At 61.0% G+C, this 114,290-nt stretch carries 102 protein-coding genes and 1 other RNA gene (1 of these 103 cut by a window edge); 36 read left to right on the top strand and 67 right to left on the bottom strand.

Going from position 1 to position 114,290, the window contains the following annotated elements:
- On the top strand, window positions 1-294 hold a 294-nt coding region (locus DXT88_RS08440; protein ID WP_265212641.1), incomplete at its 5' end, for a hypothetical protein.
- A gap of 14 nt (window positions 295-308) precedes the next feature.
- Here the strand turns inward: DXT88_RS08440 and glxR are convergent.
- The 3 genes from glxR to gcl are packed head-to-tail and all read right to left on the bottom strand — an operon-like array spanning window position 309 to window position 3,816.
- Window positions 309-1,196: a 2-hydroxy-3-oxopropionate reductase gene (gene glxR / locus DXT88_RS08435; RefSeq protein WP_265212639.1), complete on the bottom strand. Its 888-nt coding sequence runs from the start codon at window positions 1,194-1,196 to the stop codon at window positions 309-311.
- A 47-nt stretch (window positions 1,197-1,243) separates the two neighbouring features.
- The gene (gene hyi, locus DXT88_RS08430; protein ID WP_265212637.1) at window positions 1,244-2,023 is read right to left on the bottom strand and encodes a hydroxypyruvate isomerase; all 780 of its coding nucleotides are present in this window, start codon (window positions 2,021-2,023) and stop codon (window positions 1,244-1,246) included.
- Window positions 2,024-2,040: 17 nt separating this feature from the next.
- The gene (gene gcl / locus DXT88_RS08425) at window positions 2,041-3,816 is read right to left on the bottom strand and encodes a glyoxylate carboligase (protein ID WP_265212635.1); all 1,776 of its coding nucleotides are present in this window, start codon (window positions 3,814-3,816) and stop codon (window positions 2,041-2,043) included.
- Between the two features lie 172 nt (window positions 3,817-3,988).
- On the opposite strand from gcl, the gene DXT88_RS08420 reads away from it, so the two are divergent.
- The 5 genes from DXT88_RS08420 (at window position 3,989) to xdhC (ending at window position 11,774) form a co-directional block, all read left to right on the top strand.
- The gene (locus DXT88_RS08420; RefSeq protein WP_016833475.1) at window positions 3,989-4,897 is read left to right on the top strand and encodes a LysR family transcriptional regulator; all 909 of its coding nucleotides are present in this window, start codon (window positions 3,989-3,991) and stop codon (window positions 4,895-4,897) included.
- 335 nt (window positions 4,898-5,232) lie between these two features.
- Window positions 5,233-6,531, top strand: a complete 1,299-nt coding sequence (locus DXT88_RS08415) for an NCS2 family permease (protein ID WP_265212631.1) — start codon at window positions 5,233-5,235, stop codon at window positions 6,529-6,531.
- Window positions 6,532-6,737: 206 nt separating this feature from the next.
- Window positions 6,738-8,228 carry a xanthine dehydrogenase small subunit gene (gene xdhA / locus DXT88_RS08410; protein WP_265212629.1) on the top strand — a complete coding sequence of 497 codons (1,491 nt, stop codon included), beginning with the start codon at window positions 6,738-6,740 and terminating at the stop codon, window positions 8,226-8,228.
- A 12-nt stretch (window positions 8,229-8,240) separates the two neighbouring features.
- Window positions 8,241-10,616, top strand: a complete 2,376-nt coding sequence (xdhB, locus tag DXT88_RS08405; RefSeq protein WP_265212627.1) for a xanthine dehydrogenase molybdopterin binding subunit — start codon at window positions 8,241-8,243, stop codon at window positions 10,614-10,616.
- Between the two features lie 33 nt (window positions 10,617-10,649).
- The gene (gene xdhC, locus DXT88_RS08400) at window positions 10,650-11,774 is read left to right on the top strand and encodes a xanthine dehydrogenase accessory protein XdhC (protein ID WP_265212625.1); all 1,125 of its coding nucleotides are present in this window, start codon (window positions 10,650-10,652) and stop codon (window positions 11,772-11,774) included.
- Between the two features lie 56 nt (window positions 11,775-11,830).
- On the opposite strand, the gene DXT88_RS08395 is transcribed toward xdhC, so the two are convergent.
- Window positions 11,831-11,920: non-coding RNA, sX9 sRNA (locus DXT88_RS08395), on the bottom strand.
- 84 nt (window positions 11,921-12,004) lie between these two features.
- On the opposite strand from DXT88_RS08395, the gene guaD reads away from it, so the two are divergent.
- The 3 genes from guaD to DXT88_RS08380 all read left to right on the top strand — a co-directional run bounded on the left by guaD (window position 12,005) and on the right by DXT88_RS08380 (window position 17,193).
- Window positions 12,005-13,312 carry a guanine deaminase gene (guaD, locus tag DXT88_RS08390; protein WP_265212623.1) on the top strand — a complete coding sequence of 436 codons (1,308 nt, stop codon included), beginning with the start codon at window positions 12,005-12,007 and terminating at the stop codon, window positions 13,310-13,312.
- A 243-nt stretch (window positions 13,313-13,555) separates the two neighbouring features.
- The gene (mutS, locus tag DXT88_RS08385) at window positions 13,556-16,252 is read left to right on the top strand and encodes a DNA mismatch repair protein MutS (RefSeq protein WP_265212621.1); all 2,697 of its coding nucleotides are present in this window, start codon (window positions 13,556-13,558) and stop codon (window positions 16,250-16,252) included.
- Window positions 16,249-17,193: a hypothetical protein gene (locus tag DXT88_RS08380; protein WP_265212619.1), complete on the top strand. Its 945-nt coding sequence runs from the start codon at window positions 16,249-16,251 to the stop codon at window positions 17,191-17,193. The genes mutS and DXT88_RS08380 overlap by 4 nt, the downstream gene beginning before the upstream one ends.
- 106 nt (window positions 17,194-17,299) lie before the next feature.
- Here DXT88_RS08380 and DXT88_RS08375 read toward each other — a convergent pair whose 3' ends face one another.
- On the bottom strand, window positions 17,300-17,857 hold the full coding sequence (locus DXT88_RS08375; protein ID WP_016833469.1) for an FKBP-type peptidyl-prolyl cis-trans isomerase: 558 nt from the start codon (window positions 17,855-17,857) through the stop codon (window positions 17,300-17,302).
- A 232-nt stretch (window positions 17,858-18,089) separates the two neighbouring features.
- On the opposite strand from DXT88_RS08375, the gene DXT88_RS08370 reads away from it, so the two are divergent.
- Window positions 18,090-19,214 carry a ribosomal protein uL16 3-hydroxylase gene (locus tag DXT88_RS08370; protein ID WP_265212617.1) on the top strand — a complete coding sequence of 375 codons (1,125 nt, stop codon included), beginning with the start codon at window positions 18,090-18,092 and terminating at the stop codon, window positions 19,212-19,214.
- Window positions 19,215-19,497: 283 nt separating this feature from the next.
- The gene (locus tag DXT88_RS08365) at window positions 19,498-19,677 is read left to right on the top strand and encodes a hypothetical protein (RefSeq protein WP_265212615.1); all 180 of its coding nucleotides are present in this window, start codon (window positions 19,498-19,500) and stop codon (window positions 19,675-19,677) included.
- A gap of 127 nt (window positions 19,678-19,804) precedes the next feature.
- On the opposite strand, the gene DXT88_RS08360 is transcribed toward DXT88_RS08365, so the two are convergent.
- The 10 genes from DXT88_RS08360 to DXT88_RS08315 form a co-directional block, all read right to left on the bottom strand.
- On the bottom strand, window positions 19,805-20,584 hold the full coding sequence (locus DXT88_RS08360) for an MBL fold metallo-hydrolase (RefSeq protein WP_265212613.1): 780 nt from the start codon (window positions 20,582-20,584) through the stop codon (window positions 19,805-19,807).
- A 57-nt stretch (window positions 20,585-20,641) separates the two neighbouring features.
- Window positions 20,642-21,808, bottom strand: a complete 1,167-nt coding sequence (bamC, locus tag DXT88_RS08355; protein WP_407649284.1) for an outer membrane protein assembly factor BamC — start codon at window positions 21,806-21,808, stop codon at window positions 20,642-20,644.
- Between the two features lie 63 nt (window positions 21,809-21,871).
- The gene (gene dapA, locus DXT88_RS08350; RefSeq protein WP_265212609.1) at window positions 21,872-22,750 is read right to left on the bottom strand and encodes a 4-hydroxy-tetrahydrodipicolinate synthase; all 879 of its coding nucleotides are present in this window, start codon (window positions 22,748-22,750) and stop codon (window positions 21,872-21,874) included.
- Window positions 22,751-22,890: 140 nt separating this feature from the next.
- Window positions 22,891-24,090 carry a tryptophan--tRNA ligase gene (locus DXT88_RS08345; RefSeq protein WP_016833463.1) on the bottom strand — a complete coding sequence of 400 codons (1,200 nt, stop codon included), beginning with the start codon at window positions 24,088-24,090 and terminating at the stop codon, window positions 22,891-22,893.
- 12 nt (window positions 24,091-24,102) lie between these two features.
- Entirely contained in the window at window positions 24,103-24,762 is a 660-nt protein-coding gene (locus DXT88_RS08340) for a site-2 protease family protein (RefSeq protein WP_029363271.1), read from the bottom strand.
- Window positions 24,763-24,952: 190 nt separating this feature from the next.
- Complete coding sequence (locus DXT88_RS08335; protein WP_016833461.1) at window positions 24,953-25,579, bottom strand: L-threonylcarbamoyladenylate synthase; 627 nt, start codon at window positions 25,577-25,579, stop codon at window positions 24,953-24,955.
- Between the two features lie 85 nt (window positions 25,580-25,664).
- Window positions 25,665-26,540: a protease HtpX gene (gene htpX, locus DXT88_RS08330; protein WP_265212606.1), complete on the bottom strand. Its 876-nt coding sequence runs from the start codon at window positions 26,538-26,540 to the stop codon at window positions 25,665-25,667.
- An 89-nt stretch (window positions 26,541-26,629) separates the two neighbouring features.
- Entirely contained in the window at window positions 26,630-27,466 is an 837-nt protein-coding gene (locus DXT88_RS08325; RefSeq protein ID WP_265212655.1) for a 3',5'-nucleoside bisphosphate phosphatase, read from the bottom strand.
- Window positions 27,467-27,568: 102 nt separating this feature from the next.
- Window positions 27,569-28,471 carry an alpha/beta fold hydrolase gene (locus DXT88_RS08320; RefSeq protein WP_265212605.1) on the bottom strand — a complete coding sequence of 301 codons (903 nt, stop codon included), beginning with the start codon at window positions 28,469-28,471 and terminating at the stop codon, window positions 27,569-27,571.
- A 71-nt stretch (window positions 28,472-28,542) separates the two neighbouring features.
- Window positions 28,543-29,568, bottom strand: coding sequence for a patatin-like phospholipase family protein (locus DXT88_RS08315; protein ID WP_265212604.1), 1,026 nt, complete (start codon window positions 29,566-29,568; stop codon window positions 28,543-28,545).
- A gap of 95 nt (window positions 29,569-29,663) precedes the next feature.
- Here DXT88_RS08315 and DXT88_RS08310 point away from each other — a divergent pair, with 95 nt between their 5' ends.
- Entirely contained in the window at window positions 29,664-30,260 is a 597-nt protein-coding gene (locus DXT88_RS08310; protein ID WP_265212602.1) for an LOG family protein, read from the top strand.
- A gap of 45 nt (window positions 30,261-30,305) precedes the next feature.
- On the opposite strand, the gene DXT88_RS08305 is transcribed toward DXT88_RS08310, so the two are convergent.
- The 20 genes from DXT88_RS08305 to DXT88_RS08210 form a co-directional block, all read right to left on the bottom strand.
- A complete protein-coding gene (locus DXT88_RS08305; RefSeq protein ID WP_265212600.1) occupies window positions 30,306-31,547 on the bottom strand; it encodes a cystathionine gamma-synthase family protein in 1,242 nt (413 codons plus the stop codon).
- Window positions 31,548-31,704: 157 nt separating this feature from the next.
- Window positions 31,705-33,225 (bottom strand): amidophosphoribosyltransferase, encoded by a 1,521-nt coding sequence (gene purF, locus DXT88_RS08300; RefSeq protein WP_053196646.1) that lies wholly within the window; start codon window positions 33,223-33,225, stop codon window positions 31,705-31,707.
- 50 nt (window positions 33,226-33,275) lie between these two features.
- Complete coding sequence (locus tag DXT88_RS08295) at window positions 33,276-33,764, bottom strand: CvpA family protein (protein WP_016833455.1); 489 nt, start codon at window positions 33,762-33,764, stop codon at window positions 33,276-33,278.
- Between the two features lie 79 nt (window positions 33,765-33,843).
- Window positions 33,844-34,836 carry an SPOR domain-containing protein gene (locus tag DXT88_RS08290; protein WP_265212596.1) on the bottom strand — a complete coding sequence of 331 codons (993 nt, stop codon included), beginning with the start codon at window positions 34,834-34,836 and terminating at the stop codon, window positions 33,844-33,846.
- Between the two features lie 99 nt (window positions 34,837-34,935).
- Complete coding sequence (folC, locus tag DXT88_RS08285; RefSeq protein WP_265212594.1) at window positions 34,936-36,243, bottom strand: bifunctional tetrahydrofolate synthase/dihydrofolate synthase; 1,308 nt, start codon at window positions 36,241-36,243, stop codon at window positions 34,936-34,938.
- Between the two features lie 135 nt (window positions 36,244-36,378).
- A complete protein-coding gene (gene accD, locus DXT88_RS08280; RefSeq protein ID WP_029363269.1) occupies window positions 36,379-37,251 on the bottom strand; it encodes an acetyl-CoA carboxylase, carboxyltransferase subunit beta in 873 nt (290 codons plus the stop codon).
- 158 nt (window positions 37,252-37,409) lie between these two features.
- Entirely contained in the window at window positions 37,410-38,207 is a 798-nt protein-coding gene (gene trpA / locus DXT88_RS08275; protein WP_265212589.1) for a tryptophan synthase subunit alpha, read from the bottom strand.
- 119 nt (window positions 38,208-38,326) lie between these two features.
- A complete protein-coding gene (trpB, locus tag DXT88_RS08270; RefSeq protein WP_265212587.1) occupies window positions 38,327-39,586 on the bottom strand; it encodes a tryptophan synthase subunit beta in 1,260 nt (419 codons plus the stop codon).
- Window positions 39,587-39,628: 42 nt separating this feature from the next.
- Window positions 39,629-40,291 carry a phosphoribosylanthranilate isomerase gene (locus DXT88_RS08265; RefSeq protein WP_085944008.1) on the bottom strand — a complete coding sequence of 221 codons (663 nt, stop codon included), beginning with the start codon at window positions 40,289-40,291 and terminating at the stop codon, window positions 39,629-39,631.
- 63 nt (window positions 40,292-40,354) lie between these two features.
- Window positions 40,355-41,176 carry a tRNA pseudouridine(38-40) synthase TruA gene (truA, locus tag DXT88_RS08260; RefSeq protein ID WP_193365576.1) on the bottom strand — a complete coding sequence of 274 codons (822 nt, stop codon included), beginning with the start codon at window positions 41,174-41,176 and terminating at the stop codon, window positions 40,355-40,357.
- A 211-nt stretch (window positions 41,177-41,387) separates the two neighbouring features.
- Window positions 41,388-44,042 carry a FimV/HubP family polar landmark protein gene (locus tag DXT88_RS08255; protein ID WP_265212586.1) on the bottom strand — a complete coding sequence of 885 codons (2,655 nt, stop codon included), beginning with the start codon at window positions 44,040-44,042 and terminating at the stop codon, window positions 41,388-41,390.
- A 329-nt stretch (window positions 44,043-44,371) separates the two neighbouring features.
- Entirely contained in the window at window positions 44,372-45,478 is a 1,107-nt protein-coding gene (gene asd / locus DXT88_RS08250; protein ID WP_265212585.1) for an aspartate-semialdehyde dehydrogenase, read from the bottom strand.
- Window positions 45,479-45,556: 78 nt separating this feature from the next.
- Window positions 45,557-46,627 carry a 3-isopropylmalate dehydrogenase gene (leuB, locus tag DXT88_RS08245; protein ID WP_016833447.1) on the bottom strand — a complete coding sequence of 357 codons (1,071 nt, stop codon included), beginning with the start codon at window positions 46,625-46,627 and terminating at the stop codon, window positions 45,557-45,559.
- A gap of 117 nt (window positions 46,628-46,744) precedes the next feature.
- The gene (gene leuD / locus DXT88_RS08240; RefSeq protein WP_016833446.1) at window positions 46,745-47,392 is read right to left on the bottom strand and encodes a 3-isopropylmalate dehydratase small subunit; all 648 of its coding nucleotides are present in this window, start codon (window positions 47,390-47,392) and stop codon (window positions 46,745-46,747) included.
- Between the two features lie 127 nt (window positions 47,393-47,519).
- Window positions 47,520-47,651 (bottom strand): entericidin A/B family lipoprotein, encoded by a 132-nt coding sequence (locus DXT88_RS08235; protein WP_029363265.1) that lies wholly within the window; start codon window positions 47,649-47,651, stop codon window positions 47,520-47,522.
- Window positions 47,652-47,669: 18 nt separating this feature from the next.
- Window positions 47,670-49,070 carry a 3-isopropylmalate dehydratase large subunit gene (leuC, locus tag DXT88_RS08230; protein WP_029363264.1) on the bottom strand — a complete coding sequence of 467 codons (1,401 nt, stop codon included), beginning with the start codon at window positions 49,068-49,070 and terminating at the stop codon, window positions 47,670-47,672.
- Between the two features lie 119 nt (window positions 49,071-49,189).
- On the bottom strand, window positions 49,190-50,038 hold the full coding sequence (locus tag DXT88_RS08225) for a M48 family metallopeptidase (protein ID WP_016833443.1): 849 nt from the start codon (window positions 50,036-50,038) through the stop codon (window positions 49,190-49,192).
- A gap of 186 nt (window positions 50,039-50,224) precedes the next feature.
- On the bottom strand, window positions 50,225-51,322 hold the full coding sequence (gene aroC, locus DXT88_RS08220; RefSeq protein WP_265212579.1) for a chorismate synthase: 1,098 nt from the start codon (window positions 51,320-51,322) through the stop codon (window positions 50,225-50,227).
- Window positions 51,323-51,374: 52 nt separating this feature from the next.
- Window positions 51,375-53,261, bottom strand: a complete 1,887-nt coding sequence (locus DXT88_RS08215; protein WP_265212578.1) for an MFS transporter — start codon at window positions 53,259-53,261, stop codon at window positions 51,375-51,377.
- A gap of 153 nt (window positions 53,262-53,414) precedes the next feature.
- Complete coding sequence (locus DXT88_RS08210; RefSeq protein ID WP_016833438.1) at window positions 53,415-53,864, bottom strand: CBS domain-containing protein; 450 nt, start codon at window positions 53,862-53,864, stop codon at window positions 53,415-53,417.
- A 226-nt stretch (window positions 53,865-54,090) separates the two neighbouring features.
- On the opposite strand from DXT88_RS08210, the gene DXT88_RS08205 reads away from it, so the two are divergent.
- A complete protein-coding gene (locus DXT88_RS08205; protein ID WP_265212576.1) occupies window positions 54,091-54,411 on the top strand; it encodes a DUF962 domain-containing protein in 321 nt (106 codons plus the stop codon).
- Here DXT88_RS08205 and DXT88_RS08200 read toward each other — a convergent pair.
- Complete coding sequence (locus tag DXT88_RS08200) at window positions 54,385-55,731, bottom strand: YihY family inner membrane protein (protein WP_265212574.1); 1,347 nt, start codon at window positions 55,729-55,731, stop codon at window positions 54,385-54,387. The two genes, DXT88_RS08205 and DXT88_RS08200, sit on opposite strands and share 27 nt — an antisense overlap.
- 143 nt (window positions 55,732-55,874) lie before the next feature.
- Here DXT88_RS08200 and wrbA point away from each other — a divergent pair, with 143 nt between their 5' ends.
- From wrbA to DXT88_RS08180, 4 genes are all read left to right on the top strand, one after another.
- The gene (gene wrbA, locus DXT88_RS08195) at window positions 55,875-56,486 is read left to right on the top strand and encodes an NAD(P)H:quinone oxidoreductase (protein WP_265212572.1); all 612 of its coding nucleotides are present in this window, start codon (window positions 55,875-55,877) and stop codon (window positions 56,484-56,486) included.
- Window positions 56,487-56,891, top strand: a complete 405-nt coding sequence (locus DXT88_RS08190; RefSeq protein WP_016833434.1) for a DUF2069 domain-containing protein — start codon at window positions 56,487-56,489, stop codon at window positions 56,889-56,891.
- A gap of 16 nt (window positions 56,892-56,907) precedes the next feature.
- Window positions 56,908-58,350: an FAD-binding oxidoreductase gene (locus tag DXT88_RS08185; RefSeq protein ID WP_265212570.1), complete on the top strand. Its 1,443-nt coding sequence runs from the start codon at window positions 56,908-56,910 to the stop codon at window positions 58,348-58,350.
- A 65-nt stretch (window positions 58,351-58,415) separates the two neighbouring features.
- A complete protein-coding gene (locus DXT88_RS08180) occupies window positions 58,416-58,877 on the top strand; it encodes a hypothetical protein (protein WP_265212568.1) in 462 nt (153 codons plus the stop codon).
- A gap of 78 nt (window positions 58,878-58,955) precedes the next feature.
- Here the strand turns inward: DXT88_RS08180 and DXT88_RS08175 are convergent, their stop codons facing one another.
- Both DXT88_RS08175 and DXT88_RS08170 read right to left on the bottom strand, forming a co-directional pair.
- Complete coding sequence (locus DXT88_RS08175; protein ID WP_265212566.1) at window positions 58,956-60,587, bottom strand: methyl-accepting chemotaxis protein; 1,632 nt, start codon at window positions 60,585-60,587, stop codon at window positions 58,956-58,958.
- A 252-nt stretch (window positions 60,588-60,839) separates the two neighbouring features.
- Window positions 60,840-62,927, bottom strand: a complete 2,088-nt coding sequence (locus DXT88_RS08170) for a putative bifunctional diguanylate cyclase/phosphodiesterase (protein ID WP_040503268.1) — start codon at window positions 62,925-62,927, stop codon at window positions 60,840-60,842.
- A gap of 250 nt (window positions 62,928-63,177) precedes the next feature.
- Here DXT88_RS08170 and DXT88_RS08165 point away from each other — a divergent pair, with 250 nt between their 5' ends.
- Window positions 63,178-64,482, top strand: coding sequence for a phospholipase A (locus tag DXT88_RS08165; RefSeq protein WP_265212561.1), 1,305 nt, complete (start codon window positions 63,178-63,180; stop codon window positions 64,480-64,482).
- Window positions 64,483-64,539: 57 nt separating this feature from the next.
- Here the strand turns inward: DXT88_RS08165 and gorA are convergent, their stop codons facing one another.
- Complete coding sequence (gene gorA, locus DXT88_RS08160; RefSeq protein WP_265212559.1) at window positions 64,540-65,892, bottom strand: glutathione-disulfide reductase; 1,353 nt, start codon at window positions 65,890-65,892, stop codon at window positions 64,540-64,542.
- Window positions 65,893-65,911: 19 nt separating this feature from the next.
- Window positions 65,912-67,534, bottom strand: coding sequence for an ABC transporter permease (locus DXT88_RS08155; protein WP_265212557.1), 1,623 nt, complete (start codon window positions 67,532-67,534; stop codon window positions 65,912-65,914).
- Window positions 67,535-67,705: 171 nt separating this feature from the next.
- On the opposite strand from DXT88_RS08155, the gene DXT88_RS08150 reads away from it, so the two are divergent.
- A complete protein-coding gene (locus DXT88_RS08150) occupies window positions 67,706-68,803 on the top strand; it encodes an ABC transporter ATP-binding protein (protein WP_265212555.1) in 1,098 nt (365 codons plus the stop codon).
- Window positions 68,804-68,922: 119 nt separating this feature from the next.
- Here the strand turns inward: DXT88_RS08150 and DXT88_RS08145 are convergent, their stop codons facing one another.
- The 10 genes from DXT88_RS08145 to DXT88_RS08100 all read right to left on the bottom strand — a co-directional run bounded on the left by DXT88_RS08145 (window position 68,923) and on the right by DXT88_RS08100 (window position 77,795).
- On the bottom strand, window positions 68,923-69,957 hold the full coding sequence (locus DXT88_RS08145) for an extracellular solute-binding protein (RefSeq protein WP_265212553.1): 1,035 nt from the start codon (window positions 69,955-69,957) through the stop codon (window positions 68,923-68,925).
- A gap of 139 nt (window positions 69,958-70,096) precedes the next feature.
- Window positions 70,097-70,267: a hypothetical protein gene (locus DXT88_RS08140; protein WP_265212551.1), complete on the bottom strand. Its 171-nt coding sequence runs from the start codon at window positions 70,265-70,267 to the stop codon at window positions 70,097-70,099.
- 2 nt (window positions 70,268-70,269) lie between these two features.
- Entirely contained in the window at window positions 70,270-70,500 is a 231-nt protein-coding gene (locus tag DXT88_RS08135; protein WP_016833422.1) for a hypothetical protein, read from the bottom strand.
- A gap of 186 nt (window positions 70,501-70,686) precedes the next feature.
- Window positions 70,687-72,033: a TAXI family TRAP transporter solute-binding subunit gene (locus DXT88_RS08130; protein ID WP_265212548.1), complete on the bottom strand. Its 1,347-nt coding sequence runs from the start codon at window positions 72,031-72,033 to the stop codon at window positions 70,687-70,689.
- A 43-nt stretch (window positions 72,034-72,076) separates the two neighbouring features.
- Window positions 72,077-72,520, bottom strand: coding sequence for a cyanase (cynS, locus tag DXT88_RS08125; RefSeq protein WP_016833420.1), 444 nt, complete (start codon window positions 72,518-72,520; stop codon window positions 72,077-72,079).
- A gap of 42 nt (window positions 72,521-72,562) precedes the next feature.
- On the bottom strand, window positions 72,563-73,441 hold the full coding sequence (locus DXT88_RS08120) for an ABC transporter ATP-binding protein (protein WP_016833419.1): 879 nt from the start codon (window positions 73,439-73,441) through the stop codon (window positions 72,563-72,565).
- Window positions 73,442-73,457: 16 nt separating this feature from the next.
- Window positions 73,458-74,333, bottom strand: a complete 876-nt coding sequence (gene ntrB / locus DXT88_RS08115) for a nitrate ABC transporter permease (protein WP_265212544.1) — start codon at window positions 74,331-74,333, stop codon at window positions 73,458-73,460.
- Window positions 74,333-75,730, bottom strand: a complete 1,398-nt coding sequence (locus DXT88_RS08110; protein ID WP_265212543.1) for a CmpA/NrtA family ABC transporter substrate-binding protein — start codon at window positions 75,728-75,730, stop codon at window positions 74,333-74,335. The genes ntrB and DXT88_RS08110 overlap by 1 nt, the downstream gene beginning before the upstream one ends.
- A gap of 144 nt (window positions 75,731-75,874) precedes the next feature.
- Complete coding sequence (locus DXT88_RS08105; protein ID WP_265212541.1) at window positions 75,875-76,519, bottom strand: response regulator; 645 nt, start codon at window positions 76,517-76,519, stop codon at window positions 75,875-75,877.
- 49 nt (window positions 76,520-76,568) lie between these two features.
- Window positions 76,569-77,795, bottom strand: a complete 1,227-nt coding sequence (locus DXT88_RS08100) for a sensor histidine kinase (RefSeq protein ID WP_265212539.1) — start codon at window positions 77,793-77,795, stop codon at window positions 76,569-76,571.
- A gap of 147 nt (window positions 77,796-77,942) precedes the next feature.
- Between DXT88_RS08100 and DXT88_RS08095 the strand changes: the two genes are divergently transcribed.
- The gene (locus DXT88_RS08095; RefSeq protein WP_265212537.1) at window positions 77,943-78,605 is read left to right on the top strand and encodes a hypothetical protein; all 663 of its coding nucleotides are present in this window, start codon (window positions 77,943-77,945) and stop codon (window positions 78,603-78,605) included.
- A 62-nt stretch (window positions 78,606-78,667) separates the two neighbouring features.
- Here DXT88_RS08095 and DXT88_RS08090 read toward each other — a convergent pair whose 3' ends face one another.
- Both DXT88_RS08090 and DXT88_RS08085 read right to left on the bottom strand, forming a co-directional pair.
- Entirely contained in the window at window positions 78,668-79,438 is a 771-nt protein-coding gene (locus tag DXT88_RS08090) for an SDR family NAD(P)-dependent oxidoreductase (protein WP_265212535.1), read from the bottom strand.
- A gap of 150 nt (window positions 79,439-79,588) precedes the next feature.
- Window positions 79,589-80,308 carry a FadR/GntR family transcriptional regulator gene (locus DXT88_RS08085; protein WP_265212533.1) on the bottom strand — a complete coding sequence of 240 codons (720 nt, stop codon included), beginning with the start codon at window positions 80,306-80,308 and terminating at the stop codon, window positions 79,589-79,591.
- Window positions 80,309-80,602: 294 nt separating this feature from the next.
- Between DXT88_RS08085 and DXT88_RS08080 the strand changes: the two genes are divergently transcribed.
- Window positions 80,603-82,072 carry an MATE family efflux transporter gene (locus DXT88_RS08080; protein ID WP_265212531.1) on the top strand — a complete coding sequence of 490 codons (1,470 nt, stop codon included), beginning with the start codon at window positions 80,603-80,605 and terminating at the stop codon, window positions 82,070-82,072.
- Window positions 82,073-82,086: 14 nt separating this feature from the next.
- Here DXT88_RS08080 and DXT88_RS08075 read toward each other — a convergent pair whose 3' ends face one another.
- Window positions 82,087-83,076 (bottom strand): aldo/keto reductase, encoded by a 990-nt coding sequence (locus DXT88_RS08075; protein ID WP_265212529.1) that lies wholly within the window; start codon window positions 83,074-83,076, stop codon window positions 82,087-82,089.
- Window positions 83,077-83,234: 158 nt separating this feature from the next.
- On the opposite strand from DXT88_RS08075, the gene DXT88_RS08070 reads away from it, so the two are divergent.
- Complete coding sequence (locus tag DXT88_RS08070; protein ID WP_265212528.1) at window positions 83,235-84,908, top strand: Na+/H+ antiporter; 1,674 nt, start codon at window positions 83,235-83,237, stop codon at window positions 84,906-84,908.
- A 74-nt stretch (window positions 84,909-84,982) separates the two neighbouring features.
- Here the strand turns inward: DXT88_RS08070 and acpA are convergent, their stop codons facing one another.
- Window positions 84,983-86,620, bottom strand: coding sequence for an acid phosphatase (gene acpA / locus DXT88_RS08065; protein ID WP_265212526.1), 1,638 nt, complete (start codon window positions 86,618-86,620; stop codon window positions 84,983-84,985).
- Window positions 86,621-86,771: 151 nt separating this feature from the next.
- Between acpA and DXT88_RS08060 the strand changes: the two genes are divergently transcribed.
- The gene (locus tag DXT88_RS08060) at window positions 86,772-88,031 is read left to right on the top strand and encodes a cytochrome-c peroxidase (RefSeq protein WP_265212524.1); all 1,260 of its coding nucleotides are present in this window, start codon (window positions 86,772-86,774) and stop codon (window positions 88,029-88,031) included.
- Window positions 88,032-88,120: 89 nt separating this feature from the next.
- Here DXT88_RS08060 and DXT88_RS08055 read toward each other — a convergent pair whose 3' ends face one another.
- From DXT88_RS08055 to DXT88_RS08030, 6 genes are all read right to left on the bottom strand, one after another.
- Window positions 88,121-88,357, bottom strand: a complete 237-nt coding sequence (locus DXT88_RS08055) for a hypothetical protein (protein ID WP_265212522.1) — start codon at window positions 88,355-88,357, stop codon at window positions 88,121-88,123.
- 393 nt (window positions 88,358-88,750) lie between these two features.
- Complete coding sequence (locus DXT88_RS08050; RefSeq protein WP_265212519.1) at window positions 88,751-89,602, bottom strand: type 2 periplasmic-binding domain-containing protein; 852 nt, start codon at window positions 89,600-89,602, stop codon at window positions 88,751-88,753.
- Between the two features lie 5 nt (window positions 89,603-89,607).
- Entirely contained in the window at window positions 89,608-90,381 is a 774-nt protein-coding gene (locus DXT88_RS08045; protein WP_265212517.1) for an ABC transporter permease, read from the bottom strand.
- Between the two features lie 221 nt (window positions 90,382-90,602).
- Entirely contained in the window at window positions 90,603-91,613 is a 1,011-nt protein-coding gene (locus tag DXT88_RS08040; protein WP_407649283.1) for an ABC transporter substrate-binding protein, read from the bottom strand.
- A complete protein-coding gene (locus DXT88_RS08035; protein ID WP_265212515.1) occupies window positions 91,610-92,395 on the bottom strand; it encodes an ABC transporter ATP-binding protein in 786 nt (261 codons plus the stop codon). Before DXT88_RS08035 ends, DXT88_RS08040 begins: the two co-directional genes overlap by 4 nt.
- Before the next feature lie 200 nt (window positions 92,396-92,595).
- Entirely contained in the window at window positions 92,596-93,474 is an 879-nt protein-coding gene (locus DXT88_RS08030; protein WP_265212513.1) for an NAD-dependent epimerase/dehydratase family protein, read from the bottom strand.
- Between the two features lie 12 nt (window positions 93,475-93,486).
- Here DXT88_RS08030 and DXT88_RS08025 point away from each other — a divergent pair, with 12 nt between their 5' ends.
- From DXT88_RS08025 to DXT88_RS08015, 3 genes are all read left to right on the top strand, one after another.
- The gene (locus DXT88_RS08025) at window positions 93,487-94,518 is read left to right on the top strand and encodes a CDP-6-deoxy-delta-3,4-glucoseen reductase (protein WP_265212511.1); all 1,032 of its coding nucleotides are present in this window, start codon (window positions 93,487-93,489) and stop codon (window positions 94,516-94,518) included.
- 346 nt (window positions 94,519-94,864) lie between these two features.
- Window positions 94,865-96,067 carry an acetylornithine transaminase gene (locus tag DXT88_RS08020; RefSeq protein ID WP_016835542.1) on the top strand — a complete coding sequence of 401 codons (1,203 nt, stop codon included), beginning with the start codon at window positions 94,865-94,867 and terminating at the stop codon, window positions 96,065-96,067.
- 16 nt (window positions 96,068-96,083) lie between these two features.
- Window positions 96,084-96,620, top strand: coding sequence for a C40 family peptidase (locus DXT88_RS08015; protein ID WP_265212510.1), 537 nt, complete (start codon window positions 96,084-96,086; stop codon window positions 96,618-96,620).
- A gap of 113 nt (window positions 96,621-96,733) precedes the next feature.
- Here the strand turns inward: DXT88_RS08015 and DXT88_RS08010 are convergent, their stop codons facing one another.
- From DXT88_RS08010 to DXT88_RS07990, 5 genes are all read right to left on the bottom strand, one after another.
- Window positions 96,734-97,630 carry a FadR/GntR family transcriptional regulator gene (locus DXT88_RS08010; RefSeq protein ID WP_265212509.1) on the bottom strand — a complete coding sequence of 299 codons (897 nt, stop codon included), beginning with the start codon at window positions 97,628-97,630 and terminating at the stop codon, window positions 96,734-96,736.
- A 123-nt stretch (window positions 97,631-97,753) separates the two neighbouring features.
- Window positions 97,754-98,815, bottom strand: a complete 1,062-nt coding sequence (locus DXT88_RS08005; RefSeq protein ID WP_265212508.1) for an Ldh family oxidoreductase — start codon at window positions 98,813-98,815, stop codon at window positions 97,754-97,756.
- Window positions 98,816-98,845: 30 nt separating this feature from the next.
- Window positions 98,846-100,339 (bottom strand): tripartite tricarboxylate transporter permease, encoded by a 1,494-nt coding sequence (locus DXT88_RS08000; RefSeq protein WP_265212506.1) that lies wholly within the window; start codon window positions 100,337-100,339, stop codon window positions 98,846-98,848.
- A gap of 10 nt (window positions 100,340-100,349) precedes the next feature.
- Complete coding sequence (locus DXT88_RS07995; RefSeq protein ID WP_016835547.1) at window positions 100,350-100,826, bottom strand: tripartite tricarboxylate transporter TctB family protein; 477 nt, start codon at window positions 100,824-100,826, stop codon at window positions 100,350-100,352.
- Between the two features lie 131 nt (window positions 100,827-100,957).
- Window positions 100,958-101,932 carry a Bug family tripartite tricarboxylate transporter substrate binding protein gene (locus tag DXT88_RS07990; RefSeq protein WP_265212505.1) on the bottom strand — a complete coding sequence of 325 codons (975 nt, stop codon included), beginning with the start codon at window positions 101,930-101,932 and terminating at the stop codon, window positions 100,958-100,960.
- A 556-nt stretch (window positions 101,933-102,488) separates the two neighbouring features.
- Here DXT88_RS07990 and DXT88_RS07985 point away from each other — a divergent pair.
- The 7 genes from DXT88_RS07985 to DXT88_RS07955 all read left to right on the top strand — a co-directional run bounded on the left by DXT88_RS07985 (window position 102,489) and on the right by DXT88_RS07955 (window position 110,467).
- On the top strand, window positions 102,489-102,671 hold the full coding sequence (locus tag DXT88_RS07985) for a hypothetical protein (RefSeq protein ID WP_265212504.1): 183 nt from the start codon (window positions 102,489-102,491) through the stop codon (window positions 102,669-102,671).
- A gap of 80 nt (window positions 102,672-102,751) precedes the next feature.
- The gene (locus DXT88_RS07980; protein ID WP_265212502.1) at window positions 102,752-104,479 is read left to right on the top strand and encodes an IlvD/Edd family dehydratase; all 1,728 of its coding nucleotides are present in this window, start codon (window positions 102,752-102,754) and stop codon (window positions 104,477-104,479) included.
- 138 nt (window positions 104,480-104,617) lie between these two features.
- Entirely contained in the window at window positions 104,618-105,574 is a 957-nt protein-coding gene (locus DXT88_RS07975) for a C-terminal binding protein (RefSeq protein WP_265212500.1), read from the top strand.
- Window positions 105,575-106,005: 431 nt separating this feature from the next.
- A complete protein-coding gene (locus tag DXT88_RS07970) occupies window positions 106,006-107,094 on the top strand; it encodes an ABC transporter ATP-binding protein (protein WP_016835551.1) in 1,089 nt (362 codons plus the stop codon).
- Window positions 107,095-107,218: 124 nt separating this feature from the next.
- Window positions 107,219-108,556 (top strand): ABC transporter substrate-binding protein, encoded by a 1,338-nt coding sequence (locus DXT88_RS07965; protein WP_016835552.1) that lies wholly within the window; start codon window positions 107,219-107,221, stop codon window positions 108,554-108,556.
- Window positions 108,557-108,686: 130 nt separating this feature from the next.
- Window positions 108,687-109,586 (top strand): carbohydrate ABC transporter permease, encoded by a 900-nt coding sequence (locus tag DXT88_RS07960; RefSeq protein ID WP_016835553.1) that lies wholly within the window; start codon window positions 108,687-108,689, stop codon window positions 109,584-109,586.
- Window positions 109,583-110,467: a carbohydrate ABC transporter permease gene (locus DXT88_RS07955; RefSeq protein WP_016835554.1), complete on the top strand. Its 885-nt coding sequence runs from the start codon at window positions 109,583-109,585 to the stop codon at window positions 110,465-110,467. The genes DXT88_RS07960 and DXT88_RS07955 overlap by 4 nt, the downstream gene beginning before the upstream one ends.
- Window positions 110,468-110,539: 72 nt before the next feature.
- Here the strand turns inward: DXT88_RS07955 and DXT88_RS07950 are convergent, their stop codons facing one another.
- Window positions 110,540-111,316, bottom strand: coding sequence for a dienelactone hydrolase family protein (locus tag DXT88_RS07950; protein ID WP_265212494.1), 777 nt, complete (start codon window positions 111,314-111,316; stop codon window positions 110,540-110,542).
- A 294-nt stretch (window positions 111,317-111,610) separates the two neighbouring features.
- Here DXT88_RS07950 and DXT88_RS07945 point away from each other — a divergent pair, with 294 nt between their 5' ends.
- The 3 genes from DXT88_RS07945 to DXT88_RS07935 all read left to right on the top strand — a co-directional run bounded on the left by DXT88_RS07945 (window position 111,611) and on the right by DXT88_RS07935 (window position 114,159).
- Window positions 111,611-112,546: an exopolyphosphatase gene (locus DXT88_RS07945; RefSeq protein WP_265212492.1), complete on the top strand. Its 936-nt coding sequence runs from the start codon at window positions 111,611-111,613 to the stop codon at window positions 112,544-112,546.
- Window positions 112,547-112,688: 142 nt separating this feature from the next.
- Window positions 112,689-113,195 (top strand): MerR family transcriptional regulator, encoded by a 507-nt coding sequence (locus tag DXT88_RS07940; RefSeq protein WP_016835557.1) that lies wholly within the window; start codon window positions 112,689-112,691, stop codon window positions 113,193-113,195.
- Entirely contained in the window at window positions 113,110-114,159 is a 1,050-nt protein-coding gene (locus tag DXT88_RS07935) for an aldo/keto reductase (protein ID WP_265212489.1), read from the top strand. Before DXT88_RS07940 ends, DXT88_RS07935 begins: the two co-directional genes overlap by 86 nt.
- Before the next feature lie 118 nt (window positions 114,160-114,277).
- Here DXT88_RS07935 and lpdA read toward each other — a convergent pair whose 3' ends face one another.
- On the bottom strand, window positions 114,278-114,290 hold the end of the coding sequence (gene lpdA, locus DXT88_RS07930) for a dihydrolipoyl dehydrogenase (RefSeq protein WP_265212487.1). Its footprint extends 1,769 nt past the window's final position; the window shows 13 of its 1,782 coding nt (coding positions 1,770-1,782); the start codon falls outside the window, past its right edge; its stop codon occupies window positions 114,278-114,280.

The raw sequence follows: 114,290 nt of genomic DNA, 5'->3' as shown, positions 1-114,290 counted from the left end.
CCAAGGCAATGCGAAGCGAGCCGAAAAAAGAATTCCGCTTATGAGTCGCCGTTGGCGACGTGCTCAAATCGGATAAAGAAGGGAAACTTGTCTGAGCGCAGCGAGTTTGTTTCCCTTCCCGATTTGAGTGCGGCGCCAACGGGTACCTCGCGCAGCGAGGCGGCGAATCGCGGTCGCCTTTCTTTGCTTACTTTCTTTGGCGAAGCAAAGAAAGTGAGCGGCTGCCGGGCCGCCCCCGGCAACCACGGTCGTCCGAAGAAAGAAAAGATTCAGCAACGACCAGCCGCAAGTTGAAACAGCGAACCAGATCAGCCCTTGGCAATCTCATGATTCGACATCAACTCAATCGCCCGGCACAACGCCGAATGATCCAAGCCACTCATCCCGTTCGCCGCACAAGCATTCATCAACTCCTGGGTAGCCGCCGTATTAGGCAAGCTGACGCCCAAAGCCTTCGCCCCCTGCAAAGCAAGATTCAAATCCTTCTGATGCAACTCAATCCGGAAACCAGGATTGAAGGTCCGTTTGACCATGCGCTCGCCATGCACTTCCAGGATACGAGAAGAAGCAAACCCGCCCATCAGCGCCTGCCGCACACGCGCAGGATCAGCGCCGGCCTTCGAGGCAAACAACAACGCTTCCGCTACGGCCTGAATGTTCAACGCCACGATGATCTGATTCGCCACCTTGGTGGTCTGGCCGTCGCCGTTACCGCCGACCAGAGTGATGTTCTTGCCCATCAGTTCGAACAAGGACTTGACGTCATTGAACGCAGACTCGTTGCCGCCGACCATGATGGTCAGCGACGCCGCCTTGGCGCCGACTTCGCCGCCGGAAACCGGTGCGTCCAGGTATTCGCAACCGAGTGCGTTGATCTTCTGCGCGAAACCCTTGGTGGCGATCGGCGAGATCGAGCTCATGTCGACCACGATCTTGCCGGCGCTCAGGCCTTCGGCGACGCCGCCTTTGCTGAACAGCACCGCTTCGACGTGCGGCGTGTCCGGCACCATCACGATGATGATGTCCGCGCGCTTGGCGACTTCCGCGCCGGAAGTGCAAACGGTGGCGCCGCCTTCGATCAGCGCTACCGGGGGATTTTTCTGGTCATGCAGGTAGAGCTTGTGGCCGCCCTTTTGCAGGTTCTCCGCCATGGGCGAACCCATGATGCCCAATCCGATGAATCCGACTTTTGCCATGATGTGTCTCCTCTGAGATGAAAAAATGAATGCGTTTCAAACGACGATCAAAGACCATGCGCCGTACGCCAGCCGAGTCCCTCAACCGTGCCGGCCTTGGGCTTGTACTCGCAGCCGATCCAGCCCTGATAGCCGATCTCGTCCAGGTGCTTGAACAGGAAGCGGTAGTTGATCTCACCCGTGCCCGGCTCGAAGCGGCCGGGATTATCGGCCAGCTGCACATGGCGGATCAGCGAGAGATTGGCCTTGATGATGTTGGCCAGTTCGCCTTCCATGCGTTGCATGTGATAGATGTCGTACTGGATGAACAGGTTGCTGGAACCGGTCGAGGCGATCAGTTCGGCCGCCTGCTTGGTGGTGTTGAGGAAGAAGCCGGGGATGTCGAAATAATTGATCGGCTCGATCAGCAAGGCGATGCCTTCGGCCTGCAATTTGTCGGCGGCGAACCTCAAATTGGCAACCAGCGTTTCGCGTGCGGCGGCGGCGCTGACGCCTTGCGGCTGGATGCCGACCAGGCAGTTCAGTTGCCTGACGCCAAAGATTTTCGCGTAGCGGATCGCCTCGTCGATGCCCTGGCGGAATTCACTGACGCGATCGGGATGACAGGCGATGCCGCGCTCGCCGGCTTCCCAGTTGCCTGCGGGCAGATTGTGCAAGACCAGCTCCAGTTCGTTCTTGCGCAGTTGTTCGGCGATCTGCGCCGGTTCGAAGGCGTACGGGAACAGGAATTCCACGGCCTTGAAGTTGGCTTGCGCGGCGGCGCGGAAACGTTCCAGAAACGGCAGCTCGGTGAAGAGCATGGTCAGGTTGGCGGCGAGTTTGGTCATCTGTGTTTCCTTAAGGATTAATCGAGCAGGCTGATCGCCGTCGGCGCATGTCCGCGCTTGGTGGCCAGCTCTTCGAACTCGTTGATGGCGTTGATCTCGGTACCCATCGCGATGTTGGTGACGCGCTCCAGGATGATTTCCACCACCACCGGCACGCGGTATTCGGCCATCCAGCGCTGCGCCACGGCGAAGGCGTCCTGGATTTCGTTCGGGTTGGTGACGCGAATCGCCTTGCAACCCAGGCCTTCCACCACGGCGACGTGGTCGACGCCGTAGCCGTTGAGTTCCGGCGCGTTGATGTTCTCGAACGCCAGCTGCACGCAGTAGTCCATCTCGAAGCCGCGTTGCGCCTGGCGGATCAGGCCGAGGTAGGAGTTGTTCACCACCACGTGCAGATACGGCAGGTTGAACTGGGCGCCGACGGCGAGTTCTTCGATCATGAACTGGAAGTCGTAGTCGCCCGAGATCGCCACCACCTTGCGTTGCGGATCGGCGGCGCACACGCCCAGCGCGGCGGAAATCGTCCAGCCCAGCGGACCGGCCTGGCCGCAGTTGATCCAGTGACGATCTTTGTAAACGTGCAGGAATTGCGCGGCGGCGATCTGCGACAAGCCGATGGTGCTGACGTAGCAGGTGTCGCGGCCGAAGGCGCGGTTCATCTCTTCATAGACGCGTTGCGGCTTGATCGGCACTTCTTCGAAATGCGTGCGGCGATGCAGTGTGCGCTTGCGCTCCTGGCAGTCGGCCAGCCATGCCGAACGGTCGGGCAACTTGCCGGCGGCTTTCAGTTCTTTCGCCACCTCGATGAACAGTTTCAGCGCGGCCTTGGCGTCGGAGACGATGCCGTAGTCCGGACCGAACACGCGCCCGATCTGGGTCGGTTCGATATCGACGTGGACGAAGGTGCGGTCCTTGGTGAACACCTCGATGGAGCCGGTGTGGCGGTTGGCCCAGCGGTTGCCGATGCCGAGCACGAAGTCGGACGCCAGCATGGTGGCGTTGCCGTAGCGGTGGCTGGTTTGCAGACCGACCATGCCGGCCATTTGCGGGTGATCGTCGGGGATCGCGCCCCAGGCCATCAGGGTCGGGATGACCGGCACGCCGGTGAGTTCGGCGAACTCGACCGCCAGTTCAGCCGCGTCGGCATTGACCACGCCGCCGCCGATGGTCAGCAACGGACGCTCGGACTGGTTCAGCATGGCCAGCGCTTTTTCGATCTGGGCGCGGGTCGCCGATGGGCGATAGACCGGCAGCGGCTCGTAGGTGTCGGGATCGAATTCGATCTCGGCCATTTGCACGTCGAACGGCAAGTCGATCAGCACCGGACCGGGACGGCCCGAGCGCATCAGGTGGAAGGCCTGCTGGAACACGCGCGGCACCAGCGCCGGTTCGCGCACGGTGACGGCCCACTTGGTGACCGGCTTGGCGATCGACTCGATATCGACGGCCTGGAAGTCTTCTTTATAAAGACGAGCACGCGGCGCCTGGCCGGTGATGCACAGGATGGGGATCGAGTCGGCTTGGGCGGAATACAAGCCGGTGATCATGTCGGTGCCGGCCGGGCCGGAGGTGCCGATGCAGATACCGATGTTGCCGGCCTTGGCGCGGGTATAGCCTTCGGCCATGTGCGAGGCGCCTTCGACGTGACGGGCCAGGATGTGCTGGATGCCTCCATGGCGTTTCAGCGCCGAGTAGAATGGATTGATCGCCGCGCCGGGCACACCGAAGGCTTGCAGGCAGCCCTCTTTTTCCAGCACATATACCGCTGCATCTACTGCCTTCATCTTTGCCATGTTGCCTCCTGGGTTGTTAGGTCCTGATGCGCCGGAAGCAAAACAACGATGCCCCTCAGCTAGTGAGATGCATCCTATAACCAACAATATTGTTTGATAAGTCCAGTAAATATCTGTTTATTCCGTACTAAAAATATGGAAACATAGTAAAAGTATTGAATAAGGAGGATTTATGGACAAACTCAAACAGATCGAAGCGTTCGTGTCCGTGGTCGAAAAAGGCAGCCTCGCCGCCGCCGCGCTGGAAGAAAACATCACCCCCGTGATGCTCGGCCGGCGCATCGACGCGCTGGAAAAACGCCTCGGCACCAAGCTCATGCATCGCACCACGCGGCATCTGACATTGACGGAGCAAGGCAGCGTCTTCCTCGACCATTGCCGCAAGCTGCTGGGCGATATCGAGGTGGCGGAAAAGAGCATCGCCGAAGGCCGCCACAAGGCCACCGGCCATCTGGTGGTCTCCACGCCGGCGGCGTATGGACGGCTGCACGTGGCGCCGCATGCGCCGACTTTCCTGGCCAATCATCCGGAGGTGCAGATTTCGTTCAACCTGACCGACCGCGTGGTGGACCTGGTGCGTGAAGGCTACGACCTGGGCATCCGCATCGGCGGCGCGATCGAACCGAGTTTCGTGGCGGTCAAGCTGGCCGGCAACCGCCGCGTGGTCTGCGCCGCGCCGGAATACCTGCACCGCAACGGCATCCCCAAGACGCTGGACGATCTGGCCCGGCACAATTGCCTGGCTTTCAACCTGCAGGGCGGCCAGCAGCGCGGCTGGTATTTCCAGCAGAACGGCAAGCCGGTGATCATCCGCGCGCAGGGCAACCTGGATTGCAACGACGGCGAACTGCTGCACCGCTGGGCCAGCGAAGGGCTCGGGCTGGCGTGGCGCTCGACCTGGGAAATCCAGTCGCAGCTGGCCTCGGGCGAGCTGATCACGGTGCTCGACGAATATGCCCTGCCTCATTACGACATCATGGCCGTCTACCCGCAACAACGGCATCTGCCGGCGAAGACGCGCTTTTTCATCGATTACCTGAAGGAGGTGTATTCGCAACCCGATTACTGGACCCGATCCTGAATACAGTCAATTCCATACTTTCGGAGATGGAATGGTCGCCGTCGGCATGATGCCAGACAGACAATATTCGATTCCCGCATAGTCATATACCCATAGGCTTATAGTTGATATTCCCGATGACTTACGTTTTGCCCAACTATTTCAACGACATTACATACGCTGCAATCAATCTGCTCGAGGCCGGTTTACGTGCTTTTGCCAGGACTGGGAAGCGGCGCAAAACAAGATACAAATCAGAACGCCCCATTTTTTGCGGACCTGAGATTTCTGCAAGTTTTCTGGCGTATAAAAAAGAATCGCGCACTGTACACACTGCGTAAACGGAGACAATTCTCATGACTTTTCTGGACAAGTTTTTCAAACTCAGCGACAACGGCACGACCGTCCGTACCGAGCTGCTGGCCGGTCTCACGACCTTCCTGACGATGGCCTATATCATCTTCGTCAACCCATCCATACTCGGGGATGCGGGCATGCCGAAGGATTCCGTATTCGTCGCCACCTGCGTGGCGGCGGCAATCGGCACCCTGATCATGGGCCTGTACGCCAACTACCCGATCGGCCTGGCGCCGGGCATGGGCCTCAACGCCTATTTCGCCTACGCCGTGGTCAAGGGCATGGGCTTCCCGTGGCAGGCTGCGCTGGGCGCGGTGTTCATCTCGGGCTGCCTGTTCCTGCTGGTGAGCCTGTTCCGCATCCGCGAGCTGATCATCAACGCGATTCCCCACTCATTGCGCACGGCGATACCGGCGGGGATAGGTCTGTTCCTCGCGCTGATCTCGCTCAAGAACGCCGGCATCGTCGCCGCCAGCCCGGCCACCTTCGTCACCATGGGTGACCTGCACCAGGCCGCACCGGTGCTGGCCATCATCGGTTTCCTGGTGATCGTCGCGCTGGACCAGCTGAAGATCCGCGGCGCGCTGCTGATCGGCATCCTGGCCGTCACGGTGCTGAGTTTCATCTTCGGCGGCAATCATTTCAACGGCGTGTTCTCCATGCCGCCATCGATCTCGCCAACGCTGTTCCAGCTGGATCTCAAGGGCGCGATCTCGATGGGCTTGCTGAACGTGGTGCTGGTGTTCTTCCTGGTGGAATTGTTCGACGCCACCGGCACGCTGATGGGCGTGGCGCAACGCGCCGGACTGGTCAAGAACGGCAAGATCGAGCGCATCAACAAGGCCTTGCTGGCCGATAGCGGCGCGATCGTCGCCGGTTCGCTGCTTGGCACATCCAGCACCACTGCCTATATTGAAAGTGCAGCCGGCGTGCAAGCGGGCGGACGCACCGGCCTGACGGCGGTGGCGGTTGCCGCGCTGTTCCTGCTGGCCCTGTTCATCGCGCCGCTGGCGGGGGTGGTGCCGGCCTATGCAACGGCGCCGGCGCTGTTCTTCGTGGCGTGCCTGATGCTGCGCGAACTGGCCGACATCGACTGGAACGACACCACTGAAAGCGTGCCGGCAGTGATCACCGCACTGGTCATGCCGTTCACGTATTCGATCGCCAACGGCCTGGCGCTGGGCTTCATCAGCTACGCCGCGCTGAAGCTGCTGACCGGGCGCGTCAAGGACGTGTCGGCGGTGATCTGGGTGATCGCGGCGATCTTCCTGTTCAAGATGATTTACCTGGGCGGTTGATCGCCCGCAGCATGACCTGACGGAATGCCGGCGTCGCTCTTCGGGGGACGCCGGCAGCAAAGGAAAAAAGGATTTTTCAGAAAGATGACCGCAACAATTTTCCGCAACAATTTACTGCGGCAAATCGGTCTTCTCTCTAAAAGGTCCCGGCACAGATCTTGATTCACTGTTTTTTCGATAGCCATTTTCATATAGCAAAGCACACCATGTCCGAACCGATTCGCTTCTATTTCCGCGGCGAGACCCATCAAGTCGATGGACTGCCCAATACACGCACCGTTTTGCAGCATTTGCGCGAAGACCTGCATTGCACCGGCACCAAAGAGGGCTGCGCGGAAGGCGATTGCGGCGCCTGTACGGTGGTCGTGGGCGAGTTGCGCGGCAACGATCTGGAACTGAAAACGGTCAACTCCTGCATCCAGTTCGTACCGACGCTGGACGGCAAGGCGCTGTTCACGGTGGAAGACCTGAAGCAGCGCGACGGTTGCCTGCACCCGGCCCAGCAAGCGATGGTGGAGTGCCACGGTTCCCAATGCGGCTTCTGCACGCCCGGTTTCGTGATGTCGCTGTGGGGCCTGTACCTCAAGCATGAACAAGACAATGTCGCGCCAACCACGCGTGAAATCGACGACGCCCTGTCCGGCAACCTGTGCCGCTGCACCGGCTATCGCCCCATCATCGACGCCGCGCGCCGCATGGGTGAATTGCCCAAGGTGAGCTTTGACCGCGCACCGGTGATGGATGCTTTGCGCGCTATCCGGCGCGAAGAACCCTTGAGCGTCACGCACGCCGGCCAGACCTTCCACGCGCCGCGTACGCTGGCGCAAATGGCGACATTGCGCAACGACTTGCCGAAGGCGCGCATCCTGGCCGGCTCGACCGACGTCGGCCTGTGGGTGACCAAGCACATGCGCGATCTGGGCGACATCATCTACATCGGCCAGGTGGAAGAAATCCGCCACATCGTCCGGCAGGACGGCTGGCTGGAAATCGGCGCCGGCGTCACGCTGGAAAAAGCCTATGCCGCGTTGACCGGACAATATCCGGATGAGTTGTCCGAAATGTGGCAACGCTTCGCCTCGCTGCCGGTGCGCAACGCCGGCACGCTGGGCGGCAATGTCGCCAACGGCTCGCCGATCGGCGATTCGATGCCGTGGCTGATTGCGCTCGGCACCGAGATCGTGCTGTACGGCGTCGACGGCCAACGCATCATGCCGCTGGAAGATTTTTATATCGCGTACCAGAAGTCGGCGATCCTGCCCAATGAGTTCGTCCAGGCCGTGCGCGTGCCGTTGCCGCGCAAGGACGTCGCCTTCCGCGTGTACAAGCTGTCCAAGCGTTTCGACCAGGACATCTCGGCGGTGTGCGCCGCCTTTGCGTTCCGTCTTGAGGGCGGCAAGGTGATCGATGCCCGCATGGCTTACGGCGGCATGGCGGCCACGCCCAAGCGTGCTGCGCAGGCCGAGGCCGCGCTCAACGGCAAGGAGTGGAACGAGGCCAATGTCAAAGCGGCAATGCTTGCGCTGGCGCAAGATTACGCCCCCCTTTCTGACATGCGCGCGTCTTCGGCGTATCGTATGAGAACCGCACAAAACCTGTTGTACCGCTACTGGCTGGAGACGCGCGCCGATGCGCCGTTACCGGCTGCCTCCGTGAGCGCTTTCGTGCACGGTAAATCTGCTGCCCGGATTGCTTAGGAAGGAAACGCAATGAACAAGCAAACTGAAGAATTCATGTCCGTGAAATCCGCCCAAGCATCCTGGACCGAGGTCGGCAAACCGCATCCGCACGAGTCCGCCATCCTGCACGTGACCGGCGAAGCCACGTACACCGACGACATCGTCGAACTGCAGGGCACGCTGCATGCCGCGCTCGGTTTATCGGGCAAGGCGCATGCAAAATTGCGCTCGATTGACCTGAGCAAGGTGAAGGCATCGGTGGGCGTGGTCGCGGTCTACACCGCCGCCGACATCCCCGGCGAAAACCAATGCGGCGCCATCATCAAGGATGATCCGGTGCTGGCGGAAGACCTGGTGCAGTACGTCGGCCAGCCGATCTTCGTGGTCATCGCCGACAGCCACGACAATGCCCGCCGCGCCGCGCGCCTGGCCGTGATCGACTACGAAGAACTGCCGGCCGTGCTGACGCCGCGCGCCGCGCATGCGGCCGAATCCTACGTGCTGCCGCCGATGCACCTGACGCGCGGCAATCCCTCTGAAGCATTCAACACGGCGCCGCACAAGCTCAAGGGCAAGTTCGATGTCGGCGGCCAGGAACAGTTTTACCTGGAAGGCCAGATCTCGTACGCGATCCCGAAGGAAGGCCGCGGCATGCACGTGTATTGCTCGACCCAGCACCCGAGCGAAATGCAGCATCACATCGCCGAAGTGCTGCACGTCTCCTCGCATGACGTGCTGGTCGAATGTCGCCGCATGGGCGGCGGCTTCGGCGGCAAGGAGTCGCAATCGGCGCTGTGGGCTTGCGCCGCTGCGGTGGCTGCCGTGCGCCTGCGCCGTCCGATCAAGCTGCGCGCCGACCGCGACGACGACATGATCGTCACCGGCAAGCGCCATTGCTTCGCCTACGATTACGAAATCGGTTACGACGACAATGGCCGCATCGTCGCCGCCAAGATCGACATGGTCTCGCGCGCCGGTTTCTCGGCCGACTTGTCGGGCCCGGTGGCCACGCGCGCGGTATGCCACTTCGACAATGCCTACTATCTGTCGGACGTGGAAATCCACGCCATGTGCGGCAAGACCAACACGCAATCGAACACCGCTTTCCGCGGCTTCGGCGGTCCGCAAGGCGCCATCGCCATCGAATACATCATCGATGAAATCGCCCGCAATCTCGGCAAGGATGCACTGGACGTGCGCCGCGCCAATTTCTACGGCAGCAGCGACGCCGACGGTCCGGATGCGCGCAACACCACGCACTACGGCCAGAAGGTCGAAGACAACGTGATCCAGGCGCTGGTCAGCGAACTTGAACGCACCAGCCAGTACCAGGAACGCCGCCAGACCATCAAGGCCTTCAACGCCGGGAACACCATCCTCAAACGCGGCCTGGCGCTGACGCCGGTCAAGTTCGGCATCTCGTTCAACGTGCCGCACCTGAACCAGGCCGGCTCGCTGGTGCACGTCTATACCGACGGCTCGGTGCTGGTCAACCACGGCGGCACGGAAATGGGCCAGGGGCTCAACACCAAGGTCGCCCAAGTGGTCGCCAACGCGCTTGGCCTGCCGCTGGAGCGGGTGCGCTGCACCGCCACCGATACCAGCAAGATCGCCAACACCTCGGCCACCGCCGCCTCGACCGGCAGCGACCTGAACGGCAAGGCGGCGCAGGATGCAGCCTTGCAGATCCGCGCACGGCTGGCGCAGGTCGCGGCGGAACGCTTCAACACCGATGTCAGCGAAGTGCGCTTCGCCGACGGCATGGTGTCTGCAGGCACTTCATCCACGGCATCGGTGACGTTTGAAGAACTGGTGATGCAGGCTTACCTGAAGCGCGTGCAGTTGTGGTCGGACGGGTTCTACTCGACGCCGAAGGTGCACTGGAATTCCAAGACCATGAACGGCCATCCGTTCTTCTACTTCGCCTATGGCGCGGCGGTGGCGGAAGTCGTGATCGACACGCTGACCGGCGAGTGGCGCCTGATCCGTGCGGACTCGCTGTACGACGCCGGCGAGAGCCTCAACCCGGCCATCGACATCGGCCAGGTCGAAGGCGGCTTCATCCAGGGCATGGGCTGGCTGACCACCGAAGAGCTGTGGTGGAACAAGGACGGCAAGCTGATGACGCATGCGCCGTCGACGTACAAGATCCCGGCGGTGTCGGATTGCCCGACGGATTTCCGCACGCAGTTGTTCAAGAACAGCAACGTCTCGGACACCATCCACCGCTCCAAGGCCACCGGAGAACCGCCGCTGCTGCTGCCGTTCTCGGTGTTCCTGGCGATCCGCGATGCGGTGTCGGCGGTGGGCGAACATCGCGTCAATCCGCCGTTGCGCGCACCGGCGACCAGCGAGGCGATTCTGGATGCGATTGATGCCGTGAAAGCCGCACAACTTGCGCAGTAACCTGATGGACCTTTTCAACTTCAAGGGGAATTCATGACCGTATGGCTCGCCGCACTCACAGACTTGCACAGCACCGCCATCCCGGCAGTGCTGGTCACGGTGGCGACCAGTCAAGGGTCGACGCCGCGCGAGGCGGGTGCGCGCATGGTGTTTACGGCCGACGGCCAGTACGACACCATCGGCGGCGGTCATCTGGAATGGCGCGCGGCGCAGATCGCGCGCGGCATGCTGGAAGCGGATGCGACGGTGTTTGGCGGCATCCGCAAATTCGAACGCATCGCGCTGGGACCGAGCCTCGGCCAGTGCTGCGGCGGCGTGGTGTTCCTTGCATTTGAACGCATCGACCAGCGCGTCGATACCCGTGCGGGATCCCTGCTGACGGAACTGGAACAGCACTGGCGCAATGGCGTCGACGTCTGGCGCGCGGTCGCGCTGGAATCGGACGACCCGACGCTGCTCTATGAACTGGAAGGCGAAGCCTGCGACCTCAGCGCACCTGATAACGGATTGGACGCCGGACAATTCCGCCATGCCGGCAACACCCATGTGACGCAAGACCGCTACGGCCGCCGCTGGCTGCTCGATCGCTGCCGCGCGCATCAGCCGCAGGTGGTGCTGTTCGGCGCCGGCCATGTCGGCGCGGCCATCGTGCGCGTGCTGGCGACGCTGCCCTGCCGCGTGCTGTGGGTGGATGAGCGCGAAGACATGTTCCCCGCCGACCTGCCGATGCAGGTGACGGTGGAAGCCACCGACGTGCCCAATGCCGTGGTGGACATGGCCGAACCGGGCGCTTATTTTCTCGTGATGACGCACAGCCATGCGCTGGACCAGCAACTGAGCGAACGCATCCTCAAGCGCGCCGACATCGGCTGGTACGGCCTGATCGGTTCGCAGACCAAGCGCAAGCAATTCGAACATCGCCTGCTCGACCGCGGCATCACGCAGGAACAACTGAACAAGATGACCTGTCCGATCGGCATTCCGGGCATCTACGGCAAGGAACCCGCCAGCATCGCGCTGGCGGTGGTGGCACAGTTGCTGCAACTATGGGAACTGCAGGCACTGAGGGTGGTGAAAGCGCAGCAGCCGTCGCAGCCTGACCGGACCGACACATTCAAGGCGAGACCGCCCACACACATGCTGGACGGCCGGAGTTAAGGACAACCGGACCGTCGCCTCAGCAGCATCTGTTCAATCCCATACTAGTATCATTCAGTTATCAAGAAACCTGTTCAAGGTCTGTAGCGAGAGGTCGTCAGCTGGTAGCGCCCGGAGCGCAGGAACCGGAATGTACTTAAGTACATGAGGATTCCGAGCACCGTACGCTGCCAGATCACGGCCTCGCAGTAAGACATTGAGCAGGTTTAAGCCAAGATTAAGGATTACCCATGACTTCCCACGTGCAAGCCTATCGCGCCAGCCTGCTCCATTTCCGCAACGATCCCGCCTTCGACGAACACGCCACGCAATGGCACAGCGACGGCCTGCTGATCGTCGCCGATGGAAAAATCGTCGCCGCCGGCGACTACAGCAAGCTCGCCGCCACCCTGCCGGCCGCCTCGTCCGATTATGTACTGTTCGACTATCGCGGCAAGATCATCACGCCCGGCTTCATCGACACCCACGTCCACTATCCGCAAACCGACATCATCGGCTCGCCCGCGCCGGGCCTGCTGCCGTGGCTGAACACGTACACCTTCCCGGCCGAACGCCGGTTCGAAAGCGGCGAACATGCGAGTGAAGTGGCCGACTTCTTCCTGGCCGAACTGCTGCGCAACGGCACCACCACGGCCGCCGTGTATTGCACCGTGCATCCGCAATCGGTCGATGCCTTCTTCACCCGCAGCAGCGAACTGAACCTGCGCATGGTGGCCGGCAAGTGCCTGATGGATCGCAACGCGCCGGACTTCCTGCGCGACACGGCCGAGAGCGGTGTGCGCGAGAGCGAAGAACTGATCCAGCGCTGGCATAACAAGGGCCGCCAGCACTACGCCATCACGGTGCGCTTTGCGCCGACCTCAACGCCGCAGCAGCTGAAGCTGGCCGGTGAACTGGCGACGCAATATCCTGACACTTACATCCAGACCCACGTCGCCGAAAACACCGACGAAGTGAAATGGGTCAAGGAATTGTTCCCCGACAGCCGCAGCTATCTCGACGTCTACGATCAATACGGCCTGATGCGCGCGCGCGCCCTGTATGCGCACTGCATCTGGCTGGACGACGCCGACCGCGCGCGCATGGCGGCGACGCAATCGGTGGCTACCGTCTGTCCGACCTCCAACCTGTTCCTCGGCAGCGGCCTGTTCGATTTCGCCAATGCCGACAAGCTGCGCATGCCGGTATCGTTGGCGACCGACGTCGGCGGCGGCACCAGCTTCTCGATGCTGCAAACGATGAATGAGCTGTACAAGGTTGGCCGCATGGCCGGCACGCATCTTTCGGCGCAACGCATGTTCTACCTGGCCACGCTGGGCGGTGCGCGCGCCTTGCAACTGGAAGGCAGGATCGGCAACTTCGCCGCCGGCTGCGACGCCGATTTCATCGTGCTCGATCCGAAATGCACGCCGCTGCTGGCGCGCCGCAGCGCCACCACGGAGAGCCTGGAAGAACAACTGTTTGCTCTGGCAATCCTGGCCGATGACCGCGCGATTGCGGCGACGTATTCGGCGGGGGCTTGCGTGCATACGCGCTGACGCTGAAACGTACCTGGTTTTTTGAGGAGTTTGGGGCGGGCCGTGCGAACGGCTCGCCCTTTTTTCATGGCGGCGCATTGATTGTTTGTCAACTACCGTTCGCGCTGGAACCACCTTGGCTTCGCCTTGAAGTTCAGCCTCGTGTGCGGCCTCCGCACGCGGTAAAATGGCAGATCGCCAGAACCCCGAAAACCTTCGCAAGACGACGCCATTTCCATGGAAGCGGCATCGGCAATTGACTGAATGACCAAACACTTGAAATCCACCGTTGAATCCGATCCCGGCAGCGCCGGCGGCGAGAAGCACACTCCCATGATGGTCCAGTACCTGCGCATCAAGGCGGAGTACCCGACCACGCTGGTGTTCTACCGCATGGGCGACTTCTACGAGTTGTTCTTCGACGATGCCGAAAAAGCCTCGCGCCTGATGGGCATCACGCTGACCCAGCGCGGCTCGTCCAACGGCTCGCCGATCAAGATGGCGGGGATTCCCTTCCACTCCGTCGACCAGTACCTGGTCAAGCTGATCAAGCTGGGCGAGTCGGTGGCGATCTGCGAACAGATCGGCGACCCGGCCACCAGCAAGGGGCCGGTCGAACGCAAGGTGGTGCGCGTGATCACGCCGGGCACGCTGACCGACTCCGACTTGCTGCCGGAAAAATCCGAACGCCCGCTGCTGGCCGTCAACCTCGCCGCCAGCAAACAACGCAAGACCGTCACCGTCGGCCTGGCCTGGCTGTCGATGGCCAGCGGCGCATTGAAGCTCATGGAATTCAGCGCCGAACCGGCCTTGCTGGAAGCGCGCCTGAAGCAGGAACTGGAACGCATCTCGCCGGCCGAAACGCTGCTCGGCGACAGCGAGGAAGCCGCTTATGCGCACCTCCTCAGCGGCAAGCCGACCACGGTGCCGGACTGGCATTTCGACCAGCCGAGCGGCCAGAAGGCCTTGCTCGATCAGTTGTCTGTCGCCACGCTCAACGGTTTCGGCGCGGAAGGCATGAGCGCCGCCATCGGCGCCGGCGGCGCGCTGCTGCGCTATGCACAGTCAACGCAAGGCAAGGGCCTGCAACACGTGCGCGCGTTGACGGTGGAGTCCGAAAACGAATTCATCGGCCTCGACGCTTCCACCCGCCGCAACCTGGAACTGACCGAAACCATCCGCGCGCAGGATGCCAGCGCGCTGGCGCCGACGCTGTTCTCACTGCTCGACCATTGCCGCACGGCGATGGGTTCGCGCCTGCTGCGTCATTGGCTGCATCATGCGCGCCGCGACCAGAAGGTCGCGCGTGCACGCCACGCCGCCATCAACGCACTGATGCGCACCGACGCTTGCTCCGGCCTGTCGGCGACCCTGGCGGCGGTGCCGGACATCGAACGCATCACCACGCGCATCGCGCTGCTGTCGGCGCGCCCACGCGACCTCGCCGGCCTGCGGGGTGGCTTGCAGCAACTCGGTTCGCTGCGCAATTACGTGGCGATGTGCAGCCGCGACGCCGATGCGCCCTTGCTGCTGGCTCTGCACGACGCCCTGGCCACGCCGGCCGAATGCCTGGACCTGCTGGAACGTTCGATCATGCTGGAGCCGGCCGCGATGGTGCGCGACGGCGGCGTGATTGCACGCGGCTTCGATGCCGACCTCGACGAATTGCGCGGCCTGTCGGAAAACGCCGGCCAGTTCCTGATCGATCTCGAAACGCGCGAACGCGCCCGTACCGGCATCGCCAACCTGCGCGTCGAATACAACAAGGTGCACGGCTTCTACATCGAAGTCACGCACGGCCAGACCGACAAGGTGCCGGATGACTATCGCCGCCGCCAGACGCTCAAGAACGCCGAGCGCTACATCACGCCGGAACTGAAGGCCTTCGAAGACAAGGCCTTGTCGGCGCAGGAACGCGCGCTGTCGCGCGAGAAATTCCTCTACGAACAATTGCTGCAAGACCTGGCGCCGCACATCGTGACGCTGCAGGCCATTGCCCATGCGCTGGCCCAGCTCGATACGCTGGTGGCGCTGGCCGACCATGCCGCGCGCAACAATTGGTGCGCGCCGCAGCTGGTGACGGAACCGACCATCGTGATCGAGCAAGGCCGCCATCCGGTGGTGGAAAATCAGATCGAACGCTTCATCGCCAACGACTGTGCCTTTACGGCCGAGCGCAAACTGCTGCTGATCACCGGCCCCAACATGGGCGGTAAATCGACCTTCATGCGCCAGGTGGCGCTGATCACGCTGCTGGCTTACGTCGGCAGCTTCGTGCCGGCCGCCAGTGCGACCATCGGTCCGATCGACCGCATCTTCACCCGTATCGGCGCCGCCGACGACCTGGCCGGCGGCCGTTCGACCTTCATGGTGGAAATGACGGAGTCGGCCTCCATCCTCAACAACGCCACCGAGAATTCGCTGGTGCTGATGGATGAAGTCGGCCGCGGCACCTCGACCTTCGACGGCCTCGCGCTGGCTTGGGCCATCGCCAAACACCTGATCGACGCAACGCGCAGCTTCACGCTGTTCGCCACCCACTATTTCGAACTGACGCAATTGCCGGAGGTGCATCCGACCGCTTCCAACGTGCATTTGTCTGCGGTTGAGCACAAGGACAGCATCGTGTTCCTGCACGCGGTCCAGGCTGGTCCGGCATCGCAAAGCTACGGTTTGCAAGTGGCGCAGCTGGCGGGCGTGCCAACACCGGTGATCCGCGCGGCGCGCAAGCATCTGGCGGCGCTGGAAACGCAATCGGTCCAGACCACGCCGCAGTTCGATCTGTTCAGCGCGCCGGCTCGCCTCGACGAAAACGATGCGCATGCAACGCCGCCTGCGCACGTGGATCCGGCGGTGCAAGCCGTGGCCGACGCGCTGGCCGATATCGATCCCGACACCATGACGCCGCGCCAGGCCCTGGACGCCTTGTATCGCCTGAAACAGTTGGGCGACGGCGCATGAAGAAACTGCTGTCTCTCATCCTGCTCGGCGCCGCCTTGTGTGCGACGCCGGCATCGTGGGCGCAGGACAGCTTCAATTTCGGCGTGGTCGGGCATTCGTTTTCCGGCAGTCCGGATGAAGGCGTGCTGCGCCGCGCGCTGGACGAAAGCGACGCCGACAATCTTGCCTTCGTCGTCGTCAACGGCATCAAATCGGCGGCGGAACCGTGCAGCGATGCGCTGTACAGCGCACGCCGCGACTTGCTCAAGGAAGCCGAAAACGGCATCATCGTGTCGCTCGCGGCCAGTGACTGGGTCGGCTGCCGCAACAAGAACGGCTCGGTGGCGATCGAGCGCCTGAACCGGATGCGCGATCTGTTCTTTCCCGATGAGTTTTCATTCGGCGCCAGCAAGGTGCCGCTGTTCCGCCAGTCGGTCACGCCGAAATTCCGCAGCTATACCGAAAACGCGCGCTGGGAATTCGGCAACGTGCTGTTCGCCACCATCAACCTGCCGGCGGCCAACAATCACTTCCTGCAGGACGGCGGGCGCAACAGCGAATTCGAAGATCGCCTGATCGCCAACAAGGACTGGCTGCAACGTCTGTTCATCTTCGCGACGCAAAAGAAATTGGCGGGCATCGTGCTGTTCGCCGACGGCAATCCGCTGGCGCAACCCAGCCAGCGCCCTTTCCTGCTGCGCGGACAGCGCGACGGCTTTGCCGAGACGCGCCAGCGCATTACCACGCTGGCGGCGACCTTCAAGGGCAAAATCTTGCTGGTGCATGGCGAAAACCTGAAGGACGAATCCAACGCCGGCATCATCTGGCGCCGCAATCTGGGCAGCATCGGCGTGGCGTCGGGCTGGTCGAAATTCGCGGTCGACAGCGGCAATGCGGCGCTGTTTACACTGAACAATTCTTCCAAGGCGCCGAAAACGACGGCTGCGCCTCCGTCGCAATAGGCTTGCGCAGATCGCAGGCATAAACATAACGCAGACATACATATAGCGCAGACATAAAAAAACGCAGCCGAGGCTGCGTTTTTCATTGATGCGGAGGCAAGTTGAATCAGTGCACCGGATGGCTGCGGAAGTGATCGCCTTCGTCGCCTTCATCATCGCCATGATCGTGACCGTGGTCGTGACCATGGTGATGGCCGTGCGGACCGTGCACGTGCTGGTGCTGCACTTCTTCTTCCGTGGCGGCGCGTACTTCGGCGACGCTCAGGTCGAAACGCAGTGCGATGCCGGCCAGAGGATGGTTGCCGTCGAGGACGACCTTGTCGTCGGCGATTTCGGTGACGGTAAACACCACCGATGCTTCGTTTTCGTCATCCGGCGAACCTTCGAACTGCATGCCGACTTCGATCGGCGACGGCAGGCGATTCTTCGGTTCGATCTTGACCAGTTCGGCGTCGTATTCGCCGAAAGCGTCAACCGGTTCGACCTGGATCGAGACGGTGTAGCCGGCTTCCTTGCCGTCCAGTGCTTCCTCAATCTTGGGCAGCGTGTTTTCGTAGCCGCCGTGGAGGTAGACCATCGGGTCGCGGCTTTCTTCGATCAGTACGCCCTGGGCGTCGGAGAGCTTGTAGTTGACGGAAACTACGGTATTTTTGGCAATCTTCATGTATGCCCCTTTCGTATGGCGGTATGGCTGGTAAGGCTGTTCATCGGTTACTGCAGGTGGGAAGAACTGCCTGCGCTTGCGGTTGGTGCGGGACCTTGTTGCGGCGGTCCCGAGAAGGCATGACATAAGCTGGAATGCGCTGCAATCTGCACCCTGAATTATACCCGTTTGGATGTTTTGTCAGGCAAAAGGGCGTGGCGGCGGGACCTCATCCAGCGTCTATAATGGCGCCATGAAAAATACCCTCGCTTTGCTCGGCGGCATCAGCCCCGCCACCTTTCTGCGCGATTACTGGCACAAGAAACCCTTGCTGGTCCGCCAGGCGATCCCCGCTTTCCAGGCGCCGCTGACGCGCCAGCAAGTGTTCGACCTGGCCGGCCGCGACGACGTCGAATCGCGCCTGATCACGCAGAACGGCAAAGACTGGAAAATGGAGCACGGCCCGCTGGCCAAGCTGCCGCCGCTCAAGCAGAAGGAATGGACCATGCTGGTTCAGGGCGTCAATCTGCACGTCGATGCCGCCGATGCGCTGCTGCGCGAATTCCGCTTCATTCCCGATGCGCGCCTGGACGACCTGATGATCAGCTACGCCAGCGACGGCGGCGGCGTCGGTCCGCATTTCGATTCCTATGACGTGTTCCTGCTGCAGGCGCATGGTCAACGCCGCTGGCGCATCAGTGCGCAAAAGGATTTGTCGCTGGTGGACGGCATGCCGCTGAAGATCCTGAAGAACTTCAAACCCGCGGAAGAATTCGTGCTCGAGCCGGGCGACATGCTGTACCTGCCGCCGCATTACGCCCATGACGGCGTGGCGATCGGCGAATGCATGACCTATTCGATCGGCTTCCGCGCGCCGGCTTTCCAGGAGCTGGGCGAAGCCTTCCTGCAATTCATGGCCGATTCGATCGACCTGCCCGGCCGCTATGCCGATCCCGGGCTGGAGCCGGCCAAACATTCGGCCGAACTGCCGGAGCAACTGCTCACGCGCGTGGCCGATGAAATCAACAAGATGCGTTTCACCGACGACGACATCACGATTTTCCTCGGCGAATATCTGTCGGAGCCGAAGGCCACCACCTACTTCGATCCGGTCGACAAACCGCTCACGCCGGCACGCTTCGTGCAGGCCGCAAACAAGCGCGGGATCAGGCTTTCACGCAAAACGCGGATGCTGTATCGCGGCAAGCACCTGTTCATCAATGGCGAGTCGTTTGCCGTCGGACGCGCCGACAAGGCGCTGCTGACCGTGCTTGCGGATGAACGGCAACTCGACAAAACGGCGCTGGCGAAGGCGTCGAAAAATGTGCTGGAGGCCTTTCACAACTGGTATCAGGATGGCTGGCTTGAGCTTGCTTAACAAGCTTAAAAATTCGGCAATTTTTGTTTTTCGCGCGTTGGTGATGGGCCGGAAACCTGCATGAATAAAGGGCTGACGACAAGCTGACTGAATTTGCGACAATCTTACAAATTCTTACAGAAAAGAATAATTCGCATGTGATTTTCCCAAAATGTAGATATAATATCGGGCTGGAAAGCTTTCGTTGTTGAGCTAACAAGCAAGGCGAGGGAAGCATCCTATAGAGCGATAATTACCGGTAATTATTCATCGCAAAATTTTGATTATTATTGAAGGAATATTCATGACAAAGACTCTGTTGATCGCATCGTTGTTGGCTGTTGCTCTGGCTGCTTGCGGTAAAAAAGAAGAAGCTCCTGCAGCAGCACCAGCTGCACCAGCAGCTGACGCTAAGCCAGCTGACGCTGCTCCTGCAGCTCCAGCAGCTGACGCTAAGCCAGCTGACGCAGCACCTGCAAAATAATCAACTGATTATTGGAAAAGCCGACCGATGGTCGGCTTTTTTTATGCCTGCGCGATTTGTGCCGTACACGGCTATCTCTCACCCTTCCCGCATTTCCCTTCCGAATACCGTCCAACCCCACGCCTTCTCAGGCGATGGCAATCCAGTCGAAACCCTCTTCCTGGCAAGCGATCATGATTTCCCCCGGATGTGCGCCCAATGCGCCGCACAGCGCCGCGCGCGCGAGCCCGGGCGTATTGTTCTTCAGGCTTAGATGCGCGCCGATCACGGTCTTCAGTTTTTGCTTGTCCAATGCCGCCAGGATTTCGGCGCTGGTGTCGTTGGCCAGATGGCCGTAGGCGCCGCCGATACGACGTTTGAGCGAAGGAGGATAGGCCGAATCAGCCAGCATCTGGCGATCGTGATTGCATTCCAGCACCAAGGCATCGCAACCGCCCAGCGCTTGCACCAGGTGGGTCGTCGATTGGCCGGCGTCGGTCAGCACGCCGAGCTTGCGCTTGCCGTCGCCGGCAACATACTGCACCGGTTCTCGCGCATCGTGCGGGACCGTGTAGGGCATCAATGACAAGTCGCCGATGACCACCGCTTCGCTATCGCGGCAAAAATGCAGCTGGACGTTCTTGCAGGCCTCTTCGCCCACGGCCTGGAAAGTGCCGTAGGTCAGCCACACCGGAATGCGGTGACGGCGTGCGAACTTGAACACGCCACCGACATGATCCTGGTGTTCATGCGTGACGACGATGCCGTTGATGTCTTGCGGGAGTTTGCCGATGCGGGTCAGGCGACGTTCGGTTTCCTTGATGCCGAAACCGCAATCCAGCATGACCGTGGTGGTGGTCGCGCCGGATGTGCCGGAGATGATGAGGGCGTTGCCTTCGCTGCCGCTGCCGAGACTTGCAAATTTCAACGGTGGGCTCGCGAAGGCATGTACTGCATTACTTCAAGTGAGGTCAGCTACAAGTACTTACTTCAACTGGTCGTTCAGCAAGCCGAGAATCTTGTCGGCGGTTTGCGAAACTTCCTGCTTGCCGTCGTTGTTCTGGACGGAGATGTCGCTGACGTCGCCGGTGCCCTTGACGACGATACGGTAACGCGCAGCCTTCTTGTCCTTGTCTTTGCTGGAGAACAGCTTGGAGAAGAAGCCTTCGCTTTCCTTGTCCTTGGCGTCCTGGTTCTGGTCGACGTAGCGCACGAAGTACAGGCCTTGCGTACGATCACGGTCTTCCACGGTGAAGCCGACGCGGTCAAGCGCCAGACCGACGCGGCGCCAAGCACGGTCGAAACTCTCGTCAACCTGGACGCTGGAACCGTTGGCGGTCTTGAGCAGCTTGGAACGGGCCTGCAGCGTCGGCGCATTGGCGACGGCGGCCTTGGCCTTGGTTTCTTCGGCGCCCAGACGCACCATCAGGCGCGCCAGGAATTCGGCTTCCAGGCCTGGGTCGGAAGGACGCGCAGTCCAGACCGAGGTTTCCTTGGCCGAACCGGTCAAGACTTCTTCGGCGCCACGATGGCTCACGAAGATTTCGGTGGTGCCGTTCGGACCGCGCTCCAGGCGGGTGCGGAATTTGTCGCGCTCACCGGTCGAGTACAGCGAATCGAACACTTTACCCAGCGTGTTGCGGATGAAGTCCTGCGGGATCTTGGCGCGGTTTTCCGCCCAGTCGGTTTCCATCACGCCGGTATCCTGGGATTCGACGTTGATCAGGAAGCCCGAATCCTGCCAGAAGTCCTTGATCGGCCCCCACAACTGTTCCGGCGTTTGCGACACGACCAGCCAGCGCTGGGTGCCGTCGCGCTCGATGCGCAGGTCGCCCTTGGCGGCCGGCGCTACCGCAGCAGCATCGGCTGCCGGACGGGTCTTTTGTTCCAGGCTGTAGCCGGACGCAGTGGCGACGCCCTTGTTCGATTCCGGAATCGCGTAGCGGTTGTCGCGCTGCAGCTGGGTCAGGTCAGGCGGCACTTCGAGTCGTGGGCCCTTGGCTTTTTCCGCGCTCTTGTAATCGATACGATCCCCTTCCAGCATGTTGCTGACGGCGCTGCATCCAGCCAGACTGGTGAAAGCCAGGGCGATGATAAGAGCGCGTTGCGGGAGGAGACGTGAAGCAGAGTTAACGTTCTTGCGAATTGTCATATCGTTGCAATGAAAAGCGGGTTCGGGTTCAAGGGAAAACGACACTGCCGTTTAGTTAATTAATTATTTTAATACACCGGACTCACGCATCGCGGCACGCACGGTATCGTGGTAGGCAGCGCCCAGCGGAGCCAGCGGCAAACGCATGCCGGATTCTATCAGGCCCGCTTCGGTCATCGCCCATTTCAGGGGGACCGGATTTGGTTCGACGAAGAGCTTGTTATGCAAAGGCAGCATCTTGTTGTTCAGCTCGATCGCACGGGCGAGGTTGCCGCTCATGGCCGCCGCACACAGTTCGTGCATGTCGCGCGGCGCGATGTTGGCCGTCACCGAAATATTGCCCTGGCCGCCGTAGAGCATCAGCGCGAACGCGGTCGGGTCGTCGCCGGAATACACCGCAAACGACTTCGGCGCGAGACGGATCAGGTCACTGCCGCGGCCGATGTTGCCGGTGGCGTCCTTGACGCCGACGATGCCCTTGACTTGCGCCAGGCGCAGGATGGTCTCGTTGCTCATGTCGGCGACGGTACGGCCGGGGACGTTGTACAGGATCACCGGAAGATCGACTGCTTCGGCGATCTTCTTGAAGTGCAGGTACATGCCCTCTTGCGTCGGACGGTTGTAGTAAGGAACGACCTGCAACGAGGCATCGGCGCCGACCTTCTTGGCGAATTCGGTCAGCTCGATGGCTTCCGAAGTCGAATTGCCGCCGGTGCCGGCGATGATGGGAATGCGTTTGGCGGTATGTTCAACCGCGACCTTGATCAGTTCGGAGTGTTCCTCGACCGAAACGGTCGGCGATTCGCCGGTCGTACCGACGATCACGATGCCGTCGGTGCCCTCTGCGATATGCCAATCAATCAATTTGCGCAGGCCCGGGAAATCGAGACTGCCATCCGGATGCATCGGCGTGACGATGGCGACTATGCTGCCCTTGATCATGATGTTAGTACGTAATGAGAATACGGTTGAAAATAAAAGACCGATTGTAGCGGATAGCCACTGCTATCGGTCAATTTGTTCGGATTTGCTTACATAGTTCCTGCAAGTTGCAGGTTTGCTTGCGGGTGTTGCCACAGCGATCAATAACCGAGTCCCATGGCTTCGCGCACATCGCGCATGGTGTCCTGCGCCAGCTTGCGCGCAGTGTCGCAACCATCTGCGATGATGGCGCGCACCAGCGACGGATCGTCGATGTATTGCTGCGCGCGCTCAAGCATCGGCTGCTGCTCGGCGAGGATGGCGTCGATCACCGGCTGCTTGCATTCCAGACAACCGATGCCGGCCGAACGGCAGCCTTTGTCGACCCATTGCCGCACGGCATCATCGGAATACACGCGATGGAATTGCCAGACCGGGCACTTGCCCGGATCCCCCGGATCGGTGCGGCGCACGCGCTGCGGATCGGTCGGCATGGTGCGGACCTTCTTGGTGACGGAATCCTTGTCTTCGCGCAGCGCGATGGCGTTGCCGTAGCTCTTCGACATCTTGGCGCCGTCCAGGCCGGGCAGGCGCGAGGCTTCGGTCAGCAAGGCCTGCGGCTCGGTCAGGATCAGCTTGCGGCTGCCTTCGAGGTAGCCGAACAGGCGCTCGCGGTCGATCATGGACAAATTCTGCGCATCGTCGAGCATGGCCTTGGCCTGCTCCAGCGCTTCTTCATTGCCTTGCTCCTGGAATTGCGTGCGCAGTTCCTGATACAACTTGGAACGTTTGCTGCCGAGTTTCTTGACGGCTTCGCGCGCTTTTTCCTCGAAGCCTTTTTCCTTGCCGTACAGATGATTAAAGCGGCGCGAAATCTCGCGCATCATCTCGATATGCGGAATCTGGTCTTCGCCCACCGGCACCTGGCTGGCGCGGTAGATCAGCACGTCGGCCGCCTGCAGCAAGGGATAGCCAAGGAAGCCATAGGTCGCGAGATCGCGGTCGGCGAGTTTTTCCTGCTGGTCCTTGTAGGTCGGCACGCGCTCCAGCCAGCCCAGCGGGGTGGCCATCGAGAGCAACAGGTGCAACTCGGCATGCTCGGGCACGCGCGACTGGATGAACAAGGTGGATTGCGAGGGATCGACGCCGGCGGCGAGCCAGTCGATCACCATTTCCCAGGTGCTGGTTTCGATCACGCTGGGATCGTCGTAGTGCGTCGTCAGCGCATGCCAGTCGGCGACGAAAAACAGGCAAGGCAATTCGGATTGCAGCTTGACCCAGTTCTTCAGGGCGCCGTGGTAATGGCCCAGATGCAGCGCGCCTGTGGGGCGCATACCGGAGACAACGCGATCAGGATACATGGTTGTAAGTCTTCAGAAAAAGAAGGATATCGGCGACACGATCAGTTGCAGCAGGCTGCCTGCCAGGTACATCACCGGCGCCATCCACCAGGTATAAATCACCTTGAGCAGCACCAGCGCCATCACGATGAAGAAGCCGTACGGCTCGATCTGTGCAAATTTATACGCATATCGGTTCGGCAGCAAACTGGTCAGGATGCGGCCGCCGTCGAGCGGTGGAATCGGGAACAGGTTGAACGCGAACATCACGAGGTTGGTCAGCACGCCGGCCTTGGCCATGAGCATGAAGAATTCTTCTTCGACGCCGCCGATGGCCAGCGCGTAGATCATCAGCGTCCATATCAGCGCCATCAGGAAGTTGGCGGCGGGACCGGCCAGCGCCACCCAGGCCATGTCGCGCTTGGGCTTGCGCAGCTTGCCGAAGTCCAGCGGCACCGGTTTGGCGTAGCCGAACAGGAAAGCCCCGCTGGTCGCGAAATACAGCAGCACCGGAATGACGATGGTGCCGAAAGGATCGATGTGCTTGAGGGGATTGAGGCTCATGCGCCCCATCATGTAGGCGGTATTGTCGCCGAAGTACTTGGCTGCGAAGGCGTGCGCTGCCTCGTGCAGTGTAATCGCGAACAGTACCGGGAGCGCATACACTGCGACAGTCTGGATAAGATCATTCATGGGTGCGAATTTTAGCAGAGGTAGCAGAGGGAAAAGGACGGGCCGCGGGAATATCGACCGTCTTCCGGCTGAAACCGCGTCGAACCGAAGATAAAATTATCAAAAAGACAATTTCATCAGGCATGAAAGATAAAACGAAAACGGACCGCAAATGGCGGTCCGCAATCAAAGATGAGTTTCCCGGGAGGAATTACAACCCGAACGGCGCGGCGTCGCCCCGCCCTTGCCTGACCAGCACCGGCTCGTTGTCGTCGCTGAGATCGATCACGGTGGTCGGCTCCAAACTGCAGGCGCCGCTGTCGATGACCAGTTCGATCTGCTTTTCGAGACGTTCGCGGATTTCCTCGGCGTCGGTCAGCGCATCTTCCTGATCCGGCAAGATCAGCGTGGTGCCGATCAGCGGCTCGCCCAGTTCGGCCAGCAAGGCATGGGCGATCTGGTTTTCCGGCACGCGCAGGCCGATGGTCTTGCGCGAGGGATGGCTCAGCCGGCGCGGCACTTCCTTGGTGGCTTCCAGGATGAAGGTATACGGCCCCGGCGTGGCGGCCTTCAGCAAACGGTACTGCCGATTGTCGACCTTGGCGTATTGCGCGATCTCGCTGAGGTCGCGGCACAGCAGGGTCAGGTGATGCTTCTCATCGACGCCGCGGATGCGGCGCAGGCGCTCCACCGCGTCCTTGTTGTCGAGCTGGCAGACCAGCGCGTAACAGGAATCGGTAGGCAAGGCCACGATGCCGCCGCCATGGATGATCTGCGCGGCCTGCTTGACCAGGCGCAGTTGCGGGTTGTCGGGATGGATCTGGAAAAACTGACTCATGGACTCTTCAGATTAGATTGCATGTATTTCAAAAAGGAATAACGGCGGTTGTGACGCCGCCGTTTTCCGGGATCGCTGTCCTTGCTTAACGCTGGCCGCGTAGCGCAGCGATGCGTTGCTCCATCGGCGGGTGCGTGGAAAACAACTCCATGAAGCCCGGCTTGTCGCTGATGCCCATGGCCGCCATCGACTCCGGCAAGCCGCTGGCGGGGATGCCGCCCAGCCGCGCCAGCGCGTTGATCATCGGCTGCGGACCGCCAAGCAGTTTTGCAGAACCAGCGTCGGCGCGGAATTCGCGATGGCGCGAGAACCAGGCGACGATCATCGAGGCGCCGATGCCGAACACGATCTGGCACACCATGACGGTGACCATGTAGCCGATGCCGGGACCGGAGTTGTCATTGCCACGGCGCAGCGCTGCGTCAACGAAGTAGCCGACCACGCGCGACAGGAATACGACGAAGGTATTCACCACGCCCTGGATCAACGTCATCGTCACCATGTCGCCGTTGGCGATGTGGGCGACTTCGTGGCCAAGCACGGCTTCGACTTCTTCCTTGGTCATGCCTTGCAGCAAACCGGTCGAGACCGCCACCAATGCAGAATCCTTGAACGCGCCGGTGGCGAAGGCGTTCGGTTCGCCTTCATAGACGGCCACTTCCGGCATGCCGATGCCGGCGCGCTGGGCCAGCTTGCTCACGGTGTTGACCAGCCAGACTTCCGTGGAATTGACCGGCGTGTCGATCACGCGCGCGCCGGTGCTCCACTTCGCCATGGTTTTGCTCATCAGCAGCGAAATGATCGAACCGGTAAAGCCGACGACGATGGAAAACACCAGCAGCATCGGCAGATTGAGGCCGGCGCGCGTCAGGAATTTGTCCACGCCGAGCAGCGACAAGATCACGCTCATCACCACCAGCACGGCGATATTGGTCGCGAGGAAGAGGAATATGCGTTTCATCCGGAAAGCTCCTATCAGGAAAGTGGTTATTAGATAGGAACAATCGGGGAGAAATCAAGAGATCCGTGCACGCAGCCCGGGAAAGCGGCTTACAGATCCCAATCGTGCCACACCGGCGTCAGGCCGGAAGGCAACGGCGGCAAGGCGCCCAGGTCGACACGCGACTCGCCCGGACCATGGAAATCCGAGCCGATCGAGGCCAGGAAGCCGAAACGCTTGGCCACGCGGGCATATTCCTCGTACTGGTCGGGCGTGTGGCTGCCGGTGGTGACTTCGATGGCGGCGCCGCCGTGTTGCTTGAATTCGTCGAACAAGGCGCCGAATTCGAGTTCGCTGTACTGGTAGCGGCCGGGATGGGCGATCACCGCCACGCCGCCGGCGCCGCGAATCCATTCGACCGATTCCTTCAGCGACGCCCAGCGATGCGGCACATAGCCCGGCTTGCCTTCGCACAGGTAGTTGCGAAACACTTCCTTGGTGTCGGCGCAACGGCCCGTTTCGACGATATAGCGGGCGAAATGGGTGCGCGACATCAGGTCGGGATTGCCGACATGTTTCAGCGCGCCGTCGAAGGCATCTGGAATGCCGGCGACCTCGAGTTCGGCGGCGATGTCGCGCGCGCGGCGTTCACGGCCGTTGCGCGTGGCCGCCAGCCCTTGCACCAGCGCAGCATTGGTCTCGTCAATCCGCAGCCCGACGATATGCACGGTCTGGCCGGCCCATGTCACCGAAATCTCGACGCCCGGGATGTAACGCAGGCCGAGCTCTTGCGCCGCCTTGCGGGCGACGGCGATGCCGCTGATTTCGTCATGGTCGGTCAGCGCCCAGACGTCGACGCCGTTGGCCTTGGCGCGCGCAGCCACATCGCCCGGCGGCAGCAAGCCGTCGGAGACGTTGGAGTGGCAGTGCAGATCGACGTTGAGCATGACGCGCAAGACCTCGGAAATGGAGAAATAGATAACTTCATTGTACGCCGCCTGCGCCGTCTCTGCTGCACGTGCACACACGGCGGACTTGCAGCGTCGAGCTTATTTGGAGACTTGTTTCGAGGCTGATTCCGCGAGGAAACGCTCGATCGCCGCAGCCAGCAGTTCGGGCTGGTCATGATGCAGCATGTGACCGGCGTCGGGGATGATTTCCGTGCGCACGTCGGGGATGAAGGCGATGCGGCGATCGATCTCGGCGCGCATCAGCGCGTTGTCGCCGAACCAGCGCCAGATGTCGGTTTCCGCCGCTTCCACCCACAACACCGGGGCGCTGATCTTGGCCCAGCAGGCGGTCACTTCGTCGATGCGATACAGCAGCGGATTGGTGTTCTTGTGCGCCGGATCGCCGAGGATTTCCCAATTGCCCTCCTCATTCTGCCCGGCCCAGTGCGCGGCCAGGAACACTGCACGCTCACGGCTCAGGCGCGGATTGGTCTTTTGCAGGCGGGCGATGACGCCGTCGAGCGAAGGATAGGAACGCATCTCGGGCTTTTCCAGCAGCTCGTCGAGCCATTTGGCGAAGCGTCCGGGCGCGTCCTCGGGCTTGGTGCCGGGCAGGCCGAAACCTTCCAGGTTGACCAGTTTGGCGATGCGCTGCGGACGCACGCCGGCATACAGCCCGACGACATTGCCGCCGAGGCTGTGACCGAGCAGGTTGACCGCTTCCTCAGGGGAGTAATGCAGCAGCAAGGCGTCGAGATCGGCAAGGTAGTCGGGATACCAGTAAGTGTCTGCCTGTGGTCGTCCAGTCAGTCCGAAACCGCGCCAGTCGGGCGCGATCACATGCCATTCTTGTTGCAGGCAGTCGACCATGAACTGGAACGAGGCCGAAATATCCATCCAGCCGTGCACCATGAACAGTTTGGGCGCTTGCGGATCGCCCCAATGGCGCACGTGGTACCGCAGGCCGCGGATGTCGAGGTATTCGGAACGGGATGGCTTCATGAGATGGAGATCGAGGACAATCGGAAAGCCTCACAGTATAAGCCTCCCCGCCTTCGCCTGCCCTGCCGCGCCTATTGCAGATAGCGCCCGAGGTCGAACGAGGATTTCAGGCCGATCATGTGGAAATTCTTTTCCAGCCAGCGTCCTGCCGCCTGCCGTCCTTCGTCGTGCAAGCCGTGGATGAACGAGGTCTTGGTGTTGAGCTTGCTCATGACGTCGAGCTGGCTCATGAGGTCGTTGGCTTCCACCAGATGCATGTTGAGCTTCCTGAGACGTCGCTCCAGCGTGCCGAAGGCGAACATGGCGTTTTCCGCTTCGCGCTTGGCCAGCGCCAGGCCGCCGAGCTCGGTGAAGAAGGCCGAGCTGAAACTGATTTCACTCAGGCGCTGGCCGATTTCCTGCGTCGAAGTCGGCGTGCCGGGTCGGCTGCAGGGATGCAGCAACACCACCAGCAGGTCGCGCGCCGTACACAGGTGCAGCAAGGGAAAGATCGGCGGATTTGCCGTGAGACCGCCGTCCCAATAAGTTTCGCCATCGATCTCGACCGGCCGGTGCATGGACGGCAGGCAGGCCGAGGCCAGCAAGGCGTCCACGGTCAGCTCGCGGTTGCGGAAAATTTTCAGCGTACCGGTGCTGACGCGGGTGGCGGCGATGAACAGCTTGATGTCGCCGCTACTGCGCAAGCGTTCGAAATCGACCTGTTCTTCGAGGATGTCGCGCAGCGGATTGATGTCGAGCGGATTGAGCTGGGTCGGCGAAAAGAAACGCGTCATGGCCAGCAAGGCGTGCATGGCCGCCGGCGTGCTCTGGTTCAGCAGGCTGGAGCCGCCGGGCAGCATTTCGGGAGGCAGGAAGCTGAACGGTTCCTTGGTCGCGATGCGCCCCCAGAACGCCGCCAGGGCTTCACGCGCACCTTCGCGTCCGCCGAGGTTGTAGCCGTGCGCCAGCACCGTGGCGTTCATGGCGCCGGCGCTGGCGCCGCTGATGCCTTCGAAGTCGATGCGTTGGTCTTCCAGCAAACGGTCCAGCACGCCCCAGGTAAATGCGCCGTGCGAACCGCCCCCTTGCAACGCCAGTGTCACGATCTTGTTTTGCATGTTGTTCCTTGATAAACCTTCATGCCGCCTGTCACGATCAGGTCTTGTCCTCATGTTATAACATGGCGGTATTGATTAATCCGAGCGAAAGAAAAATGAAATCCATCTGTGTATATTGCGGTTCCTCCGTCGGCGCCTCTGAAGTCTACGCACAAGGCGCGCGCGCCCTGGCGCAGCAAATGGTCAAGGACAACATCGCCCTGGTGTATGGCGGCGGCAACGTCGGCCTGATGGGCGTGATTGCAACGGAAGTCATGCGACTCGGCGGCGAAGCCACCGGCGTGATCCCGAAGGCGCTGCTGGACAAGGAACTGGGCCACAGCGGCCTGACCCGCCTGCACATCGTCAAGGACATGCACGAACGCAAGGCCATGATGGCGGAATTGTCGGACGGTTTTATCGCCATGCCGGGCGGCATGGGTACATTGGAAGAATTGTTTGAAGTGCTGACCTGGGCGCAGCTGGGTTTCCATTACAAGCCGATCGGCCTGCTCAACGTCGACGGTTTTTACGACAACCTGATTGCCTTCATCGAACATCTGGTGTCGCAACGTTTCCTGACGGCCGAGCAATCGCTGCTGATGATGCATGACGCGGATCCAGCCAGTCTGGTCCAGCGCTTCAAGACGTACAAGCCGAGCTATACCAACAAGTGGGCCGACCACAAGGCGCCGGACAAGCTGCTGCCTTAAGAAGCATCGCGCCATGCCGGTCGCAACCGGCATGGCCGCCCCACATCACGAGTCCAGCGCCTGCCTGAAATCGTCGACCAGGTCGACGGTGTCTTCCAGGCCGATGGAAACACGAATCAGCGATTCGGCGATGCCCATCGCCGCGCGGCGCTCCTGCCCCATTTCAAAGAAGATCGTGTGCGCCACCGGAATCACCAGCGTACGCGTGTCGCCCAGGTTGCTCGATGCCACCGCCAGTTGCAGGCGGTTCAGGTAGTCGAAGCAGTCGATGCCGTCTTTCAGCTCAAAGCTCAACAAGCTGCCGTAGGAACGGAACAGCTCCGTCGCCAGCGCATGCTGCGGATGCGAAGGCAGGCCCGGATAGTACACCGCCGCCACGCGCGGATCGGCGTCGAGCATCTGCGCCACGGCGAGCGCGTTGGCGCATTCGCGATCCTGGCGCAGCGCAATGGTTTCGGCGCCGACGGCGATGTGATGCGCCGCTTCCGGTCCCAGCGAAGCGCCGAAGTCGCGCAAGGCCTTGGCGCGAATCTGCGCCATGCCCCACTGCGGCTGCGGATTCTTTTTGTAGTTGTCGGCGATGTGCGGATAGCGCGACCAGTCGTACAAGCCCGTATCGGTCAGCGCGCCGCCCAGCGCGTTGCCGTGGCCGCCGATCGACTTGGTCAGCGAATTGACTACCAGCCCGGCGTTGACCGCCTTGGGCTGGAACAGGTAGGGAGAGGTCATCGTGTTGTCGACGATGTACAGAATGCCGCGCTCGCGGCACAGCTCGCCGATGCGCTTCAGGTCGGCGATCTGGGTGCGCGGATTGGCAATGGTTTCGACGAAGACGATGCGCGTCTGCGGCGTCAGCGCGGCTTCCACCAGCTTGACGTCGGTAGCGTCCACCATAGACACGCGCGCGCCTTGCGCATGCACCGTCATCCACATGCTGTTGGTGTTGCCGAACAGGAAAGCCGATGACACCACGTGGTCGCCTTCGCGCAGCAGCCCCTGGATCACGGCGCCAATGGCGGCCATGCCGGTGGCGAAACAGATCGTCGAGAGACCGTCCTCCATCCTGGTGACCTTGTCTTCCAGCGCCGACACGGTCGGATTGCCCTGGCGGCCGTAGCGGTAACCCGATTGCTTGCCCTGGAATACTTCGGCCAGCTGGCGCGCATCCTTGTAACCGAATGCCACGGAGGTGTGGATGGGCTTGTGCAGCGAACCGTGCTCAATGTCCTTCTGGCGATCGCTATGCAAAATGGTGGTGGTGAAGCCGTAGTTCTTCTTGTCGTTCATAGGTGTAGAGGTATGAGGCGGGAAATCATCGGAGAACAGTGATGATAAGCCAGTTCCGCGACGGCCGCAGCATTGTGATCGCGGTGGTCGCGCCAATGAAAAACGCCGGACGCCATAACGGCGGTCCGGCGTTCATCTTGTCCTGCTGCGGTGGAAATCAGTCCACGCGCGCCAGGTTCAGGTTCAGTTGCGAACGGACGGCGTCTTCCAGGGCCGGCTTCGGATTCTTGCGGGCGAACTCGATACGATCGAGGTAGTCGCGCGAGATATCGCCGGTGATGTAGTTGCCGTCGAAGCACGATGCTTCGAAATTGCGCAGCGCCGGATTGATGTCGGAGATCGAGCGCTTCAGGTCTTCCACGTCCTGATATACCAGCGCGTCAGCCGTGATTTCGCGGCAGACTTCTTCGTCGGTGCGGCCATAGGCGATCAGTTCGTCGCGCGTCGGCATGTCGATGCCGTAGACGTTCGGGAACTTCACCGGCGGCGCCGCCGAAGCGAAGATCACGCGCTTGGCGCCGGCTTCACGCGCCATCTGCACGATCTCGCGGCTGGTCGTACCGCGCACGATCGAATCGTCGACCAGCAGCACGCTCTTGCCCTTGAATTCGGAACCGATGGCGTTGAGCTTCTGGCGCACGGACTTCTTGCGCAGGCCCTGGCCCGGCATGATGAAGGTGCGGCCGATGTAGCGGTTCTTGATGAAGCCTTCGCGGTAATCCAGGTTCAGCTTGAGCGCCAGTTCCATCGCGGCAGGACGTGACGAATCGGGGATCGGCATGACCACGTCGATTTCACCGCTGGCGATTTCGCGACGGACTTTCTCGGCCAGGTATTCGCCCATCTTCAGGCGGCTGGCGTAGACCGAAGCGCCGTCAATGACCGAATCAGGACGCGCCAGGTAGACGAATTCGAACGCGCAAGGGTTCAGCGTCGGATTGTCCGCGCATTGCTGGTTGTACAGCTTGCCGTCGTTGTCGATGAAGATCGCTTCGCCGGGCATCACATCGCGCAGGAAGCGGAAACCGAGGCCTTCCAGCGCCACGGATTCGCTCGCCAGCATGTACTCCGAACCCTTGTCGGTTTCGTTGAAACCCAGGCACATCGGGCGGATGCCGTACGGATCGCGGAAGCCCAGCAGGCCGTAACCGGCGATCTGCGCCACCACGGCATACGAGCCGCGCACGCGCTTGTGGACCATCGCAACGGCCTTGAATACCGCAGCCGGATCGAGCGAATAACCGGTCGTCGCCTGCTGCAATTCATGCGCAAACACGTTGACCAGCACTTCGGTGTCGGAGTCGGTGTTGAGGTGGCGGCGGTCGTTCTTGAACATCTCGACCTTGAGCTGTTCCGCATTGGTCAGGTTGCCGTTGTGCGCCAGGATGATGCCGAACGGCGCATTGACGTAGAACGGTTGCGCTTCCTCTTCGCTGGACGAGCTGCCTGCGGTCGGATAACGCACCTGGCCGAGGCCGGTGTTGCCCGGCAGCGAACGCATATTGCGCGTACGGAACACGTCGCGCACGAGACCGTTGGCCTTGTGCATCGAGAAACCGTTTGCGTGATTGGTTGCGATACCCGCCGCATCCTGACCGCGGTGCTGCAGCAGCAGCAAGGCGTCGTAGAGCAACTGGTTGACTGGACTATGGGAAACGACGCCGACAATGCCACACATGGTGGACTCCTAAGCAAAAACAAACGAAGAAACGAAACCAACAAACAAAATCAAAAATGGACGTGCTGTGCAAACTGCCCCGGCAGATACGGTTTGGCGGTCTCGGCGGCGGTTTCCGCCAGCGCACTGAAACGCGCCTCTTTCCAGAATGGCTGCTGCGGAATCGAGGTCGTACCGCATAACAACACCACCGCCAGCACGATCACCGCGCCGCGCGCCAGGCCGAATACCGCGCCCAGGCTGCGATCGATCAGCGACAGGCCGCTCGCCTTGACCACTTCCGACATCGCTCTGGTCACCAGCCCCATCAACAGGCGTGTACCGATGAACAACACGATGAATCCCACAATCAATCTCGTCGACTCGCCCGGAATCACGTCGGGCAACATCTGCGCCAATGCTTCACCATAGGCGTTGGCGACGACTAATGCAATTATCCAGCTGGCCAGCGACAACACTTCGCGCACCAGTCCGCGCAACATGCTGATGACCACCGAACAGGCCAGCACCAGCAGGACCAGGTAGTCGAAGATCGTCACGACGACAAACCCGGCGAAGACGAAGAAGCAGGCAACAACACAGGCAACATGAGCAATATGCGACCGGATGCCATCAAATTCAAGCCGGCACGACCGTGGCGTTCAGGCCAAGCTTGTTGATCTTGGCGCGCATCTTGTCGGCTTCGTCGCGGCTGGCAAACGGGCCGACGCGGATGCGCGTGCGGTCGCCCGATTGCGTCGCCACTTTTTGCGTGTACGACTTGATGCCTGCGCCATTGAGCTTGCCGCGCAGTTCATCGATTTTTTCCTGCGTCGCCAATGCCGCCACCTGGATCACGAACTTGCCGCCTGCAGCCGGCGTCGGCGCGGGTTTCTTGTCGGCGGCGGCAGGCTTGCCCTCCAGGATCGCCAGTGCGCGCGCAGCATCATCGGACTTGTCGGCGGCCTTCGGCTTGGCGGCTTCCTTCACGTCCTTCTTGTGATCGTCCTTGTGTTCGGCCGGTTTGGCGGCGGTCTTGCTGTCTTTAACGTCGGCTTTGACTTCAGCTTTAATCTCGGGCTTGGCGGCCGGCTTTTCAGCAGGCTTCTCCGCCACGGCCGGGGTCGTGGATGCCGGTTTGGCTGTTTGCGCCTGCGGGGCGTTGGCCGGACCGGACGGCATTGCCGATGCACCGGGTGCAATGGCCGGCTTTTCGACGCCTGCGTTCATGGTGGCCGGATCGACGAATTCTTCCTTGGGCTCGGCAGCGGCGACCTTGGGCTTGTCGGCCGCAGGCGCTGCATCCTTGCCGTCTTTGGAAGGTATCTGGATGGCAATGTCATCCGCCAGCGGGCGCGGCTCGGAATCGAGGATCATCGGCAACACGATCACGACCGCCAGCACCAGCGCCACGGCGCCGATCAGGCGACGGCGTGCGCGCTTCTTTTCGGGCAGAACCGGATCGGCGGACTCGTCTTTGCCGGCTTTGCCGGATTTCCGTGCGTTTCCGGCACTGCGGCCGCCGCGACTATTTTGCGCCGCCGGGTCGCCTCCTGCCGAACGCGAGAGGAATTCGCCCTGACCGGAAGCAGATTCCTGCTTGTTTTTACGAAAAAACGAGAACAAGCCCATGCTGATCTAAGTTAGGTAGTCTGAAAAATACGTGTGTGCAACAAATACCGCAGATCGCTGAAAATGCAGCGCAAACGGGTGCGAATCCAGTGCTGTGGTTCAATGCAATTCCGGCTTGTTCGCTTCCATGACGCCGGCGACGGTCAGGAAGGATCCGAAAACCACAATTCTATCATTCTCGGTAGCCCGGCTTTGCGCATTTGCGAATGCGGCAGCCGGCGATTCGAAGGTTTCTATGGTGCAGGCCGCGTCCGGCTTGAATTCCGGCTCGACGCCCGCTTCCAGCAATTTGTCCTTCAACTGCTGCGCCGTAGCAGCGCGCGGCAGCGGCAGGTCCGTGACGCACCAATGGTCGATCTTGCCCTTGAGGTGGCTGATCACGCCTTCGATGTCCTTGTCGAGCATCGAACCGAACACCGCATAGGTGTACGGATGGAAGCCCATGTTGTCGAGGTTCTGCGCCAGCGTGGCGGCGGCGTGCGGATTGTGCGCGACGTCGAGGATCACCAGCGGTTGTCCCGGCAGGACCTGGAAACGTCCCGGCAGCTCGACCGTGGCCAGCCCGGTGCGCACTTCCTGGGCGCCGATCGGCAAGAGATCGCGCAAGGCTTCCAGCGCCGCCAGCGCAGCGGAAGCATTGAGCAACTGGTTGGCGCCGCGCAGGCTCGGATAGGCCAGCGAGTTGCGACGTTGCGCGCGGCCGCCATAGGCCCACTGCTGCTTGTCGCCCTGGCAGTTGAAATCGCGGCCCATCAGCCAGAGGTCGGCGCCAATCGATTCGGCGTGCTTGATCAGCGACTTCGGCGGCATCGGATCGCCGCAGATGGCGGTCTTGCCGGAACGGAAAATACCGGCCTTTTCGAAGCCGATTTCTTCACGCGTGGTGCCGAGGTATTCGGTGTGGTCGATGTCGATGCTGGTGACGATGCCGACATCGGCATCGATCACATTGACCGCGTCAAGACGGCCGCCCAGACCGACTTCCAGAATCACCACGTCCATCTTTGCATCAGCCAGCAGCTTCATGATCGCCAGCGTGGTGAACTCGAAATAGGTCAGCGAGATGTCGCCGCGCTTTTCTTCCACTGCCTCGAACGCCGCGATCAGCGCAGCGTCCGAGGCGGGTATGCCTTCGACGCGGGCGCGCTCGTTGAAATGCAGGAAATGCGGCTTGATGTACAAACCCACGCGGTAACCGGCGCGCATCAGGATGGATTCCAGCATGGCGCAGGTGGAACCCTTGCCGTTGGTGCCGGCCACCATGATCACGGGGCAATCGAAACGGATGCCGAGCTGTTCCTTGACCTTGCCGACGCGCTCGAGGCCCATGTCGATGGACTTGGTATGACGGGTTTCAAGAAGTGTCAGCCATTCGGCCAGTGTGGAAGGTTTTGCTTGCGCTTGCATGAATGAGCCTGCGGTGTATCTGATGTGAACCTGAACTGAATCTGCATCGCCGAAAGGCGCGATGATGGACTTAAAAGCAAAAACCCGAACTTGCGTTGAATGACGACAAGTTCGGGTCTGTCTGCAGCATCGCGATCAGGAAACGGTTTCGGCCGCCTGATTTTGCAGCAACGCCAGCAGGCGTGCGATTTCTTCGCGCATCTTGCGGCGGTCGACGATCATGTCGATGGCGCCCTTGGTCACGAGGAACTCGGAACGCTGGAAGCCTTCCGGCAATTTTTCGCGCACGGTGTTCTCGATCACGCGCGGACCGGCGAAGCCGATCAGGGCCTTCGGTTCAGCCATCACGACGTCGCCCATGAAGGCAAACGATGCCGACACGCCGCCCATGGTCGGATCGGTCAGCACGCTGATGAACGGCAACTTCTTTTCGGACAGCTTGGTCAGCATGGAAGTGGTCTTGGCCATTTGCATCAATGACAACAAGCCTTCCTGCATGCGTGCGCCGCCTGTAGCGGTGATGCAGATGAACGGTACTTTTTGCTCCAGCGCCATTTGCGCGCCGCGGGCGAAACGCTCACCGACCACGGAGCCCATGGAACCGCCCATGAATTCGAATTCGAAGCAGGCGACCACGACCGGCAGGGTCATGATGGCGCCGCCCATGACGATCATGGCATCGGTTTCACCGGTGGATTCCAGCGCGTCTTTCAGACGGTCGGGATATTTCTTGCTGTCTTTGAATTTCAGCGTGTCGACCGGCAAGGTTTCCTGGCCGATTTCATAACGGCCGCCTTCGTCGAGCAGGGAATCCAGGCGCGCACGGGCGCGGATGCGCATGTGATGGCTGCACTTGGGGCAAACGTGGAGATTGGATTCCAGATCGGTACGATAGAGTACCGCTTCGCAGGACGGGCACTTGACCCATAAACCTTCGGGTATCGACTTCCGGCTTGCGGAATCGCTACGTTGAATTTGAGGCGGGAGTAATTTCTCTAGCCAGCTCATAGAAACCTCATTTAATTTCCGGTGGCGCATTGTACCAGAGGCCAACGCGCATAGCCGCGGATCGTGTTTTGTTTGCTTTCCTGCAAGTTTTCAAGCCCAGGAAAGCCCTTCTGCCGGGAGTTCAAGTCGCGACGGCCTGCCCTGCCCGCCGCGCCTGGTCAGGCGTCCAGCGCCTTGCGGATATCCGCCACGAAGGCCTGCACCGCCTCGACCGCACGCTCGCGCGGCGTGTTTTCCAGTTCCTGGATGATGCGGCTGCCGATGACCACCGCGTCCGCCACTTCGCTCACCGCCTTGGCCGTGGCGCCGTCGCGAATGCCGAAACCGACGCCGATCGGCAGTTTGACGTGTTTGCGGATGGCTGCAATGCGCGCCGCCACTTCCACGATGTCGATGTTGGCGGCGCCGGTCACGCCCTTGAGCGAAACGTAATAGCAGAAACCGCTGCTGACCTTGGCGACCTGCATGATGCGCTCCTCAGTCGAGGTCGGCGCCAGCAGGAAGATCGGGTCGAGGCCCTGGGCCTGCATCTTTTGCGAAAACTCTTCACACTCTTCGGGCGGATAGTCCACCACGATGGTGCCGTCCACGCCCGCTTCTTTCGCTGCGGCAATGAAGGCATCCACGCCGAAGCGCTCGATCGGGTTGGCATAACCCATCAGCACCACCGGCGTGGTGGTGTTGGTCTGGCGAAACTCACGCACGTAATCCAGCACGTCGTGCGTGCTGACGTTGAATTTCAGGGCGCGCTCACAAGCGCGCTGAATGACCGGACCTTCCGCCATGGGATCGGAAAACGGCACCCCGAGTTCAAGAATATCGACGCCGCCGGCGACCAGCGCGTGCAACAACGGCACGGTCAGGTCCGGCGCCGGATCGCCGGCGGTGATGAAGGTGACCAGCGCCTTCTTGTTGGCGGCCGCCAGCGCGGAAAAAGTGGATTGGATACGGGACATGGTATTGGAATGTGTTGTTCGTCGATCGGCCAGCACGGTTTTGTTTTGGTTGCTGCGCGCGGCGGATTTCAAGTCCGCCGCTCGCATGTCGGCTGGCGCCGTTTATTTGCTAAGCCTGCTTACCCTTGTCGCTGCTGGACGGTATGCATGTCCTTGTCGCCGCGGCCGGAAAGATTCGCCAGCACGATCCTGTCTTTCGGCAAGGTCGCCGCCAGCTTGGCTGCGTAGGCCAGCGCATGGCTCGACTCCAGCGCCGGGATGATGCCCTCGATACGGCAGCAGGTATTGAATGCAGCCAGCGCCTCGTCGTCGGTGATGCATTCATAGCTGGCGCGGCCGCTGTCTTTCAACCACGAGTGTTCCGGGCCGACGCCGGGGTAATCGAGACCGGCGGAGACGGAGTGCGTCTCCATGATCTGGCCGTTTTCATCCTGCAGCAGGTAGGTGCGGTTGCCATGCAGCACGCCGGGCGAACCCAGCGTCAGCGACGCCGAATGACGGCCGCTGTCGAGGCCGTCGCCAGCGGCTTCGACGCCGACCAGTTGCACATCCTTGTAGTCGATGTAGGGATAGAAAATCCCCATCGCATTGGAGCCGCCGCCCACTGCAGCGACGACATAGTCCGGCTGGCGGCTGGCGATCTCGGGCATCTGCACGATGCATTCGTTGCCGATCACCGACTGGAAGTCGCGCACCATCATCGGATACGGATGTGGGCCGGCCACGGTGCCGATGATGTAGAAGGTGCTTTCGACATTGGTGACCCAGTCGCGCATTGCTTCGTTGAGGGCATCCTTGAGCGTCTTGGAACCGGATTCAACCGGCACGACTGTCGCGCCCAGCAGGTTCATGCGGTAGACGTTCTGCAACTGGCGCTTGACGTCTTCGCTGCCCATGTAGACGATGCATTCCATGCCGAAGCGCGCACAAATTGTTGCGGTCGCCACGCCGTGCTGGCCGGCGCCGGTTTCGGCAATGATGCGTTTCTTGCCCATGCGCTTGGCCAGCAAGGCCTGGCCGATGACGTTGTTGATCTTGTGCGCGCCGGTGTGGTTGAGGTCTTCGCGCTTGAAGTAGATCTGCGCGCCGCCGGCCAGTTCGGACCAGCGCTTGGCGTGGTAGACCGGGCTCGGGCGGCCGACGAAGTGTTTCAGTTCGGTATGGAATTCGGCCAGGAACTGTTCGTCGTGCTGGTAATGCGCATAGGCGTCGCGCAATTCGTTGAGCGCATGCGTCAGGGTTTCCGACACGAAGCTGCCGCCGTACTGGCCGAAATGGCCGCGCGCGTCAGGCAGGTTGTAGGGCGCAGTCTGGTGCAAGGCTGCTGCGGAGACAGGCTGGCGCTCGGAAAAATTTCCGAGCGGATTTAATTCTTTCATTGCAATTCCTCTGCTGTTCGATCCAGGTAAGACGGCATTCGTTCAGATGTTGTCCGCCTGGCGCACCGCGCTGATGAAGGCGGCGATCTTGGCGGCATCCTTGATGCCTTTGGCTTGTTCGACACCGCTGCTGATGTCGACGGCGTGCGGGCGCACGCGCTGCACCGCGTCAGTCGCGTTTTGTACGCTCAAGCCACCACTTAAAACGACCCGAGGCGCGAGTTCTTCTGGAATGAGAGACCAATCGAAAACCTTTCCGCTGCCGCCGTATTGCTCAACCAGGGTGTCGAGCAAGAGTCCCGTGAAATAAGGACTGGCGGAACGATAATCCTGTTCGTATTTTATCAAATCCGCAGGCGTGGTCGAACTTCCGATGCGTGCTGCGCGGATGAACGGTCGTTTTACTGCGGCGGCAATGGCGGCGCACTGTTCCGGCGTTTCGTCGCCATGGAATTGCAACAGCGACAACGGCGCCTGCTGCAGGATGGCCGCGACCTCCTCCGCGCCGGCATTGACGAACAGGCCCACGGTCGAGACGAATGGCGGCGCCGCAGAGATCAGTTGCGCAGCGACATCGGCCGTGACATAGCGCGGGCTCTTGGCGTAAAACACGAAGCCGATCGCATCGGCGCCGGCCGCAACGGCGGCGACGACATCTTCAGCGCGGGTCAAGCCGCAAATCTTGATTCTGGTCCTGGACATGATCACTAAATGAGAGCGGGAGCGAAGGATAACAAGACGCCTAGTCTAACCGATTGGGCCAGCCGGCTACAGCCAGGGCCAGGCGGCGGCTTCCTGCGGCAGTTGCCAGCGCGCAGGATAGTCGACTTTGGCGAGATAGAGGCCATCCGGCATGAAGGTCGGCGCAGCGCAACCGCGGTCCTTTTGCGCCAGCACTTCGGCAATCCATTGCGGCGGCTGCCTGCCGTTGCCGACATAGATCAGCGAACCGACGATGTTGCGCACCATGTGGTGCAGGAAGGCATTGGCCTTGAGCGTGAAGACGATCATGTCGCCGTGACGACGCACTTGCAGTGATTCCATCGTGCGCACCGGCGACCTGGCCTGGCATTCGACCGCGCGGAAACTCGAAAAATCATGCATGCCGATCAGGTGATCCGCGCCTTGCTGCATCAGGCCGACGTCGAGCGGACGGAAAGTCCAGCCGGCCTTGCCCGCCAGCAGCGGCGAACGCACCGGGTGGTTGTACAAGACATAGTGATAGGTGCGCGCGGTGGCGCTGAAGCGGGCGTGGAAGCCGTCTTCGCGCTCGCCCGGATTGAGTCCGGATGCTTCTTCCAGCGCTACTTCGCAGGCCCAGCGCACGGCGATCGAAGGCGGCAGGAAGGCGTTCACGCCGCGCACCCACGAGGCTGTTTCGCGGGCAATGACGGTGTCGAAATGCACCACCTGTTCCAGCGCATGCACGCCGGAATCGGTGCGACCCGCGCAGGTGGTATCGATGTCGGTCAACGTGAATTTCTTGAGCGCGGCTTCCAGCTTGTCCTGCACGGTCAGCCCGTGCGGCTGGGTCTGCCAGCCCTGCCACGAGTTGCCGTCGTACTGAATGCCGAGCACGACGCGATGCAAAGCGGGCAATGGACGCGACTGCGCGTCGGCGGCAATGTTTTCGGCAGGAAGGGATGGTTCGGTCACGGCAGTCAACAAGTTGCAGCAGTCGCTTTGCAGCACGCTGCCCGGTTCAATGAATTTAAATGCAGGTTCAACAACTCAACAAATGCAAACGGGCGCCGCTGCCGGCGCCCGTCTCGTCCGTTTCCGGACATACGGCCCGCTACGCTCAGGACAGCTTGGACAGCATGTCGCGGGCGCGCGATATCTGGGCGTCGTTGCCGCCGCGGATGACTTCCTCGAGCAATTCGCGAGCGCCTTCCTTGTCGCCGATTTCCTGGTAGGCAGCAGCCAGGTCGAGCTTGGTCGACATTTCGGCGGTGAAAGCGGATTCGTCGTCTTCCAGCACGTCGACCGGCTTCGGTGTTTCCGGTGGGGGCAAGTCCAGGTCGATGTCGTTGAGTGCAGGCGCGGCCGGCTTCTGTGCGTCCTCTTCTGCCGGCTTGGCGCCGCTGTCGAGTTCGAGGTCGAAATCGATCTTGCTACCGATGTCAGTCGGCGGCGTGGCGCCCGGCTGGATTTCCGCGCCCTTGAAATCGTCCAGGTCGAATTCCAGGCCCTGGTCGGGTTCCGGCTCGGCGGGAGCCGGTTCTTCCGCAGGTGCGATCTCTTCTTCCTCGATGACGGCACCATACAGCGGATTGGTCGGATCAAGCACGATGCCCAGGGCCGCCGCCTTCTCCCACTCTTCGCCGATGCCGCCGGTGCCGGCATGCAACTCCTTGGCGACGTCGTTGAAGGCATCGACGTCCTGGCGCTTCGCATAGATTTCCAGCAGCTTGTTGCGGATTGCCTGCCGGTTCGGATCGGATTTCAGCGCCAGTTGCAGAATGTCTTCAGCCTGTTCTTCGCGGCCGAAGGAAATGTACATGTCAGCCTCTTCGATCGGATCGACGGCCTCGACTTCGGGCGCTTCGGCGACCGGCGTTGCGGCTGGCTCTTCAACCACGGCAACCGGTTCGGGAGCGGGCTTTTCCGCTTCCGCAGCAACTGCCGCCGCCGCTACAGCTGCGGCTTCAACCGCCGGCGGCGTTTCCTTGGGCGACGCCGCCGGCTCATCCTCCTGTTCGGGATCGCCTGCTGCCGCCGCGGCAGCCTTCTTCTTGTTGTTGCGCACGCGCACGACGCCCCACGCCGCCAGCAAGGCGACCAGCGCACCGGCGCCCGGCAACACGAAAGGATTGTCCTGGATACGATCAAAGAAGCTGGCGGTCGCGACCGGGCCGGGGACCACGGCGACTTTGGGCTTTACTTCGGCCGGAGCGGCTGCGGGAGCAGGTGTCGCTTCAGGCTTGGCAGGCTCGGGCGCCGGTGCAGGTGTTGCTTCAGCCGGTTTGGCTTCGACCGGCTTTTCTTCCGGCTTCACTTCCGCAGCTGCAGGTGCGGCGGCCGGAGTTTCCGGCTTGGCGGCGGCCTTCTGCTGCTCGCTCATTTCGGCCAGCGTCTTGTTCTTGATTTCCAGCAGCTTCTGCAAATCGCTGACGTTCTTCTCCAGCGCCTTGACGCGATCATTGGCTTCGGCGATCGCCTTGTCTGCTGCAATCTTGTCTTCGGCCGCAGCTTTTTCAGCGGCGGCGCGGTCTTTCGCTCCCGCACCGGCCTTCGACAATTGCAAGCGGTCGCGAGCTTCGTTGGTGGAAGATTTTTCTTCCACGCGCGCAGTCACTTTACCGCCGCCGCTTTGCCTGGCGTCGTTGGCCTTGCGCGCCGGACCGCTGGCGACCTGGCCTGCCAGCTTGTTGCGGTAAGCGTTGAAATCCTGCGCCTGCGCCACCACGGTGCTGCGCGCTTCACCCTTGTCGACCGCGCCGGCAGCGGCGGCATCCGGCACCGACAACACGCGGCCTGCACGCAGGCGATTGATGTTGTCGCCGATGAAGGCGTCGGGATTGGCGCGGTACAACGCGATCAGCATCTGATCCAGCGACACGGTGTTGTCTTTGGTGCGATTGGCGATGTCCGCCAGCGTGTCGCCTTCCTTGACGCGATAAGTCTTGTCGCCTGCCTTGCCTTCAGGCTTGGCTGCGGCGCCCTTGCCTCGCTTGCCGGTAGCTGCAGGGGCGGCTTCTTCGGACTTGGCGGCAGCGGGCTGAGGTACGGTTCTGGCAGCCACGGCCGCAGGCACCGGCGCGTTGGTCAAGCCACCCTGCTCGCTGCTGCGGCCGTTGCGGATGATTTCTTCAGCCAGCGGCGAAGGTGCGGATTTGGTGACGATGCTCGACACCGGCTCGTCGTCGCTGTTGTTGGTTGATGCAGACGACGCTGTCGCCGGTGCTGCAGCCGGTGCAGGTTTTGCGACTGGCGTAGCGGTAGTGGCAGCAACCGCAGCAGGTTTCGCGACAGCAGGCGCTGCTGCAGGCGGCGTCGCCGGCGCGGATTGCGCAGCCTGCGGCTTGCGCATGTCAGGCGGATCGAGCAGGAAGGTGTACTCGCGCACAAGGCGCGTGCCGCCGCCGCTCAATTCCAGCAGCAGATCGACGAAGGGCTCGTTGAGCGCCTGCGCAGAACTGATGCGGACCAGTTGCCGGCCCTGACGCTGTTCGACGGAAAAACGCAGCGACGACAATACCGGATTGAAATCGATGTTGGCCTTGCGGAAAGCGTCGGCCGGCGCCAGGCGGGCCACCAGCGAGCCTTCCTCCTCTTTTGATACTGAAGTCAGCTCGATTTCCGCGCGCAGCGGCTGGCCCAGCGCCGACAAGACGGTCAGCTTGCCGAGCCCGGCGGCATGCGCTCCCATCGGCAGGATGACTGCCAGGGTAACGGCGGCGCTCAGTTTTTTCAGGCGGGACAGCGGAAACTTGTTATCAGTATGTAGAGGCATGTTTGTATGGTGAGGTAGACGTTCCATAAAGAAGGCCTGAAGACCAAAGTTTATTTCATCAATGACAAGTAAAAATTCGACAGGTCAACGAAAGTCCTCCAAATTGCCACTAAGCAATGGATTTGACCAGCCCTGTTGCGACGATCAGTTTATTGACGCGGATGAGATAAATTCTGATTTTTAACATATCATCAAGAACTTAGGCCTGCAAGTGTAACCAAGTTCTCAAGATGGTCAAAACCCGCCAACATTCCGGGTACGGAATGTTTGACGGGTTAGCGTTGCAAATTGACAACGAAACGGGAGAAAACCCCACGTCTCGTCATCAATTATTTTCCAAGAATGATGCGCAGCATGCGACGAAGCGGTTCGGCCGCGCCCCACAGCAACTGATCACCGATCACGAACGCGGAAATGTATTCCGGCCCCTGGTTCAGCTTGCGCACGCGGCCGACGCCGATTTCCAGGCTGCCGGTGATCGATGCCGGAGTCAATTCCTTGACCGTGATGGCGCGATCGTTCGGCACCCATTTCACCCACTGGTTGCCCGCACGGATGATGGATTCGATCTCGGACAGCGGCAGATCGCGCTTGAGCTTGATGGTCAATGCCAGGCTGTGGCAACGCATCGCGCCGATGCGCACGCACAGGCCGTCGACAGGAATCGGCTTGTCGTTGCCGAGGATCTTGTTGACTTCGGCCTGGCCCTTCCACTCTTCCTTGGACTGGCCGTTTTCCAGCTGCGCGTCGATCCACGGGATCAGGCCGCCGGCCAGCGGCGCACCGAAATACTCGGTCGGCACGTCTTCGCGAATGGTCTTGGCAACCACCCGGTCGATATCCAGAATCGCCGACGACGGCGTCGCCAGCTCATCGGCCACGGCAGCGCTGATCACGCCCATGCCCTTCAACAGCTCGCGCATGTGGTTGGCGCCGCCGCCGGAAGCCGCCTGATAAGTCATGGAACTGACCCACTCGACCAGACCTTCCTTGAACAGGCCGCCCACACCCATCAGCAAGATGGAGTTGGTGCAATTGCCGCCGATGTAGTTCTTGACGCCCTTGGCCAGCGCATCGCGGATGACGTTGTCATTGACCGGATCGAGCACGATCACGGCATCGTCCTTCATGCGCAGGGTCGACGCCGCATCGATCCAGAAACCGTTCCAGCCGGCTGCGCGCAGCTTGGGGAAGATCTCGGTGGTGTAGTCGCCGCCTTGCGCGGTAATAATGATGTCGCATTTTTTCAGCTCGTCAATGCTGTTGGCGTCTTTCAGCGTCGTTGCCGTTTTGGCGAACGACGGTGCTTTACCGCCTGCATTCGAGGTCGAAAAAAATACCGGTTCGATGTGATCGAAATCACCCTCGTCCTGCATGCGTTGCATCAGGACCGAACCCACCATTCCACGCCAGCCTACCAAACCAACCAGTTTCATCATCTTTCCCTATTTATGAACTTCCATAATCAATGAACTACAACGTTAAAAAAACCACTACCGCGATCAACCCAGAACTCAGCCCAATGCCTTGACGACTGCATCGCCCATTTCCTTGGTGCCGACCTTGGTGGTGCCCTCTTCATAAATATCGCCGGTGCGATAGCCTTGCGCAAGGACTTTCTTCACCGCAGCTTCAATACGGTCCGCCTGTTCCGCCTTGTTCAGCGAGAAACGCAGCATCATGGCTGCCGACAGGATAGTCGCCAGCGGATTGGCGATGCCCTTGCCGGCGATGTCCGGCGCCGAACCGTGCGATGGTTCGTACAGGCCCTTGTTGTTGGCGTCCAGCGAGGCCGACGGCAACATGCCGATCGAACCGGTCAGCATGGCTGCCGCATCGGACAAGATATCGCCGAACATGTTTCCGGTCACGATGACGTCGAAATTCTTCGGCGCCTTGACCAGTTGCATGGCGGCATTGTCCACGTACATGTGGGTCAGTTCGACTTGCGGATACTCCTTGTGCACGTCGGTGACGATGTCTTTCCAGAACTGGAAGGTCTCCAGCACGTTGGCCTTGTCGACGCTGCACAGGCGATTGCCGCGCTTGGCCGCAGCCTGGAAGGCAACGTGGGCGATGCGGCGGATTTCAGGCTCGCTGTAACGCATGGTATCGAAGCCTTCGCGGGCGCCCTTGAACGGACCGTCCGGCGCTTCGCGCATGCCGCGCGGTTGGCCGAAGTAAATGTCGCCGTTCAGTTCGCGCACGATCAGGATGTCCAGACCGGCCACCAGTTCAGGCTTCAGCGACGAAGCGCCGGTGAGTTCCGGATAACAGATCGCCGGACGGAAATTGGCGAACAGTTGCAGGTGCTTGCGCAGGCCCAGGATGGCTTGTTCAGGACGCAGCGGGCGATCCAGCGTGTCGTATTTCCAGTCGCCGACGGCGCCGAACAGGATGGCATCGGATTCCTTGGCCAGCTTCAGCGTGCCGTCCGGCAGAGGATGGCCGTGGGCTTCGTAGCCTGCGCCGCCGACCGGCGCGGTTTCCATCTCAAACTTTTCGCCCAGTGTATTGAGCACGCGCACCGCTTGTTCAATGATCTCGGGACCGATGCCATCGCCTGGCAAAATTGCAATCTTCATGTCGTCGTCTTCTAGTCTTGGAAAATGGTAACGCCGGCTGCCGCACCTGCACCGGTCCAGGAGACCGTGCGATGGGACATCCGGCTAATCGGAAACTTCAGAAACCTGCAGATACGCTCAGATGGTATTGGCCAGCCAAGGTTGATCGAACAGGTGACGCTCTTCAAAAGCGCGGATTTTGTCCGCTTGGCGCAATGTCAGACCGATGTCGTCCAGGCCGTTGAGCAAGCAATACTTGCGGAATTCGCCGACCTCAAACGGATAAGTCTGACTGCCATTGGCGGTAGTAATGACCTGTTTTTCCAAGTCAATGATCAGGCGGAAGCCCGGGAATGCCTTCACTTCATCGAACAGGCGGTCGATCTGCTGCTCCGGCAGCACGATCGGCAACAGGCCGTTCTTGAAACAATTATTAAAGAAAATATCGGCAAAGCTCGGTGCGATCACAGCACGGAAGCCGTACTGATCAAGCGCCCACGGCGCGTGTTCGCGCGAGGAGCCGCAACCGAAATTCTTGCGCGCCAGCAGCACCGATGCGCCTTGATAACGTGCCTGGTTCAGCACGAAGTCAGGATTCAGCGGACGCTTGGAATTGTCCATGCCCGGCTCGCCATGATCCAGATAACGCCATTCGTCGAACAGGTTCGGACCGAAGCCGCTGCGTTGGATCGATTTCAGGAATTGCTTGGGAATGATCGCGTCGGTATCGACGTTGGCGCGATCAAGCGGAGCAACCAGACCATCATGGACAATAAATTTATTCATGGCACTTTTATCGATGATGGATCGCCGCACCATGCGGCAATCCGATCAGCCGGTTTCTTTTATCTCTTCAACAAAACAAATCAGCAACAGCGGTGCAGACGCACCGGCCGCCGCCACCACTGCATCATTACTTCTTGCTGGCGTCCTGCATCTTGTCGCCGACCTTCGAGACGTCTTCACCGAATCCGCGCACGGTATTGCATGCAGTCAGGGTCAGGAACGACACGGCCAGTGCAGTCAAAACGATTATTTTTTTCATGATTTCACCAAGATAGTTTTATAAAGAACGCACGTCAACGAAATGTCCTGCGATACCAGCAGCGGCAGCCATCGCCGGGCTCACCAGGTGAGTACGGCCGCCGGCGCCCTGACGCCCTTCGAAGTTGCGGTTGGACGTCGACGCGCAACGCTCGCCCGGCTCCAGACGGTCGGCGTTCATCGCCAGACACATCGAACAGCCCGGCTCGCGCCATTCAAAACCGGCATCGCGGAAAATCTTGTCCAGGCCTTCGCGTTCAGCCTGTTCCTTGACCAGGCCGGAGCCCGGCACCACCATCGCCAGCTTGACGTTGGAAGCGCGGAACTTGCCGCGCACCACCGCCGCCGCTTCACGCAAATCTTCGATGCGCGAGTTGGTGCAGGAACCGATGAACACCTTGTCGATGCGGATGTCTTCGATCGGTGTATTGGGCTTCAACGCCATGTAGGCCAGGGCCTTTTCCATGCCGTCGCGCTTGGTGGCGTCTTTTTCCTTGTCCGGATCCGGCACGCGGCTGTCGATGGCGATCACCATTTCCGGCGAGGTGCCCCAAGTCACTTGCGGCTTGATCTCCGTGGCGTTCAATGTCACGACCATGTCGAACTTGGCGCCCGGGTCGGAATGCAGCGTACGCCAGTAACTCACGGCGCGTTCCCAGTGCGGACCCGCAGGCGAGAACGGCCGGCCCTTGAGATAGTTGATCGTGGTGTCGTCGACCGCGATCATGCCGGCGCGCGCACCCGCTTCGATGGCCATGTTGCAGACCGTCATGCGGCCTTCCATGGTCAGCGCGCGCATGGTCGAGCCGGCGAATTCGATGGCGTAGCCGGTGCCGCCGGCGGTGCCGATCTTGCCGATCACCGCCAGGACGATGTCTTTTGCCGTCACGCCGTTCGGCAAGGCGCCGTCGACCTGGACCAGCATGGACTTGGATTTCTTGGCCAGCAGCGTTTGCGTCGCCAGCACATGCTCGACTTCGGAGGTGCCGATGCCGTGGGCCAGACAGGCGAAAGCGCCATGCGTGGACGTGTGCGAGTCGCCGCAGACCACGGTCATGCCGGGCAGCGTCGCACCTTGCTCAGGCCCGATGACGTGCACGATGCCCTGGCGCTTGTCGTTCATGCCGAAATAGGTCAGGCCGTATTCCTTGGCGTTGGCGTCCAGCGTCTCGACCTGCAAACGCGAGATCGGATCGGCGATGCCGTTGGCGCGATTGGTGGTCGGCACATTGTGATCGGCCACCACCAGATTGGCGGCATTGCGCCATGGCTGGCGACCGGCCAGCTTGAGGCCTTCGAATGCTTGCGGGCTGGTCACTTCATGCAATAGGTGACGGTCAATGTACAAAATGGCCGTTCCGTCTTGTTCAGCATGAACAACGTGAGATTCCCAAAGTTTGTCGTATAGCGTCTTGAGCATGATGATGCGGGCGTGTAAAGGCTACGCAAGTCGTTGAAATGAGCCTTTGATTATGCCATAAACACGCCTTTTCCGAGGCCGCAATGTGGTTTTGGCGCGCGTTCGGCAACGCTTTGCGGTCAACGCGTTTTCTTGCTCTGCTCGTAGAGCGGCATCACCCGCTGCGAATAGACGGTCAGATCGCTGATGCGATCGTCGCGCGAAGGATGCGTGGACATGAATTTCATCGGTTCGCTGCCGCCGATCTGCCCCATTTTTTGCCACAGGGAAATCGCAGCGCGCGGATCGTAACCGGCGCGGGCGGCGAGTTCCACGCCCATGCGGTCGGCTTCGGTTTCGTGTGTGCGCGAATTCGGCAGGCCGATCAGGCCCATGTAAGCGTACTGCGCGCCCTGCTGGCCGAGTTCGCCGACGCCGAGCAGCGAAGATCCGATGGAAATCAGCGAGCCGGTCACGGCCTGCTCGGAAGCCCGTTCACGCGCGTGTTCGCGCAAGGCGTGGGAAATTTCATGGCCCATCACGGCGGCCAGTTCGTCATCGGTGATCTTGAGTTTTTCGATCAGGCCGGTGTAGACGGCGATCTTGCCGCCGGGCATGCACCAGGCGTTGGCTTCCGGCGAGGTGATGACGTTGACTTCCCATTTCCACTTGGCGGCGTCGGGACGGAACGCCACGGTTTGCGGGATCAGCCGGTCGGCAATGGCGCGCACGCGGCGCACCTGGGCGGCGTTTTGATTCAGCGCGCCCTTCTTCCTTTGCTCGTCGAGCACCTGGGCGTATTCCTTGACGGCGGCGCTGTCGATTTCCTGTGCGGACAAGGCCATGCTTTGCGTGCGCGTCACGCCGACGGCGCCGCCCTGGGTGGTTTGCACGCTTTCGCAGGCGGTCAGCGCCAGTGCGGTCACTGCGAGCAGCAGCCGCGGCAGGAATTGTTGTCGATACGGTGTCTTCAGTGCCTGGTAGCCCATGCCATCCCCTCGTGAAAGATAAAAAATACGGGGAAACAACTGTCCGGCCAGGTCGATGCTACGGCGCTGCCGTGCATCGTTGTTGTGGACGCAATGTCTCCCCGTGCTTGCGGATCGTTCGACCGGCGCACGACAACTCGGTTCTGCTTGCCGCGGAAAAAGCGCGGCAAATTGTTGAAATTCGATTTATTTCTGGGCGGCGATCTGCGGCGTCGTCACGTGCACGTCGCCGCATTGCGCACGATGACGCAAGGCGTGATCCATCAATACCAGCGCCAGCATGGCTTCAGCGATCGGCGTGGCGCGGATGCCGACGCAGGGATCGTGACGACCGTGGGTTTCGACGTCGGTGGCGTGACCGGCCTTGTCGATCGACGGGCGCGGCGAACGAATGCTTGAAGTCGGCTTGATGGCGATCGATGCGGTAATGTCCTGCCCGGTCGAAATGCCGCCGAGGATGCCGCCGGCGTTGTTGCCGACGAAACCATCCGGCGTCAGCGCGTCGCCGTGTTCGGTGCCTTTTTGCGCCACCGACCTGAAGCCGGCGCCGATTTCCACGCCCTTGACGGCATTGATGCCCATCAGGGCGAAGGCGATCTCGGCGTCGAGCTTGTCGTAAATCGGCTCGCCCAGCCCGACCGGCACATTCTGCGCCACGACATCGATGCGCGCGCCGCACGAATCGCCGGCCTTGCGCAAGGCGTCCATGTAGTCTTCCAGTTGCGGAATGACGGTCGCGTTGGCGGCGAAGAAAGGATTCTCGCGCACGTGCTCCCATGATTCGAACGGAATCGCGATGTCGCCGAGCTGGCTCATGCACCCCTTGAAGGTGGTGCCGTATTTCTCGAACAGCCACTTCTTGGCCACCGCCGCCGCGCCGACCACGGGTGCAGTCAGGCGCGCCGACGAACGGCCGCCGCCGCGCGGATCGCGGATGCCGTACTTGTGCCAGTAGGTGTAGTCGGCATGGCCGGGACGGAAAGTATCAAGGATATTGCCGTAATCCTTGCTGCGCTGGTCCTGGTTGCGGATCAGCAGCGCGATCGGCGTGCCGGTGGTTTTACCTTCGAACACGCCGGACAGGATTTCGACCGTATCCGGTTCCTGGCGCTGGGTCACATGGCGCGAGGTGCCTGGCTTGCGGCGGTCGAGCTCTGGCTGGATGTCGGCTTCGGACAATTCCATGCCCGGCGGGCAGCCGTCAATCACGCAACCGATGGCCGGGCCATGGGATTCGCCGAAGGTGGTAACGGTAAACAGCGTGCCGAGGGTATTGCCGGACATAACGAAGCTCTGCTTTTAATGATCTGAAAGGGTGATTTTACCAGCGTAGGGATTACTTCCACTCGCCACGTAGTTCGCTCACGCGTTGCTGCAAGTATTCCGGCGTCGCCTGCTGCGCCGGAATCGGCTCGCCGACCGCCAACTCCAGCCGGGAAAACAAGCCGCGTTTGAACGAGCGATGGAAAGGATTGCCGGCGCCGCGCGTCAGCAGGCTGCCCCACAGTCCGCGCAAGGCCATAGGAAAAACCTGCACCGGGCTGCGGTCGATGATTTTCTTGATGCCGCCCTTGAATTCATTGATCTCGCCGGTGCTGGTCAGCTTGCCTTCCGGGAAGATGCAGACCAGATCGCCTTCATGCAGCGCCTGCGCGATGTCGACGTAGGCCTTTTCCATCAGCCACGGGTCTTCCTTGGCAGGCGCAATCGGAATCGCCTTGGCCGTGCGGAAGATCCACGACAGCACCGGCGTCCGGAAGATCCGGTGATCCATGACGAAACGGATCGGGCGCGGGCTGGCGGCCATGATCACGATGGCGTCGACATAGCTGACGTGGTTGCACACCAGCACCGCCGCGCCGTGCTTGGGAATCAGCTCGGCGTTGACGGTGCGGACGCGATGGATGGTATGGATCAGCATCCACGCCAGGAAACGCATCAGGAATTCCGGCACCAGCGAGAAGATGTAGGTCGCCACCAGCGCGTTGAGAATCGCCGTGACCAGGAAAATCTGCGGAATCGTGAAGCCCGAGCGCAGCAGCACCATCGCCAGCAAAGCCGCCACCACCATGAACAGCGAGTTCATGATGTTCATGCCGGCGATGGTGCGAGAAACGTGCTCCGGATCGCAGCGCGTCTGGATCAGTGCAAACAGCGGCACGATGTACAACCCGCCGAAGACGCCGATCATCGCGCAATCGAACAGGATGCGCAGGCTACCGTGCTGCACCACGAAACCGCTCATGTCAACTGCCGCCGTCGCGGTATAGCTGACGCTGGCGAAGTACAGTTCGAGTCCGAACACCGACAGGCCGATCGCGCCGAACGGCACCAGACCGATTTCCACCTTGTGGCCGGAAAGGCGTTCGCACAGCAGCGAACCGATGCCAATGCCGACCGAAAACACCATCAGCAGCAGTACGAACACGCTGTGGTCGCCATGCAGGTAATTCTTCGCATACAGCGGGAATTGCGCCAGCACGATGGCGCCGTAAAACCAGAACCAGGAATTGCCCAGGATCGACAGGAACACCGGGCGGTTGCGGCGCGAAAAACCGAGGTTGCGCACCATTTCCGTAAACGGATTCCAGTTGATTTTCAGATCGGGCGCCGGCGCCGGAGAATTGGGGATGCCCAGGCTGGCCAGCCAACCGAGCACGGCGAAACCGATCGTGATCGCCGCCACCATTTCCAGCCCGAACGGCTTGTGCACCACCAGCACCGCGCCGATTACTTCACCCAGCAGGATGCCGACGAAGGTGCCCATTTCGATCACGCCGTTGCCGCCGATCAGTTCCTGCGGCTTGAGTTGCTGCGGCAAATAGGCGTACTTGACCGGCCCGAAGATGGTTGAATGCACGCCCATGCCGGCCACCGCCACCACCAGCAACCACAGGTGATGCGTCATCCAGCCGTAGGCGGCGATGCCCATGATGGCGATTTCCAGCAGCTTGACGTAACGCGCCAGCCGGCCTTTTTCCATCTTGTCGGCCAGTTGCCCGGCGGTCGCCGAAAACAGGAAGAACGGCAGGATGAACAAACCCGGGATCAGGTTGTTGAGAAGGCCGGTGTCGATGTCGGTCCAGCTCAGCGCGTCATACGTCAGGATGGTCAGCAGCGCGGTCTTGAAAACATTGTCGTTGAGCGCGCCGAGGAACTGGGTCCAGAAGAATGGCGCGAAACGGCGTTGACCGAGCAGGGAGAACTGGCTGGATTGACTCATGGAGTAAAGATGAAGGGAAAAGAAATCGGGAACGAATGCGCGGACAGGGACGCAGGCATTCGGACAACAAAAAACCGCTCATGACGACATGAACGGTTTCTCTTGCAAGAGTGGCTTGCGGCTAATGCATCGGCAGGGCCGCCTGCGCGCAACTCAGCTATTCTCTTCTTCCGCCGGCCAGTCGCGGATATAGGCCTTGAGCATCTTGTTCTCGAAGCCCTGCGCGTCCAGCACTGCCTTGGCGACGTCATAGAACGACATCACGCCCAGCAGCGTCTTGGCGTCCATCACCGGCACGTAGCGCGCGTGCTTTTCGAGCATGATGCGGCGCACTTCGTTGAGGTCGGTGTCGGGCGTGACGGTGATCGGATGATCGTCCATGTGCTTGCGCACGCTGCTCGTTCCAACTGAGCCTTTGTTGTCCTGCAGTGTCTTGAGGACTTCGCGGAAGGTCAGCATGCCGACCAGCTCGCCGAATTCCATGACGACCAAGGAGCCAATGTCTTTCTCGGCCATTGCGTCTACGGCATCCGCAATCGGCGTGTCAGGGGTCACGGTGAAGAGAATGTTGCCTTTGACTTTAAGAATTTCAGAGACTTTCATGGTGTCATCCTTAAGTTATTGTAGCCATGGAGCGTCGGGCTCCTGTCCGGAATGTAGCCCATGCGAGAGCAAAAATCCACAAACAATGGCGGTATATGCATGGTACGAGGTTTGCGGACGGCCCACAATCCCACATTCGCAAAGCAATGCCGAAAATGAAATTTTTTCATTGATTCCGCCGGCGCCAAGGCCTACTCTGAAATCACAAGAACACAGGGAGACCAGCATGCCGACCGTCCTGCATCATGACAAATACACCAGCTTCGACGAGTTCTACCCGAACTACCTGAGCGAACATGCCAACCGCACCTGCCGCCAACTGCATTTCGCCGGCTCGACGCTGGCGCTGCTGTGCCTGGGAATGTTGCTGCTGACGCATAATTTCTGGTGGCTGGCGGCGGCGGTCCTGTGCGGCTACGGCTTTGCCTGGATCGGGCATTTCCGCTTCGAAAGGAACCGCCCGGCCAGTTTTCGCCAGCCGCTCTACTCCTTCATGGGCGACTGGGTCATGTACTGGCAACTATTGACCGGGCAAATATCGTTCTGAACCCCGACGGTCAGCGCCGATGACGTCGACCGGCGCTGACGAGGCAACTTCCCTCAAGTCCGGCGCCTGCGCACCTTCGGAGAAGTAAGACGCCAGCGTCTGATCCAGCACCAGCGACACCGCGCTTTCGACACGATTGACCAATTGCTGGTCTTCGCCTGCATGGGTGGCGCTGTCGAACACGAACAGGCGATACACGTCCACCAGCTTCAGCGATTCCGGATTGATCAGCAGCGTCCAGCGGTCCAGTCCGTCGGCCAGGCGCTTGTTCCAGGGCGACCGGCGTGGCGCGTCGCCCTTGAGCGAACCGACCCAGCCGGCTTCCAGCATCTTCTGCAGCAAGGTCTGCAATTCTTCCAGCCCAAGTTGCGTGCGTGTGCGCAGCAAGCCGGCGTCCACCTTCGCCGATTCGCCGTTGGCGCGCGCTTCATGCAGGATCTTGAGCACTTTCATGGCGTCGATGAACTCGCTGCCCGGCGACGCCACATGCCACCAGCGCTCGTAGCGCACGATCGGCAGCGCTGCGGTCACCAAAGCGCCCACCAGCGTGATCATCCACAGCATGTAAATCCACAGCAGGAAAATCGGCAAGGCCGCCACGGTGCCGTACACCATCGTGTAGGTCGGGAATTTCATGACATAGCTGGCGAACAGGCGCTTGGCGATTTCCACCCCCACGCCGGCCAGCAAGCCGCCCCAGACGGCGTCGCGCCAGTCCACCCATTGATTCGGCACGGCGATGTACAGCAGCGTGAACGCGCTGGTCGTCAGCAGCACCGAAATCAGCGTGTAAAAACTGGCGCCGATGAGCGGCACGCTGGTGACCACGCCGTTGGTGGCGGAATACAGATACGACGTCACGCTGATCGAAATCCCGATCAGCAAGGGGCCGAGCGTGATGATTGCCCAGTACACCAGGATGCGCTGCAGCAAAGGGCGCGACTTCTTGACGCGCCATATCTGGTTGAACACGCGATCGATGGTCGCCATGGTCAGCACCGACGTCAGGATCAGCGCCACGCCGCCGACCGCCGACAGGCGCGCCGACTTGGACGAAAACTGGTTCAGGTAGCCGAGGATGGTGCTGGCCACGCCCTTGGGCATCAGGCTCTGGACGAAATACGCCTCCAGCGCCGAGCGGAACGTGCTGAACAGCGGGAACGCGGTGAAGATCGCCAGCGCAATGGTCAGCAGCGGCACCAGCGACAGGATGGTGGTAAACGTCAGGCTGCCCGCCACCTGCGGCAGGCGATCGTCGCTCAGCCGCTTGGCGGCGAACCGGAACAAATCACGCAACTGGGTACGAGACAAGCCCTGCATGGGTTTCAGAAAAGTAAGCAAGAGAAAGCAATCAAAATCATGAAGAAGCCGGAACTGCGCCTCGTCATGCGCCAGGTTTCATTCTCGAAATGCGAGCAGTAAAACGCGTGCGATGGATAAATAAAGGCTCCTATAATACCAACATGCCGAACACAACTAATACAACGATACTGGTCCTTTACTACTCGAGACATGGCTCTACCCGCAAACTGGCCGAGCTGATCGCCCAAGGCGTGGAAAGCGTGCCGGGCTGCGATGCGCGCCTGCGCACCGTGCCCGCCGTCTCCACCGTGACGGAAGCCACCGAACCGGACGTGCCCGCCAACGGCGCCCCCTACGTCGAATTGAGCGACCTCGAACAATGCGCCGGGCTGGCGCTGGGCTCGCCGACGCGCTTCGGCAACATGGCGGCGGCGATGAAGTATTTCTGGGACGGCACGGCGCCGCAATGGCTGTCGGGTGCGCTGGCCGGCAAACCCGCCAGCGTGTTCACCTCGACCGGCAGCATGCACGGCGGCCAGGAATCGACGTTGTTGTCGATGATGATTCCTTTGCTGCACCACGGCATGCTGATCGTCGGCCTGCCCTACACCCAGCCCGAACTGATGAGCACCAGCAGCGGCGGCTCGCCTTACGGCGCCAGCCACTGGGCCGGCGTCAACGGCAACCAGGCGATTTCCGACGATACCCGCGCGCTGGCGGTTGCCCTCGGCCGCCGCCTCGCACAGAACGCCATCAAACTGCAGGAGACTTGAATGAGCACACTGAGCACGCATCGTTTTCGCATCTTCCATCTCGGCGCCGCCGTCAGCCTGGTCGCGCTGATCATCCTCTGCGTTGCCTGGGAACTGGCGCTGGCGCCGTTGCGACCGGGCGGTTCGTGGATGGTGCTCAAGGTGATCCCGCTGCTGTTCCCGCTGCGCGGCGTCCTCAAACGCGACGTCTACACCATGCAATGGTCGTCGATGCTGATCCTGCTGTACTTCACCGAAGGCATCGTGCGCGCCACCAGCGACCGCGTCGCCACGTCGATCACGCTCGGCTGGATCGAAGTCGCCCTCAGCTGCGTGTATTTCCTGTGCGCGGTCCTGTACCTGGCGCCCTACAAGAAAGCCGCCAAGGAAATCGCCCGCCAGGCCATCCAGAAGGCTTCGCAATAATCTTCCGGAAAACATCATGAGCGCAGCAGAACAAGATTTCTCCCAAGATTTTCCCCAAGATTTCCTGCAAGCCTGTCGCGATGCCCTCGGCGGCGCCTACGTCCTCACCGCGGATGCCGATACTGCCGGTTACCTGACCGACCAGCGCGGACGCTACACCGGCCGTGCGCTGGCCGTGCTGCGACCGGGCAGCACCGGGGAAGTCGCCGCCGTGGTCAAACTGTGCGCCCGCCATCTGGTGCCGATCGTTCCGCAAGGCGGCAATACCGGCCTGGTGCTGGGTAGCGTGCCCGACACCAGCGGCAAGGCGGTATTGCTATCGCTGACGCGCCTGAATCGCATCCGCGCAGTCGATCCGGTCAACAACACCATGACGGTCGAAGCCGGCTGCATCCTGCAAAACCTCCAGCAAGCCGCCGCGGCAGAGCAGCGTCTGTTCCCGTTGTCGCTGGCCGCTGAAGGCAGTTGCACCATCGGCGGCAATCTCTCGACCAACGCCGGCGGCACCGCGGTCCTGCGCTATGGCAATACGCGCGAACTGTGCCTGGGCCTGGAAGTCGTCACGGCAGAAGGCGACGTCATGAGCAGCCTGCGCGGCCTGCGCAAGGACAACACCGGCTACGACCTGCGCGACCTGTTCATCGGCGCCGAAGGCACGCTGGGCATCGTCACCGCGGCGGTCGTCAAACTGTTCCCGCAACCTAAAGCGCAAGTCACCGCGCTGGCCGCGCTGTGCACGCCGGACCACGCGCTGCGCCTGCTGAGCCTGGCGCAGGCGCATTGCGGCGCGGCGCTGACCGGGTTCGAGCTGATGTCGGATTTTTGCATGCAGCTGGTCGCCAAACACTTCCCGCCGCATCGCGCGCCGTTCGAGCGCCTCCATCCGCACTATGTGCTGCTGGAATTGTCGGACAGCGAATCCGAAGCGCATGCCTCCGAAATGTTCGAAGCCGTGATCGGCCTGGCGCTGGAGCAGGAGCTGATCGACGACGCCGTCATCGCCACCTCGATCGCGCAATCGAAAGCCCTGTGGCAATTGCGCGAGCACATCTCCATGGCGCAGGCGCATGAAGGCAAGAACATCAAGCACGACATCTCCGTGCCGATCTCGCGCATCGGCGAATTCATCCGCGTCACCGACGTGCTGGTGCAGCAGGCATCGCCCGGCTGCCGCATGGTCACCTTCGGCCATCTCGGCGACGGCAACCTGCACTACAACGTATCGCCGCCACCCGGCGTCAAGGACACCGACTTCATCCTCGAACAACCGGTCATCAATCGCGCGGTGCATGACAGCGTCGATAAATTCGGCGGGTCGATCTCGGCCGAACACGGACTCGGCGCGCTCAAACGTGAAGAAATCCTGCGTTATAAATCGCCGGTAGAACTCCGGCTCATGCGCGCCATCAAACAGGCGCTGGATCCGCACGGGCTGATGAATCCCGGCAAAGTGCTCTGACCGCAGCCGACGGCGGCGGTCGGATCCCCCGACAACATATCTCGCCGTCGCCAGGAGTTTCACCCATGTTTTCCGTCAGGTTTTCCGTCCGCCCGCCACTGCTCGCGCTGTCCTTGCTGCTTTGTTCCCTGCCCGCCTGGGCTGTCTACAAATGCGACAGCGACGGCAAAGTCACCTACAGCGACGCCGCCTGCGCCAATGGCACGACCGTCGCCATCGACGACGCGCGCGGCGTCAATAGCCCCACGCAAACTACCGCCGCCAAAGACAAAGCCCTCCGGCAGCGCCTCGACAAAAGCCGTGCAGCGGAAGAAAAGCGCGTGAGCCGGCAACGCGAAAAACAGGAACGCGAAGAAGCGCGCGCCAGACTGGTCGCCGAAAAACAGAAAAGAAAATGCGCCCAGCTGGCGCAACGCAAGAGCTGGGCGGAAGACGACCTGCGCAATGCGCCGGTCAAGACGATGGAAAAAGCACGGCGCAAGAGCCAGCGCGCGGCCGAGAATTACCGCGCCGAATGCCCGGCCTGATCTGATCGGATCTCCAGGAATTTCAACGCAAAAAAAAAGCCGTCGCCGGTGAAGGCGACGGCTGCTCCCCTCCCCCGATTACCCCAGACGCGGCGCCGGATTGATATCAACCGTGCGTCGCGAAGTCTTTGCTGCAGGCGCTGCCAGGCCTGCGGTGTTGCCGATATTGAATACGCTGACCAGTTCGGCCAGCTTGCCGGCCTGTTCCTGCAACGATTGTGCGGCGGCGGCGGCTTCCTCCACCAGCGCGGCGTTCTGCTGCGTGCTCTCGTCCATTTGTGCAATCGCGCGATTGACCTCTTCGATGCCGGTGCTTTGCTCCTGGCTGGCCGAACTGATTTCACCGACGATATCGGTGACGCGCTTGACGCTGGAAACGACTTCTTCCATGGTCGATCCGGCCTGCCCCACCAGCTTGCTGCCGACGTCGACCTTGGAGACGGAGTCGTCGATCAGCGTCTTGATTTCTTTTGCCGCAGCGGAAGAGCGCTGCGCGAGGCTGCGCACTTCCGACGCCACCACCGCAAAACCGCGCCCTTGCTCACCGGCGCGCGCGGCCTCCACCGCCGCATTCAGGGCGAGGATATTGGTCTGGAAGGCAATGCCGTCGATCACGCTGATGATGTCGACGATCTTCTTGGACGAATCATTGATCGCGCTCATCGTGTTGATCACTTGTCCCACCACGCTGCCGCCCTGGATCGCTACTTCGGACGCCGACACGGCCAATTGATTGGCCTGGCGCGCATTGTCGGCGTTCTGCTTCACGGTCGAGGTCAGTTGCTCCATTGCCGACGCGGTCTCTTCCAGCGAGCCGGCCTGCTGCTCGGTGCGATTCGACAAATCGAGATTGCCGCTGGCGATCTGGCTGGAGGCCGTGGCGATGGTGTCGGTGCCGATGCGCACATTGCCGACGATATTGCGCAGGCTGACGTTCATGTCCTTGAGCGCCTGCAGCAACTGACCGGCTTCATCCCTGGTGGTCACGGTGATCTCCACCGACAGGTCGCCTTCCGCGACGCGGCGTGAAATGTCGACCGCGGTGTTCAGCGGCCGCGTGATGCCTGCGGTCAGGTACCAGGCGCAGGCGATGCCCAGCGCCAGCGCCAGCACTTCCAGCACGATCAGCAGGTTGGCGCTTTGCGTAGCGATTTCCGCTACATGCTGATTGAGTTGATCGATGGTCTTGCGCTGCAGCGCAAGCAGGTTTTCCACTTCCGTCGAATAATTCTTCGCTGCCGGCAGGAAGTCCTTTTCCAGTGCCGCGGCGATCGCGGCCGGGTCTGCACCGGGCTCGTTCTTGGCTTTATAGATGATGTCGCGGGTCGACAGATAGACTTTGCGCAACGACATGATTTTTTCGTACAACTGCTTTTCTTCATCGCTGGCGATCAGATCGGAAATCTTCTTTTGAAGATCGCCGGAAATACGCGTGGCTTCGTCGCTTTCCGGCTTGAAGAACGCCGACAAGCTGGGATCGGAACTCTTGGCCACGGCAATCGTGCGACGAATGCCGGCAAACGTATGGCGATACCAGTCGCCGATCATGCGCTCCTTGGCCAGCGGTATGTCCATCATGGCTTGCGTTGCCTTGGCCACGCTTTGCAGACGCCAGACGCCAATCACGGCAATCAGGACTGACAGCGCCAGGATAATGGCGAAGCCCAGTCCAAGGCGCTTGCCAATCTTCATGTTTCCAATCACGTTCATGTTGTCCCCCTGCCATTCAGGTCAGGTAAATGTTGAATTATCGTCATGGCTCAGGCGGCCACATACTCTTCATAATGCTCTGGGACAGAAGGCTTGAATGCGCGGAACAGCGTGTGACTGTCGCGTCTGTTCATGGCTTGCGGGGCTTGTGTTGACGAACGGCAACACGATGGCGATCTCCGGCGGCGCGCCGGTTCTCACTGGATGGGAAGACCTCGCCAAGTGGGCAATCCACAGGCGAGATCGGGGGAATCAGGACGTCGGCGCGGTGTTCTTCATCAGGTTGGAAGTCGCCTCGATGAACTTGTCGGGCGGCATCGGCCGACCCATGAGGTAACCCTGCAACGCATCGCAACCGACCGAGGTCAGGAAGTTCTGCTGCTTGGTGGTTTCCACGCCTTCGGCGACGATGCGCAGATTGAGCGTACGGCCCAGCGCCACGATGGCCGAGATGATGGCAGCGTCGTCGTTGCCGTCGCTGAGGTCGCGCACGAAGCCGCGATCGATCTTGAGTTCGTTGGCCGGCAAGCGCTTCAGATACAGCAGGCTCGAATAACCGGTGCCGAAATCATCGATGGAAATATCCACCCCGAGGTCGGCGATCTGCTGCAGCGTCTTGAGACTGCTTTCGGCATCGTGCATGGCGGTGGACTCGGTGACTTCCAGCGTCAGGCAGCGCGCCGGCAAGTCATGGCGCGCCAGCGTGTCCTTGACCAGATCGATCAGGTCGGTTTGCGCGAACTGCAGCGCCGAGAGATTGACTGCAATCTTCCAGTCTTCGTGGCCGATGTCGTACCAGACCTTCATCTGGCGGCAGGCTTCATCGAGCACCCATGCCCCGATCGGCACGATCAGCCCGGAACGTTCAGCCAGGCCGATGAACTCATCCGGCCCCACCATTCCGTGCACCGGATGCTGCCAGCGCAACAAGGCTTCCGCGCCCAGCACCGGGCCGTTCGGCGAGTTGTACTTGGGCTGGTAATGGAGGATGAATTCCTTGCGCTCCAGCGCCAGGCGCAAGTCTTGCAGCCATTGCAACTGGTTGTGCGCGTTGACGTTCATCGACGCTTCAAAGAAATGGTAGCCGTTACGACCGCTGCGCTTGGTATGGTACATCGCGGCGTCGGCGTTGATCACCAGGTCGTGGCGGCTGCTGCCGTCTTCCGGATAGATCGCGATGCCGATGCTGGCCGAGACGCGCAACTCGTGCTTTTCGATATTGAAGGACTGGTTGATGATCTTCACCAGCTTGTCGGCGACGGTGACTGCATCGTCGGGTTCCTTCAGATCGACCAGCATCACGAACTCATCGCCGCCCAGTCGCGCAACCGTATCCTGCGCGCGCATGACCGAGCGGATGCGTTGCGCCACCTCTACCAGCATCAGGTCGCCGACATGGTGACCGAGCGAATCGTTGATCGCCTTGAAACCGTCGAGGTCGCAAAACATCAAGGCAAAATGTCCCTGCTCGCGCGCCGCCTTGCTGATGGCCTGGTTGAGGCGGTCATCCAGCAAGGTGCGGTTGGGCAACTTGGTCAGATTATCGTGCAGGACCAGTTGCGTGAGTTCTTCATTGGCTTCGGCCAGCGAACGCGCCAGCTTGGCGGTGCGCGACTCCAGCCGCGCATCCAGCAGCGACGTCAGCAAGGCGATCGTCAGCACCGCCAGCGTGACGACGATGATCAGGATCGCCAGCCAGCCCGGGCTCACCCCGTCGCGCACGGCAAGGCAAAAGCTGCCCTCGGGGAAATTTGCAGCCGCCATGCCGGTGTAATGCATGCCGACGATGGCCACGCCCATCACCACGGCGGCGCCGCCCCGCGCAAGCTTGACATGCGGCGTGTTGCGGCGCAGGCGGAACGCTATCCACAACGCCGCGCCCGAGGCGGCGATGGCGATGGCGACGGACGCCGCAAACAGCAAGGGATCGTAATGAATGCCCGGCATCATCAACAAGGCGGCCATGCCGGTGTAATGCATCGCAGCGATGCCGACTCCCATCGCCAGCGCGCTGTTGAGCAGCCGGCGCAGCGGCAGCTCGGGACGGCTGACGATCCACAGCGCGAAGCCGGACACGCCAATGGCGATCAGCAGCGACAGGAAGGTGATCCAGGGGTCGTAGCCGAGATCGATGGGAAGACGAAACGCGAGCATGCCGACGAAATGCATCGACCAGATGCCGATACCCATGGCGACAGCACCGCCAAGAAGCCAGGAGCGACCGGCATACTCCTGGGTCGCATTGATCCGCTCGGTCATATCCAGTGCAGTATAGGAGGCAAGTACCGCCACCAGCAGGGACACAACAACTAGCAAACTATCGTAGGAAGCGGATAACATGATGAGGAAATATGAGAATAATAATCAACATTTTTTAGGTATTTAGCCCATTATCCCGCAAAAAGACATATCGAAGTCTGACGAAGTCTGAAATCGAACGCTTTACATTCTTAAGTGTATGAAACGTCGGATCGAAGCAACTTTACGCGCGGAAACCAATCCATATGGCTGATGCACGCTCCCGACAATTGATAAATCGATAAAAAACACAATGCGCCCTACGCCTATAACAGTAAAAGATCCCGGCCTCATGCTCCCCACGCTTTTCTCCGGCCGCCCGCATTCTCAAGGTCCGGTCGCACTGTTTGCACCAAAGCGCCTGATCCAGACCCTCGCCGCCCTCGGCGCGCTGTCGCTGATGCAGGGCGCCAGCGCCGGCATTTCGCTGCTGCAGCCGCCCAAGCTGGTTGACGGCAACAAGCCGTTCACCCTGACCTTGCTGGTCACGGAAGATGAACACGACAGCCAGGCTTACGCCATCCCGGACAATCTGGTCGTGGCGGCCTCGGCCGACATGACGCCGCCGGTGCAACTGCGCATGGAACGCGAAGCCGGCGCGCCTGGTGAAATCACGCTCAAGCGCGGCGAGTTCCGCAAAATCACCTACAGCGCCACCCTGCCCGACTACTTGCGCGGCGTGGTGCGCCTTGAAACCGTGGGGGTGGACGCCTCGCCGGTGCTGGTTGCGGTGATCCGTCCCAAAGACGGCAAGATGCCGGTGCCGTCGGCGGAAGGCATCGCGCTGGCCGGCGCAGCCACGCCCTCTGCCTCGGTCATCACGCCGGGCGCCAACGCCGGTCCGATCGGCATTGCGCCGGCCGCGCTCGACCTGATCGATATCCCGCGCCTGTCTTTCCACGAACCGATGTACTTCGCCGCCGGCAACAGCGGCGGCAACCGCAATGCCAGGTTCCAGCTCAGCTTCAAGTTCCGCATCTTCCAACCGGAAGACATGCGTTCGCGCGGCCTGATCGACAATCTGTATTTCGGCTACACCCAGTATTCGCTGTGGGACCTGGAAAGCCCGTCGGCGCCCTTCCGCGACACCAGCTACCGCCCCAGCCTGTTCTATTACCTGCCCGACCTCGGCATCCATAACAGCATCCTGAGCCGCATGGCGATTTCGACCGGGCTGGAGCATGAGTCGAACGGACGCGACGGCGCACAGTCGCGCGGCATCAACACTTTCTTCGTTGAACCCACCTTCACGGTCGGCAACCTCAACGATTACCAGTTGCGCATTTCACCCAAGGTCTACGCCTACCTCGGCCCGAGCTCCGACAACCCCGACATCGGCCAGTATCGCGGCCACGCGGATCTCAAGCTGGCAGTGGGCAAACCGGATGGCGTGGAATTTTCGACCACCTTGCGCAAAGGCACGCGCAACAGCTCCGGCAGCGCCGACTCGACGCTGTCCTATCCGCTGGCGAAACTGGTGCCGGGCATGGCCGGCTATTTGATGGCGAGCTATTTCTACGGCTACGGCGAGAGCCTGCTGACTTACAACCAGAAATCGACCCCGCAGTTCCGCATCGGCTACGCGCTTTCGCGCTAGGCCAGGACGGACCGGACGGTCGCAGGAGAATCCTCCGGCGACCGTCTCATGACATGCTTATGCCACCGGCGTACGCATCGTGACGAACTCTTCCGCCGAGGTCGGATGGATGCCGATGGTGGCGTCGAACTGGGCCTTGGTGGCGCCACATTGCAAGGCGACCGCAAAGCCCTGGACGATCTCGCCGGCGTCAGCGCCGACCATGTGCACCCCCAGCACGCGATCACTCTTCGCATCCACTACCAGCTTCATGAAGGTGCGCTCGGCATTGCCGCTCAGCGTGTGCTTGAGCGCCTTGAATTCCGATTTGAAGATGCGCACTTCGCCCACTTTCTTGCGCGCGTCTTCTTCGCCCAGGCCGACCGTGCCGACGTTCGGATGGCTGAAGACCGCCGTCGGGATATTCTCGTAAGACATTTCCCGGCCGCCTTGGTTGAACAGGCGCGCGGCCACCACCATGCCTTCCGCCAGCGCCACCGGCGTCAGTGCGACGCGATCGATGACGTCGCCGATCGCATGGATGGACGCGACATCCGAAACGAAATGCTGGTCGACCTTGACGGCGCCTTTGGCGGTCAGCGCGACGCCGACTTTTTCCAGGCCGAGACCGGCGGTGTTGGGATGACGGCCGGTGGCGAACAGCACGCAATCGGCGTCGATGGTCTTGCCGTCGCTGAGCTTGACGCGCTTGCCGGCGCCGTCTGACGCGATGGCGTCGATGTTGTTTTCAAACAGGATGTTCATGCCCTTCTTGCGCATCTCTTCCGCCAGGAAAATGCCGAGTTCGCTGTCCATGCCGCGCAGCAGGCTCTTGCCGCGATACACCAGCGTCACTTCGCTGCCGAGACCATTGAGGATAGATGCCAGTTCCACCGCAATATAGCCGCCGCCCAGCACCACGCTGCGCTTCGGCAAGGCGGTCAAGTGGAAGAAATCATCGGACACGATGCCCAGTTCCTTGCCTGGAATCTCCGGCACCATCGGCCGGCCGCCGGTCGCGACCAGGATATGCGCGGCGGTGTAGCGCTTGCCGTTGACGCTGACGGTGTGAGCATCTTCCACGGTCGCATGGCCTTCGACGATGTCGACCTTGGCGCCCTCCAGGATCTTGCGGTAGATGCCGTTGAGGCGCGCGATCTCCTTGTCCTTGGCGGCGATCAGCGCGGCCCAGTCGAAACTGGTTTCGCCCACGGTCCAGCCGAAGCCGGCGGCGTCGGCAAAATCTTGATGGAAATGCGCGCCATACGACATCAGTTTTTTCGGAATGCAGCCGACATTGACGCAAGTGCCGCCCAGGTCCTTGCTCTCGGCAATCGCCACGCGCGCGCCGTATTGCGAGGCAAAGCGGCTGGCGCGTACGCCGCCGGAACCGCCGCCGATGGTGAACAGGTCGTAATCATATTGGCTCATTTTTTCCTCTATTGTTTGTTCAGTACCTGCGCAGGGCCCGCGTCACGAGCATCACCGGGATCAAGCCGACCAGCACGATGCTCAGCGCCGGCAGTGCCGCCTCGCCGAGACGTTCGTCGCGCGCCAGATTATGGGCGATCACGGCCAGCGTATCGGTATTGAATGGACGCAGCAGCAGCGTTGCCGGCAACTCTTTCACCACGTCAACGAACACCATCAGCGCGCCCGTCGTCAGCGAGCGCCACAGCAAGGGCATGTGCAGCTTGAGCACGATGCGGCTGCGCGAGGCGCCCATGGTGCGCGCCGCTTCGTCCAGGCTCAGCGGGATGCGCGTGTAACCGGCTTCCACCGACTGCACCGCCACGGCCGTAAAGCGTACCAGATACGCATAGATCACGCCGAGCGCAGTCGCCGTCAGCCAGACGCCCGCGCCGCTGCCGGGGAACATCGCCTGCAACCACGCAACCGGCAGCAAAATACCAACTGCGATCACCGACCCGGGAATCGCATATCCCATGGACGCCAGGCGCGCGACCAGACGCAGGAAAGCGGATTTGAAGCGCGGCAAGCCGCCGGCGCGCTGGGCGAAACCCAAGGCCAGCGCCAGCACCACCGCCAGCGCCGCCGCCACGCCGCCGAAGCGGAAGCTGTTCCAGGTCCAGCCGGCGTAGCGCGCGAGATTGGTCGCCATCGACAACTCACTCTCGCGCCACATCAATTGCAACAGGATCAGCACCGGCAACACGAAGCCCAGCAGCACCGGCGTCGCGCACACCAGCCAGGCCAATGCCTCGCGTGCGCCGCGCAACACCGGCAAGCGTGCTTCGGCGCCATCGCCGTCATTGCCACCCAGGCCGCGATTGCCGCGCACCGTCGCAAAACGCATGCGCCCCTGCTCGCGGCGCTCCAGCCACAACAGCATGGCGACGAACAGCAGCAACAACGTTGCGTACTGGGCCGCCGCAACGCGATCGTCCATCACCATCCATGCCTTGTAGATGCCGGTGGTAAACGTGGTCAAGCCGAAATAGGCGCTGACGCCATAGTCGGCCAGCGTCTCCATCAAGGCCAGCGCCGCACCCGCCATCAGCGCCGGTCGCGCCAGCGGCAAGGCCACGCGGCGGATGCGTGCGCTCAACGGCGTGCCGAGCAGGCGTGCCGCCTCCATCAGATGCACGCCGCGTTCGCCGAGCGCATTGCGCGCCAGCAGGTAGGCGTACGGATACAGCGTAAAAATGAACAGGAAGATCGCTCCCGCCAGGCTGCGCACGTCGACACGAAAGCCCGGCCACAGCGCGCGCAGGCTGCTTTGCACCGTGCCGCCGTATTGGAGGAAATCGGTGTACGCATACGCGCACACATACGCCGGCATCGCCATCGGCAACAGCAGCGCCCAGGCAAGGAAGCGCTTGCCGCGAAACTCGAACAAGCCGATCGCCACCGCCGTGGCCGCGCCAACGACGATCACGCCCAGCGTGACGAACAAGGCCAGCCATGCGGAAGTCGCCAGATAACCCGGCAATACCGTCTGCATCTGCTGATGCAAGGCGTCGATGGCGGCCGCGTCAAGCTGCAGCCACGCACCGGCAATGCCGAGGATGGGCAAGGAAATCAGGAAGGCAATCAGGCCGATGAGATACATAAATTCACGATGAAAACTGGTCCGGAGTGTGCTGCGCCTCGGCGTCGATGCGCTACACTTCGCCTATTGAAAACGGGTAAAAAATCATCAACTGCGTGGCGCATTGTAGCGGCAGGAATCTCACTCCACCGATTTTTCCCAAGCAAGAAAACTCGCCGAAAAAAGGACACCATGTTTCTGCAAGTCGATCAGGTCAGCATCAGTTATCCACGCGCCGCAGCGCCTGCGGTGCAGGCGGTGTCGTTCGCGCTGCAACCCGGCCAGCTGGGCGCGCTGATCGGTCCGTCCGGCAGCGGCAAGACTACCTTGTTGCGCGCCATCGCCGGACTCGAACAAGCGCAAGCCGGCAGCATCGTGCTTGACGGCCAACAGCTGGACGGTCCCGGCGTGCGCATCGCCGCCGAGCAACGCCGCATCGGCATGGTGTTCCAGGACTTCGCACTGTTTCCTCACCTCGATGTCGAAGCCAACATCGGTTTCGGCCTGCACAGTGATCACGGCGACAATCACGGAAACAGGCAACAACGTCGCCGGCGCGTGCAGGACATGCTGGAACTGGTCGGTCTCGGCGGCATGCAAAGCAAATTCCCGCATCAGCTGTCCGGCGGCCAGCAGCAACGCGTTGCACTGGCCCGCGCCCTGGCGCCGCAGCCGCGGCTGTTGTTGTTGGACGAGCCGTTCTCCAGCCTCGACATCGAATTGCGCGAACGTCTCGCCGAAGAAGTGCGCCGCATCCTCAAGCATGCCGGCATCACGGCGCTGATGGTGACGCACGACCAGATGGAAGCGTTCGCCGTCGGCGACGTGGTCGGCGTCATGCAGCAGAGCCGCCTCGAACAATGGGACCAACCCTACGCGCTGTATCACCGCCCCGCCACACGCTTCGTCGCCGACTTCATCGGCCACGGCATGTTCGTGCCGGGTGCGCTGGTCGGTGCGCCCGGCGACATGGCCATGGAAACGCCGCTGGGCCGGCTGCACGACGTTTCCCGCATCATGGAGACGCTGCAATCCGATGCGCTGCCCGGTGAGTCGTTCGACGTGCTGCTGCGTTCCGACGACGTCGTGCACGACGACTTGTCGCCGTTCAGGGCCCGCATCGTGCGCAAGTCTTTCCGCGGCGCCGACTTCCTCTATACGCTGCAACTCGACGATGGCCTGGAATTACTGTCGCTGGTGCCTTCGCATCACGATCACGCCGTCGGCGAATCGATCGGCATCCGGCTTGAAGTGAATCATGTCGTGGCGTTTCCGCGCGCAACCGGTTGAAGCAGACGCTTGCCCGCAGGCCGGCGCCGTTCCCATTTCGCCATCGTTAAAAAAGCACCGGAGGCCGTGGCCGCCCGGTGCTTTTTTCATGCCCGCCGAAACAGGCGATTACGCCTGCATCATTTGTACCCGACGCGATCGAGGATCTGCAATACCTTCTGCTGATTACGGCCGGTTGCAGCAACGTCGATCACTTCCGCCTTGAACGGTCCCAGCGTGTCGAGCGCGGCATTGCCGGTCTTCACGCTTTTGACTGCCGGCCATTCATTGTTGCCTTCGGCGAAGTAACGTTGTGCATCGTCGCTGGCCAGATACTCCAGGAATTTGACGGCGTCAGCCTTGTGCGGGGCATTCTTCGCCACGCCGGCGCCGGCGATGTTGACGTGCGCGCCAAAGGTCTTCTGATTCGGCCAGACCACGCCGAATTTGCTGACCACGGCGATGTCTTCCGGCTTGGTCGACTTCATCAGGCGCGCAACATAGTAGGAGTTGGAAATCGCCACGCCGCATTCGCCGGAAGCGACCGCCTTGATCTGGTCGGTGTCCCCGCCCACCGGCGAGCGCGCCATGTTGGCGACCATGCCCTTCAGGATGGTTTCGGTCCTGGCTTCGCCGACGTGCTCATACAGCGCGCCGAATAGCGAGACATTGTAAGGATGCGCGCCCGAACGGGTGCACAGCTTGCCCTTGTTCCTGGGATCGGCCAGCGACTCGTAGGTATCGACGTCTTCCGGCTTCACATTTTGCTTGTTGTAGACGATCACGCGGGCGCGTGTCGAGAAACCGAACCATTGCGAACCCTGGCCCTCATCCTTGCCGCGCAGGTTGGCGGGGATGCGCGAGTCGAGCACGCCGGATTTCACGGGTTGGAACAGGCCGTCGTTCTCGCCGCGCCACAGGCGGGCTGCGTCAACCAGCAGGATCACGTCGGCCGAGCTGGCAGTTCCCTCGCTTTTGAGACGCGCCAGGATACCGGCGTCATCGGCGTCGACGCGGTTGATCTTGATGCCGGTGGCCTTGGTGAAATTGCCGTACAAGGCTTCATCGGTCTGATAATGGCGCGCGGAGTAAAGGTTGATCACCTTTTCCTGGGCAGACACGCCTATCGAGGTAGTCGCCAACACCATACCTGCAACAAAAGTACGTAAAAACATGAACTTATCCCTTTATGCTGATTGATCAGTCTGCTTGCCGGCGGCCGCAAGAAGTCCGAAAAACACAGGACAACGCGCACTGGCGCAACCGGAAAGACGAGCGACTATAGCATGAATGAGAATAATTCCTGTTTTAAATTCAGCTTTTTGTCAGGATTGGACGCTTGAAAAACCGATGACCGAAGACGCCGGACAACCTCGCCGCAACGCCGCGTTTGCCGCCCGGCTCGCATTCACGGCTTGGCTCACGACGCAGTTCGCGTCCGGCCAATGCCGCCAGACGCTGCTGCATGGGCATCAACATCAGCATGCTCAGGCGCGCGCCTTCGACAGCACGACCAGCCAGCGGCGGAACAACAGGATTTCCAGATGGCCGGCTTGCAGGCCGGCGCTGCATTCGATCACGGGATTGACGCGGTAGCGGCGCACATACGAGTCGCGGCACACGAACATTTCGCGGCGGCCGAAGCGCAGGCTGAAAGACGAAGGGGAAGAAGATTCCAGACCAAAGCGAGCGCCTGAAGTGAGATCCAAGTGTGTCATGGCAGTGGTTCCTATCTCTGTTGAAGAGATTCCACTGTATCACAAACACTGTATAAATAAACAGTAGTTTTTGATCTCGTTGTTTTTTGAGCGATTTCGGAAATTTTTCGATTTCGGTCCGAATGCAGCCCATTCTACCCTGTTCTGACTGGAATGGGCCAAATCCACTGATCCGCTATCGGCAGCCTACGCGCCGCTTTCAAGCCGGCTGCGTACAAACCCGATGTGTTCACGCAGCACGTAGAACTGATCGGCAAACGCCAGCGGCATCTTCATGCGATTGACTGAGGTTTCGATCTCATCCAGCTGTTTCAGCATCTGCTCCTGCTCTTCCTTGGTGTGGGTGGTGACGCCGCGCTCCAGCGTGATCAGCACGCCATACCATTTATAGATGCGTGAACGGATGCGCCAGCCGTACAGCAGCGGCACCAGCTTGATGCCGGGAATCAGCAGCAGGATGATCGGCAGCAAAATCACCATCGTGCGATCCACCAGGCTCGCCAGCCAGAACGGCAGCGTGCGGTAGAAGAAGCTCTTGCCCGACTTGTAATAGCGCGCGGCGTCGTCGCTGATCGGATATTCATGCACCAGCGGCGCCGGGAACTCGCCGGCCTTCTGCAGCACGCTGGCCTTGCCGTGCACTTCACGCGCCGCTTCAATCAGCAGATCGGACAAGGCCGGATGCAGGTCATCGCGCGCGATCAGCTCGGCAGTCGGGGCGATCAGGCGGATCGTGTGGTCCGGCAGGTTGCGGCGGAAGTCGAACACGCCGGGCGGCAGCGTCAGTTCATTCAGATAACTGAACCGGCGCGTGTAAGCCGATGCCTGCGAGAAGTCCAGCAGGCGGACGCCGGATGTGCGCAGCAGCTTGCCCATGGTGGCCGGCGCCGCCGACTCGCCCATCAGGAAGGCGACATCGATCTTGCCCTTGCTGAGTGCGTCCGCGGCCTCGTCGCCGCCCATGTCGATCAGTTTGGTGGCCCCGCCCGGCTCGATTCCGCTGGCCTTCAGCAAGGTCAGCGCCAGCACGCGCGAGCCGCTGCCCTGCAGGCCGATGGCGATGCTTTTCCCGGTCAGCTCGGACAGCCGCGAGACCACCTTGTCATTGCGATAAAACACCGACACCGGCGAATACGCCACGCTGCCCAGCGACACCAGGCTATCGATATCGACGCTGTCGGCAATGCCGCCCTGCACGAAGGCGACATCGACGTCGCCGTCCGGATCAACCAGCTTGCGCAGGTTGTCGAGCGAACCTTCCGAGGCCACGATCTTCACCGTCACGCCGTCGCGCGCGAGAATATTCTTGTATTTCTCGGCGACGTTCCAGAAATTGCTGTGTTCCGGCCCGGTCGCGATGGTGATGGTCTTCGGCGGCGCCGGATGGATCAGCCAGATCGCCAACCAGATGCCGACGATGATCAGCAGCACCATGGGGCCGAAACTGACGGCCAGGTCGCGCCACGAAATGGCGACGAAGCGCGCCTTCATGGCGCTGACGGAATGCTTGCGGGGGGCGGTAGTTTTTTCCATGGAGGCATTCTACCGCCCTCCTTCTGGCCCGGGCAGAAACCAATCAATAGGTTTTGTAAGGCAGGAACTTCCCGCTCAGCACCACATTGACGCGATCGCCGGCAGGATCGGCCTGGCGCTGGATGTCCATCTTGAAGTCGATCGCGCTCATGATGCCGTCGCCGAATTCTTCGTGGATCAGTTCCTTGATGGTCGAGCCGTAGACGCTGACGATTTCATACCAGCGGTAAATCAGCGGATCGGTCGGCACCGGCGTCGGCAGCGAGCCCTTGTAAGGCACGATCTGCAGCCACAGGGTTTCTTCGTCGCTCAGGCCGAACAATTCCTGCGTGACGGCAGCCTGCCTGGCGGTCAGCGTCATCTGGCCGAGCATGGCGGCGGTCGTCCATTCCTTGCTCTGGCCGATGCTCTCGGCGATCCTGGTCCAGGTCATCTTGTTCCTGACCTTGGCCTGGATGATTTTTTGGGTAACGAGGTTGCGGTCCATGAAGTTCTCCTTGCGATGAATGATAAAAATGATCGTGAAAAATCAAGCGGCTGCTTGCGGGAAATTGTCGAGCGGATCCGGTGCACTTTGCTCCAGCCCGGGCGTCACCACCCGCGTCCCGGCGTCTTCCGCTCCGGCTTCCTGAATGCGGCGCGAACGATGCACCAGGAAATCCACCAGATGGTTGCGGATCCGGTAGAACTGCGGATCGTGGTGCATGGTTTCGCGGGTGCGCGTCTTGGGCATGGTGTTGACCACCACTTCGGCGATGCGCGCCCGCGGGCCGTTGGACATCAGGAAAATCTTGTCGGCCAGCAGGATCGCCTCGTCGACGTCGTGCGTGATCATGAACACGGTCTGGTGCGTGGCGCTGCAGATCTTCAGCAGCTCGTCCTGCACCACGCCGCGCGTCAGCGCATCGAGCGCACCGAACGGCTCATCCATCAGCAGCATCTTCGGTTCGATGGAAAACGCCCGCGCAATGCCAACGCGTTGCTTCATGCCGCCCGACAGTTCGGACGGCTTCTTGTGTTCCGCCCCCTTGAGGCCGACCATCTCGATGAAGCGGCGCGCATGCGTCTCGGCCTTGTCGCGCGACCAATCCGGCCAGCGCGAACGCACCGCGAACACGACGTTGCCCAGCACGCTGAACCACGGCATCAGCGCATGGCTCTGGAACACCACGCCGCGATCCAGGCTCGGCCCCTTGACCTCGCGCTGATCCATGATCACCACGCCGCCCGACGGCGCCTCGAGACCGGCCAGCACGTTCAGGATGGTGGTCTTGCCGCAGCCCGAGTGGCCGATGATGCAGACGAACTCGCCCTTGTCGATGCCGAACGAGACCTGGTCGAAGACCGGCAGGCCGTCATCGGTGTAACGCTTGTTGAGGTTCTCGACGGTGAGAAATGCTTTTTCCATATCGCTTCTGTTACGCCTATTCCGTGTAAGTCACCAGTTTTTGCAACCGCGCAAAAAACAGGTCCAGCACCATGCCCGTCACCCCGATCACCAGGATCGCGAAGATCACGCTGGTCAGCGACAGGTTGTTCCATTCATTCCAGACGAAGTAGCCGATGCCGGTGCCGCCGACCAGCATCTCGGCCGCCACGATCACCAGCCAGGCAATTCCCATCGAGATGCGCATGCCGGTCAGGATGGTCGGCGCCGCCGCCGGCAGGATCACCAGGAAAGCCTTGCGCAGCGGCGTGACTTCCAGCGTCTTGGCGACATTGAGCCAGTCGCGCCGCACCGACGCCACGCCGAACGCGGTGTTCATCAGCATCGGCCACACCGAGCAGATGAAGATCACGAAGATCCCCGAGATCGATGAATCCTTGATCGTGTACAGGGCCAGCGGCATCCACGCCAGCGGCGAGATCGGCTTGAGGATCTGGATGAAAGGATTCAACGCCCGCTGCATCAGCGGCGACATCCCGAGCAGGAAGCCCAACGGGATCGCCACCAGCGCCGCAATCGCAAACCCGAGTCCCACGCGCGCCAGCGAATAGCCGAGCTGGATGCCGATGCCCTTGTCGTTGGGACCGTTGTCGTAGAAAGGATTGGCCAGCTCCTTGCGCATGGTCTCGCCCATCTGCGCCAGCCCGGGGAAGCCGCTGGTCTTGACCGGCGAACTGCTGCTCTTGCCCATCAGCTTGGCATACTCGTCATCGGCTGAAAATGTTGCCGCCGCCCGCGCCTGCTCAACGCTCTGCTTGGGCGCCGTCGCCAGATGCCACACCAGCAACAGGCAGCCGAACAGCGCCAGCGAAATCATCGCGGCGCGCCAGCCAGGTTGTGCCGCCGGCTTCATCAGGTGGTCCTCTTGATGGCGAAGCTGTTGACGTAGGTTTCGGCCTTGGCCGGGTCGAATTCCTTGCCCATGATCTTGTACTTGCGATAAGCGCCGTCCGGCACCGGCTGGCCGAGTTCCTTCATGTATTTCTTGGCGTCGGTCAGCAGCAGCACGCGCTCAGAGATGCCCTTGTAGTCGACCTCCCCCTTGACGTAACCCCAGCGCTTCATCTGGCTCAGGATCCACACCGCCATCGAATCCCACGGCACCGGATCGAAGTCGGCCCGGCCCGGTACGTTCTTTACATTGCCGAGACCATCGGCGAAGCGGCCGGTCAGCACCTGCTCGACCACGGTCTCCGGCTGATTCAGATACGCCGCCGGCGAAATCACCTTGGCCACCAACGAGCGATTGGCCGGATCGCGCGCCATCGCGGCGGCGGTCAGCACGGCGCGGAACAGCGCCGCGAAGGTGTTGGGATTCTGCTTGACGAAATCTTCCGACATGCCGAAGGCACAGCAGGGATGACCATCCCAGATTTCCTTCGACAGGATATGGATGAAACCGACCTCGTCGTACACGGCGCGCTGGTTGAACGGATCGGGTCCGAGGAAGCCGTCGATGTTGCCGGCGCGCAGGTTAGCCACCATTTCCGGCGGCGGCGTGACGCGGATCTGGACGTCGCGGTCCGGATCGAGGCCATGCTCGGCGAGGTAATAACGCAGCAGGAAGTTGTGCATCGAATACTCGAACGGCACCGCGAACTTGAAGCCCTTCCATTGCTTGGGATCGCGCTTGTCCTTGTGCTTGACGTGCAGCGTGATGGCCTGGCCGTTGATGTTCTGGATCGTGGCGACGCGCATCTGTACCGGATTGCTGCCCACGCCCATCGACATCGCCAGCGGCATCGGCGACAGGAAGTGCGAAGCGTCGTGTTCCTTGTTGATCATCTTGTCGCGGATCAGCGCCCAGCCGGCGGTCTTGTTGAGCGAGACATTCAGGCCCTGCTTCTTGTAGAAGCCGAGCGGATCGGCCATGATCAGCGGCGCCGCGCAGGTGATGGCGATGAAGCCGATCTTGAGATCCTTCTTTTCGATCGCGCCGTTCTTTTCCTGCGCCATGGCCTGCAGTGCGCCCAGCGGGAACATGCTGGCGATCGCCGCACGCGCGGTGTTGATGCCGACCGCGCGCAGGAAGTCGCGGCGTTGCTCCGCCTGCGGGAACAGCGCGCGCATCACCGATTCTTCCACCACGTCGTTGCTCAGTTGCTCGGGGTCTTGCGCACGTACCTGCAACTGTCGTTGCGGCTCGTCGTCATGCGCCGCCTGGCTGGCATGCCTGCCGCAGGAACAGTTGTTGCTTGCGCGCTCGGCGTCGTAGGTGTGGAAGATGGTGCTGTCGATTTCTTTTGGCATGGATTCCCCCGATGGATGGATGAAATAACGGCTGCTGCTTTGTTACGTCATCACGTGCAAGGGGCTTGCCAGTGTGCTTTGCGATGTCATCGACGGACGACGCCTTGTAGTGGAACGACTACAAGGCGCTGTCAGGGCGACAACTTAAGCCGGTAGAAGCTGATGCCGCACGGCGTACATGGCGATGCCGACATCGTTGCCGGCGCCGGTCTTTTCCAGGATGCGGCTACGGTAGGTGCTGACCGTATTGGGGCTCAGCGTGAGCTGGTCGGCGATTTCCTTGATGCTGCGCCCGGCCGCGATCAGCTGGAACACCTGGTATTCGCGATGCGACAGCGTCTCATGCGCGGCGCGCTGGATGCTGGCCGAATGCGCACTGAGTTCGGCTGCCAGCGTCTCGGCCATATGCGGGCTGACGTACACGCCGCCATCGGCCGCCTTGCGGATCGCCGCCACCAACTGCTCGGTATCGGCGCTCTTGTTCAGATAGCCTGCTGCGCCGAGGCGATAGCAGCGTGCGGCATATTGTTTCTCGGGATAGGTCGACAGCATCAGCACCGGCAGGCGCGGCATCTCTTGCTTGAGCTGGCGCAACACGTCCAGCCCGTCCTGCAGCGGGATGGCAATGTCCAGCAAGACCAGGTCGATCGCTTCCACGCGCGCCTTGCGCAACACCTCCGGGCCGTCGGCGCACTCGGCCGCCACCTCGATGTCCGAGGTGTCGGCAAGGATCTGCTTGAGGCCTTCGCGCACGATGCGGTGGTCGTCGCAGAGCAGAATGCGGATCATTGGTTTCCTTGTGGCTGTTGCTGCTGCCGGGTTGATTGTTTATCGATGCTCATGCGTCGTTCCTCAGCGGCAAGACCAGGCGCACGCGCGTGCCCGGGTTGCGGATCGACTTGCCGCTTTCCGGTGCAACTCCTGCCTCTTTTGCACCATCAACGGCATTTTCGATGTTCAGTGCGCCGGCAAAGTGCAGCGCGCGCTCACGCATGCCCATCACGCCGTAGGACTTCGGATTCGCCAGCGCCGCCGCCGGCACGCCGACGCCGTTGTCTTCCACTTCCATCAGCAGCTCGTCCGGCGTCAGGCGCACGACGATCTTCACCTGCGTTGCTTGCGAATGCTGTGCCACGTTGCTCAGCATTTCCTGGAAGATACGAAACGCCGCCGTCGCCAGCGTGCCTTGCGGCGCGAACGCCTGCGGCGAAATGTCGAACTCGACGTCGCACGGCAACTCGGTCGCCTCGGAGAATTCCTGTACCTGCCATTCCAGCGCCGCGATCAATCCCTGATGATCTAGAATACTCGGCCGCAGATCGGTGATGATGCGCCCGACGTTGTCCACCGCCGCCTCGATCAACCGGTTCATGCTGGCGCACTTGCGCGCCACCGGCTCGCGGTCGGCGACCCGGCCGGCCATCCAGTTGACGTCCAGCTTGAGCGCCACCAGCAGGCTGCCGAGCTCGTCATGGATCTCGCGTGCAATGCGCGTGCGTTCATCCTCGCGCACCGAATGCGCATGCGCCGACAGTTCGCGCACCTGCATCAGTGCCGCCGACAACTCACGCGTACGCTCGGCCACGCGCTGCTCTAGCTCGGCCTTGGCGCGCTGCAACTGCTCCTCGGCCAGACGCCGTTTGGAAATATCGCTGAACGTGATCACGGCTCCCCGCACCTGGCCGCCGTCGATGATCTGGTAAGAAGAATATTCGGTGGCGAAGCAGGTGCCGTCGGCGCGCCAGAACACTTCCTGATCGACGCGGCACGACTCGCCCTTGCGGAAGGCCTTCAGGATCGGACATTCTTCTTCCGGATAGTGTTCGCCGTGTTCATGGCTGTGATGCACGAGCTCGTGCATGTTCTTGCCCAGCATCTGTTCGATCCGATACCCGAGCATCCCGGCGCCGGCGCGATTGATGAAGGTGCAGCGGCCGTCGAGGTCGATGCCGTAGATGCCTTCGCCGGTGGAGTCGAGAAGCAGGGTCAGCTTGTCGCGAAGCGACGTGGCGTCGCCAGAGGGCGCGATGAAATCAATATGTCGTATTTGTTGCAAGGTCTGCATCGGGTTTCCCGTCGCATGTTTTTTGAATAAGCGCTAAGCAGCAAAGCTTATGCCAGTACGCCGGTGTCGTATCCCTGCCTGAAAATTGGAAACAACTTGCGCTATGATGAGCCTCTGTCATCACAACAATACCCCCCAGGCAGCGACATGAAAAAAATCCTCTCTCTTATCTTCGCCATCGCCGTCCTGTTTCTGCTTTCCGGTTGTGCCGGAACTCGGGTACGCAGCGATGTAACCGAAACTGAAATCAGCAAGAAATCCGTCGCCATTCTTTCCATTTCTCATGACATCGAGGCGGGAAATGGCGCCAATGCAATTTTCTATCTGGACCTCCAGAAATCGTCTATCCAAGGGGTTCTCATGTCTGTTCAGGACACATTGAGCATCACGAAAGACAGTGACTTCACGACCAGGCGGGGTCACCTCTACATATTGGAACTGGAACCAGGCATGCACGACATCTCAAGCTGGCAAGTGTATAGCGCGGGAGTACGGATTTATCCAAAAGGGAAACTTCCCCCTTTGAAATTTGAAATCAAGGAGGGCGAAGTCCTCTACCTTGGCAACGTGCACGCAAGATTGATGCTGGCCCATAAGCTGTGGTTTGGAAACGGTATCGCCGCCCGTGGTGCGATGCCCTTCATCGGAGATCAATCCGCTGAAGATATTCCCATGGCGGAGACACAGGTTCCAGCTCTTCGTGGCCGCATAAAAACATCGCTGCTTCCGCAAGGCCCCTGGGTGGCATCGGAAGCGACGGTCAATCAGAACGAACCCTTGTTCGTACCGAACATACCCGTTAAGAAATGACGCCGAATTAAAAAAAAACCGCCTCACGGCGGTTTTTTTATCCTTCTTGAAAAAACATCACCTCACGGCATGTACTGCCCGCCGTTCACATCGATGATCTGCCCCGTCACATACCCCGACAACGCATCCGAAGCCAGGTACAGGAACGCGCCGTCGCATTCCGCCGGGTCGCCGATGCGTCCCATCGGGATGGTCTTGCGGAAGGATTCCAGCTGCTCCGGCGTGGTGAAGCGTTCCTGGAATGGCGTCATGATGACGCCCGGAGCCACCGCGTTGACGCGAATGTTGTCCGGCTGCAGTTCTTTCGCCATGCCGCGCGTGATGGTGCTGACGAAGCCTTTCGACGCTGCGTAGATCAGCGCGCCGGGGCCGCCGCCGTGGCGCGCCGCCACCGAGGTGACGTTGATGATGTTGCCGCCGCCCTGCTTGCGCATGACCGGGATCACGGCGCGCGTGAAGGCCACCACCGAACGCGCGTTGATCTGCACGACTTCGTCGAACAGGTCGTCGCTGATTTTTTCCAGCGCTTCGCGCTTGACCAAGCTGCCGGCGTTGTTGATCAGGACGTCGATGCGGCCGAGCTGTTCGACTGCGCTGGCAATGGCCTTGTCGATGGCCTTGCTGTCGCGCACGTCGGCGCCGATCGTGATCGCCTTACTTTCACCCTTGCCGCCCTTGCGGATGTCGGCGGCGACGGCTTCGGCTTCGGCCGCCGACTTGTTGTAGTGGACCACGACGTGGGCGCCCTTGGCGCCGAAGGCGCGTGCGGCGGAAGCGCCGATACCGGTGCTGGCGCCGCTGATGAAGATAACTTTACCTGCCAGATCTTGCATTGCTGTTCTCCTGAGAAAGTAAGCGTGAACCAAAGGTGAATCACGGTCCGGCTCGTTTCAATGTAGGTGTTCTTTGAAGGCCGGGGTGTTTTTTTATTTTTCTGAGCAAATCGAAATCAATATCGATGATGGTGCCGATGACGGTACAGATCAGTCGTGCACCGATTCATCCTTGTTCTGCGCCGCGCCACGATAGGCGTCGCGCACCCGGATCAGGTGCGTGCGCATGGCGTCGGAGGCCTGTTGCGGATCACGGGCTTTCAATGCAATGAGAATGTCGCGGTGATCCTGCAGGCTGCGTTCCAGCGTGGCCGGAATGCGCGAAGTGATGGTGCGGCTTTTCTTGCCGAGCAGGTAGAGGCTGCCGGCGATGCTTTGCAGGAAAGGATTGTCGCAGGCCTCGATGATGGCTTCGTGGAATTCCACGTCGGCGGCGGCAAAGGCGGCCGGGTCGCTCAGAAGGCGCGCTTCGTCGTCGACGTTGCGCGTCAGGCGCTCGAGCTCTTCTTCGGCCATGTGCGTGGCGGCCAGCGCGGCGACGCCGGTCTCGATGATCAGGCGCGCGTCGAACAGCGCTTCCAGCGTGCCGGCGTTGAGGTCGATGATCATTTCCAGCGGCTCGAGCAATTCGCGCGTTTCGAGCTTGCCGACGAAGGTGCCTTCACCCTGGCGGATGCGCAGCAGGCCGAGCAGCGCCAGGCCGCGGATCGCTTCGCGCACGGCCGGACGGCCGACGCCGAGCATGGCCGCCAGTTCACGCTCCGGCGGCAATTGCTGGCCGGGCTTGAGCAGGCCGCTGCGGATCATGGTGAGCAGGCGTTGCGCAACTTGCTCGGAAATGGATTTCTGGACGATGGGGTCGAAGGACATGGAGTCTGCTTGGGTGCCTGTTATGTTTCCTGGTCGCTCCGCACCATATGGAGGCGAGGGAGAGTGGTAAGACCTTTGGGTATGCAGAGAATAGGTGCGGGTCCGGGGCCTGTCAAGCGAGGACTTTCCGCAATGGTCAAACCTTTTTCATGTGTGCTTGCCGTCGATTGTTGACGAGAAGACAAGCCTGCCGATGTCGGCGCGCTTTTGCTCCCTGCTCCATTTACATGCGGATACAGATGCGAAGCGTGAACTGGGCTAGCATGAGACCTTTTGCGCCAATTCGCCTCCTCCATGTCCGCCCAACCTGCTCCGCGTCCCCCTGCAAAGTCTTCCCGCCCTGATTTGGTCAACGGCCCCATTGCCGCCACGCTGCTGATGTTCGCCTTGCCGGTACTCGGCAGCAACGTCCTGCAATCGCTGAACGCCTCGATCAATGCGATCTGGGTCGGCCACTACCTCGGCGAGGCCGCGCTGACCGCGACCTCGAACGCCAACATCGTCCTGTTCTTCCTGCTCGGCGTGGTGTTCGGCATCAGCATGGCGACCACCATCCTGGTCGGACAGTCGATCGGTGCGCGCGACATCGACCGCGCCAAGCGGGTGGTCGGCACCGGTGCGAGTTTCTTTGCGACGCTGTCCATCCTGGTGGCCATCGCCGGCTACATTTTCACGCCGCACATCCTCGCGCTGATGCAGACGCCGGCCGACGCCGCGCCCTATGCGATCGCGTATCTGCGCATCATCTTCGTTGCGCTGCCGATGATGTATTTCTATAACTTCATGATGATGACGCTGCGCGGTGCAGGCGACTCGCGCACGCCGTTCTATTTCATGCTGCTGTCGGTGGGACTCGATATCGCGCTCAATCCGCTGCTGATCTTCGGCCTCGGTCCGATCCCGGCGATGGGCATTGCCGGTTCGGCGCTGGCGACGCTGATCGCGCAATCGGGCAGCCTGCTGCTGATGATCGCCTTCCTCTATCGCCGCAAGCATTTCCTGGCGTTGCACAGCAATGAACTGAACTACCTGAAGCCCGACCTCGCGATCCTGCGCGCGCTGGTGACCAAGGGCCTGCCGATGGGCTTGCAGATGCTGGTGATCTCGTCGTCGGCGCTGGTGATGATCAGCCTGGTCAACGGCTACGGTTCGCAAGTGACGGCCGGTTACGGCGTGACCTCGCAGCTGTGGACGTATGTGCAGATGCCGGCGCTGGCGCTGGGCGCGAGCGTGTCGTCGATGGCCGCGCAGAATATCGGCGCCGGTCGCTGGGATCGCGTCACGCGCATCGCCACCATCGGCGTCGGCTACAACTTCCTGCTGACCGGCGCGCTGGTGGCCTTGCTGTACCTGTTCGATCATGCGGCGCTGGGACTGTTCCTGCCGCATGAAGGCGAAGCCATGGGCGTGGCGCGCCACATCAACAATATCGTGGCGTGGTCCTTCGTGCTGTTCGGCGTGACGATGGTGCTGTTCGGCGTGGTGCGCTCAACCGGCGCGGTGATGGCGCCGCTGGTGATGCTGTTCATCGCGATCTGGCTGGTGCGCCTGCCGTTTGCGAAATGGCTGATCCCGACATATGGCGCGGAGGCGATCTGGTGGAGCTTCCCGCTCGGCAGCGTGGTGCTGATCGTGCTGGCGGTGGCGTATTACCGCTACGGCGGCTGGCGCAAGGCGCACATGCTGTCGGCGCAGCCGCGCGGACTGGCGCCCGACACCGGCATGGCCACGCCCGCCATGGCCGCTGTCGACGACAAGGTTTAGCTTAAGGATTTAGCTCAAGGAGCGCTGGCCTGGTCCAGCTGGGCGATGGCGGCCGCGTCCAGCGACAGGCGCGTTGCCGCGATCAGCGCATCCATCTGCTCCAGCGTGGTGGCGCTGGCGATCGGCGCGGTGATGCTCGGACGTGCAATCAGCCATGCCAATGCCACCGCAGCGGGCGTACTGTCGTAGCGTTCAGCAACGGCGTCCAGCGCATCAAGGATGCGCAGGCCGCGCGGATTCAGGTAGCTTTGCGTCTTGCCGCCGCGGGTGCTCTTGCCGAGGTCTTTTTCGGAGCGATATTTACCGCTGAGGAAACCGCTGGCCAGCGAGTAATAATTGATGACGCCGATTTTCTCCTTGAGGCAGTACTGCTCAAGATTGTTTTCAAAGTCGGCGCGCGAATACAGGTTGTATTCCGGTTGCAGCGTCTGGTACAGCGGGTAGCCATGTTCACGACTGAGCTTGCGTGCTTCTTCCAACCGGCCGGCGCCGAAATTGGATGCGCCGATCAGACGCACCTTGCCTTGCTGGACCAGTTCGCCGTAGGTGTGCAGGGTTTCTTCCTGCGGCGTGTTCTTGTCGTCGGTGTGCGACTGGTAGAGATCGATGTAGTCGGTTTGCAGGCGCGTCAGCGAGTCCTCCACCGCGCGTCTGATGTAGGCCGGCGACAAGCCGACCTTGCCGTCGCCCATGTCCATGCCGACCTTGGTGGCGATGACCAGCTTGTCGCGCCGGCCGCCTTGCCTGATCCATTTGCCGATGATGGTTTCGGATTCACCGCCCTTGTTGCCGCTGGCCCAACGTGAATAAACGTCGGCGGTATCGACCAGGTTGAGGCCGGCGTCGACGAATTTGTCGAGCAGGGAGAACGAGGTCGCTTCGTCGGCGGTCCAGCCGAACACGTTGCCGCCGAACGCCAGCGGTGCGACTTCAATGGCGGAATTGCCGAGCTTGCGATATTCCAGTTGATTGCCGTTTTTATCAGTTGTATCAGTCGTACCCATTGCATGTACTCCGTGTCGCCGAGGAGCAATGATTTTATGCCTGATCCGCTTTTTCTGCCGGAGCCCGCGCAGGCTCTATACTTACGACTCGTCAGGTCCTGATTTTTTAGTCGGGAGCTCCGCTTCTGTCTCTGCCCCAATCTTCTGCTTTCGTTCCGATGGAAATTGTCTTCACCGTTCTGATCCTGCTGTTGGCCGTCGCCGTTTCCGGCGTAGCCGCGCGCCTTGTCCCCTTCAAGATCCCGCTGCCGCTGTTCCAGATCGGCCTTGGCGCCGTGCTGGCGCTGCCGCTGTTCGGCCTGCGCATCAGCTTCGACCCTGAACTGTTCCTGCTGCTGTTCATCCCCCCGCTGCTGTTTACCGATGGCTGGCGCATGCCCAAGCGCGAGTTCTTCCGGCTGGCGCAACCTATCCTGGCGCTGGCGCTCGGCCTGGTGCTGTTCACCGTGGTCGGGGTCGGCTACTTCATCCACTGGATGATTCCGGCCATCGCGCTGCCGTCGGCATTTGCGCTGGCGGCGGTGCTGTCGCCGACCGACGCCGTCGCGGTGTCGTCCATCATCGGCAAGCGCCGACTGCCGTCCACCATGCAGCACGTGCTCGAAGGCGAAGCGCTGATGAACGACGCGTCCGGCCTGGTGGCGTTCAAGTTCGCCATCATCGCGGTGCTGTCGGGCACCTTCTCGCTGCTCGACGCCGGCATCAGCTTCACGCTGATCGCCATCGGCGGCATCGCGGTCGGTTTGATCGTGGCCTGGGGGTTCGGCCTGATCCGCCGCAAGATCATCGAGTGGAGCGGCGACGAACCCGGAATCCAGGTCGTGTTGCTGTTGCTGATTCCGTTTTCGGCCTACATCTTCGCCGAACACTTCGGCCTGTCCGGCATCCTGTCTGCGGTCGCCGCCGGCATGCTGATGCCTTACATCGACACCGCCGGCGCCGAATCGGCCGCCACGCGCATGCAGAGCCAGAGCATGCTGACGATGCTGGACTTCGTCTTCAACGGCATGTCCTTCATCCTGCTGGGCCTGCAATTGCCGGGCATTGTCAGCCTCGCGCATCTCGACGCCCAGGTCGCCGGCAACGTGCCGGTGTGGCATTTGTTCGCCTACATCGTCGCGATCACGGTAGCGCTGATCACGTTGCGTTTCGTCTGGGTCTGGTTCAACCTGCGCCTGCGGCGCTTCTCCAATGCGGTGCGCGGCCAGCGCGCCAGACAACGCTATTTCGATGTGCGCCTGATCAGCATCACCGCGTTGGCCGGTGTGCGCGGCGCGATCACGCTGGCCGGCGTAATGTCGATTCCGCTGCTGATGCCGAATGGCCATGCCTTTCCGGCGCGCGACCTGCTGATCTTCCTGGCGACGGGAGTGATCGTGTGTTCCCTGCTGGGCGGCAGTTTTTTACTGCCGTGGTTGCTCACTGGCCTCAAGCTCGACGCCGACAATGAGCGCCGCCGTACGGAAGAAACCATGGCGCGCCTGCGCGTCTCGGAAGCGGCGGTGCGCAGCATCGAAGAAGCGCAGGAGCGACTTGGCGCCGACATGGATCAGGAAGACCTGGCGCTCCTCACCGAAGTCAGCGGCAGCCTGCTGGCGACTTATCGCATGCGCATGGACGCCGAAAGCGGTACCGAAGAAACCCACCGCACCGCCAATCGCGCCAAGCATTTCGAACGCGAACTGCGACTCGAAGCGATCCGGGCCGAACGCCGTGAAGTCCATCACCTGCGCGCCGAGCAGCAGATCAACGACGAGACCTTCATCGCGTTGATCAACCAGATCGATCTGGCGGAAACCTGGCTGATGGGGTCGCTCAACGCTGCGCATTGAACGATGGAGATGAAAAAAAACGGCGTCACGCTGATCGCGATGACGCCGTTTTCATTTCCAGCCCAGCGAAAGACTTAGTTCGCTTGCGATGCCAGTGCGTTGCTCAGATCGCCGATCGGCGTGCCGCCGTTGGCCTGGATCGCCTTGTCGCGCAGCGCGATGCCGTCAAGCACCGGCAGCGACCAGCGCCGCGTGATGAAGCGCAGTACCGAACTGGTGTCGTACAGGCTGTTGTCGACATAGCCCTTTTTCGCATACGGCGACACGATGATCGCCGGGATGCGCGTACCCGGACCCCACTTGTCGGCCTTCGGCGGCGCGGCATGATCCCAGAAGCCGCCGTTCTCGTCATAGGTCACGACGATCAGCATGTGCTTCCATTGCGGGCTCTGGCGCAGCTTGTTGACGACGTCGGCAATGTGCGCGTCGCCCGATGCGACGTCGGCATAACCGGCGTGCTGGTTCAGGTTGCCCTGCGGCTTGTAGAACGACACGGCAGGCAGCTTGCCTGCCGCCGCGTCCTGCAGGAAGCTGGCGTCGAAGTCTTTCAGATGCTCGGCACGGTAAGCGGCGTTCTTGACCGGATCCATGTTGGCGAAATAGTTGAACGGCTGGTGATGGAACTGGAAGTTCGGGGTCGGCGACGGGAACTTGCGATCGCCCTGCGCCGCCTTCAGCGTGGAATTCCATGCACCGGCATACCAGGCCCAACTGACGCCCTTGCCGCTCAGCAGATCGCCGATGTTTTTCTGCGTTTGCGGCGGCAGCGTCGAGGCGCTGTTCGGATCGGCATAGAGCTTGGCGGCGTCGCTTGCGGGTGCGGCGACATTGCTCGGCTGGTAAGCCGGCTGCATGGTGTTGACGGCGTAATACATGCCCTTGTCGTCGGCCGGAGTCAGCGTGCCGTCATTGGCGTATTTGGGTGCGCCGCCGAGCACCGATTTCGGCGTGCTCGGCGCCGGCGTGAGGCGCACGAAATTGCCTTGCGCGTCGAACTCGACCTTGGAGATGCCGCCCTTGGCCGGCGACTTGTCGGCATTCGGGTATTGCGGCGTGCAGGCGCAGATCAGGTATTGATGATTCTGGAACGAACCGCCGAAGGAGCCCATGAAGAAGTTGTCGGCCAGCGTGTACTCTTTCGCCAGTTGCCACATCGCCATGTTGCTGCCGTCGTAGTAGCCCATCGACAGACCGCCGGCGTCGGAATAGGTCGCGAACCTGTCGTTCCTGCCGCCGTTGATCTGCATCTGGTTATTGTAGAAGCGATGCACCAGGTCGCGCGTGACGACGCTGGCTTCCAGCGCCACGCCATCCTTGCCGTCGATCTGAAACGGCTTGTTCGGCAGGCCGGCCGACTGCGCCTGCGTGATCACCTTGCTCTGGCCCGGCGCGGTCATGCCGCCCCAGGTCGGCGGCAGCACCGGCAGCACGGCACCGTCGACATCCACTTGCGGCAGGTACACGCCTTTCGACGACGGATTCACGCCGGGGATACCGTTGGCGCCCGGGAACAAACCGTACAAGGTATCGAAGCCGCGGTTCTCGGCATAGATCACGACTACGGTATCGATATTGCGCACGGCGGCGTCATCGCCGGCGATGTTGGCGTTGCCGCCGCAGGCGGAGAGTCCCGCCGCAATGGAGATCGCGGCGACGGCCGCAAGCGACAAGCGGATTGGCTGGCTGAAAGACTGGCTGATGTTGGCTCGCATGGATCTCTTTTTAATTTGACATGGGAATGATGAGGCAGGATACAACCGACAGGGACACGATGCTAGCCGAAAAATATAACTGCAGAATGACATTGCAGGGCTGCGAGCACTCCTTCATCGACAAGTCACAGAGTTTTGCTATCCTGCGCCCATGAAAGCCATTCCAATCATTGCCGCGCTGGCAGCGCTTGCCTTCGTGGCGCTGCGATTCGACAGCCAGTCTCCCGCCGTCGCGGCTTCCGGCTACGCTGCTCCCGCCTACACCGGCGCCGCCTATGCGCCGCAGCCGGGCCGCCGTCCCGGCGTGGAAGAAATGACCGCGCTCGGGCGCACCATGTTTTTCGATCCGTCGCTGTCAGGCTCCGGTCAGCAATCGTGCGCAACCTGCCACAGTCCCGAGCATGCGTTCGGTCCACCCAACAATCTGTCGGTGCAACTCGGCGGCAAGGACATGAAAACCGCCGGCACGCGCGCGGTGCCTTCGCTGCGCTATCTGCAAAACGTGCCGCCGTTCAGCGAACACTTCCATGATGACGACGGCGACGACAGCATCGACGCCGGCCCGACCGGCGGCCGCACCTGGGACGGCCGCGCCGATTCGGCGCACGACCAGGCGCGCATCCCCTTGTTGTCGCCGCACGAAATGGCCAATGCCTCGCCCGCCGATGTGGTGGCCAAGCTCAGGCGCGCGCCCTACGCCGCACAGTTCCGCGCGACCTTCGGCGAGACGATTTTCGATGACGGCGCGCGCGCCTTCGAGTCGGCGCTGATGGCGCTGGAAGTGTTCCAGGAAAGCCCGGCCGATTTCTATCCCTACACCAGCAAATACGACGCTTACCTGCGCAAGCAGACTTCGCTGAACGCGCAAGAGTTGCGCGGGCTCGAATTGTTCAACGAACCGACCAAGGGCAATTGCGCGTCCTGCCACATCAGCGAAATCCTGCCCAACGGTGCGTTCCCGCAATTCACCGATTACGGCCTGATCGCCGTGGGCGTGCCGCGCAACAAAAGGATTCCGGCCAACAAGGATCCGCGCTATCACGACTTCGGCCTGTGCGGACCGGAGCGCACCGACTTCCAGGACAACCCGGAGTATTGCGGCCTGTTCAAGACGCCGACCTTGCGCAACGTGGCGCTGCGCGGCAGCTTCTTCCACAATGGCGTTTTCCACACGCTGCAAGAAGTCATGGAGTTCTACGTCCAGCGCGATACGAATCCGGAAAAATGGTATCCGCGCAATCGCGACGGCAGCATCCGCAAGTTCGACGACCTGTTGCCCGCGCATTTTCCGAATGTGAATGTGGAAGCGCCGTTCGACCGCCAGCCGGGCGACAAGCCGGCGCTCAGCGATGCGGAGATCAAGGATGTGATTGCGTTTCTGAAGACGCTGACGGACGGCTACAAGCCGTAGTACTCAACATACGGCGATCCACTGCGGACGCACTGCGCGTTAACGACAAAAACCCGCCGCGGCGGGTTCTTTGCTTCAACTGGAACCGATCAGGCAGTCGTGCTGATGGTGGTGCCGATGACTTCGCCGTTGGAGTTGCGCGAGGCCTGGCGCGCTTGCGCCTGACGGGTTTCTTCCGCACGCTGTTCCTCGATCCGGCGCTGTGCGTCTTCGGCGTCCTTGCGGGCCTGCGTGCGGCGTGCTTCGTCCAGGTTGTCTACCGACGGACCGGAGTTGGGAGAACTTGGCACGGCGCCAGGCGAACTGGCAGTAATTGCGACGTCCATATTGATCACCTTTCTAACCAGATTTCAAAGCTGCCCGGCGTCTTGGAAAAGCGCGGACAGGACTTCATCTTACACCTTCGCAGCCGTACGCCAAGCCACTTGGCAGAATTCGTCACAAACCCGAATTGCCCGATTGGCAACGGATTACGGTCGATTGGCCAGTTCTTGCTCCGCCTGATTTGATGTCTGCGAGAAGACGGTGCCGGACGTCTCGTCTCAAAGCCTGACGGCGACCGGCTATTCCTCCCCGGAAATTATTATGGCGCCTTCCCGATGTCAGCAGCGCTGCGTTTGCTCGCCGCGCAAATATATCTTTCCATTGCCACAACATCAGGAAAACTCCGACTTCGCAGTGATCAATACGGCACAGCCGCTACTGGTCGGTCCAGCACGTCAATGGCAATCCGGCACGTTCTGATCCAGGTACACCTCAAAGGCCACGGTGTTGCTCCACTTCTTTTTTTGCGCCGTCCAGAAGTCGCCGCGCGACCATTCAGCGACGGTCTGCCTGAAGTAGGCGATCGCCGCGCCGTCTGCGACGGGGACCTTGACCATCAGCATTGAACGGCTTTGCGGCGGTAACTGCGCGGAGAATTTTTTCCACTCGGGCAGCTTGAGCAATTCCTTGAGCATGGTGTCGTCATGCACGGCGGCGTCGCACTGGCCGATGCGCACCGCCAGCAAGGAGTCGGCCGGCGCGCGCATCACTTTTTCGACGGCGCCGTAACGCGCGGTCATCTGCCCGACATACGAGCCGCCTTCGGACAGGCACACGGTGCGGCCCTTGAGTTGTTCCCACTTCTTGATGTCAGTATCGGTGCGCATGATGGCCATCGCGCCGACGCTGTAGCCGGTCGGGATCAGCACGCTGCCGTCGGCGGCGGCGCCGCTGCGCGCTGCGCCCTCCTCCACCGTCACCAGGGCGATGTCGGGACGCGCGCCTTTCGAGGCTTGCACCGCCTTGCCATCATCGCCGGTACCGGCGTTATTGGTATTGCGCACGCTGTCCAGCCTGAGGTTCAGACGTTTGGCTATATCTTCGGCGAGGATGACGTCGACGCCTTCCGGCGTACGGAATTTGGCGCCTGCGGTATAGGCCGGCGGCACATAATTCTGCCCGATACGGACAGCGCCACGCGTCTTGGCGTCATCCAGCACACCGGCTTGCGCACCCGTGAATGCGCTCACTGCCAACACGAAGGCGGACAGGCGCAGCAAGAGGACGAAGACGGACGGCGTATTCATCGGGATCAGACGTATTGGTAGCGCAGCAGACGATGCTTGAGGTTTTCAAGAATGACCTGATCGATCAGCGCGGCGAGGATGGCGATGGTCAGAATGTTGGTCATCACGCCGACCATGTCGGCGGTCTCGCCCGAGTACGCCAGCGTACGGCCGAGGCCCTTGCCGAAACCGATCAGCATCTCGGCTGAAATCAGCGCACGCCAGGCGTTGCCGAACGCCAGTTGCGCGCCCGTGATCAACTCAGGCATCACGGCCGGCAGATACACGCGGCGCAACATGCCGAGGCGCGAGGCGCCCATGACGCGCGCAGCGGACACATGCACTTGCTGCACGCTTTCGGTGGCGTTCATGACCGATAAGGCGGCGGGGAAAAACGCTGCGATCGCGACGACGACAATGATCGGCAGATTGCCGAAGCCCATCAGGATCAGGAACAGCGGCACCCACGCAATCGAAGGAATCGACTGCAGGATGATGATGGCCGACTTGAGCACTTCACGGAAGAAGAACAGCACCGCGCCGATCAGGCCGAAGCCGATGCCTAACAGCAGCGCCGCACCGTAACCGCCGCCCAGGCGCGTCAGGCTGCCCCACAGCGCGATCCGGAAAGCGGGCGTCTGCACTTCATTCCACAGCCGCTCCAGTACGGTCGGCACGCCCGGCATCAGGAAGTCAGGCAGGGACCATGCGGCAATCTGCCACATCAACAAAATGAAGGCGATCGCCAACACCATGGCGAATTTTTTACGGTAACCGGTAACGCGACGCTGAGAGCTCATAAATTAGAACTGAGTAAAACTGAGTAGAAATACAATGGCCGACGAAGTCGTCGGCCTGAATCGAAACTATGTTTAATTTTGAAAATTAATGGGAGAACCATCGCGGATCAGCAAGCGTAGCGAGCCGGTCAAGTTTGCGTCGAGAAGCGCAGCCGTACGGATGTACGGTGAGCATCGCAGACGCAAAATTGGCCGGCGCAGTAGCTTGATGACCGCGATTATTACAGTTTGCGGTCTTTTTGCCATGCTAGGTCGAGGATGCTGCGCACTTCAAACGGCTTGCCGTCCTTGGTCTTCAGCGAACCCTGGGCTTGCAGGATATCGGCGATTTCCTGCATGCGGTTCTGTTCTTTTTCGTTCAGCTTGGCATTGAAGGTCTGGCTCTTGATGGCGTCGCGGATCACGTCTTCGCGCAGCACTTCGCCATGCTTCAGGGTCTTCAGCGTCGGCTCGGCGATGAAGTAGCCGGCGATCAGCTTGGCCGCTTCGGCCGGCTTCTTCTTCAGCAGTTCGATGGCATCGCGTTGCGCGTCGAGCGACTTCCACACGGCGGCGCGGCGGTTCTTCAGGGTGTCGCCGGACGTGATCACGACCATGCAAGGGAAAGGCCAGACTTCGCCGATTTCATAGATTTGCTTGACCGGTGCGATCAGTTGCGCGATGCGCGCTTGCGGTTCGAACAGGAAGGCCGCATCGACGCGTTTGCCGACCAGCGACTGCACCGCCACTTGCGGGCTCACGCCAAGCACGTTGACGTCGTCGGCCTTGAGGCCGGCGTCACGGAACACCACGCCCTTCAACACCACATCGGCGGTGCTGCCTTCGGCTTGCGAAGCCAGGGTCTTGCCCTTGAGGTCGGCAACCTTGTTGATGTGCGCATCTTCACGCGCGACGATGGCGTGGTAGCCGAGTTGCGCGCCGCTGACCACCTTGAGGTCGGCGCCCTTGGACGCCCAGGCCACGGCATTGGTGAAACCGAACACGCCGCTGTCGAGCTGGCCGCCGACGATGGCCTTGATCAGGTCGGTGCCGGATTTGAATTCGATCAGTTCGACGTCAAGGCCGTACTTCTTGTATAGGCCGGCTTCATAGGCGGCCATTGCCTGCGCATCGTCCATCACGCGCAGATAGCCGATCTTGAATTTTTCGAGCGCCATGGCCGGCGTGGAAAACACCAGTGCGGCCAATGCCGTGGATGCCACCAGCAGCAAACGTTTCAATGTCGATTTCATATCCCAACCCCTTCTATGGTTTTAGCAAACTCGTCCTGTTCGGCATGAATGCCGAGCAGGCAGAGAATTTCGCGACGGATCGCCGAGAACTCCGACAGATCATGCGTCTTTTCGTGATGCACCAGATTGAATTCCTTGAGCACGGTAGCCGGACGCGCGCTGAACACCAGGATGCGGTCGGCCAGGAACAGCGCTTCATCGACGTCGTGCGTGACCAGCAGCACGGTCGGCGCCTTGCCCTGCACTTCCGAACGAATCAGTGTGCGCAATGCATCCTGCAGGGTCATGCGCGTCAATGCATCGAGCGCGCCGAACGGCTCGTCCAGCAGCAATGCTTTAGGCTGCGAGATGAAGGCGCGCGCCAGCGCCGCGCGTTGGCGCATGCCGCCCGAGACCTGGTGCGGATAGTAGGCTTCGAAGCCCGACAGGTTGACCTTGGCCAGCCATGCGCGCGCCTGCGCGGCGGCGGACTTCTTGTCGACCTTCTGGAATTCGAGCGCCAGCGCGACGTTCTGCTCCAGCGTGAGCCACGGATACAGCGCGTTTTCCTGGAACATCAGCGTGCGTTCCGGATGCGGGCCGGTGACCGGCTGGCCGTCGGCGAGAATGGAACCGGAGCTCGGTGTTTCCAGGCCGGCGGCAATGTGCAGCAGCGTCGACTTGCCGCAGCCGGACGGACCGACCAGCGCGACCAGCTCGCCCTGCTCGATGTCGCGGCTGAAATCGTCGATGACGTGCAGGCCGGAAAAACTCTTTTGTATGTTTTTGAAAGATAGCTTCATGAATTCTGTGCCGGCAATGCCGGCAGTGCTGACAAGGAGTAAAGCGCGTCGCCGATGCGTTGCACTCAAGGCAACTTTGCACGGACTTTCAGACGGTAGGTTGCGACTCTACTGGCATCGTGCTTGCCGGACAACAATTTAAAAGACGTATGCTTATGCGAAAAACAAATAAGCATAAATCTTTTATGGAAACATTTATTTTATGACAATGTTTTGAGCAGCGTCGCCACGTCCGGATAACGCAGACGCACGCCGAGTTCATTGCGCAAGCGGTCGTTGCGCAACCGGCGCGACTCCGACATGAACGACAGCATCATCGGCGTGACCTGTTGTTGCAGTTCGGCGCGCGGCAAGCGCGGCGGCGCCGGCAAATTGAACGTGCGCGCCACGGCGTCGAAATAGTCGCCCATCTTCATGTCCGAATCATCCACCGCGTGATACACGCGCAGCGGTCGCGCCTGATCGATGGCGCGCACCGCTATCGCCGCGAGATCGTCGGCGTGAATGTGATTGGTGTAGACGTCGTCCTCGGCGCTCAACGCCGGCGTCCCCTTCTGCAAGCGCTCCAGCGGCAGCCGGTCGCGCGCATAAATGCCGGGTACGCGCAGGATCGCCAGGCGGCTGCCGGAGCGCCGCGCCCAAGCCCGCAATACCTGCTCGGCGTCGACGCGGCGACGCGCGCGCGGATTGGCCGGCCGCGTCGGCCGCGTCTCGTCGAAACTGGCGCCGCCGCAATCGCCGTAGACGCCGGTGGTGCTGATGTAAACCAGATTGGCGCGGTCGGGTAAAATGGCGGCCAAATTGCGGGTGCGGCGGTCTTTCTCACCGGAAGATTGCGGCGGAGCAAGATGCACGATCACCTGCGCCAGGCGCGCCAGACGCGCCAGCGTGTCAGGCCGGTCGAGGTCGGCCACCAGCGGAATAGCGCCGGCGGCGCGCAGTTTAGCGCGGCGCTCCGGTTTGCTGGTGACGACGATCACGCGGAATCGCGCGCGCACCAGCGGCAGCATGCGCATGCCGACGTCGCCGCAGCCGAGCATCAACAGACGCGGTTTACCGATTTTTTTTACATTGTTCATTGTCAGGATTGTATGAGTTTTCAAGTTACCGTTCAGCCCAGCGGCCATCAGTTTACCTGTGACGAAGGCGAAACCATCCTCACCGCCGCAATTCGCGCCGGCGTCGGCCTGCCGTACGGCTGCAAGAACGGCGCATGCAGTTCCTGCAAGGGCAAGCTGGTCGAAGGCAGCGTGACCCACGGTCCGCATCAGGAACGCGCCTTGTCGGCACAGGACGAGAGCCTGGGCTTTTCCCTGTTCTGCTGCGCCCGCCCGAATTCGGACGTGGTCATCGAAGCGCGCGAAGTGGCCGGCATCGGCGACTTCCCGGTCAAGAAAATGCCGGTGCGCGTGGCCAAGCTGGACAAGGTCGCCGACGACGTCATCATCCTGTCGCTGCAATTGCCGGCCAACGACCGCCTGCAATACAAGGCCGGCCAGTACGTCGAGTTCATGCTGCGCGACGGCAAGCGCCGCAGCTACAGCATGGCCAATGCGCCGCACAAGGACGAGCACCTGACGCTGCACATCCGCCACATGCCGGGCGGCCTGTTCACCGACCAGGTGTTCTCGACGCTGAAAGAGCGCGACATCCTGCGCTTCGAAGGCCCGCTGGGCACCTTCTTCCTGCGCGAAGATTCGGACAAGCCCATCGTGCTGCTGGCCTCCGGCACCGGTTTCGCGCCGATCAAGGCGATCGTCGAGCAGCTCGAACACGCCAAATCGACCCGGCCGGTCACGCTGTATTGGGGCGGCCGCCGTCCGCAGGACTTGTATATGGATGAACTGTGCAAGACCTGGGCGCAGAGCCTGCCGAACTTCAAGTATGTGCCGGTGATCTCGAATGCCCAGCCGGAAGACAACTGGAGCGGCCGCGCCGGCTTCGTCCACCAGGCCGTCGTCGACGACCAGCCGGATCTGTCGGGCTATCAGGTGTATGCCTGCGGCGCGCCGATCGTGGTGGAATCGGCGCAGCGCGATTTCATCGCGAAGTGCGGCTTGCCGGAAGAGGAGTTCTACGCCGATTCGTTCACGTCGGCGGCGGATCTGGCGACGGTGCAGTAACTCAACGCAAGCGATGCAAGTCGGGACGTCCCTTCGCGTGCGGCTGCATGTTGCAAAGTGGTGAGCGTTCTAAAAATCAGCGGCAATTTGCACCAAATTAGTTTTGACGCATCGCGCAAAACGTCCTAATATTAACCGCATGAACGCCACCACCATTTCCTTGCGACGTCGTAGCCAACCTCAACGAGGTTTGCCGTGCGCGTGAGTTAATCCTGGTCACGAAGCCACAGGCAATCCCTGTGGCTTTTTTTTATCGTTTTTTTCGTGGCCGCGTTGCTTGATTTAATTACAGTTCGGTTACCGCCGCCTTTCACATTTTTCACACATCCTTAGCAGGAGTCACTCCATGGAATTCAACGAGTTCGCCATCAACAAGCTGATGTATGTCACTAACCGCCCTGAAATCGTTTTCACCGAAGGCAGCGGCATGTGGATGACCGATCACACCGGCAAGCGCTACCTCGACTATCTGCAAGGCTGGGCCGTCAACGCGCTGGGTCACGCGCCGCAATGCATCTCCGATGCGCTGGTCGCACAGGGCAAGAAACTGATCAACCCGTCGCCGGCTTTCTACAATGCGCCGTCGATCGAGTTGGCCAACCTGCTGACCGAGAACTCCGTTTTCGATCGCGTGTTCTTCACCAACAGCGGCGCCGAAGCCAATGAAGGCGCATTCAAGCTGGCCCGCAAATGGGGCAAGCTCAACAAGAACAGCGCCGGCGAAGACCGCTTCGAAATCATCACCTTCAACCACAGCTTCCACGGCCGCACCATCGCGACCATGTCGGCCAGCGGCAAGCCGGGCTGGGACACCATGTTCGCGCCGCAAGTACCGGGCTTCCCGAAGGCCGAACTGAACGACCTGGCCAGCGTCGAGCGCCTGATCAGCAAGAAGACCGTGGCCGTCATGCTGGAACCGGTGCAGGGCGAAGGCGGCGTGATTCCGGCCACGCGCGAATTCATGCAAGGCCTGCGCCGCCTGACCAAGAACGCCAACCTGCTGCTCATCGTCGATGAAGTGCAGACCGGCGTCGGCCGCACCGGTGAACTGTTCGGCTATCAACTGTCGGGCATCGAACCGGACATCATGACGCTGGGCAAAGGCATCGGCGGCGGCGTGCCGCTGGCAGCCCTGCTGGCGCGCGAAGAAATCGCCTGTTTCGAAGCCGGCGAACAAGGCGGCACCTACAACGGCAATCCGCTGATGACTGCGGTCGGCGCCGCCGTGATCAAGGAATTGCTCAAGCCCGATTTCCTGCCTGCGGTCAAGGCTACCGGCGCTTACCTCAGCGCAGAACTGATCAAGCTGTCGGACAAGCACGGTTTCGAAGGCGAACGCGGCGAAGGCTTGCTGCGCGCGCTGAAGCTGGGCAAGGACATCGGTCCGCAAATCGTCGAAGCCGCGCGCGACCTGAATCCGGTCGGCCTGCTGCTCAACTCGCCGCGTCCGAACCTGATCCGCTTCATGCCGTCGCTGAACGTGACCAAGGATGAAATCGACCAGATGCTGACCATGCTGGAAGGCGTGCTGGTGAAACTGGGTCATTGATCCGGGGGCGGCAGCAATGCGTAGCCTTCAGTTATCAAATCCATTGCATGCGCTCGCCGCCTGCTGCATCGCCGTCCTCCTGACGGCCTGCGGCAGTGCGCCGATGCGTGCGCCGGAAGCCTCGAAACCGACGTCTACACCGACGCCGACCGACATCCGTTCCGAAGCCGCCACCGAACATGGCAGCGAGATAGCGATTTATGCGCTGGACATGATCGGCACCGGTTATCGCTTCGGCGGCAAGAATCCGGACGCCGGCTTCGATTGCAGCGGCATGGTGTCGTACATATTCAACCGCGCCGCCGGCCTCAAGCTGTCCGGCAGCGCGGCCGACATGGCGCGCCAGGGACGCCAGATCGACAAATCCAATCTGCGTCCCGGCGATCTGGTGTTCTTCAACACCCTCAACCGGCCGTTCTCGCATGTCGGCATCTACATCGGCGACGGGCGTTTCGTGCATGCGCCATCGGGTAACGGCAAGGTGCATATCTCGCGGATGGACAATCCGTATTTCGCACCGCGCTTTGAAATGGCCAGGGCTTACTTCAACTAGCGGAGGCGAAGCGCATGGACCACACGCCCGCGCGCCGCGCCGGAACTCTTCATCATGATGTCCGCTGCCTGGATGACTTCAAGCTGTCCCACGACAAGCTGGGATAGCTTGCCTCAGGCGCGTGCGCTGCGACGTTTGGCCGGGGCCGGTGCGCGTTTGACTGCGGCTTTCGGCGCCGGCGTTTTCTTTACGGCAGCCGGTTTGGTTATGCGTTTGACCGGAGTGCTCTTGAGCGCAGCCTTCTTCGCGTCCGGTTTGACGATGCCGATTTCTTTCACCGGTCCGGCTTTTTTCTTCTTGATCTGTGCGGCCTGCCCTACCAGACTGGCGCTGTAGCGCTTGAACGCGATATCCATGTGACGCCGCATCGCCTGCCGCGCCATTTCCGGATCGCGGGCGCGCAGGGCTTTCATCACGCGCGAATGTTCTTCGATCGCGTCGTTCCATACCTCGATGGTATCGAAGTGGCTGTGCAGGCGATCGAACAGCGGTCCCAGACGGGCATCGAACAATTGCGTCACCAGCCCGACCAGCACACTGTTGCCGGTCGCTTCGGCCACGCGAATGTGGAACAGGCGATCCGCTTCGAGCGGATTGGCGCCGGCGCTGGTGTTTTCGATCATTTGCTGAAACGCTTCTTCGATCGCGTCGATCTGCGCCTTCTTGCCATTCTTGGCGGCGGCATAGGCGACTTCGCCTTCCAGCATGGCGCGCGCACGGATCAGCTCCAGCGGTCCCTCCTGCGTGGACAGGTCGATCTCGCCTTCCGGCGCCGGCGACGGCGGGCAGACATAGATGCCGGAGCCCATGTGGACTTCGATGTAGCCTTCGACTTCCAGCGCGATCAGGGCTTCGCGCAGCGACGGCCGGCTTACGCCGAGCTGCACCGACAAATCACGCTCCGACGGCAAGCGCGAACCGACCGGGAATTCGCCGTCGACAATCAGCTTGCGCAGCTGGTCGCTGATCTGGCGGTACAGTCGTTGCGGTTCGATCGCTTCAATTGGCATAAGGAGGTCCGATGAAAAATTCTTAATCTTGGCGCCGGATTGTATCTCACCACAAGCGAATGACCAGCTTGCCGCCCGCCGCCGCCAACGCAGCAACGGGCGATGAAGGGTGATGTAGAGCAATCAGCCCAGCGCTGCCGGGAAACTCAGACCATATTGCTGTGCAGCCTCGCGCAATCCGGGTGCAATCGTCGGATGCAGCGCAACCCCCTGCTCCAGCTGCTGCGCACGGCGCGCCATGCCGCGGTCGCCGGGCATGCGCACTTTTTCCACGCCGGGTCGCGGTGGATTGTTGCGGCAGGCTTCGGCGATGTGATCCATTTGCCGCTTGAACGCCGCCTCGCCGCCGAACGCCGCGGGATCATACAAACTCATGAACACGGTGGCGCCCCAGCCAGCCGGCGGATCGGCGCGGCCGAAGCCGGACAGGCCGCCGGTCAGCGCTTCGATCAGCACCGCCAGGCCGAACCCCTTGTGACCGGCCGACAAACCGCCCAGCGGCAAAATCGTACCCGGCGGATCGGCGGCGAACACGGCGGGATCACGGCTGGCGTTGCCTTGTGCATCGAGCAGCCATTCTTCTTCAAATTGCTGGCCGGCCTTGTGCAGGCGATTGCTCATGCCGTTGGTAGTGATCGAGGCGGAAATATCGACCAGGAACGGCGTACCCGAAGTCGGAATACCGGCGGCGATGGGATTCGGCGTGAACACCGCGCGCGTGCCGCCGAACGGCGCCACGCTGTGCACCGCCGGATCGGAACTCGACAACACCATCAGGAAACCTTCTTCGGTCGCGCGCAGCAGGTATGCCGCGAGGCAGGCGATGTGATGGCTGTGATGAATCGCCAGCGATGCCGTACCGAGCTCGCGCGCGCGCGGAATCAGCGCATCAATGCCCTTGTGCACCAGCCACGGTCCGGGCAGGCGACGGCCGTCCCACACCAGCGCGGCGGGACGGTCGGACACCACCTCCGGTTCGCCGGAAGTGGTCATCCCGCCCTTCTCGATTTCTTTCACGTACGGCGCCAGCAAAGCCAGGCCATGGGTATCGTGGCCCAGCAGGTCGCCGTCGACCAGCGTACTCGCCACCGAAGCGGCAGGCTCCAGCGGCAGGCCGGCCTTTTGCAGCAGTTGGGTGGAGAACTGCTTGAGTTCGACGGCGGAAAAACGTTCGGGTGCAGCCATGTTGCAAACCATCCTTTCGTTATAAAAATCTCATGCGATTACCGGCTTCTTGCGCAAACCGCGCATGACCAGCGGCAACAGCCACAGCAATATCGTCACCACGCCCAAGGTACCGGCGATGGGCCGGTTGAAGAAGGCAAGGAATTCACCATCGGCCTTGATCATCGAGGTGACGAAATGTTCTTCCAGCATGCCGCCCAGCACCACGCCCAGCACCGCCGGCGCGACCGGAAAACCGTTCTCTTCCATCAGGTAAGCCAGCAGGCCGAACACCAGCATGATGCCGACGTCGGACACGCTGTTGTTGGTGGCATACGAACCGACGATGCAGAACAACAGGATCAACGGCATCAGCAGATTACGAGGAACCCCGAGTATGCGCTTGGACACCTTGATGCACCAGTAGCCCAGCGGCAGCATCAGCAGGTTGGCGAGGATGAAGACGATGAAGATCGCATACATCGAGACCGGATTTTCGACGAAGATCATCGGACCGGGGTTCAGATTCTTCATGTACAGCACGCCGATCACGATGGCGGTGATCGAGTCGCCCGGGATGCCGAACACCAGCGCCGGAATCCACGCGCCGGCCAGCGCCGAGTTGTTGGCGGCGCCCGACTCGACGATGCCTTCCGGGTGGCCGGTGCCGAACTTCGCCGGCTCCTTCGACATCTTCTTGCTCATCGCATACGACATCCAGGCCGCGATGTCGGCGCCCGCACCGGGCAAGATGCCGACCAGCGTGCCGAGCACGCTGCCGCGCAGGATCGACTTCGGATATTTCACCGTCAATGCCCACATGCCCTTGAAGACGTTGCCGACCTTGCCGTCCGGGATGGTCATCGCCTGGTCTTTGGAAACCGCATAGCGCAGCACCTCGGACATCGCAAACATGCCGACCATCAGCGGCACCAGCGACACGCCGCTCAGCAAGTCGGCGTTGTCGAACGTGAAGCGCGGCACGCCGGCCGGATTGCCCATGCCGATGGAGGCGATGAACATGCCGATGAACAGCGAGACGAAACCTTTGAGCGCATTGTCCGACGCAATGAAAATCGCGCAAGTCAGGCCCATCAGCACCAGCCAGAAGTATTCGAACGAAGAAAACTTCAGCGCCAGCTCCGCCAGTACCGGCGCGGCCAGGATCAGTACGAAGGTGCCGAACAAACCGCCCACCGCCGAGAACACCAGGCTGGCGCCGAGCGCGATTTCGCCCTGCCCCTTTTTCGTCATGGCATAGGCTTCATCGGTATAGGCCGCCGATGACGGCGTGCCCGGAATCCGCAACAGACAGCCGGGGATATCGCCCGAGAAAATCGCCATCGCCGTGGCCGATACCATCGCCGCCACCGCCGGCACGGGGGGCATGAAGAAAGTCACCGGGACCAGCAAGGCCACGGCCATGGTGGCGCTGAGGCCGGGAATCGCGCCCATGAACAGTCCGAACATGGACGAACCGAGAATCACCGCCAGGACGTAAGGGTCAAACACCAGCCCGAAGGCGGTATAGATATTGGCAAGCATGGTCGCTCCTTTACCAGGCCACGGACTTGAGAAGACCCCACGGCAGCGGGACCTTCAGCAGTTTGTAGAAGATGTAGTGGATGCCCAGCGCACTGGCGAGGGCGACCGGCAGCGCAACCACCAGGCGTGCGCCGAAGGTTGCGAACAGGGATAGCAGCAGGATGGTCGCCGTCGGCAGGAAGCCCAGGGGCTCGGAGGCATAGATGTAAAACACCAGCGACAACAGCACCAGCGCATAGGCGAACACGGCGCGCCGCTCGCCGGCCCATTCGGGCAGGCTGACCCAGCTTTCGCCGGAAGCGCGTCTTTCGCGCACGCCCTTGACCATGAGCAGGATCGCGCAGATCAGGAAGGCTACGGCCAGCGCTTGAGGGAACAGGCCCGGCCCGATCTGCTGGGCCATCGTGGGCAGGTTCGCCGAGTAGACGTAAATCGCGGCGGCGAATATCGCCAGCAGGATTCCGGAAACGGTATCGTTGATTTTCATGGCAGCAGAGTTCGGAGGTACGGCGGATTCAATCATGGCTCCTCATCTTCGTCACATGCCACGTGACGTGATGTGAAACCGCGCGAAAAAATATACGCGCGGACGGTCAACCGGGACCGTCCGCAAGCTGGCTACTTCGCCATGCCCAGGGTCTTCAGGATCTGCCCCATGTCGCTGTCGCTTTTCTCCATGAACTTGCCGAACTCGGCCGAGTCGGCATACATCGTGCCGAAGCCGCGTCCACCCATGAAGTCCTTGTACTCCTTGCTGTTGTAGATTTTCTGCAGGTGTCCGGCCAACCTGGTCTGGATATCGGCAGGCAGGTTCCTGGGCGCGACGATGCCGCGCCAGGCGCCGATGGTCCAGTTGCTTCCGGTCAGGCTCTTCAGCGTCGGCACCTTGGGATACAGTGCGGCCGGTGCGTTGGCCATGATCACCAGCGGACGCGCCTTGCCGGCATCGATCAGGGAACGTGCTTCCGGCAGCGAAGCGGCGACGATGTCGACACCGCCCGCGGCCAGATCAACCATCGCCGGCGCGGCGCCGTTGGACGGCACGAAGCGCACTGCGGTCGGCTCCAGCTTGAGGTCGCTCAGCATGCCGGCCAGGCCGAGATGCCAGATGCCGCCCTGGCCGGTACCGGAGGCCTTGAGCTTGCCGGGATTGGCCTTGACTGCCTTGAGCAGGTCGTCGAAAGTTTTGTACGGCGATTCGGCGCTGACGGTGAGCGCGGCCGGATCGAAATTCATGAGCGCGATCGGCGTGTAATTCTTGTAGCTCAGCTGGGTCAGGCCCTGATGGTGCATCATGGCGATCTCCACCGTGGCCAGGCCGATGGTGTAGCCGTCCGGGGCGGCGCCCGCGATGGCTTGATGACCCACCACGCCGTTGCCGCCGGTGCGGTTGACGACGTTGACGGGCTGGCCCAGTTCTTTTTCCAGCAACGCGCCGATGATACGTGCAGTGGCGTCGGTGCCGCCGCCTGCGCCCCACGGCACGACCAGCGTCACCGGCCGATCCGGCCATGCCGCATGTGCAGCACCAAAGCTTAAAACCGCGGCTGCGGCGATGACTGTCTTCAACAGATTTCTACGTATTCCCATCATTGTCTCTCCTCCGTTAGATGGTAAAAGCAGGCAGTTTCGCCTGTTGCGTACGGATTCATTGCAAATCCGTCGATGAACCATGCAGCGCGATCTGTGTCGGCTTATCCCTCTCTCCGTGCTGGTATTTTCTTTATTTTTTCCTTGCTTTTGTTTCCTGACAAAATCTTGTCAAGCGGTCATGTGGTCTTACCAGAACGAGAAAAGAATTTCATATCACCCCCTCACTGTCAAGGCCGAAAAGCATGCACGAAAATAATTCATCTACGCCGCAACGCACCATTGGGCATCATGGAGGCATGAACGAAAACATGCGTAAGACGCCGATGAAAAGATGTATGACAAATCTGGTATTACCACTTGACCAAAGTCCGGATGCTGAAATAGACTCGCTGGCATCTTGACGACGCAGGCCGTTGCTGAATACATTTTCACCAGCGGTTTGCACGCATAAAAATACAAGAGCAGAAACTGCCGGCGGACCATACCGCAGCACTGGAGACAGGCATTGAAGAACTTAGCTAGCCGGGGGTGTAATTCCATCGTTCCGCAGCCGCGCATGCGCGGCCTGGCAGCGGCGTCCTTTTCCGTTTCCGCGCGTGTGCAATCCGGCGCCTGCGCTGCGTCAACCTCCCGCTATCTCTGTCATCTCGGCCATGCCGGCAACGGCGACGCCATGCTGGCGTATCACCTGATGGATTTCTCCCGCTACTTTTTCGACCAAAGCAATATTCGCCACTGATCCTTCCGACAGCCATCCGATACAGACAGCATTCTTGGCGCCTTCACGACCAGGCGCGCCATAAGGAAAAAGGAAAGAACATGAGCGACACCAAGACATTCACACGCCGCAGCCAGGCATGGTTCGGCCGGCAAGACCGCGATGGATTCATCTACCGTTCCTGGGTGAAGAACCGCGGCATTCCGCACGATCAATTTGATGGCCGTCCGGTCATCGGCATCTGCAATACCTACTCTGAACTGACACCCTGCAATTCGCACTTCCGCGCGCTGGCCGAACAGGTCAAGATCGGCATCTGGGAAGCCGGCGGTTTCCCGCTGGAGTTCCCGGTAATGTCGCTCGGCGAAACGCTGATGCGTCCGACTGCGATGCTGTTCCGCAATCTCGCCAGCATGGACGTCGAAGAATCCATCCGCGCCAATCCGCTCGACGGCGTGGTGCTGCTGATGGGTTGCGACAAGACCACGCCTGCGCTGCTGATGGGCGCGTCGTCGGTTGACCTGCCGACCATCGGCATCTCCGGCGGCCCGATGCTGTCCGGCAAATACCGTGGCGGCGAACTTGGTTCCGGCACCGGCGTATGGCAGATGTCGGAAGAAGTGCGTGCCGGCCAGATGTCGCAGGAAGAATTCTTCGAAGCCGAAAGCTGCATGCACCGTTCGCACGGCCACTGCATGACCATGGGCACGGCCTCGACCATGGCCAGCATGGTGGAAGCGCTGGGCATGAGCCTGCCGGGGAACGCGGCGATTCCGGCCGTTGATGCGCGCCGCAACGTGCTGGCGCGCAACTCCGGTCGCCGTATCGTCGAGATGGTCAAGGAAGACCTGATCATGTCCAGGATCCTGACCAAGGCCGCATTCGAAAACGCCATCCGCGTCAACGCCGGCATCGGCGGCTCGACCAACGCCGTGATCCACTTGCTGGCGATCGCCGGCCGCATCGGCGTCGACCTCAAGCTGGAAGAGTGGGACAAGATCGGCCAGAAGCTGCCGTGCCTGGTCAACCTGCAACCGTCGGGCAAATACCTGATGGAAGATTTCTACTACGCAGGCGGCCTGCCCTCGGTGATCCGCGAGCTTGAGAGCGTCATCGACAAGAGCGCCCTGTCGGCCAACGGCCAGACCCTGTGGGACAACTGCAAGGACGCGCCGAACTGGAACCGCGACGTCATCCACGCCTTCGACACACCGTTCAAGGCGGCCGCCGGCATCGCCATCCTGCACGGCAACCTGTGCCCGGACGGCGCGGTGATCAAGCCATCGGCCGCGACGCCGTCCTTGCTGAAACACACCGGCCGCGCCGTGGTGTTCGAGAACAGCGACGACCTGCACAAGCGGATCGACGACGAGAATCTGGACGTCGACGAGAACTGCGTGCTGGTGCTCAAGAATTGCGGTCCCAAGGGTTATCCCGGCATGGGCGAAGCGGGCAACATGCCGCTGCCGCCGAAGGTGCTGCGCAAAGGCATTACCGACATGGTGCGCGTGTCCGATGCGCGCATGAGCGGCACCGCTTATGGCACCGTGGTCTTGCACGTGACGCCGGAAGCCGCCGCGGGCGGTCCGCTGGCGCTGGTGCAGGACGGCGACCTGGTCGAGCTCGACGTCGACGCGCGCAAGCTGCACCTGCATGTCAGCGACGAAGAACTGGCACGCCGCCGGGCCTTGTGGCAAGCGCCGAAAGCACCTGCGGATCGTGGCTGGGTCAAGCTTTACGTGGATCATGTGCAACAGGCCAATCTTGGCGCCGACCTCGATTTCCTGGTCGGCAAGAGCGGCTCCGGCATTCCCAAGGATAACCACTGACGGCACAGGCAAGAATCTGAATTGATTTTTCAACAAACAAGCCGGCGGAAGTATCAGGCGCACTCCCCTTAAGGGAGCGATGACCGAAAAAAATGAACTTCCGCCTGTTTTGACTGCGACATATGGAGACATGAAGCAATGAAAGTATTGATTACCGATTACGATTTCCCCGATGTTGATCTTGAGCTGGCGCTGTATCGCGACGCCGGCGTCGAAGTGGTGACGGCGCAATGCCGCACCGAAGACGAGGTCATCAAGGCCGCCGAAGGCTGCGAAGGTTTGCTGGTTCAATATGCGCCCGTCAATGCCAAGGTGTTTGCCGCACGTCCCGAGATCCGCATCGCCAGCCGCTACGGCGCTGGCTTCGACACCATCAATACCGACGACGCCGCCAAACACGGCGTCTGGGTCGGCAACTCGCCCGACTACGGCGTCGGCGAAGTCTCCACGCATGCACTGGCGATGGCGCTCGACCTGATCCGCAACATCACCGGCTACGACCGCGACGTCAAGTCCGGCCAATGGCATTACACCACTGCCGGCAAGATCCAGCGCTGTTCCGAAATGACCATCGGCATCGTCGGTCTCGGCCGCATCGGCAAGCGCATGGCGCATATCAGCCGCAACCTGTTCAAGCGCGTGATCGCTTACGATCCGCACATCATCGACGGCGACTTCCCGGCCTATGTGGAACGCGTCGGCAAGGAAGAATTGTTCAGGCAGGCGCATGTGGTGTCGTTGCATACGCCGCTCAACGACGAAACCCGCGGCATGATCGATTCGTCGGTGTTGAAACTGATGCAACAGGACAGCTTCCTGGTCAATTCGGCACGCGGCGGACTGGTCAATATCGATGACTTGCTGAAGGCGCTCGACACCAATCTGAAGGGCGCCGGACTGGACGTCCTGCCGGTCGAACCACCGGAGACAAGTTCCGCTATTGTCCAGCACAAACGTGTGCTATTGTCGCCGCACGCCGCCTTCTATTCCGAAGTCGCCGCCAAGGAACTGCGTCGCAAGGCAGCGCAGAACCTGATCGACTGGGACCGCAATGGACGCCCGTCGTATGTGGTGGTGGAAGGCCGGAAGAAGTAAAACAAAAGCAGAGACAACAATACTAACGAGCACCGACTGCGTCCGCAACCGTAACGGCAACAACAGCAGACGCAGCACGGCATCTCACAGCAATCCGTAGCAGAGCAGCAGCCCGGGCAACGCAGAGAGGTACGAAGAACGACGATGTAACTATGTCCACTGTCATGGCGTTACCGACGTAGCGATAGTGGCTGTCATTTTGTATCTCTCAGTACCGCCGAAAACCATAAAAACCAAAACGGCGCAGGTATCAGAAGCAAGAGCCGCTAACAAAATGTCGGTGGCAAGGCGCGCCGACGAAGAGTACGAAAGTACGGCTAGGAGAAGCAACGCCGCCAGCGGCGTTTTGTTAGTGGCTCTAAATGTGCGAAGCCCTCCAAGAAAGGGTTTATCGCAGACACAAAAACGAGGATATAGACGAGGAGCAAGGCATGGCATCAGTACAGATTCGCGGCATCAAGAAACAATTCGGCAGCACCCAGGTTATCCGCGGTGTCGACATCGACATCGCCGACGGCGAGTTCGCAGTGCTCGTGGGCCCTTCCGGCTGCGGCAAGTCGACGCTGTTGCGCATGCTGGCAGGCCTCGAGGAAATCACCGAAGGCGAAATCTCCATCGGCGGCACCGTCGTCAACAACGTCCAGCCCAAGGACCGCGACATCGCCATGGTGTTCCAGAACTACGCCTTGTATCCGCACATGACGGTCAACGACAACATGGCGTTCTCGCTGATGCTGGCCAAGAAGGACAAGTCATTCATCCAGCAGCAGGTCAAGAAGGCCGCCGAAATCCTCGGCCTGACCACGCTGCTGGAACGTTATCCGCGCCAGCTCTCCGGCGGCCAGCGCCAGCGTGTGGCGATGGGCCGCGCGATCGTGCGCGATCCGCAGGTGTTCCTGTTCGATGAACCGCTGTCCAACCTCGACGCCAAGCTGCGCGTGCAGATGCGCACCGAGATCAAGGAACTGCACCAGCGCCTGAAGACCACTTCGGTCTACGTCACCCACGATCAGATCGAGGCGATGACCATGGCCGACCAGATCGTCGTCATGCGCGACGGCCTGGTGGAACAGCGCGGCCGTCCGCTCGAACTGTACGACCGCCCTGCCAACATCTTCGTGGCCGGCTTCATCGGCTCGCCGGCGATGAACTTCATCCCCGCCACCTTGCGTCGCAATGCCGACAAGGCTGAAGTCGAATTCGCCGACGGCACGCGCCTGCCTGCTCCATATGCGCATCGCGGCCTGGACGGCGTCGACGGCCAGCGCGTAGTCTACGGCGTGCGTCCCGAGCATCTGAGCATCGGTCCGGCCGGCAGCGGCATGAACACCAAGGTCGTCGTGGTCGAACCAACCGGCGCCGATACCGAAGTGTATGCACGCTTCAGCGACACCAGCCTGACATCGATCTTCCGCGAACGTCACGACTTCTCGGCCGGAGACACCATCACGCTGGTGCCGGAACACGGCAGCACCCATTTGTTCGACGCCGATAGCGGCAAGACATTGGCGCGCGACTGAGGATGTTGATCGTCGTTATTCGCAATACTTTTAACAAAGCAGTCCCTGTAGTACAGCAAGTAAAAATAAAAAGCCTTAAAACCTGGGCCCATTCACTTTCATCAGAAGAGAAGGAGTAGGAGACATGACTAAGCTGACCAGACGTAATTTCCTGGCCGCCAGCGCATCCGTCGCTGCGGCATCGACAGTAGCCACCACCAATGCATTCGCCGCACCAGCCGCGCCTGCCGCCACCGGCGCCGGCCTGAAGTTCGACATCGAAAAAGGCGCCACGCTGCGCGTGCTGCGCTGGAAGCGTTTCGTCCAGGGCGATGAAGACTTGTGGAATGCAAACGTGAAGAAATTCACCGAGAAGACCGGCGTCGCCGTGCGCACCGACAGCGAAGGCTGGGAAGACCTGCGTCCGAAGGCCGCGGTTGCCGCCAACGTCGGCTCCGGCCCGGACATCGTGATGAGCTGGTTCGATGACCCGCAACAATATCCGACCAAGCTGATCGACCTGACCGACCTGGCGACATCGCTGGGCAGCCGCCTGGGCGGCTGGTACGACGTCTGCCGCAAATACGGCACCAAGGACGGTAAATGGATCGCGCTGCCGGTCGGCGTGGTCGGCAATGCGCTGGTGTATCGCGAAAGCCAGTTGAAGGCAGCCGGCTTCGACGCCGTGCCGAAGGATACCGCCGGCTTCCTGAAGATGTGCCAGGCCCTCAAAGCCAAAAACACACCGGTCGGTTTCGCACTCGGCAAAGCCGTCGGCGACGCCAATAACTGGGCGCACTGGCTGTTGTGGTCGCATGGCGGCAAGCTGGTCGACAAGAAAGGCGCGGTCGCCATCAATTCGCCGGAAACCCGCGCTGCGCTGGAATACGCCAAGCAGCTGTATGCGACCTTCATCCCGGGCACACTGTCCTGGCAAGATCCGTCGAACAACAAGGCTTACCTGGACGGCCAGATCAGCATGACCGCCAACGGCATTTCGGTGTACTACGCGGCCAAGAATTCGACCGATCCGAAGTTGCAGGAAATGGCGAAAGACACGCAACACGCCCACTTCCCCGTCGGCCCTGCCGGCAAGCCGACGGAACTGATGCAGATCACGCAGATGATGATCTTCAAGCACACCAAGTTCCCGAATGCGGCCAAGGCGTTCGTGCAGTTCATGTTCGAACCCGAGCAATACAATCCATGGATGGAAGCATCCATCGGCTACGTCAGCCAATCGCTCAAGGCCTACGAAAAGAACGCCATCTGGACGTCGGATCCGAAGGCCACCGTGTATCGCGATTCGGCTGCCCTGATGATCGACCACGGCCACGAAGGTCCGCTGGGCCAGGCGTCTGCCGCCTGCATGGCCGACTACGTGGTGGTCGACATGGTGGCGGAAGCGGCCAGCGGTTCGAAGACCGTGCAGCAAGCAATCGACCGCGCTGCCGATCGGGCCAAACGCTTCTACAAAGCGTAAAAACCTGCTCTACCCTGCTTCGGCTTCCTGACATTCATGAGCCCGGAGCAGGCGAAGCAAGGAGCAAAACATGCGTTCGCACCGGCAGCCGCCGTGCGGACGCAGTCATCACGCTTACCGAGGTCTGCTTATGTTATCCCGACTGCTGAACAACCGTAATGTGCTGGGCATGCTGTTCATGGCGCCTGCCGTATTACTGCTTGTCGTGTTTCTTACTTACCCGCTCGGACTGGGAATCTGGCTTGGCTTCACCGATACAAAAATCGGTGGCGAAGGCAGCTTCATCGGACTGGACAACTATTCCTACCTGCTGGGCGATTCGCTGGCGCAGCTGTCGCTGTTCAACACGCTGTTCTACACCATCACCGCCAGCATCCTGAAGTTCGTGCTCGGCTTGTGGCTGGCGATCCTGCTCAACAAGAACCTGCCGCTCAAATCCTTTTTCCGCGCCATCGTGCTGCTGCCATGGATCGTCCCGACCGCCTTGTCGGCGCTGGCGTTCTGGTGGATGTACGATTCGCAGTTCTCGGTGATCAGCTGGGCACTCGTGAAGATGGGCCTGATCGATCACTACATCGATTTCCTCGGCGAACCCTGGCTGGCGCGGATTTCCACCGTGGTCGCCAACGTCTGGCGCGGCATTCCGTTCGTGGCGATCTCGCTGCTGGCCGGCTTGCAGACCATCTCGCCTTCGCTGTATGAAGCGGCGGCGATCGACGGCGCCAAGCCATGGCAGCAATTCCGCTATGTCACGCTGCCATTGCTGACGCCGATCATCGCGGTGGTGATGACGTTCTCGGTGCTGTTCACCTTCACCGACTTCCAGTTGATCTATGTGCTCACACGCGGCGGTCCGTTGAATGCAACGCATCTCATGGCGACGCTGTCGTTCCAACGCGCCATCCCTGGCGGTTCGCTGGGTGAAGGCGCTGCTCTGGCAACCTACATGATTCCTTTCCTGCTCGCAGCCATCATGTTTTCGTACTTCGGCCTGCAACGTCGCGGCTGGCAACAAGGAGGTGACAAATGAGCAAGAAGTCAAAAGACCTGCAGCAGGAAACGCAAGGCATGGATTTCCTGCAATCGGTGCCGCGCCGCTGGATCACGACGTATATCCCGCTGGGCATCTTCGTGTTCGTGCTGCTGTTCCCGTTCTACTGGATGGTGATCACGGCCTTCAAACCCGACAACGAATTGCTGCGTCAGACCGGCAATCCGTTCTGGGTGGTGGCGCCGACGCTGGCCCACTTCAAGAAGCTGCTGTTTGAAACCCAGTATCCGGCGTGGCTGCTGAACACGGTCATCGTGTCGGTGGTGTCGACCTTCGCCTCGCTGGCGGCCAGCGTGTTCGCGGCGTATGCCATCGAACGCCTGCGCTTCCAGGGTTCCAAGCAAGTCGGCCTGGGCATCTTCCTGGCGTACCTGATTCCGCCATCGATCCTGTTCATCCCGCTGGCGGCAATCGTGTTCAAGCTGGGCCTGTTCGATACGCGCTGGGCGCTGATCCTGACGTATCCGACCTTCCTGATTCCGTTCTGCACCTGGCTGCTGATGGGCTACTTCCGCTCGATTCCGTATGAGCTGGAAGAATGCGCACTGATCGACGGCGCCACGCGTTGGGAAATCCTGATCAAGATCATCCTGCCGCTGGCGGTCCCTGGTCTGATTTCGGCCGGCATCTTCGCCTTCACGCTGTCGTGGAACGAGTTCATCTACGCGCTGACCTTCATCTCTTCCTCGGAAGTAAAGACGGTGCCGGTGGGGATCGTGACCGAGCTGGTCGATGGCGACGTGTATCACTGGGGCGCGCTGATGGCGGGCGCACTGCTGGGGTCGTTGCCGGTGGCGGTGGTGTATTCCTTCTTCGTGGAATATTACGTATCGGGCATGACCGGAGCGGTGAAAGAGTAATTCTTCTCGCTCAAGGAAAACGGCCGGCGTCTTGCGATGCCGGCCGTTTTTTATTGTCTGCCCTGAATCGGATCAGGCGAGCTTTTCAGCGAAGAAGTTCTTCAACGCGACCGATGCGCGCTCAGCCGTTTTCTGGTGATAGAAAAAGCCCGGATTCTTGGCATCAGGATCGGTGAATGAATGGCCGGCCTGGCCATAGTTGACCAGTTGCCAATCCAGGTTGGCGGCGCTGACCTCATCGATGAAGGCGTTGACCTGATCGCGCGGCACCGACGGATCCTGCACGCCGTGCAGCACCAGGATGGCGCCCTTGATGTTTTTTGCATCTTCCGGATTTGGCGTGTCGAGCGCGCCATGCACCGAAACGAACGCCTGCAAGGCAGCGCCCGAGCGCGCCAGTTCCAGCGCGGCGGTGCCGCCGAAGCAGAAGCCGCTGGCGCCGAGCTTGCCGTTCAGCTTGACCTTGTCCTGGCCTTTGAATGCGTCGAGCACCGCATTCATGCGCTTGCGCAGTTCGGCACGCTCCTTCTTCAGCGGGACGATGGCGGCGACGCCTTCATCGGGCGTGGTCGGACGTACGGTTTTGCCGTAGACGTCGCCGACCAGGATTGCCTGATGCGGGCCCAGGCCGATGATGGTCGCGGTGACTTCCAGCGCCTTCTGGCTGATGCCGAAATAGTTGGGAATGGAAATCACGCCGGCCACCGGCACTGTGTTTTTGTTGTTGAACAGCAGCACGTTTTCATACTCGACGCCGTCCAGTACATGGCTGATCAGTTCGATGCCGAGATCGGCTGCCGGGATGCCGAATTTTGCGGCGATGGGGGCGGGATCAAAATGGTGACTCATTCACTTCTCCTGAGTTGCAGATGGGGAAAGCCGGATGGGGCCGCCCCCTGTCGGAGATGCAGCGTGCATCTTGCGGGAGACGGTCGCATACGGCTTTCTGGCGAAAGCCGCTATCTTTGCACAGCCGCCGAAACTTTGCTGGCGCGGGGCTCGTCGCGGGGCGACGACGGCCGCGCATTTTTCTGCTATTCATGTCCAAATTTGGGTTGTATGATTAACCACTGTTCCAGAGCCTGCCGGGGGGCGCCATGGCGCCGGGACGCAATGAATATTCTATTTATAAAGGGGACGATGATGTCGGAAGCAAAACAATACCGTTTGGTAACACGCAGCGACTTTGATGGTTTGGTATGTGCAGTGCTGCTCAGGCATCTGAACATGATCGATGAAATCCTGTTCGTGCATCCCAAAGACATGCAGGACGGAAAAATCGCCATCAGCGACAACGACATCACCACCAACCTTCCCTTCGTGCCCGGCGTGCACATTGCGTTCGATCACCATTTGTCCGAAACCATCCGCCACACCGGTGAACGCAAGAACCACGTGATCCACCCTGATGCGCCATCGGCTGCGCGCGTGGTTTATGACTATTACGGCGGCGAGAAAGCCTTCCCGGCATCGTGGGGCGACATGATGGCGGCGGTCGACAAGGGCGATGCCGCGCGCTTCAACGAACAGGAAGTGCTCAATCCGGAAGGCTGGGATCTGCTCAACTTCCTGATGGATGCGCGCACCGGCCTGGGCCGCTTCCGCGACTTCCGCATCTCCAATTACAACCTGATGATGGATCTGATCGAGCTGTGCAAAACGCATACGATCGAAGAAATCATGGCGACGCCGGACGTCAAGGAGCGCCGCGAGCTGTATTTCGAGCACGCCGACAAGTGCAAGGAACAGATCCGCCGCTGCGCCACCGTGCACAAGAACCTGGTGGTGCTGGACTTGCGCAACGAAGAGGTGATTTTTGCCGGGAATCGCTTCATTATCTACGCACTGTTTCCACAAACAAACATTTCCATCCACGTCTTGTGGGGCCTGAAGAACCAGAACACCGTGTTCGCCACCGGCAAGTCCATCCTCAACCGCACCTCCAAGACCAACATCGGCGCCTTGATGCTGGAATACGGCGGCGGCGGACATGAGAACGCCGGTACTTGCCAGATTGAAAACGATCGCGCCGAAGAAGTACTCAAGACGCTGATCTCCCGCATCAACGCCGACGACTAAATCGTCCCGCAGGAAAGACAGGGCGCTTGCGCATCCGTATCGGCCTCGCGAGCGCCCTTTCAGCAAAATCCCCCGATGGTCTTGAAATAAGTCAAAATCCCCTCTTGACTTAGAGTGCGCTCCAACTTCTAGACTGCCTCACATGACCACTTCCCTGACCATACAACAAGCTGCCGCAAAGACCGGTTTGTCGGTGCACACCCTGCGCTATTACGAAAGGATCGGCCTGCTCGATCCGATCGCGCGCCAGGACAATACGCATCGACTGTACCGCGAAGAAGATCTGCTCTGGATTGGATTCTTGCTCAAGCTGCGTTCGACCGGTCTGCCGATCCGCGACATGCTGCGCTACGCAGAACTGCGTCGCGCCGGCAATACGGCGGAAAGTGTGTCTGCACGGAAAGCATTGCTGCAACAGCATGCCCGCACCGTGGAAGAGACGATCGCCGAACTGCAAAGCAACCTGTCCATCCTGCATATGAAGGTCAAGATGTATGAGGACATGGAGGCCGCGCTGCCACCGGTCGTCGTCACTCACCAGCAATCTATCGAGGACGCTTCCAATGACCACAGCAACAAACCCAACGAACGCAACAACTCAACAAGCAAAACCGGCAACGCAAGTCGGCACTCGCAAGCTCGGCGCTGACGGCCCGACCGTTTCGTCCATCGGCCTCGGCTGCATGGGCATGAGCGATTTCTATTCGAACCGCGACGATGCCGAATCCATCGCTACCATCCATCGCGCGCTGGAGCTCGGCATCTGCTTTCTCGATACGGCCGACATGTATGGTCCGCATATCAATGAAGAACTGATCGCCAAGGCCATCAAAGGCAAGCGCGACCAGGTATTCATTGCGACCAAATTCGGCATCGTGCGTGATCCGGCCAATCCGGCGGCGCGCGGCGTCAACGGTAAACCCGATTACATCCGCACTTCGGTCGAAGGCAGCCTGAAACGCCTGGGCGTCGAGACCATCGACCTGTATTACCAGCATCGCATCGATCAGAGCACACCGATCGAAGAGACCGTGGGCGCGCTGGCCGATCTGGTCAAGGCCGGCAAGATCCGTCACATCGGTTTGTCGGAAGCATCGTCGCAGACGCTGGAGCGCGCCAGCAAGGTTCACAAGATCACCGCGCTGCAAAGCGAATACTCGCTCTGGACACGCGATCCGGAGCAAGGCGTGCTGGCAACGTGCAACAAGCTCGGCATCGGTTTTGTGCCGTACAGCCCGCTGGGACGCGGCTTCCTGACCGGCGCCATTACCCGTCCGGACCAGTTCGAAGCAGACGATTACCGTCGCCACAATCCGCGCTTCCAAGGCGAAAACTTTGCGAAGAACCTGCTTTTGGTGGAGAAGGTGAAAGAGCTCGCAACGCGTTACGAATGCTCACCGTCGCAACTGGCGTTGGCTTGGGTGCTGGCGCAAGGCGAGCATATCGTGCCGATTCCCGGCACCAAGCGCCGCACCTATCTGGAGGAAAATAGCGGCGCGCTGGCAGTCGCGCTGACGGCGTCGCACCTGGAAGAACTGAACCGGCTGTTCCCAGTCGATGCCGCCGCCGGCCCGCGTTATACCGAGGAAGGCATGCGCATTATCAACGGCTGATGCCGATCAGCTCGCTCGGAACTGAATAGCGCAGGCAATCAAAAACGGCTGGCATCTTGCGATGTCAGCCGTTTTTCCTTCCGCTTGCCGGTAGTGCCCGGCGTGCGAATTACTCGGATTACTTCTTGCGC

Source organism: Herbaspirillum lusitanum, from assembly GCF_026127345.1.
Lineage (GTDB): Bacteria > Pseudomonadota > Gammaproteobacteria > Burkholderiales > Burkholderiaceae_D > Herbaspirillum > Herbaspirillum lusitanum.
This window is presented reverse-complemented; position numbering and strand designations above follow the sequence as displayed.

Coding starts and splice junctions, on each gene's coding strand:
- mutS (WP_265212621.1), top strand. CDS start 13,556: ATGACCAAACACTTGAAATCCACCGTTGAATCCGATCCCGGCAGCGCC.
- DXT88_RS07965 (WP_016835552.1), top strand. CDS start 107,219: ATGACTAAGCTGACCAGACGTAATTTCCTGGCCGCCAGCGCATCCGTC.
- accD (WP_029363269.1), bottom strand. CDS start 37,251: ATGAGCTGGCTAGAGAAATTACTCCCGCCTCAAATTCAACGTAGCGAT.
- DXT88_RS08090 (WP_265212535.1), bottom strand. CDS start 79,438: ATGCAAGATCTGGCAGGTAAAGTTATCTTCATCAGCGGCGCCAGCACC.
- DXT88_RS08155 (WP_265212557.1), bottom strand. CDS start 67,534: ATGTATCTCATCGGCCTGATTGCCTTCCTGATTTCCTTGCCCATCCTC.
- leuC (WP_029363264.1), bottom strand. CDS start 49,070: ATGCTCAAGACGCTATACGACAAACTTTGGGAATCTCACGTTGTTCAT.
- DXT88_RS08335 (WP_016833461.1), bottom strand. CDS start 25,579: ATGAGTCAGTTTTTCCAGATCCATCCCGACAACCCGCAACTGCGCCTG.
- DXT88_RS08375 (WP_016833469.1), bottom strand. CDS start 17,857: ATGAAGATTGCCAAAAATACCGTAGTTTCCGTCAACTACAAGCTCTCC.
- DXT88_RS08370 (WP_265212617.1), top strand. CDS start 18,090: ATGAAAAATACCCTCGCTTTGCTCGGCGGCATCAGCCCCGCCACCTTT.
- DXT88_RS08200 (WP_265212574.1), bottom strand. CDS start 55,731: ATGCAGGGCTTGTCTCGTACCCAGTTGCGTGATTTGTTCCGGTTCGCC.
- DXT88_RS07970 (WP_016835551.1), top strand. CDS start 106,006: ATGGCATCAGTACAGATTCGCGGCATCAAGAAACAATTCGGCAGCACC.
- DXT88_RS07955 (WP_016835554.1), top strand. CDS start 109,583: ATGAGCAAGAAGTCAAAAGACCTGCAGCAGGAAACGCAAGGCATGGAT.
- DXT88_RS08040 (WP_407649283.1), bottom strand. CDS start 91,613: ATGAAATCGACATTGAAACGTTTGCTGCTGGTGGCATCCACGGCATTG.
- DXT88_RS08170 (WP_040503268.1), bottom strand. CDS start 62,927: ATGTTATCCGCTTCCTACGATAGTTTGCTAGTTGTTGTGTCCCTGCTG.
- DXT88_RS08310 (WP_265212602.1), top strand. CDS start 29,664: ATGAAATCCATCTGTGTATATTGCGGTTCCTCCGTCGGCGCCTCTGAA.
- glxR (WP_265212639.1), bottom strand. CDS start 1,196: ATGGCAAAAGTCGGATTCATCGGATTGGGCATCATGGGTTCGCCCATG.
- trpB (WP_265212587.1), bottom strand. CDS start 39,586: ATGAAAGAATTAAATCCGCTCGGAAATTTTTCCGAGCGCCAGCCTGTC.
- DXT88_RS08145 (WP_265212553.1), bottom strand. CDS start 69,957: ATGTTTTTACGTACTTTTGTTGCAGGTATGGTGTTGGCGACTACCTCG.
- DXT88_RS08010 (WP_265212509.1), bottom strand. CDS start 97,630: ATGCCAATTGAAGCGATCGAACCGCAACGACTGTACCGCCAGATCAGC.
- DXT88_RS07935 (WP_265212489.1), top strand. CDS start 113,110: ATGACCACAGCAACAAACCCAACGAACGCAACAACTCAACAAGCAAAA.
- DXT88_RS08420 (WP_016833475.1), top strand. CDS start 3,989: ATGGACAAACTCAAACAGATCGAAGCGTTCGTGTCCGTGGTCGAAAAA.
- DXT88_RS08235 (WP_029363265.1), bottom strand. CDS start 47,651: ATGAAAAAAATAATCGTTTTGACTGCACTGGCCGTGTCGTTCCTGACC.
- leuD (WP_016833446.1), bottom strand. CDS start 47,392: ATGAATAAATTTATTGTCCATGATGGTCTGGTTGCTCCGCTTGATCGC.
- DXT88_RS08150 (WP_265212555.1), top strand. CDS start 67,706: ATGTTTCTGCAAGTCGATCAGGTCAGCATCAGTTATCCACGCGCCGCA.
- DXT88_RS08190 (WP_016833434.1), top strand. CDS start 56,487: ATGAGCACACTGAGCACGCATCGTTTTCGCATCTTCCATCTCGGCGCC.
- DXT88_RS08290 (WP_265212596.1), bottom strand. CDS start 34,836: ATGGGCTTGTTCTCGTTTTTTCGTAAAAACAAGCAGGAATCTGCTTCC.
- DXT88_RS08205 (WP_265212576.1), top strand. CDS start 54,091: ATGCCGACCGTCCTGCATCATGACAAATACACCAGCTTCGACGAGTTC.
- DXT88_RS08320 (WP_265212605.1), bottom strand. CDS start 28,471: ATGAAGCCATCCCGTTCCGAATACCTCGACATCCGCGGCCTGCGGTAC.
- DXT88_RS08080 (WP_265212531.1), top strand. CDS start 80,603: ATGTCCGCCCAACCTGCTCCGCGTCCCCCTGCAAAGTCTTCCCGCCCT.
- DXT88_RS08225 (WP_016833443.1), bottom strand. CDS start 50,038: ATGGGCTACCAGGCACTGAAGACACCGTATCGACAACAATTCCTGCCG.
- acpA (WP_265212526.1), bottom strand. CDS start 86,620: ATGCGAGCCAACATCAGCCAGTCTTTCAGCCAGCCAATCCGCTTGTCG.
- xdhA (WP_265212629.1), top strand. CDS start 6,738: ATGTCCGAACCGATTCGCTTCTATTTCCGCGGCGAGACCCATCAAGTC.
- htpX (WP_265212606.1), bottom strand. CDS start 26,540: ATGAAACGCATATTCCTCTTCCTCGCGACCAATATCGCCGTGCTGGTG.
- DXT88_RS08095 (WP_265212537.1), top strand. CDS start 77,943: ATGAAAAAAATCCTCTCTCTTATCTTCGCCATCGCCGTCCTGTTTCTG.
- DXT88_RS08305 (WP_265212600.1), bottom strand. CDS start 31,547: ATGAACGACAAGAAGAACTACGGCTTCACCACCACCATTTTGCATAGC.
- aroC (WP_265212579.1), bottom strand. CDS start 51,322: ATGTCCGGCAATACCCTCGGCACGCTGTTTACCGTTACCACCTTCGGC.
- dapA (WP_265212609.1), bottom strand. CDS start 22,750: ATGATCAAGGGCAGCATAGTCGCCATCGTCACGCCGATGCATCCGGAT.
- hyi (WP_265212637.1), bottom strand. CDS start 2,023: ATGACCAAACTCGCCGCCAACCTGACCATGCTCTTCACCGAGCTGCCG.
- DXT88_RS08210 (WP_016833438.1), bottom strand. CDS start 53,864: ATGAAAGTCTCTGAAATTCTTAAAGTCAAAGGCAACATTCTCTTCACC.
- DXT88_RS07985 (WP_265212504.1), top strand. CDS start 102,489: ATGCGCGGCCTGGCAGCGGCGTCCTTTTCCGTTTCCGCGCGTGTGCAA.
- DXT88_RS07975 (WP_265212500.1), top strand. CDS start 104,618: ATGAAAGTATTGATTACCGATTACGATTTCCCCGATGTTGATCTTGAG.
- DXT88_RS08325 (WP_265212655.1), bottom strand. CDS start 27,466: ATGCTCAACGTCGATCTGCACTGCCACTCCAACGTCTCCGACGGCTTG.
- purF (WP_053196646.1), bottom strand. CDS start 33,225: ATGTGTGGCATTGTCGGCGTCGTTTCCCATAGTCCAGTCAACCAGTTG.
- folC (WP_265212594.1), bottom strand. CDS start 36,243: ATGCAAGCGCAAGCAAAACCTTCCACACTGGCCGAATGGCTGACACTT.
- DXT88_RS08020 (WP_016835542.1), top strand. CDS start 94,865: ATGGAATTCAACGAGTTCGCCATCAACAAGCTGATGTATGTCACTAAC.
- DXT88_RS08255 (WP_265212586.1), bottom strand. CDS start 44,042: ATGCCTCTACATACTGATAACAAGTTTCCGCTGTCCCGCCTGAAAAAA.
- asd (WP_265212585.1), bottom strand. CDS start 45,478: ATGAAACTGGTTGGTTTGGTAGGCTGGCGTGGAATGGTGGGTTCGGTC.
- DXT88_RS07980 (WP_265212502.1), top strand. CDS start 102,752: ATGAGCGACACCAAGACATTCACACGCCGCAGCCAGGCATGGTTCGGC.
- ntrB (WP_265212544.1), bottom strand. CDS start 74,333: ATGAAGCCGGCGGCACAACCTGGCTGGCGCGCCGCGATGATTTCGCTG.
- DXT88_RS08140 (WP_265212551.1), bottom strand. CDS start 70,267: ATGCTGATGTTGATGCCCATGCAGCAGCGTCTGGCGGCATTGGCCGGA.
- DXT88_RS08030 (WP_265212513.1), bottom strand. CDS start 93,474: ATGAACAATGTAAAAAAAATCGGTAAACCGCGTCTGTTGATGCTCGGC.
- DXT88_RS07995 (WP_016835547.1), bottom strand. CDS start 100,826: ATGAAAATCAACGATACCGTTTCCGGAATCCTGCTGGCGATATTCGCC.
- DXT88_RS08060 (WP_265212524.1), top strand. CDS start 86,772: ATGAAAGCCATTCCAATCATTGCCGCGCTGGCAGCGCTTGCCTTCGTG.
- DXT88_RS08315 (WP_265212604.1), bottom strand. CDS start 29,568: ATGCAAAACAAGATCGTGACACTGGCGTTGCAAGGGGGCGGTTCGCAC.
- DXT88_RS08380 (WP_265212619.1), top strand. CDS start 16,249: ATGAAGAAACTGCTGTCTCTCATCCTGCTCGGCGCCGCCTTGTGTGCG.
- DXT88_RS08085 (WP_265212533.1), bottom strand. CDS start 80,308: ATGTCCTTCGACCCCATCGTCCAGAAATCCATTTCCGAGCAAGTTGCG.
- DXT88_RS08340 (WP_029363271.1), bottom strand. CDS start 24,762: ATGAATGATCTTATCCAGACTGTCGCAGTGTATGCGCTCCCGGTACTG.
- DXT88_RS08215 (WP_265212578.1), bottom strand. CDS start 53,261: ATGAGTCAATCCAGCCAGTTCTCCCTGCTCGGTCAACGCCGTTTCGCG.
- DXT88_RS08415 (WP_265212631.1), top strand. CDS start 5,233: ATGACTTTTCTGGACAAGTTTTTCAAACTCAGCGACAACGGCACGACC.
- gorA (WP_265212559.1), bottom strand. CDS start 65,892: ATGAGCCAATATGATTACGACCTGTTCACCATCGGCGGCGGTTCCGGC.
- xdhC (WP_265212625.1), top strand. CDS start 10,650: ATGACCGTATGGCTCGCCGCACTCACAGACTTGCACAGCACCGCCATC.
- gcl (WP_265212635.1), bottom strand. CDS start 3,816: ATGGCAAAGATGAAGGCAGTAGATGCAGCGGTATATGTGCTGGAAAAA.
- DXT88_RS07945 (WP_265212492.1), top strand. CDS start 111,611: ATGTCGGAAGCAAAACAATACCGTTTGGTAACACGCAGCGACTTTGAT.
- DXT88_RS08050 (WP_265212519.1), bottom strand. CDS start 89,602: ATGAATACGCCGTCCGTCTTCGTCCTCTTGCTGCGCCTGTCCGCCTTC.
- DXT88_RS08165 (WP_265212561.1), top strand. CDS start 63,178: ATGCTCCCCACGCTTTTCTCCGGCCGCCCGCATTCTCAAGGTCCGGTC.
- guaD (WP_265212623.1), top strand. CDS start 12,005: ATGACTTCCCACGTGCAAGCCTATCGCGCCAGCCTGCTCCATTTCCGC.
- DXT88_RS08175 (WP_265212566.1), bottom strand. CDS start 60,587: ATGAACGTGATTGGAAACATGAAGATTGGCAAGCGCCTTGGACTGGGC.
- xdhB (WP_265212627.1), top strand. CDS start 8,241: ATGAACAAGCAAACTGAAGAATTCATGTCCGTGAAATCCGCCCAAGCA.
- DXT88_RS08055 (WP_265212522.1), bottom strand. CDS start 88,357: ATGGACGTCGCAATTACTGCCAGTTCGCCTGGCGCCGTGCCAAGTTCT.
- wrbA (WP_265212572.1), top strand. CDS start 55,875: ATGCCGAACACAACTAATACAACGATACTGGTCCTTTACTACTCGAGA.
- DXT88_RS08120 (WP_016833419.1), bottom strand. CDS start 73,441: ATGGAAAAAGCATTTCTCACCGTCGAGAACCTCAACAAGCGTTACACC.
- DXT88_RS08105 (WP_265212541.1), bottom strand. CDS start 76,519: ATGATCCGCATTCTGCTCTGCGACGACCACCGCATCGTGCGCGAAGGC.
- DXT88_RS07950 (WP_265212494.1), bottom strand. CDS start 111,316: ATGAGTCACCATTTTGATCCCGCCCCCATCGCCGCAAAATTCGGCATC.
- DXT88_RS08365 (WP_265212615.1), top strand. CDS start 19,498: ATGACAAAGACTCTGTTGATCGCATCGTTGTTGGCTGTTGCTCTGGCT.
- DXT88_RS08035 (WP_265212515.1), bottom strand. CDS start 92,395: ATGAAGCTATCTTTCAAAAACATACAAAAGAGTTTTTCCGGCCTGCAC.
- leuB (WP_016833447.1), bottom strand. CDS start 46,627: ATGAAGATTGCAATTTTGCCAGGCGATGGCATCGGTCCCGAGATCATT.
- DXT88_RS08075 (WP_265212529.1), bottom strand. CDS start 83,076: ATGGGTACGACTGATACAACTGATAAAAACGGCAATCAACTGGAATAT.
- cynS (WP_016833420.1), bottom strand. CDS start 72,520: ATGGACCGCAACCTCGTTACCCAAAAAATCATCCAGGCCAAGGTCAGG.
- bamC (WP_407649284.1), bottom strand. CDS start 21,808: ATGACAATTCGCAAGAACGTTAACTCTGCTTCACGTCTCCTCCCGCAA.
- DXT88_RS07940 (WP_016835557.1), top strand. CDS start 112,689: ATGACCACTTCCCTGACCATACAACAAGCTGCCGCAAAGACCGGTTTG.
- DXT88_RS08045 (WP_265212517.1), bottom strand. CDS start 90,381: ATGAGCTCTCAGCGTCGCGTTACCGGTTACCGTAAAAAATTCGCCATG.
- DXT88_RS08130 (WP_265212548.1), bottom strand. CDS start 72,033: ATGGAAAAAACTACCGCCCCCCGCAAGCATTCCGTCAGCGCCATGAAG.
- DXT88_RS08005 (WP_265212508.1), bottom strand. CDS start 98,815: ATGGCTGCACCCGAACGTTTTTCCGCCGTCGAACTCAAGCAGTTCTCC.
- DXT88_RS08185 (WP_265212570.1), top strand. CDS start 56,908: ATGAGCGCAGCAGAACAAGATTTCTCCCAAGATTTTCCCCAAGATTTC.
- DXT88_RS08110 (WP_265212543.1), bottom strand. CDS start 75,730: ATGCCAAAAGAAATCGACAGCACCATCTTCCACACCTACGACGCCGAG.
- DXT88_RS08000 (WP_265212506.1), bottom strand. CDS start 100,339: ATGCTTGCCAATATCTATACCGCCTTCGGGCTGGTGTTTGACCCTTAC.
- DXT88_RS08345 (WP_016833463.1), bottom strand. CDS start 24,090: ATGTATCCTGATCGCGTTGTCTCCGGTATGCGCCCCACAGGCGCGCTG.
- DXT88_RS08070 (WP_265212528.1), top strand. CDS start 83,235: ATGGAAATTGTCTTCACCGTTCTGATCCTGCTGTTGGCCGTCGCCGTT.
- DXT88_RS08015 (WP_265212510.1), top strand. CDS start 96,084: ATGCGTAGCCTTCAGTTATCAAATCCATTGCATGCGCTCGCCGCCTGC.
- DXT88_RS07960 (WP_016835553.1), top strand. CDS start 108,687: ATGTTATCCCGACTGCTGAACAACCGTAATGTGCTGGGCATGCTGTTC.
- DXT88_RS08025 (WP_265212511.1), top strand. CDS start 93,487: ATGAGTTTTCAAGTTACCGTTCAGCCCAGCGGCCATCAGTTTACCTGT.
- trpA (WP_265212589.1), bottom strand. CDS start 38,207: ATGTCCCGTATCCAATCCACTTTTTCCGCGCTGGCGGCCGCCAACAAG.
- DXT88_RS08180 (WP_265212568.1), top strand. CDS start 58,416: ATGTTTTCCGTCAGGTTTTCCGTCCGCCCGCCACTGCTCGCGCTGTCC.
- DXT88_RS08100 (WP_265212539.1), bottom strand. CDS start 77,795: ATGCAGACCTTGCAACAAATACGACATATTGATTTCATCGCGCCCTCT.
- DXT88_RS07990 (WP_265212505.1), bottom strand. CDS start 101,932: ATGATGGGAATACGTAGAAATCTGTTGAAGACAGTCATCGCCGCAGCC.
- DXT88_RS08135 (WP_016833422.1), bottom strand. CDS start 70,500: ATGACACACTTGGATCTCACTTCAGGCGCTCGCTTTGGTCTGGAATCT.